The following is a 96,133-nucleotide window of genomic DNA, read 5'->3' on the forward strand; positions in this document are numbered from 1 at the left end:
GCTTATCTTGGCAAGCGAGAACCTGACCGTCGGCCGCCGAAACCCGGCGACAAATCTGGAGTGAATGGTGCCATGACCGATCTGACGATTCCTGCCCGAGCCGACGGGCAAGACGGGCACCTGAAGCGTCCCGCGATCTCCTTCGAGTTCTTTCCGCCCAAGACGGAAGATATGGAGCGCAATCTCTGGGAGACCATCAACCGGCTCGCCCCGCTCGAGCCGAAATTCGTCTCGGTGACCTACGGCGCCGGCGGTTCGACCCGCGAGCGTACCCACTCCACCATCTCGCGCATCCTGAATGAGACCGCGCTGCTGCCGGCGGCGCATCTGACCTGCGTCGGGGCCTCGCGCGGCGAGATCGACGAGATCGTCGACCGCTATCACGAGGTCGGCGTCCGCCACATCGTGGCCTTGCGCGGTGACCCCACCGGCGGCATCGGCACGCCCTATGCCAGCCATCCCGACGGCTATCAGAGCTCGGCCGACCTCGTCGCGGGGATCAAGAAGCGGCATGGCGATATCGAAGTGTCGGTCTCGGCCTATCCCGAGAAGCACCCCGAAGCGCGCGACTTCGATGCCGATATCGACACGCTGAAGGCCAAGGTCGATGCCGGTGCGAGCCGCGCGATCACCCAGGTGTTCTTCGACAACGATCTTTACTTCCGCTATCTCGACCGCGTCCGCGCCCGCGGCATCGACATTCCGATCGTGCCGGGCATCATGCCCATGCACAATTTCAAGCAGGCGCGCAATTTCGTCACCCGCGCCGGCACGACCGTGCCGGACTGGTTCGCCGCGAAATTCGAAGGCCTCGACGAGGACGCCGAGACCCGCAAGCTGGTGGCCGCAACGGTCGCGGCCGGCCAGGTGCAGAAGCTGGCCAAGCACGGCGTCGACACCTTCCACTTCTACACCATGAACCGCGCCGATCTCGTATTCGCGATCAGCCATTTGCTCGGCATCCGCGCCAAGAGCGCGCAGAAGGCAGCGTAAGAGAAAATGACCGTCCCCGTTTCCGCCAAACGAACTGCCCTGCTCAACGCCGCCCGCGAGCGCATCCTCGTGCTCGACGGCGCGATGGGCACGATGATCCAGAACCTCCAGTTCGACGAGAAAGCCTTCCGCGGCGAGCGCTTCAAGAACTTCCATCGCGACCTGCGCGGCAACAACGATCTGTTGATCCTGACCCAGCCGCAGGCGATCGAGGACATCCACGCCGCCTATCTGCGTGCCGGCGCCGACATCGTCGCGACCAACACCTTCTCGACGACCTCGATCGCCCAGGCCGACTACGACCTCACCGACATCGTCTATGAGATGGCGCGCGAAGGCGCCCGCCTCGCCGGCAATGCCGCGCGGCGCGTCGAGGCCGAGGACGGCAAGCCGCGCTTCGTCGCGGGTGCCATCGGCCCGACCAACCGCACCGCCTCGATCTCGCCCGACGTCTCCAATCCCGGCTACCGCGCCGTCACCTTCGACGATTTGCGCAAATCGTATGGCGAGCAGATCAACGGCATGCTCGACGGCGGCGTCGACCTGCTGCTGGTCGAGACCATCTTCGATACGCTGAACGCGAAGGCGGCGCTCTATGCGATCGCCGAGATCACCGAACAGCGTGGCATCGACATGCCGGTGATGGTATCTGGCACCATCACCGACAAATCCGGCCGCCTGCTCTCGGGCCAGATGCCGGAAGCGTTCTGGAATTCGGTGCGGCACGCAAAACCCATCACCATCGGCTTCAACTGCGCGCTCGGCGCCGAAGATTTGCGCGCGCATATCGCCGATATCGGCCGCGTCGCCGACACGCTCGTATGTGCTTACCCGAACGCCGGCCTGCCCAACGAATTCGGCCAGTACGACGAGACGCCCGAATACATGGCGCGCCTGGTCGGCGAGTTCGCGCGCGATGGCTTGGTCAACATCGTCGGCGGCTGCTGCGGCACCACGCCGGACCATATCGCTGCGATCGCAGCTAGCGTCGCCCCGCACAAGCCGCGCATCGTGCCGGAGATCGCACCGCGCCTGCGGCTGTCCGGCCTCGAGCCGTTCGTGCTGACCGAGGCGATTCCCTTCGTGAACGTTGGCGAGCGCACCAATGTCACGGGCTCGGCCCGCTTCCGCAAGCTGATCACCGCCGGCGACTACACCGCTGCGCTGCAGGTCGCGCGCGACCAGGTCGAGAACGGCGCCCAGATCATCGACGTCAACATGGATGAGGGCCTGCTCGATTCCGAAGCCGCGATGGTGACCTTCCTCAACCTCGTTGCCGCCGAGCCCGACATCGCCCGCGTCCCGGTGATGGTGGACTCCTCGAAATTCTCGGTGATCGAGGCCGGCCTGAAATGCGTGCAGGGCAAGCCGGTCGTCAACTCGATCTCGATGAAGGAAGGCAAGGAGAAGTTCATCCACGAGGCCAAGATCGCCCGCCGCCACGGCGCGGCCGTGGTGGTGATGGCGTTCGACGAGGTCGGCCAGGCCGACACGTTCGCGCGCAAGACCGAGATCTGCAAGCGCGCCTACGACATCCTGGTGAACCGCGTCGGCTTCCCGCCCGAGGACATCATCTTCGATCCCAATATTTTCGCGATCGCGACCGGCATCGAGGAGCACAACAATTACGGCGTCGACTTCATCGAGGCGACGCGCTGGATTCGGCAGAACCTGCCGGGCGCGCACATTTCGGGCGGCGTCTCCAACCTGTCCTTCTCGTTCCGCGGCAACGAGCCGGTACGCGAGGCCATGCACTCGGTGTTCCTGTATCACGCCATCAAGGCCGGCATGGACATGGGCATCGTCAATGCCGGGCAGATGATCGTCTATGACGACATCGACCCCGAGCTGCGCCAGACGTGCGAGGACGTCGTCCTCAACCGCGATCCAGGCGCGTCCGAGCGCCTCTTGGCGCTGGCCGAGAAATTCCGCGGCAAGAAGACGGAAGGCAAGGAAGCCGATCTCGCCTGGCGCGAATGGCCGGTGGAGAAGCGGCTGTCGCATTCGCTGGTGCACGGGATCACCGAGTTCATCGAGCAGGACACCGAGGAAGCCCGCAAGAATTCGTCGCGCCCGCTCGACGTGATCGAGGGCCCGCTGATGGCCGGCATGAACGTGGTCGGCGACCTCTTCGGCGACGGCAAGATGTTCCTGCCGCAGGTGGTGAAGTCCGCCCGCGTCATGAAGCAGGCGGTGGCCTGGCTGATGCCGTTCATGGAGGAAGAGAAGGCGCGCAATCTCGCCAACGGCATCGGCACCGAAGGGTCCTCGTCCGCCGGCAAGATCGTGCTCGCGACCGTCAAGGGCGACGTGCACGACATCGGCAAGAACATCGTCGGCATCGTGCTCCAGTGCAACAATTTCGAGGTGATCGACCTCGGCGTGATGGTGCCCGCCGCCAAGATCGTCGAGATCGTGAAGGCGGAGAAGGCCGACATCGTCGGCCTGTCGGGCCTGATCACGCCCTCGCTCGACGAGATGGCGTTCTTCGCCGGCGAACTGCAGCGCGAAGGCCTCAAGCTGCCGCTCTTGATCGGCGGCGCCACCACCAGCCGCGTGCACACGGCCGTCAAGATCGACCCGAGCTATCGCTCCGGCCCCGTCGTGCATGTCAATGACGCCAGCCGCGCCGTCGGCGTCGCCTCCTCGCTGCTCTCGCCCGAGAAGCGCGAGGCCTATGCCGCCGAGGTGCGGGCCGAATACGCAAAGATCTCGGACGCGCATCTGCGCGCGCAGGCCGACAAGAAGCGGCTGAAGCTCGCGGCGGCGCGCGCCAACCGCGTGCCGGTCGATTTCGCCAAGAGCAAGCCGGTCAAGCCGACCTTCCTCGGCATCAAGAGCTTCGACGACTACGACCTCGCCGAGCTGGTCGACTGCATCGACTGGACGCCGTTCTTCCAGACCTGGGAGCTCGCGGGACGCTTCCCGGCCATCCTCAACGATTCCAAGGTCGGCGAAGTCGCGCGTTCGCTCTATGACGACGCGCGCAAGATGCTCGACACCATCGTTAGGGAGAAATGGTTCCGGGCGCGCGCGACGATCGGCTTCTGGCCGGCGAACGCTGACGGCGACGACATCGTGCTCTATGCCGACGAGAGCCGCACGAAGAAGATCGCGACGCTGCACACGCTGCGCCAGCAACTCGAGAAGCGCGAGGGACGCTTCAACGCGGCGCTGGCCGACTTCATCGCGCCCGCGGGCGTGCCCGACTATGTCGGCGGCTTCGTCGTCACCGCTGGCATCGGCGAGGACGCGGTCGCCGATCGCTTCAAGATGGCCAATGACGACTACTCCTCGATCCTGTGCAAGGCGCTGGCTGACCGGCTCGCCGAAGCCTTCGCCGAGCGCATGCATGCCCGCGTGCGCCGCGAGTTCTGGGCCTACGCACCGGACGAGGCGCTCACCAATGACGAGCTGATCCTGGAGAAATACTCTGGGATCCGCCCCGCGCCCGGTTATCCCGCGCAGCCCGACCACACCGAGAAGGCGACGCTGTTCGAGCTGCTCGATGCGGAGGCAACCTGCGGCGTGAAGCTGACCGAGAGCTTTGCGATGTGGCCGGGCTCGTCCGTATCCGGGCTCTATTTCGCCAGCCCCGAGAGCTACTATTTCGGCGTCGGCAAGATCGAGCGCGATCAGGTCGAGGACTACGCCGCGCGCAAGGGCATGAGCGTCGCGGAAGCCGAGCGCTGGCTCGCGCCGGTGCTGAACTACATTCCTTCGCAGCAAGACAAGGCCTTCACGGCAACGCCGGCGAATGACGAGGCGTCAAAAGATCTCGCCTCGCATCCGCCCGGCTGCACCTGCGCCGTGCATCTCGTCTGGCAGAAGAAGCGCGCGGGCGCCGGATAGGCGCACGCTCTCTCGTGTCCCGGACGCGCTGCAACGCCCTTCGCGTTGCGGCGCAGAGCCGGCACCCAGGAGCGGCAAGGCAGGCGGCAGTGCCGTAAGCTGGGCAAAGGCGCGCAGCGCCGTGCCCACCAAAATTCAATCGCGACACGAGATGCGTTGGCACGCTTCGCTTTGCCCACCCTACGATTTCGGAGGTTGTGACTCGCAGACATGCCTTCTCCCTCTCGCAGCGCTCTGCGCCCGAGTTTTGCTCTCCGCATCACGCCCTCAACCGTGCCGTAGGGTGGGCAAAGCGAAGCGTGCCCACGCATTTTTCGCGATCGAGAGAGATGGTGGGCACGGCGCAAGGGCACCTTTGCCCGCCCTACGATGTCGGCGGTTGTGATGCGCAGACACACCTTCACCTTCTCGCGGCTTGTTTCGCCCGAGTTTTGCTCTTCGCATCGCGCCCTGAATACGAAAGGGCGCAGGGAAGGCCGGGCGCCGGCTGGCACCCGCTGTCCGTCGTGCGATGAGAATGCACACGCCATGCACAACGGATGGACAGGTGAAGCCGAGAACGTCCGGCCTTCCCTGCGCGATGTTTGACGGCGTATGGCGCGCTCTCCCCGGAGACGAGTTCCTGCTTGCCTCCGTCACCTCGCGAATTGGCGGTGCGCGTCGCCCGGTTGGGCTCAGCGCACCTCCGCAAGGCTTGGCTGTAGCATCGACAGCCAGGACCACGCGATTTGGCCGTACGCTTCAGCGCCGCTCGTCCGCACGCGATCAGGACCTCACGGGGTGATCCCGCCCTGCTCCCGCCATTCGTGCACGACGCTGCCGCGTCCACCGCTCCCCGATCCGCGGTTCGTGACGACGTACGACCGCCCCTTTCGCCGGATCAGGATGGCCGACACATACGCCGAAACCGAATTTCGGTAAATCGGAATATTTTGAGCGACGTCGATTGACCCAGCGCTAGTGTGTTTTGCCCGTCCGGGCATCGCACGATCTGGTAGCTGGGCCGAGCACCGGGGCCTACCCCTTCGGCGGCGCCAGGGGCTGCACGACCTCCTTGAACGGCGCCAGCGCCTCGCAGCGCTCGGCATGCGCGCTCAGCGCCGGATAGCGTGACGCATCAAACAGCTGCGGGTGCGCCTCGCGGGTAAAGCGGACGACGCAAGCCACCGCGACGTCGGCATGGCCGATCCGATCGCCCAGCCAATACGGCGTCGCCACCTTGGCGCGCTCGGCCTCGAGCACCTTCAGAACGTCCGCAATCTGCGCCTGGCAGCGCTCGACCCATAGTGCAAGCTGCTCCTTTCGCAACACGCGCTCGTAGAGCAGGCTGACCGCCTTGTCGCCGAGGCCGGAGGCGAGCGCGCAGATGCGCAAGTGCTTGCGCCGCTCAGGCCCGCTGCGCGGCAGCATCGTCTGCGCCTCGCCGACGAGATCGTCGAGATAATCCAGGATGATCGTGCTCTCGATCAGCGCCTCGCCGTCGTCGAGCACCAGGGTCGGCACACGGCGTAGTGGATTATACGGCGCGATCTTGTCGGCATCGCCGAAGGTCGACCACGGCCTGTGCTCGAAGGCGATTCCGTAAAGCTTCAGCGCAATCGCGACGCGGCGGACGAAGGGGGAATCATATTGGCCGATCAGGAACATGGTTCTCGCTCTTCTCAATCGTTGGACACGGCAGGGCCGGCCAGTCTCCACGACCAGCTGGGTGCGACGCAAGAAACATCTTGGAAATGGAGCATTGCGCCGGCCGCAACGGCGCTCGCGACAGCATCGCGCGCGCCGCGCTCAGAGGCCGTCCTGGATCGAGCGCTTGATCGCGGCGATGGCGGTCTCGTTGCGCTTGTACATCGTCCACTGCTTGATGCGCTTGGCGCGCACCAGCTTTGCTGCGGTCAACACCCGCATGTGCTCGCTCACGGTGGGGGCGCTGACGCCGAGCTTTTCGGCAATCAGCAATCCGCAGACACCGTCCTCGACCAGGTCGCCGTCCGCCTGCTCACGAAAATGCCGCCGCGGATCCCGCAGCCAGTCCAGGATCTGCAGGCGGCGTTCGTTGGCGAGTGCGCGCAAGGCGACGGCAAACTTCATTTAGCTATTTTGCTAATTACCTAATTGATGTCAACTCTCCGATGCGCTATCAAGGACGCCATCATGACAGTCACCATGGACATCACGCGGGAGCGGATTGCGGCGACCGAGGCGGTCATCCGTCCGCATGTCAGGCGCACGCCGCTTCTTCAGGCCGATCTCGCCGATTTCGGCCTGCCGGCCGCGCCGGTCACGTTCAAGCTGGAGATGCTGCAGCATTCCGGATCGTTCAAGGCGCGCGGCGCCTTCGCCAATCTGCTGCTGCGGCCGGTGCCGGAAGCCGGTGTGGTCGCCGCATCCGGCGGCAACCACGGCGCGGCCGTCGCCTATGCGGCGCAGCGGCTCGGCATTCCCGCCACGATCTTCGTGCCTGATATCACATCACCGGCCAAGGCCGAGCGGATCAAAGGCTACGGCGCAAGTCTGGTGATCGCGGGCAGCCGCTATGCCGATGCGCTCGCCGCGAGCGAGGCGCATGTCGCGCAGACCGGGGCGCTTGCCGTCCATGCCTACGACCAGGCCGAAACGCTGCTCGGCCAGGGCAGCGTCGGACTGGAGCTGGAGCAGGACGTGCCCGGCATCGACACGCTGCTGGTGGCTGTCGGCGGCGGCGGACTGATCGGCGGCATTGCGGCGTGGTTCGGAGGCAGGACGCGTATCGTCGCGGTCGAGCCAGAGCAATCGCCAACCCTGCACGCCGCGTTCGAGGCGGGCGCGCCGGTCGATGCGCCGGCCGGCGGTCTCGCCGCCGACAGCCTTGCGCCGCGGCGCGTCGGCGAACTGATGTTTCCGATCGCGCGCGCCCATGTCGAGCGCGTCGTCCTCGTCAGCGACGAGGCGATCCGGCAGGCCCAGGCCGCCCTGTGGTCGCGCTTGCGACTCGTGGCCGAGCCAGGAGGTGCGGCCGCATTTGCCGCTATGCTCTCCGGCCGCTATCGTCCCTCACCCACCGAGCGCGTCGCGATTCTGGTTTGCGGCGCGAATACGACGGCGGTGAATTTCGACAGCTGAATGGGAATGGCATGACGGGACTGCGCGGACTGATCCTGATAGCGATCCTGCTGCCGATGATCGGTGCCGCCCAATCCCAGGAGCGCCCGATCGGCTTTCTGACGCCATCGAAGAACATCGCCTGCCAGGTCTTCACCGACGACGGTCAAGGCGTGCTCCGCTGCGACATCATGAACATGGACGCGCGCCCGCGCCGCCCCGCCGATTGCGAGCTCGACTATGGCCACGCCTTCGAGATGAGCGCGAAGGGCACTGCCGGCCGCATCTGCGCCGGCGACACCGTGATGGATACTTCGCTGCCGGTGCTCGCCTATGGCGAGGTGTGGCAGCGCGCGGGATTCACCTGCCGGTCGGAGCAGACGGGGCTGACGTGCTTCAATGCGATGCAGCGGGGTTTTTCGCTGGCACGGGGGAAGCAGGAGGTGTTTTGAGCATGCTCGACCAGAACGACAAGAATACCGACGAGAAGCCATCACTCAGTATCTTGGGCGTCTACTCGTTTAGCGCCGACAAGGCCACCTATGCCCGCTTCATCCGAGAGCTGATCGATTCGCACGATCCGCCTAATTTCAGCGAAGAAGTGAAGGATATCCTCCGTCTCGGCGGCCGGGGTGACGAGATGGCGCCGCTGACTCCTGAGGAGCGACAGGATCTGGAAAGCGAGCTGCGCTTCTATATGGACGACGCCGCGGTTCTCGAGGTCCTGGTGAAGAGTCCGGACCCACAGTTTAATCCCCATGACTTCGCGCAGATTGACCCGGCCAACCCCAAGGACCACTCGGAGATGACGTGGAACGAGATGTTCCTGACGTCAGATGGCGAGACGGAGATCAGGACCGACTACAGGCAAAGGCTGCCTGCGGCCAAGCAATATCGCGTGGTGTTCGTCATCCATCGCTGGATACCTAGCCTCCCACTGCTTTCCAGCTACGGAGAGCTTCAGGCTCCTCCCGTGCAGCCGCTCCCAGAGCGATTATGGCGCCTCGCTCCCTATGAGCTTCCGGAGCCGAGTGTTGGTGCATTCCGGTAGTCCGGAGCGCACCATCCGAATGGGTCGGCCCGTTACCCCATCCACGGCCGCTAATTGGAAGATTGACAGCAGCGCAGCACTCCGTCCTTGCGAGCGAAGCGAAGCAATCCAGAATCTCTCCGTACAGACATTCTGGATTGCTTCGTCGCAAGGGCTCCTCGCAATGACGGTGAGGAGGAAGCCGCGCACTATTCGATGATCGGCACATGCTTCGCCGCGGTCCGCGGCGCGGTGCCATCAAGCCGCGGATCGTCGGCGATCTCGATCTGGCGGCGGAAGGGGCGGAAGCCGGAGCGCTGATAGAAGGCGACGGCGGAGGGGTGGTCGAACGTGCAGGTGTGGACCCAGACGCGGCGGATGTCGCGTGACCAGGCGCGCTCCAGCGCGCGGTTCATCAGGAAGCGGGCGGCGCCGGTGCCGATCAAGCTAGACGTGACCCCGAAATAGGTCAGCTCGCACTGGCCGGGCTCACGGAAGTCGAGCTCGAGCAGGCCTTCGTCGTGGCCGTCGAGGACGAGGACGTAGACTTCAACTCCCGGCGCGCGGATGATCGCGGCGAGCTCGGCGTCGGTCATGCGGACGCGCGAGAACCACAGCCAGTCCTCGCCGACGCGGCGGAAGAGATCGCGGTACCAGGGAAGCGCGGGCCTATCGACCTTGCGCAGGGTCCAGGCGCCGGGCGGATCCTCGCGGCGTGCTGGAGGCGCGGTCATCTCCAGATGGGTGACGACGGCGGCGATCTTGCCGGCGGGGACGTCGGAATAGCCGTCGGGGAGGATCATGATTGGCTGCTTTCGTTCGCTCAAGGTCCGCCCGTGACGCTCGCGCCATATTCCGTCATTGCGAGCCAACGGGTTCGCGCGAAGCGCGGCCCGATGACAGGCTCCACAAAGCAATCTAGACTGTCTCCGCGGACACAGTCTGGATTGCTTCGTCGCAAGAGCTCCTCGCAATGACGTGGAGAGAGAGCGTGTATCTCTACCCCTCCCCCTCGTCGCTCGCCAGCACGCCCTTCACCGCCCTTGCCCAGCCGGCGAGCTTCCGCTCGCGCGTCGCCTGGCTCATGTTCGGCTTGAAGCGGTGCTCCAGGCGCCAATTGTCGGCGAACTTTGTCGGCTCGGGATAGACGCCGGCGTTGAGGCCGGCGAGATAGGCGGCGCCCAGCGCGGTGGTCTCCTGGATCACGGGGCGGTCGACGGGAGCGTCCAAGAGATCGGCGAGGCGCTGCATGGTCCAGTCCGACGCGGTCATGCCGCCGTCGACGCGGAGCACGACGCTGGCGGTCTCCGAGCTTGGCCAGTCCGCGCGCATCGCGGCCCAGAGATCGAAGGTCTGGTAGCAGACGCTTTCCAACGCGGCATGCGCGAGCTCCGCGGGACCGGTGTTGCGGGTGAGCCCGAACAGCGCGCCGCGCACGCGGGGATTCCAGTAGGGCGCGCCCATGCCGACGAAGGCGGGGACGAGATAGACGCTCTGCATGGAATCGGACTGATCGGCGAGAGGCCCGGTCTCGGCGGCGTGCTTGATGATGCCGAGGCCGTCGCGCAGCCATTGCACCGCGCTGCCGGCGACGAAGATCGAGCCTTCGAGTGCGTAGGTGCGCTTGCCATCGAGCTGATAGGCGACTGTCGTGAGCAGCTTGTTCTTCGACACCACCGGCGTGGTGCCGGTGTTGAGCAAGGCAAAACAGCCGGTGCCGTAGGTGGACTTCATCATGCCGGGACGGAAGCAGGCCTGGCCGATGGTTGCGGCCTGCTGGTCGCCGGCGATGCCGGAGATCGCAATCGCGCCGCCGAACAGATCGGGCGTGCTTTCGCCGAAGCGGGCGGAAGAATCCTTCACCTCGGGCAGCATCGAGCGCGGCACGCCGATGATCTCCAGCAGCTCGTCGTCCCACGCGCCGGTGTGGATGTTGAACAGCAGCGTGCGTGAGGCGTTGGTGGCATCGGTGGCGTGCACCTTGCCGCCGGTGAGGCGCCAGAGCAGATAGCAATCGACGGTGCCGAACATCAGCTCGCCGCGCGCGGCGCGGGCCCGCGCGCCGGGGACGTGGTCGAGGATCCAGGCGACCTTGGTGCCCGAGAAATAGGGATCGATGATCAGGCCGGTCTTCTGCGAGATCACGGGCTCGCGGCCGTCCGCTTTCAGTTTTGCGCAGATGTCGGCGGTGCGGCGGTCCTGCCAGACGATGGCGCGGTGTACGGCCTGCCCGGTCGCGCGGTCCCACACCACCGTGGTCTCGCGCTGGTTGGTGATGCCGATCGCGGCGATGTCCTTTGCACTGATACCGGCCTGCGCGATCGCCTCGCGGCAGACCATCACGGTCGAGGTCCAGATGTCCTCCGGCTCGTGCTCGACCCAGCCCGAGGCCGGGAAATGCTGCGGAAATTCCTGTTGCGCTTTGGCAGCGATGGAAATATCGCCGCGAAACACGATCGCGCGCGAGGAGGTGGTGCCTTGGTCGATGGCGAGGACGAAAGACATGGCGGCTTACCCTTGGCGTTATGTCGGCGTTTTCTTGGCGTTGCCCCGGAGGGATCGTGTCGCGCCAAAGGGAGCGGATTGGAGGCGGAAGGTCAAGATTGGATGAGGGGGACGCCTCCCCTTCTCCTCTCCCACAAGGGAGAGGGGAAGAAGCAGCTTCGGCCGCAAGGCTAGGACCGCTTCCGCAAAGATGGTACACGCCGGACCGGGGAAACGCGGCGGCATGACCTTTACTTCCTTTCAGTTCGGCACCTTCGTCGCGGTCGTGTTCGGCGCCTATTACCTGCCGGCGCTGCGCCGTTTCCAGGTGCAGTTGCTGGTAGCCGCGAGCGTGTTCTTCTACGGCTTCGGCCAGTTGCGGTGCTGGGCACCCATGTCTGCCTGGTGCTCGCGTTCGAGAACCGCGCCGTCTGGATGCCGGCCGGCATCGTCTTCAATCTCGGTCTGCTGGCGTTCTTCAAATACAAGTTCCTGTTCGTCGATGCTGGCGCGGCCGATCTGACCGGCGCTGCACCGATCGACGTCCTGCTGCGGCTGCGGCTGCCGATCGGCATTTCGTTCTTCGTGTTCCACAACATCAGCCTGCTGGTCGACCTGACGCGCGAGAAGCGCGCCGCACCCCTGCGCGATGTGTTCCTCTACATCATCTTCTTTCCGCAGCTCGTCTCCGGTCCGATCACCCGCGCCGCCCAGTTCATGCCGCAGATCGTTCCCAAGCGAATCGATGACGTTGTCTTCATCGAGGCCGCGAGATGGATTCTCCTCGGCTATTTCTTCAAGCTGTATGTGGCGAACAATCTCAACGAGATGACGTCCTATATGGACTTCCCGCTTTACGAGACGCTGCGCACGCAGGACCGCTGGCTGCTGGTGTTCCTCTACAGCTACCAGATCTACGCCGACTTCTTCGGCTACTCGGCGATCGCGCTCGGCCTCGGCTTGCTGTTCGGCTACCGCCTGCCCGTCAACTTCAACCTGCCCTACATCTCGACATCGTTTTCCGAGTTCTGGACGCGCTGGCATATCTCGCTGTCGAGCTGGCTCAGGACCTATCTGTACATTCCGCTCGGCGGCAACCGGCATGGACGGATGCGCACCTATCTCAACCTGATGATCGTGATGACGCTCGGCGGGCTCTGGCATGGCGCGAGCCTGAGCTACGCGCTGTGGGGCATGGCGCACGGGCTGCTGCTGGTCGTCGAGCGGCCGTTCCTGAAATTTCTCGGCGATGCGGGCCCTGCGCTGCGGGTGCTCCGGATGGGGATCGTATTCTTCTGCGTCACCATGCTCTGGATCTTCTTCAAGCTGCCGAACTTCGACCACGCGCTCGGCTACCTCAAGGGCATGTTCACCGCGACGGACGCGCCCAATCCGCCAAAGCTGTTCACCAATCTCGCTTTGCTCTGCGCCTTGCCGGTGATCATCCAGCATGCCGGCATCGGCGTGCTGGTCGCGGGCCGGCTGCGGCGGTGGGAGCCGTATCTCTATGGTGCGCTGGCGGCGCTCGCTTACCTCGAAGCCGGGCCCTACAGCGCCTTCATCTACTTCCAGTTCTGACGATGCGGCAGCTCTCGACGCTTTCATGGCTGGTCAAATGCGCGGTTGCTGCCGCCGCGGTGCTGCTTGCCTGCGGCCTGGCGACAGTGCGGTTCGGCTCGGCTCTGCAGCAACCGGCCGTCACGACCCGCGACGGCAGCCTCGTCACGCTCAACCGCTATGTGCGGGAGCCGACGCCTGAACTCGTGCTGGTCGGCAGCTCGGTCGCCTGGCGCCTCAAGGAGGAGTATTTCTCGCGTCCGCGCGTCCGCAATCTCGCGCTGGCCGGCGGCTCGCCGGTGACGGGCCTCGAGATCGTCGCGAAGCGGATATACCCGCCGAAGATCGTCCTGATCGAGACCAACATCCTGTCACGCGCGCCCGACAGCGCGCTGATCGAGAGATTTTCAGGCAGCGTGCGCACGGATGTGCTGCTGTTGCGCCCGGTGCGCACGGCGGTCGCGGCCTATGAGACCTGGAATCACGCGGCCCCCGATGCCGCACAGGCGCGCACTGAGCAGGATCGCCTGCTCCGCCAGCCGCCTGATAGCTACGACAACAAGCTCTATCTCGACCGCGCGCTGGAGCAGATGAATGAGGGCGAGCCGACCGCGCCGGCACGCGCGAACGTGGTCCGCATGCGGCAGCTGATCGACGATCTGCAGCGGCGTGGGGTCCGCGTCTTCCTGATCCACATTCCCTTCGCGCCGGAGATCGAGGGCTCGCGCCTGGTCCGGATGACCGGCGAGATCGTCCACGAAGCCTTCCCGGACCACGCGCTCTGGCTGCCGATTGACCCGGCGCGCAGCGAGCTGCGCTGGGCCGACGGCGTGCATCTCGACGAGCGGTCCGCCCTGATCGTCGTGCGTGCCATTGAGGGCGCGCTCACGGAGCGCACGGCGGCTAGACCGCCGCGGTGGTAACGCCACCGTCGATGACGATGGTTTGTCCCGTCATGAAGCTCGACGCATCCGAGGCGAGATAGGCCACCGCACCGGCGATCTCGTCGGGCTCGCCGATACGGCGCAGCGGCGTGGTGGCGGTGCGGCGCTTGAGGTTGGCTTCGTCTTCCCAGAGCGCGCGGGCGAAATCGGTCTTGACGAGACCGGGCGCGATGCAGTTGACGCGGACGCCCTTCGGACCCCATTCGCCGGCGAGCGAGCGGCACAGTGCGAAATCGGCTGCCTTGGAGATGCCGTAGGCGCCGATCACGGTGGAGCCGCGCAAACCGCCGATCGAGGAGATGATGATCACGGAGCCACCGCCGCGCTCGGCCATTTGCGGGATCGCGAGCGCGGAGAGCCAGATGTTGCTCTTGACGTTCGAGCCCATGATCTTGTCGAAGGCCTCATCGGTGATGTCGAGCAGCGGGCCATAATAGGGATTCACCGCGGCGTTGCAGACGAGGATGTCGATCTTGCCGTAATGCTTCGTGGCGCCGGAGATCAGCGCCTCGACCTCGGTCTTGCGCGCGATGTTGCAGGGGATGACGATGGCATCGCCGCCGGACGCATTGATGCCGTCGGCGACCTCTTTGCAGGCGTCCGCCTTGCGCGAAGACACCACGACCTTGGCCCCGAGCTTTGCCAGGAGTTCGGCGGAGGAGCGGCCGATGCCGCGGCTGGAGCCGGTGACCACAGCGACCTTGCCGGTGAGATCGAACGGGGTGTTTTTCATTGTTGTTGGGCTCCCTATCTCGTCGTCATTCCGGGGCACGCGCGTCGCGCGTGAACCCGGAATCCAGACGTTGTAGCGCGAGATTCCGGGTTCGCGCTTCGCGCCCCCCGGAATGACGCCAAGGCGTCAGATCAGCCCGCCCGCGTCCGCGACGCGGCGCTGGTGGTAGTCGGTGTCCCCGAAGCTGTTCTCGATCATGGTGAGGCGCTTGAAGTAATGGCCGATCTTCGCCTCCATGGTCATGCCGATGCCGCCGTGCAGCTGGATCGCCTGCTGTCCGACGAATTTCAGCGACTTGCCGATCTGCACCTTGGCAGCCGCGATGGCGTTCGTGCGCTCCTGCGCGTTCTCGAAATCACCAGCCATGGTCGCGAACATCGACATCGAGCGCGCCTGTTCGGCCGCGACGAACATGTCGGAGGCGCGGTGCTGCAGCGATTGGAACGAGCCGATCGCGACGCCGAACTGCTTTCGGGTCTTGATGTACTCGACCGTGGTCTTGAGGGATTCGTCCATCAGGCCGACCGCCTCGGCGCAGAGCGCGATGCGGGCCTCATCGACCACGCGCTCGATCAGCACGAGCGAATCCTCGGGATTGCCGAGCACCGCGTCCGGGCCGATCTCGACGCCGGTGAAGGTGATGTCGGCGGCGTGCAGGCCGTCCTGGGTCGGATAGGACTTCTTCGCAACGCCCTTGGCGTTGGCGGGGACCAGGAACACGCCGATGCCGGTCTTGTCCCGGCGGTCGCCCTTGGTGCGCGCGGTGACGACGAGGGTGTCGGCATTCTCGCCGTTGAGCACGACGAACTTCTCGCCGTCGATCACCCAGCCGTCGCCCTTCTTCTTCGCGGTCGTCGAGACGTCGAACAGATCGTAGCGCGAATTCTTCTCAAGCTGGGCGAACGCCAGCGTCTTGCTGCCGTCGATGATCCCTGGCACGTGCGCGGCCTTCTGCGCGTCGGTGCCGGCATGGCGCAGGAAGCCGCCGCCGATCACCACCGTCGCGAGATAAGGCTCGAGCACCAGCGCCTTGCCGAGCGCCTCCATCACGATCATGGTCTCGACGCCGCCGCCGCCGAAGCCGCCATCAGCCTCGCTGAAGGGAAGGCCGAGCAGGCCCTGCTCGGCAAGCTTGAGCCAGACCGTTTTGCTCCAGCCACCCTTCTCCTTCATGTATTTCTTGCGCTGCTCGAAATCGTAGGAATCGGTCAAGAGGCCGTCGATGCTTTCCTTGAGAAGCCGCTGCTCCTCGTTCAGATCAAAATCCATTTTGCTCTACTCTCCGGTATCTGATGTCGTCATGCCCGGCCTCGTGCCGGGCATCCACGTTCTTCGTGCGCTAGGCGCGGATGGCCGGGACAAGCCCGGCCATGACGGCGAGTGCGTGGTGACAGGCAGGAATCACAATCCCAGCACCGCCTTGGCGATGATGTTGCGCTGGATCTCGTTGGAGCCGCCGTAGATCGAGACCTTGCGGTTGTTGAAGTAGCTCGGCGCGATCTGGGCGGTCCAATCCATGGCTTCGTTCGAGCCGTCGTCGCCGTGTACATCGAAAGGAGCAGCGAACGGGCCGATCACTTCCATCAGCAGCTCGGTGGTGGTCTGCTGGATCTCGGAGCCCTTGATCTTCAGCACCGAGGAGGCCGGATTGGGCTTGCCTTTGCCGTGCTTGCCCTCGTCGGCGACGACGCGGAGCTGGGTCAGCTCGAGCGCCTTCAGTTCGATCTCGCAGGCCGCCAGCTTCTCGCGGAAGGCGGCGTCCTGGATCATCGGCTTGCCGGCGGATTCGACCTTGGAGGCAAGGTCCTTGATGCGGCGCAACCGCTCCTTGGAAACGCCGACGCGGGCGATGCCGGTGCGCTCGTTGCCGAGCAGGAATTTGGCGTAGTCCCAGCCCTTGTTCTCTTCGCCGATCAGGTTCTCATAGGGCACCTCGACGTCGTCGAAGAACACCTCGTTGACCTCGGCGCCGCCGTCGATGGTCTGGATCGGGCGCACGGTGACGCCCTTCGACTTCATCGAGAACACGATGAAGGAGATGCCCATCTGCTTCTTGGCATTGTTGTCGGTCCGGCACAGGCAGAAGATCATGTCGGCGTGCTGGGCCAGCGTGGTCCAGGTCTTCTGGCCGTTGATGATCCACTTGTCGCCCTTGCGCTCGGCCTTGGTCTTGAGCGAAGCGAGGTCGGAGCCGGAGCCGGGCTCCGAAAACCCCTGGCACCACCAATCGTCGACATTGGCGATGCGCGGCAGATACTTCTTCTTCTGCTCCTCGTTGCCGAAGGTGTAGATCACCGGGCCGACCATGCTGACGCCGAAGGCAAGCGGCTGCGGCGCCGGATAGGACTGCAGCTCTTCGTTGAAGATGTAATGCTGCACTGAGGTCCAGCCGGTGCCGCCATATTGCGTCGGCCAGTGGCTGACGCCCCAGCCCTTCTTGTTGAGGATGCGCCACCAGGTCACCATCTCGTCCTTCGAGAGGTGGCGGCCCTCGACCATCTTGCGCCGCGTATCCGGCGGCACGTTGTCGCGGAAGAACTGCCGCACTTCCTCGCGAAACGCCTGCTCTTCTTTCGTGAATGCGAGATCCATCGGATCCTCCTGTGAACTTACTTATCTATGGTTTGGATTGTGACGGTTTCTGCTGCTGGCGCAATTCGTGGCGTGACAATTTTCCGACCGGCGTGCGCGGCAGATCGTCAAGGAATTCGACCGCGGCCGGCAATTCATGCTTGCCGAGCCTGCCGGCCAGCTGCGCACGCAGCTCGTCGAGCGAGAACGGTTTTGCCTCGGGCCTGAGTTTGATGAAGGCCTTCGCGGCCTCGCCGCGATAGGGGTCGGGAATGCCGAGCACGATCACCTCGTGCACGCCTGGTATGGTGTAGATCGCCTGCTCGATCATCTGCGGATAGACGTTGAAGCCGCCGGAGATGATCATGTCCTTCTTGCGGTCGACGAGGAAGAAATAGCCGTCGGTGTCGACGTAGCCGATGTCGCCGGTGAGGAAGCGGCCGTCGACGAAGGCCTCCGCCGATCCCTCGGGCCTGTTCCAGTAGCCCCTGGTGACGTTCGGGCCCTTGATGCGGATCTCGCCGACCTCACCGGGTGGCAATACGCGTGTCGGATTGTCCAGCGCGACGACATCGAGCTCGATGCCTGGCAACATCAGGCCGATCGAGCCGGGCTTGTCGGGACCTGTGGGCGGATGGCCGGTGCCGGGCGAGCAGGTCTCGGTCATGCCCCAGCCGCTGCGCAGCTTCTTGCCGACCTTGCGCTCGAAGAAGTTCGCGATCTCCACCGGCAGCGGCGCGCCGCCGGAGCCAATGGTGACGAGCGAGGAGAAGTCGCGCTTGTCGAGGTCAGGCAGCGCCGCGATCGCGATCCACATCGTCGGCACGCCCGGAAAATAGGTCGCGCGCTTGACCTCGATGTCGCGCATCACGGCTTCGACGTCGAAGCGTTGATGCAGCGAGATCAGATTGCCGCGGCTGAGCGAGGACAGCAGCACCACGGTGAGCGCGTAAATGTGGAACAGCGGCAGCACGCAGATCACGCGCTCGATGACATCGCCGCGCGCGGCGCGCGACGGCTTGCCCCAGACGTCATAGATCGACACAGCGGAGGTGAGATTGCCGTGCGTCAGCATCGCGCCCTTGGGCAGGCCGGTGGTGCCGCCGGTATATTGCAGCAGCGCGACGTCGTCGGCCGTTACCTTCGGCCATTCTGCCGGCGCGGGCGCGCCCTCGACGAAGGCTTTGAAGGTGACGATGCGGGAATCATCAGGGATCGCCGCCGTCGGCGTGCCGACCTTGCCCCAATTGTCATCCTCGCAGACGACGAGCTTGTCGACCAGGCCCTTCTCCAGAAATTTCAGCGCCGTCGGCAGCAGCGCTGCGAGATTGGACGTGACGAGCAGGCGCGAGCCGGAATCGGAGACCTTGTGAGTCAGTGCGATCTCGCCGTCGAGCGGCGACAGATGCGCAATGCGGGCGCCGGCCTTCAGCGCGCCGAAGAAGTTGACGGGGTGGTCCGGCGAATTGCCAAGGAACAGCGCGACTGACGTGCCCTTGCCGCAGCCGGCGCGCAGGAACGCCGCGGCGGCGCGCGCGGCCTGAGCTGCGAGCTCGGTGTAGGTGATCGCACGATCGCGGAATTCCAGCGCGGTGCGCGGACCGTAGTCGGCGGCGGCTTTCGACAGCAGATCAGGCAGCGTGCCCTGGGCGATGGTGTCGTCCCACCGCACGCCCTCGGGATAAAACTGTTCGCCGGGATGGATCATTGCTTCATTAAACCACACAGACCATCATTCCGGGGCGATGCGAAGCATCGATCCCGGAATGACTGAGAGTTGGAGCGCAATACCCGATCACGCGGCTTTCGACGCCGCCGCCAGCGAGGCAAACGTCTTGCCTTCGGCGGCGAGCTTCTTCAGCAGCGGAGCGGGCTCGAGGCTGGGGTCGTTGGTCTCCTTGGCGTAGAAGGCCAGGCGATCGGCGATGTGCTTGAGGCCGACGCTGTCGGCCCAGAACATCGGGCCGCCGCGATAGATCGGCCAGCCATAGCCGTAGAGCCAGACCACGTCGATGTCGGAGGGACGTGCAGCGATGCCCTCTTCCAGGATCTTCGCGCCCTCGTTGATCATCGGATACATCATCCGCTCGAGGATCTCGTCGTCGCTGACGATTCGCTTCTTGCGGCCGAGACGCAGCAGCGTCTCGTCGATCAGCTTCTCGACCTCGGGATCTGGCATCGGCGCGCGGGAGCCGGCTTCGTACTTGTAGTAGCCCTTGCCGGTCTTCTGCCCGAAGCGGCCGGCTTCGCACAGCGCGTCCGCGATCTCCGACTTGATGCCGCGATCTTTCCGCGAGCGCCAGCCGATGTCGAGGCCGGCGAGATCGCCCATCGCGAACGGGCCCATCGGCATGCCGAACTTCGTCACCACGGCATCGACCTGCTGCGGCAAAGCACCCTCGAACAGCAGCTTCTCGGACTGCTTGCCACGCTGCGCCAGCATGCGGTTGCCGACGAAACCGTCGCAGACGCCGACCACGGCCGGCACCTTTGCAATCTTGCGCGCGATGGTGACAGCCGTCACCAGGGCATCCGGCGCGGTCTTGTCGGCGCGCACGATCTCGCACAGCTTCATGACGTTGGCCGGGGAGAAGAAGTGCATGCCGAGCACGTCCTGCGGACGCTTGGTCGACTTCGCGATCTCGTCGATGTTGAGATAGGAGGTGTTGGAGGCGAGCACGGCGCCGGGCTTGACGTATTGGTCGAGCTTGCCGAACACTTCCTTCTTCACCGCCATGGTCTCGAACACCGCTTCGATGACGAGGTCGGCATCGCCGACATTCTCGATGCCGACGACGCCGTTGATCAGCGCCATGCGCTTGGCGGGCGCGTCAGCCGGGATACCGCCGCGCGCCGCGGTCGCTTCCCAGTTCTTCTGCATGATGCCCATGCCGCGCTTGAGCTGCTCCTCGCCGGTCTCGATCAGGGTGACGGGAACGCCGGCATTGGCGAAGGACATCGCGATGCCGCCGCCCATGGTGCCGGCGCCGAGGATGGCGACGCGGTTCACGGGACGCGACTTAGTGCCTTCAGGGACGCCGGCGATCTTGCTGGCTTCGCGCTCGGCGAAGAAGGCATAGCGCTGCGCCTTGGACTGGTCGCTGGCGACGAGCTTCAGGAAGCCCTCGCGCTCCTTCTTCAAGCCTTCGTCGAAAGGTAGGTCAATGGCGTAGCCCACCGCGTCGGCGGCGGCGAACGGCGCCTCCAGGCCGCGCGACTTCTTGGTCATGGCGGCGACCGCATTGGTGAAGATCGAACGGTCGGCCTTGGCGGCCGCGAGCTTGGAATCATCGTCGCGCAGACGCCGCAGCGGACGCTTCTCGGCCAGCAGCTTGCGCACGAAGGCCTCGCCGCCCGATGCCGGTCCCTCGACGATCTCCTCGATCAGGCCGTTCTTCAACGCTTCGGCGGCACCGATGGGATCACCGCCGACGATCATCTTGACCGCGAGTTCGGGACCGACCGCGCGCGGCAGGCGCTGGGTCCCGCCGGCGCCCGGCAGCAAGCCGAGCTTCACCTCCGGCAGGCCGAGCTTGGCTTCTTTCACCGCAACGCGGAAATGACAGGCGAGCGCGACCTCGAGGCCGCCGCCCAGCGCGGTGCCATGGATCGCAGCAACCACCGGCTTCGGCGAGTTCTCGATCTCGGACAGCACGTCGTTGAGGGCGGGCGGCTTCGGCGGCTTGCCGAATTCGGTGATGTCGGCGCCGGCGATGAAGGTGCGGCCGGCACAGGTCAGCACGATGCCTTTGATGGCGGGATCGGCGATTGCGGCCTTGATGCATTCCAGGATGCCCCCGCGGACTGCGGCACTCAGCGCATTGACCGGAGGGCTGTTGACCGTGACGATGCCGACTTCGTCATGACGCTCAAGCTTGACCACTTCGCTCACGGTGTCCCTCCTTGGTGGGGCTATATACTTTTGTCGATTTCGCGGTGCGGAATTTAATTCCGCATCTTGACGGCAGGGTTATTTTGAAGCACGGACGTTGTCAACGACTCCGCGCAAGAAGCAGATCAGGGATGAAGCGTACAGGAAAGAAGACCGCGACCGATCGGAACTTCGTCGTCGCGCTTTCCCGCGGACTGGACGTATTGCGCGCATTCCAACCCAATGACGGCCTTCTCGGCAATCAGGAGATCGCGGCGCGGACCAATCTGCCGAAGCCGACCGTATCGCGGCTGACCTATACGCTGACCAAGCTCGGCTATCTGGCGCCGGTTCCCCGCTTCGAAAAGTACCAGCTCACGCCCGCCGCAATGTCGCTCGGCTACGCAGCGCTCGCCAATCTCGGTGTTCGGCATTTGTCCGAACCGTTTCGCGAAGACGTGATGCGTGCGACCGGCGGCGCCGTCGCCGTCGGCGGCCGCGACCGTCACAGCATGATCTATTTCGGGCAGAGCCGCGGCAGCGAGACGGTCGGCGTTCAACTTGACGTCGGCTCCCGCGTGCCGATTGCAACCAGTGCGATGGGCCGCGCCTATTTCTGGGCGCTCGACGCCGACGATCGCGCAGAGCTCTCGCGCCTGCTGCGCGAGCATTACGGCAGCCGCTGGCCGAAGATGCGCGACGGGCTGGAACGTTCCGGCGAGACCGTCGCGAAATACGGTTTTGCGATTTCAGTCGGCGATTGGCACGACGACATCGGCGCCGCCGGCGTCGCGCTCAAGCTCAACGACGGAACCGGTCCTTACGCGTTCAATTGCGGCGCCCCCGCATTCCGTTTCACGGAAGAGCGTTTGATCAACGACATTGGACCGCGTCTCCTAGCGATGGTAAGGAACATCGAAGCGGCGCTCGGGGGTCTGATGCCGCATTCAAAAAAAGACATCAGCAAAAAGCTGAAATCAGGAGGAAAAGTTGCGCGTGTGGCCGAGGGGTTCAGATAGCCTTTGTCATCACCGGGAGCGGTTCGCATCGCCCCCTTGCTCACTGAACGATGTGAGCGAGACGAGATGACGCAGGCACAGCTCGCACAGGGGACTTCGCCCCTGCTCGCGGTTCGCGACGTCAGCGTCGTGTTCGGCGGCATCATCGCGCTCAACGGCGTGTCCTTCGACATGCACAAGGGCCAGATCCTCGGGCTGATCGGCCCCAACGGCGCCGGCAAGACCACGCTGTTCAACTGCCTCTCGCGGCTGTATCAGCCGTCGTCCGGCGATATCCTGATGGAAGGCACGAGCATCCTGTCGCGGCCGCCGCACCGGATCGCCGAGATCGGCATCGGCCGCACCTTCCAGAACGTCGCACTGTTTCCGAACTTGTCGGTGATGGACAACGTCCGCGTCGGCGCGCATTCGAAGACTTCAAGCGACATCATCAGCGACTCCCTGAAGCTTGCCTGGGTTCGGCGCAGCGAGACCAGCGTCAACAAGAAGGTGCACGAGATCCTCGCCTATCTCGATCTCGAGGACGTCGCCCACACCGTCGTCTCCGGCCTGCCCTTCGGCACGCAGAAGCGCGTCGAGCTGGCGCGCGCGCTGGCGGCCGATCCGAAGATCCTGCTGCTCGACGAGCCCGCCGGCGGTCTCAACCATGAGGAAGTCCATGTGCTTGGCGACCTCATTCGCCGCATCCGCGACGAGCGCCACATGACCGTACTCCTGGTCGAGCACCACATGGGCCTCGTGATGTCGATCGCCGACCACGTCGTCGCGCTGAATTTCGGCAAGAAGCTCGCGGAAGGCACGCCTGCCCAGGTGCAGGCCGACCCGGACGTCATCAAGGCCTATCTCGGGAGCAAGGACCAATGACGACACTGCTCAACGTCAAGGACCTGCGCGCCTATTACGGCCAGGTCCAGGCGCTCCATGGCCTGTCCTTCTCGCTCAACGAGGGCTCGCTCGTGACGCTGCTCGGCGCCAACGGCGCCGGCAAGACCACCACGCTGCGCGCGATCTGCAACATGGTGCGCTCGACCGGCGCGATCGAGTTCGACGGCAAGCCGCTGAACAACCGCTCGACCGAGAACATCGTACGGTTCGGTATCGCCCATGTGCCGCAGGGCCGCGGCACCTTCACCACCATGACGGTGGAGGAGAACCTCCAGCTCGGGGCTATCACCCGCAAGGACAGCGCCGGCATCGTCTCCGACATCGAGCGCATGTATGCGCATTTCCCGGTGCTGAAGCAGCGCCACACCCAGCAGGCCGGCACGCTGTCCGGCGGCGAGCAGCAGATGCTCGCGGTTGCCCGCGCCCTGATGCTGCGGCCGCGGCTGATGCTGCTGGACGAGCCGTCCTTCGGCCTCGCGCCACTGGTGGTGCGCGACCTGTTCGGCATCCTCGGCAAGATCAACCGGGAGGACAAGGTGTCGATCCTGGTGGTCGAGCAGAACGCCCAACTCGCGCTCGAGCTCGCCGACCAGGCCTATGTGATCGAGACCGGCCGCATCGTGATGTCGGGCAAGGCCAAGGACATCGCGAACAACGAAGAAATCCGCAAATCCTATCTGGGTTACTGAGGGAGCCGGACAATGGAGCTGTTCACCAACCAGGTCCTGGCCGGCATCGCCACGGGCGCGATCTATGCCTGCATGGCGCTCGCCGTGGTCATGATCTACCAGGCCATCGACCATCTCAACTTCGCGCAAGGCGAGATGGCGATGTTCTCGACCTTCATCTCCTGGCAGCTGATGCAGTGGGGCCTGTCCTATTGGGCCGCCTTCCTCATCACGCTGGCATTCTCCTTTGTCGCCGGCATCGCGATCGAGCGCATCCTGTTCAAGCCGCTCGCCAAGGCCCCGGTGCTGACCAATGTCGCCGGCTTCATCGCGCTGTTTGCGATCATCAACTCCTCGGCCGGCCTGATCTGGGACTTCACCATCAAGCAGTATCCGACCCCGTTCGGCTCCTCGCCCTTCCTCGGCAGCCAGCTGATCTCGACCCACCAGGCCGGCATGATCGGTGTCACCGTGCTGCTGCTGCTCGGCCTTTATTTCTTCTTCCAGTACACGAGGATTGGCCTCGCCATGCGTGCTGCCGCCTCGGTGCCTGAATCGGCCCGCCTGGTCGGCATCAACACGAGCTGGATGATCGCGCTCGGCTGGGGCATGGCAACCGCGATCGGCTCGATCGCCGGCATGCTGATCGCACCGGTGGTGTTCCTCGAGCCCAACATGATGGGTGGCGTCTTGATCTACGGCTTCGCCGCCGCGGTGCTCGGCGGACTGTCGAGCCCGTTCGGCGCCGTGGTCGGCGGCTTCCTGGTCGGCGTCTTCGAGAACCTCGCCGGCACCTACATCCCGGGCGTCGGCAACGAGCTGAAACTCCCGATCGCGCTCGCGCTGATCATCTCCGTCCTGGTCGTCAAACCCGCTGGCCTGTTCGGCCGGCACATCGTCAAGCGAGTTTGATCATGAGCGCTGCAGAAGAAGTCGTTGCAGAAGGCCACCAGGCGGTCGAGGCGGTTCCGAAGCGGGCCATGACGCTGGGCACGGGCACCTCGCTGTTGGTGCTGGCGGTGCTGTTGCTCGTGCCGGTGTTCGTCAAGAACTTCGTCATCTTCCAGATGACGATGCTCCTGATCTACGGGCTCGCCGTGCTGGCGCTGAACATCCTGACGGGCGGAAGCGGCCAGTTCTCGCTCGGCCAAAGCGCGTTCTACGCCGTCGGTGCTTATACGTCGGCGGTGCTGATGGAGTACTTCAATGTCAATTACGCACTGACGATTCCGATTTCCGCCACGGTCTGCTTCGGATTCGGTTATTTGTTCGGCAAGCCGGCGCTGCGGCTGTCGGGCGTCTATCTCGCGCTCGCGACCTTCGCGCTGGCGACCGCGATGCCGCAACTGCTGAAGCTGAACTTCCTCGAGCACTGGACCGGCGGCGTGCAGGGCCTCGTCGTCACCAAGCCTGACGCGCCGTTCGGCCTGCCGATGTCGCAGGACATGTGGCTGTACTATTTCACGCTCATTGTGACGCTCGCGATCTACATCTTCTCGGTGAACCTGCTGCGCTCCCGCTCGGGCCGCGCTTTCATGGCGATCCGCGACAACGAGATCGCGGCCTCCTCGATGGGTGTCAACGTCGCGCTGTACAAGACGCTGGCCTTCGGGGTGTCCGCCGGCATCACCGGCGTCGCCGGCTCGCTCGGCGCCATCGCCGTGCAGTTCGTCGCGCCCGACAGCTACACCATCACGCTGGCGATCTCGCTGTTCCTCGGCATGGTCGTCGGCGGCGTCGGCTGGCTGCCCGGCTCGTTCGTCGGTGCTGCCTTCATCATCTTCGTGCCGAACATGGCGGAAAGCATCTCCAAGGGCCTCTCCGGCGCGGTGTTCGGCGTGCTGCTGTTCCTCGTCATCTACCTCGTGCCGCATGGCGCAAGGCAGATCGCGATCCTGGGCCAGCAATTCGCCGGCAAGGTCAGAAGAAACTGAAACTCGCAAAGACTGTTGTTTAAACGAAGGAGATCGAATTGCGTTTTGGAAGAACACTGCGAGCCGCCGCGCTGGTCACGGCAACGGCGGCCATTGCCCTCACCTCCGGCGCTGCACTCGCCCAAAAGAAATACGACACCGGCGCGACCGATGCCGAGATCAAGATCGGCAACATCATGCCGTACAGCGGTCCGGCGTCGGCCTATGGCATCATCGGCAAGACCGAAGAAGCCTATTTCAAGATGATCAACGACAAGGGCGGCATCAACGGCCGCAAGATCAACTTCGTCACCTATGACGACGGCTATTCGCCGCCCAAGGCCGTCGAGCAGGTCCGCAAGCTGGTCGAGAGCGACGAGGTGCTGGTGGTGTTCAACCCGCTCGGCACGCCCTCGAACACGGCGATCCAGAAATACCTCAACGCCAAGAAGATCCCGCAGCTCTTCGTCGCCACCGGCGCCACCAAGTGGAACGACCCGAAGAACTTCCCCTGGACCATCGGCTGGCAGCCCTCCTACCAGAGCGAAGCGCAGATCTACGCGAAATGGCTGATGAAGGAGAAGCCGGACGCCAAGGTCGCGATCCTCTACCAGAACGACGATTTCGGCAAAGACTACCTCAAGGGCACCAAGGACGGCCTCGGCGCCAAGGCCTCGTCCATGATCATCATGGAGGAGAGCTATGAGGTGTCCGAGCCGTCGATCGACGGCCACATCGTCAAGATCAAGGCCGCCAATCCCGACGTGCTGCTGATCTACACCACGCCGAAATTCGCGGCCCAGACCATCAAGAAGACCGCCGAGCTCAGCTGGAAGCCGCTCCAGATCCTCACCAACGTGTCGATCTCGGTCGGCAGCGTGATGAAGCCGGCCGGCTTCGAGAACGCGCAAGGCGTGCTGTCGGCGGCCTATGCCAAGGATTCGACGGATCCGCAGTGGGCCAACGACCCCGGCATGAAGAAGTGGAACGAGTTCGTCGACAAGTACATGCCGGGTGCCGACAAGTCGGACACCAGCATGGTGTACGGCTATGGCGCCGCCTCGACGCTCGCCAAGGTGCTGGAAATGTGCGGTGACGATCTGACCAGGGCCAACATCATGAAGCAGGCGGCCTCGTTGAAGGATTTCGCGCCGGACACCATGCTGCCCGGCGTCAAGCTCAACACCGGTGCCACCGACTTCGCCCCGATTTCGCAGCTCCAGATGATGCGCTTCAAGGGCGAGAAGTGGGAACTGTTCGGCGAGATCATCAGCGGCGACGTCGCCACCGAGTGACACGCTGACGCAATAGTCCGACCCTCGAGAAGCCCCCGCGAGCGATCGCGGGGGCTTTTTGTTGACGGCTGGCGTCAATCTTGTTCAATGCGGCGCCGATCCAAGCCGGGGTAGGAGAACAATGACCGCCGTTCGTTTTCAGGTTGCGGCCCTGTGGACCGCGCTCGCTTTGTGCACTGCGATAAGCAACCCGGCACTGGCGCAGAAGAAGTACGACAACGGCGCCTCCGATACCGAGATCAGAATTGGCAACATCATGCCCTATAGCGGCCCGGCCTCGGCCTATGCCGCGATCGGCAAGGCCGAGGAAGCCTATTTCAACAAGGTCAATACCGAGGGCGGCGTCAACGGCCGCAAGATCAGGTTCATCTCCTATGACGACGCCTATTCGCCGCCGAAGACGGTGGAACAGGCACGCAAGCTGGTCGAAAGCGACGGAGTGCTCCTGATCTTCGGCTCGCTCGGCACGTCCACCAACGGCGCCATCCGCAAATACATGAACGAGAAGAAGGTGCCGCAATTGTTCGTGGCGAGCGGTGCCTCGAAGTGGAACGACCCCAAGCAATATCCCTGGACCATGGGCTGGCAGCCGAGCTACGCGAGCGAAGCGCGCATCTACGCCAAGTACATCTTGAAGGAAAAGCCGGACGGAAAGATCGGCGTGCTCTACCAGAACGACGATTTCGGCAAGGACTATCTGAAGGGGCTGAAGGACGGTCTCGGCGCCAAGGCCTCGATGATCGCGCTGCAGGAGGCCTACGACACCTCCGAGCCCGCGATCGACGAACACGTCGTCAAGCTGAAGGCCTCGGGCGCCGATATCTTCATCAGCATCACGACGCCGAAATTCGCCGCGCAGGCGATCAAGAAGGCGGCGGAGATCAACTGGCATCCGGTCCACATCGTCTCCAACGTCTCGGCCTCGGTCGGCGGCGTGATCGAGCCGGCCGGCCTCGAGATATCCCAGGGCATCCTGTCGGCGAGCTACCTCAAGGACGGCTCCGATCCGCAGTGGAATGCCGACGACGGCATGAAGAGGTTCTATAACTTCCTCGCGCAATACGATCCCAAGGCCAACAAGCTCGATGCCGGCGTCGCGTTCGGCTATGCCGCAGCGCAGACCATGGTGAAGGTGCTGCAGATGTGTGGCGACGATCTCACCCGCGAGAACGTCATGAAACAGGCCGCTTCCTTGAAGGATTTCGAGCCCGACACGCTGCTGCCCGGCATCAAGATCAACACCGGGCCGGACAATTTCGCGCCGATCGAGCAGCTGCAGATGATGCGCTTCAAGGGCCGGAAATGGGAGCCGTTCGGCGACATCATCTCCAGCGAGACCGGTCACTGAGTGCCGCAATGTCGCAATTCAAAATAGCTCACATTTCGCAGGACAACTTCCGCGCGGCTGATTGACGGCGCATTTCATCTCACGCGCCGGAATATTCCGCATCGTCTCGAATAAAGATCGCCTCGCTGCAAAGGCGTTCTCCTTGCTGGGCGCCTGGGAAGGGTATTGAATGTGTGCAGGGGCGACGCGATACGATCGCTTCCAATCAAGAACAATCGACACATTCAAACCGACCTAGGGAGAGCAAGATGCCTGCAATGCATGTGCGATTGGGGGCCTTCTCGGCCGCCCTCGTGCTGGCTGCCACCCTGTCCACGACAGCGCTCGCGCAGAAGAAATACGACACCGGCGCATCGGACAGCGAAATCAAGATCGGCAATATCATGCCCTATAGCGGGCCGGCTTCGGCCTACGGCGTGATCGGCAAGACCGAGGAGGCGTATTTCCGCAAGATCAACGCGGAAGGCGGCATCAACGGCCGCAAGATCAGTTTCGTCACCTATGACGACGCCTACTCGCCGCCGAAGACAGTGGAACAGGCACGCAAGCTGGTCGAGAGCGACGAGGTGTTTCTGATCTTCAATTCGCTCGGCACGCCGCCGAACACGGCGATCCAGAAATACATGAACTCGAAGAAAGTGCCGCAACTGTTCGTCGCCACCGGCGCCACCAAATGGGATGATCCCAAGGATTTCCCGTGGACCATGGGCTGGCAGCCGAACTACCAGACCGAAGGCCGCATCTATGCAAAGTACATTCTGAAGGAGAGGCCGGGCGCCAGGATAGCCATCCTCTATCAGAATGACGACTACGGCAAAGATTACGTCAAGGGCCTGAAGGACGGCCTCGGCGCCAAGGCGGCGTCGATGATCGTAGCCGAGGAAAGCTACGAGGTGGCGCAGCCGACCATCGACTCCAGCATCGTGAAGCTGAAGTCGACGGATGCCGACGTATTCTTCAACGTCACCACGCCGAAATTTGCTGCTCAGACGATCAAGAAGATGCATGAGATCGGCTGGAAGCCGATGCATTTCCTCAACAACGTCTCGGTTTCCATTGGCAGCGTCATGAAGCCGGCCGGCTTCGAGGCCTCGCAAGGCATCATCTCCTCGAACTACTACAAGGATCCGACCGATGCGCAGTGGAAGAACGATCCGGCGATGAAGGCCTGGAACGAGTTCCTCGACAAGTACTATCCCGAAGCCAACCGCACGGATTCGGCGGTGATGTACGGATACATCGTAGCCCAGGGGCTCGTACACGTATTGAAGGGATGCGGCGACGATCTGACGCGCGCCAACGTCATGAAGCAGGCAGCAGCCATCAAGAATTTCGAACCCGGCGGCCTGCTGCCGGGCATCAAGGTTAACACCAGCCCCACCGACTTTGCTCCGCTGTCCCAGTTGCAGCTCATGCGCTTCAAGGGCGAAAGCTGGGAGCTGTTCGGCGACATCCTCAGCAGCGACGTGGGCGGCTAAAGTCGCGCCCTTGCCCACCGATGACTACTAAAGAAGCAACCCCTGCGGCGTCGCCGCAGGGGCTTTTTCTTGAAGGCATTGGCCAAATCGTATTGAATTGCGGCCGCGCCGCCAAAAACCATCACGCCAAGAAAAGGGACGCACACACACCAAGAAAATGAAATAGGGAGATTGGAATGCCCGCTGTCACCGGCAAGCTTGCGGCCGCGTCACTGGCGCTCGCGCTCGTTGCGGCCACGACATCCACCGCCTCGGCCCAGAAGAAATACGATACCGGCGCGACCGATACCGAGATCAAGATCGGCAACATCATGCCCTACAGCGGACCGGCCTCCGCCTACGGCATCATCGGGCGGACCGAAGCCGCCTATTTCAAGAAGATCAACGACGAGGGCGGCATCAACGGCCGCAAGATCAACTTCATCTCCTATGACGATGCGTATTCGCCGCCGAAGACGGTGGAGCAGGCGCGCAAGCTGGTCGAGAGCGACGAGGTGCTGTTCATCTTCAACTCGCTCGGTACGCCGCCGAACTCGGCGATCCAGAAATACATGAACTCCAAGAAGGTGCCGCAGCTGTTCGTCGCCACCGGCGCCACCAAGTGGAACGATCCGCAGAACTTCCCCTGGACCATGGGCTGGCAGCCCAACTACCAGAGCGAGACGCAGATCTATGCGAAGTGGCTCTTGAAGAACAAGCCGGACGCCAAGATCGCCGTGCTCTATCAGAACGACGATTACGGCAAGGATTACCTGAAAGGCCTGAAGGACGGCCTCGGCGCCAAGGCCGCCTCGATGATCGTGATCGAGGAGAGCTACGAGACCTCGGAGCCGACCGTCGACAATCACATCGTCAAGTTGAAGTCGACCGGCGCGGACGTCTTCATGAACATCACGACGCCGAAATTCGCAGCGCAGGCGATCAAGAAGAACGCCGAGATCGGCTGGAAGCCGCTTCACTTCCTCAACAACGTCTCGGCTTCCGTCGGCAGCGTGATGAAGCCCGCCGGCTTCGAGAACGGCCAGGACATCATCTCGGCCGACTATCTGAAGGACGTCTCCGATCCCGAGTGGAAGGACGACGCGGGCATGAAGGAATTCCTCGCTTTCATGACCAAGTACTTCCCCGAAGGCGACAAGCTCGACAAGGGCACTATCGTCGGCTTCGCGGTCGCGCAGACGCTGGTGCAGGTGCTGAAGCAGTGCGGTGACAATCTCACGCGCGAGAACATCATGAAGCAGGCCGCCGGCCTGAAGAACTTCCGCACCGAGGCGCTGCTGCCGGGTATCCAGATCAACACCGGCCCGAACGATTTTGCGCCGATCAGCCAGCTCCGCCTCGAGAAGTTCAAGGGCGAGCGCTGGGAACTGTTCGGCGACGTGATCAGCGCCGACGTCGGCGGCTAGCCGCCTGACGATTTGACGACGAAAAGCCCCCTGCGAGACCCTCGCAGGGGGCTTTTGCTTGCCCGCCGATTATCATCACGCGATTGCATAATCGAATGATGGCAAAGCCGGCTTACGCTTTGACGCCCGATGCGGTAGGCAGGTGAACGGCGGCGTTGGCCGCCAGTTCTTCCGACTGCCGAAGGCCATCGTCATGACCGACCGACGCCCCCTGCTCCGCGCGCTCTACGACGCCGCCGTCGCCGCCGCCCATCCCAATGTGGTGCTGGCGCCGCACTTGCCGCGCGCGCCCAAAGGACGCGTGATCTGCCTCGCCGCCGGAAAGGGCGCCGGCGCCATGGCCGCGGCGGCGGAGCGGCATTATCTCGACACGCTCCAGCTCGCTCCGGAACGCCTCGTCGGCATCGCCACCACGCGCCACGGCTACGGCCTGCCGACGCGCCGCATCCGCGTGGTCGAAGCCGGTCATCCCGTGCCTGATGAGGCTGGCCTCAAGGGCGCCGCCGACACGCTCGCGCTCGCAGGCGAGGCTGGACCGGACGATCTGCTCCTGGTGCTGCTCACCGGCGGCGGCTCGGCGAACTGGATCGCACCTAGCGACGGCATCAGCTTCGCGCAGAAGCAGGCCGTCAACAAGGCGCTGCTGCGCTCGGGCGCGCCGATCGGCGAGATGAATGTCGTGCGCAAGCATCTCTCGCGCATCAAGGGCGGCCGTCTGGCGCGCGCCGGCAAAAATGCCGCCGAGATCGTGACGCTCGCGATCTCCGACGTGCCGCATGACGATCCGTCCGCGATTGCTTCCGGCCCCACCGTGCCCGATCCGACCACGCTGGCCGATGCGCGCGCCATCGTCGCAAAGTACAAGCTCGACATCGACGACGCCGTGCGCCGTGCGCTCGAGGACGAACGCAACGAAAGCTGCAAGCCTCACGATGCCGCCTTCGCGCGCGCGCAGTTCAAGTTGATCGCGCGACCCAAGCAGTCGCTCGACGCCGCGGTGAAGCTCGCGCGCGAATCCGGTTACGAGACGATCGATCTCGGTGCCGATCTCGAAGGCGAGGCGCGCGAGGTCGCCGCCGCTCACGCCAGGCTGGCGCTGCAGGCGCGGGCGCAAGGCAAGCGTCTGGCGATCCTCTCCGGCGGCGAGCTCACGGTCACCGTGCGCGGTCGGGGGCGCGGCGGGCCGAACCAGGAATACGCGCTGGCGCTCGCCAGCCTGCTCAAGGACACGCCGGATATCTCGGCGCTGGCCGGCGACACCGACGGCGCCGACGGCGGCGCCGGCAACCCCACCGACCCCGCCGGCGCGCTGATCGACGCGGCGACGTTCGCGAAGATGAAGGCGCAAGGGCTGCAGCCGCAGGCCTATCTGGACAACAACGACGCCACCGCGTTCTTCGAGGCGACCGGAGATCTGCTGCTGCCGGGCCCGACGCTGACCAACGTGAACGATATCAGGGTGATCCTGGTGGATTGAGAGAGTTTCTCCCGTCATTCCGGGGCACGCGCAAGCGTGAACCCGAAATCTCGAGATTCCGGGTTCGATGCTTACGCATCTCCCCGGAATGACTGCCTCAAAACTCGCTCGCGATCTTCGAGAGCATCGCGAGCAGGGCTTCGCGGTTGGCCTGGCCGAGCAAATCGTTCAGCCGGGCCTCATGCTTGGTGGCGACGAGCTTCTTGGCGCGGGCCAGCACCGCCTTGCCCTTGTCGGTCAGCACCAGGATGTGCGAGCGGCGGTCGTTGGTGGAGCGGATCCGGGCGCAAAGGTCGCGACTCTCGAGATTGTCGAGCATCGCCACGAAGTTCGGCCTGAGGATGCCGAGCGTGGAGGCGATCTCGGTCTGGTTACGGCCGGGATTCTTCTCGACCAGCAGCAGCACCGAGAACTGCGCCGGCGTCAGCTGCAGCGAGGCCATGCAGCGCAGGAAGTTTTCGAACACCTTGAGCTGCGCCCGCTTCAGCACATAGCCGAGCTGTTCGGAGAGCTCGCCGAGCTGAAGCGCCTCCGGTTGCGCCTCGGCGGCGTCCTTGCGGCCCTTGGCCGTGTCGGCCGGCTTTTCGGAGGACTTTTCAGCGGCTTTGGAAACGGTCATCGCCTCTTGCTCGTAATCCCGCTAAATTCGGGCAGGTCGTCGTCCCGCCCTTGATGTTATATTTGATAATTGTTATGGACCATATCAAATATCGCATGCGTTTTTCAATGGCTGTGAGCGGACCGTCCACCGCAATCGAGGGGACCGGTTCGTAATCTTGAGGGGGGAGCGTCCGGTCTTGAATACCACCATTATGCTGTTCCTGGTGCAGGATGGCATCACCAATGGCGCGATCTACGCGCTGCTCGGCCTGGCGCTGGTGCTGGTGTTCGCCGTCACCCGGGTGATCCTCATTCCCCAGGGCGAATTCGTCACCTATGGCGCGCTGACCTATGCCTCGCTGGCCGCGGGCCAGATGCCGGGCACGGCAAAGCTCGCGCTGGCGCTGGGCATCGGCGCCTTCGCCTTCGACCTGTTCGTCGCCCGCAAGGCGCTGCACGGGCGGCTGATCCTGCGCAGCCTCATCACCAACATCGTGCTGCCTGCCATCGTGCTGGCGCTGACCGTGTATTTCGCCGCCCAGAAGCCGCCGGTCGCGGTCTGCATCGCGCTGTCGCTGGTGATCGTGGCGATGATCGGCCTTTATCTTTACCGGATTGCGTTCCAGCCGCTGGCGCACACCTCCGTGCTGGTGTTGCTGATTGCCTCAGTGGGCGTCCATCTCGCGCTGCAGGGGCTCGGCCTTCTGTTCTTCGGTGCCGAAGGCCAGCGCGGGCCTGCCGTGCTATCCGGCGCCTTCACCGCCGGCGCGCTGCGTTTCACCGGCCAGAGCCTCACCGTCTACGGCATCACCATCGCCTTCATCGTCGGCCTCTGGCTGTTCTTCGGCCTGACGCTCTACGGCAAGGCGCTGCGCGCGACCGCCGTGAACCGGCTGGGAGCGCGGCTCGTCGGCATCCGCACCACGCTATCGGGGCAGATCGCCTTTCTGCTGGCATCCGTCATCGGCGCGCTGTCGGGCATCATGATCGTGCCGATCACGACGCTCTACTACGACTCGGGCTTCCTGATCGGTCTGAAGGGTTTCGTCGCCGCGATCATCGGCGGCCTCGTCAGCTACCCCTTGACCGCCGTCGCGGCGCTGGTCGTCGGCCTCGTCGAGGCGTTCTCGTCCTTCTATGCCTCCAACTACAAGGAGGTGATCGTTTTCATGTTGCTGATTCCCGTGCTGCTGCTGCGCTCGCTCGCCGCGCCGGCGGTCGAGGAAGAGAAGGACTGAGGCCAAGATGCAGAGCCGGCTTCCCATCATCGTCTTCGCAGCTTTCATGGCGGCGATCCCGTTCGTGCCAGGCATGCCTCCGTTCTGGATCGTGCTGCTCGACAATATCGGCCTCGCGGCCCTGGTCGCGATGGGCCTCGTGCTGCTGACCGGCGTCGGCGGCCTGACCTCGTTCGGACAGGCAGCCTTCGTCGGCTTCGGCGCCTACACCACCGCGGTGCTGTCGACGGCCTATGGCTTGTCGCCCTGGCTGACGCTGCCGCTGTCGCTGGTGGTCAGCGGTTCGCTGGCGGTGCTGCTCGGGCTGATCACCGTCCGCCTCTCCGGCCATTACCTGCCGCTCGGCACCCTCGCCTGGGGGCTCGGGCTGTTCTATCTCTTCAGCAAGCTGGAATTCCTGGGGCGTAACGACGGCATCTCGGCGATCCCGCCGCTGTCGATCGGCACGTTCAAGATGCTCTCGCCCGGCTCGATCTATTACGCGATCTGGATCGCCGTGATCCTCTCCGCCCTGCTGACGATGAACCTCTTGGATTCCCGCACCGGCCGCGCCATTCGTGCGCTGCGCCGCGGCCACGTCGCCGCCGAAGCCTTCGGCGTGCATACGCCGCGCGCCAAACTGCTGGTGTTCATCCATGCCGCGGTGCTCGCCGGCCTCTCGGGGTGGCTCTATGCGCATCTCCAGCGCGCGGTGAACCCGACGCCGTTCGGCGCCCAGGCCGGCATCGAATATCTGTTCATCGCTGTGGTCGGCGGCGCCGGCTATGTCTGGGGCGGCGTCTTGGGCGCGGCGATCGTCGTGGTCCTGAAGGAGATGCTGCAAAGTTATTTGCCGCTGATCCTGCCCGGCTCCGGACAGGTCGAGACCATCGTGTTCGGCATCATGCTGGTGGCGCTGCTGCAGCTCGCGCCCGGCGGCCTCTGGCCGTGGTTGATGTCGTTCCTGCCCGAGCGTAGCGGCGGCAAGAAACCAGACACCTCGCTGAAGCTGGAGCACCGCGCCCGCGCGCCCGGCCAGTCCGACATCCTGCTCCAGGTCGATAAAGCGCGAAAGCAATTCGGCGGCGTGGTCGCCGTCAACAACGTCTCCTTCGACGTCCAGGCCCGCGAGATCGTCGCACTGATCGGCCCGAACGGCGCCGGCAAGAGCACGACGTTCAACCTGATCACCGGCGTGCTGTCGGCGACCTCAGGCTCGGTCTCGGTACTGGGCAGGAAGGTCGACAAGGCGCCGCCGCAGGAGATCGTCAAGCTCGGCATCAGCAGGACCTTCCAGCATGTCAAGCTGGTGCCCGACATGACCGTGCTGGAGAACGTCGCGATCGGCGCGCATCTGCGCGGCCATGCCGGGCCGATCGCCTCGATGCTGCGCCTCGACCGCACTGATGAAGCCAAGCTGCTCGCCGAGGCCGCCCGCCAGATCGAGCGTGTCGGCCTTGCCAACCAGATGCACCAGCTCGCAGGCAGCCTCTCGCTCGGCCAGCAGCGCATCGTCGAGATCGCCCGCGCGCTCTGCGTCGATCCGATGCTGTTGCTGCTCGACGAGCCGGCCGCCGGCCTGCGCCACATGGAAAAGCAGCAGCTCGCCACCCTGCTCCGCGAATTGCGCGACGGCGGCATGAGCGTGCTGCTGGTCGAGCACGACATGGGCTTCGTCATGAACCTCGCGGACCGCATCGTGGTGCTCGATTTCGGCACCAAGATCGCGGAAGGCACCCCCGCCACGATCAAGACCAATCCCGAAGTGATCAAGGCCTATCTCGGAGTGGCGGCATGAGCGCGCTGTTGTCCGTCACCGATGCCCATGTCGCCTATGGCAAGGTCGAGGCCGTGCGCTCTGTCTCGCTCGAGGTCGGCGCCAATGAGATCGTCACCATCGTCGGCGCCAACGGCGCCGGCAAGACCACGCTGCTGTCGGCCATCATGGGCATTTTGCCGCTGAAGGGCCGCGTCACGTTTGCGGGGCAGGATCTCGCCCGGCTCGACATCGAGGACCGTGTCGCGATGGGACTCGGCCTCGTCCCGGAGCACCGCGAACTGTTCGTGACCATGAACGTCGAGGACAATCTCGAGCTTGGCGCCTTCCGCATCGAGCGGAGCAAGGCGAAAGCCTCGATCGAGCGGGTCTACGCGCTGTTTCCGCGGCTGAAGGAGCGCCGCAAGCAACTCGCCGGCACGCTCTCCGGCGGCGAGCAGCAGATGCTCGCGATGGGCCGCGCGCTGATGGGCGAGCCGAAGCTCCTGATGCTGGACGAGCCGAGCCTCGGCCTCGCCCCGATCATCGTTGCCGACATCTTCCGCATCGTCACCGAGCTGCGCGCCAGCGGCGTCTCCGTGCTGCTGGTCGAGCAGAACGCGCAGGCCGCGCTGAAGATCGCGGACCAGGCCTATGTCATGGAGCTCGGCGAGTTCGTGCTCAACGGCAAGGCCAGCGACATCGCGGCGAACGAGCGGGTGGCGGCGAGCTATCTCGGCTTCCAGCACGAGGGTGAGAGCGCGATCTGACTTCGCTGTTGCTGGCGCCGCAAGTGCCTTCCTCCCCTTGTGGGAGAAGGTGGCGCGAAGCGCCGGATGAGGAGTTCTCTCCACACGTGACACCTTTCGTGAGGAGAGAACCCTCACCCGGCTCGCCGCTTCGCGGCGATCCACCCTCTCCCACAAGGGTCCCACAAGGGGAGAGGGTGCACCGATCGTGTGGCTCGAAGATCAATCAGCCGCCTTTCAACGCCGCAACCTCCGGCTCCAGCTCCGCGATCCGCGCATCCCTCGCCGCCAGCGCCGCAGCGACATCGCCCGCGTCGAACTTCTGCGGAATGTGTTGCGGGCAGTTGGTGTCCCAGGCTGAGATCTTGAACAGGATCACCTGCTCCGGCCGGGCGCGGTAGCCCTTCGGCATCAGCGACGCCGTCAGCGCCTCGTCGTTCTCGACGACGCGGGCCTCGCCCCAGATCTTCACGCGGCGGCGGTGGGCGTAGTCCATCACGAAAATGTACGCCTTGGGATTCTCCGAGAGGTTTCCTTGCGTGATGTATTGCCGGTTGCCGGCGTAGTCGGTGAAGGCCAACGTCTGCTTGTCCAGGACCTTCAGGAAGCCCTTGGGGCCGCCGCGGTGCTGGATGTAAGGCTGACCATCCGCCGAGGCCGTTGCAAAGTAGAAGCTGTTGGCGTCGGCCAGGAAGGCCGCGAGATTCTCGTCGACCTCGGTGCGCCATCCTCGCTGCTCGGCCTGGGCATAGCCTTCACGCGATCCCTTTCGGGTCTGGATTGATTTCACTGCCGGCGAAAAGGCGACGTCGCTGGCGTAGGTATGAGTTGCCGTCATCGGAATATCTCCCGGACTACCGGCGCATTGCTGCGTCATTCATGCTGCAAAATGGACCCGCCATCCGCTAAAACAATCTGGCCGCTTGACACTTCATCGTTGCAATATATGCAATAATATCATGGACCGCCTCGAAGCCATGCACGTCTTCGTCACCGTCGCCGACCTGCGCGGCTTTGCACCGGCGGCGCGCAAGCTGCGACTGTCGCCCTCGGCGGTGACGCGGCTGATCGCGGCGCTGGAGGAGCATCTCGGCGCCCGGCTGCTGCAGCGGACCACGCGGCAGGTGAGATTGACCGATGTCGGCACGCGCTATCTGGAGCGCGCGCGGCGCATCCTTGCCGATGTCGAGGAGGCCGACGGCTCCGCGCGGGAGGAGCGTAACCGGCCGAGCGGACGGCTCGTTGTCTCGGCGCCGGTCGGCTTCGGCCGGCTGCATGTCGGGCTGGTCATGACAGCCTATCTCAAGCGTTACCCCGAGGTCGTCTGCGAATTGCGGCTTTCCGACCATCTCGTCAACCTGGTGGAGGACGCCGTCGACGCCGCAGTGCGGATCGGCCATCTCGCCGATTCCTCGCTGGTGGCGCGCCAGGTCGGCGAGATGCGGCGGATCGTGGTGGCCTCGCCCGACTATCTCAAGCGCCACGGCGAACCGAAGACGCCGGAAGCCCTCCCCGCACATCAGACCATCCAGTTCGGACCCTGGTCCGAATGGCGCTTCCTGCGCGACGGCCGCGATATCGAGGTGACGCCCTCTCCCCGCTTCATCAGCAACAGCGCCGACGCAGCGCTGCAATATGCCGAGGCCGGTGGCGGCGTGACGCGCGTGCTGGCTTATCAGGCCGCTGACGGCCTAAAGCGCGGACGGCTCAAAATCGTGCTCGCGGCATACGAACAGCCGGCGCTGCCGATCCACATCGTCTATCCGACCTCGCGCCTGCTCTCGGCCAAGGTGCGCGCGTTCATCGATCTCGTGGTGGAGACGGCGCAGTGGAGGTTTGGGTGAAGCTCGCGTCCCGGACGCGCCGCGCAGCGGCGCAGAGCCGGGACCCAAAGGGCCAAGAGTGAGCTGCCGATAGATGGGCCCCGGCTCTGCAGCGCACCACTAAGAAGTGCTGCGCTGCGTCCGGGGCACGAGAGCCTCACCCCTTCTTCGGCACCACGCGAAACGTGCCGCTCGCGCGCGCGATCACGACGTCATCGGCCTTGACCAGGCATTGCGCGAAGCAGATCGTCTTGCCGGTCTTGATCACGTCGCTCTCGATCGAGCACCACTGGCCGATCTCGGCGGAGCCGACGAAATCGACCGAGAGCGAAACCGTCACGAACGACGTGGTCCAGTTCGTCACCAGCGCGCAGCTATAGCCCATGGCGTTGTCGGCGAGCGCGGTGATGAGCCCGCCATGGATCAGGCCGCGACCGTTGGTGTGGGGCCTCGCCAGCCGCAAACCGATGATGACGGCCTTGTCGGTGTTCCTTGAGTAGAGCGGCTCCCAAGGCTCGGTAAGAGGGCTCTTGCGGAAGAGCGGCTCGAAGCCAGCGGGGATGTCGGTGGCGGTCATGGCCATCTCGCGTTGCTGTGTCGCCGGCATTGAACGCGATGTGGATGACGGTTGCATCAATTACAAAGTTTTAAACGGAATTTGCCCAGGCGTTTGAAATGGACGTCGCTGCAAGCACGGATTCCGTAGGGTGGGCAAAGCGAAGCGTGCCCGCGAACTTCCTCAATTGTAGGAAGACGTGGGCACGGCGCTTTGCGCCTTTGCCCACCCTACGGCACCTGCGCCCCATCCCTAAAACGGCAACCCAACATAGTTCTCCGACAGCGACGTCATCGCGGCCTGGGACCGGGTGACGTAGTCGAGCTCGGCGAGCTGGATGCGGGCGCCGATGGTGCCGGTGTCGGGGAATTTGTGCAGCATCGAGGTCATCCACCAGGAGAAGCGCACGGCTTTCCACACGCGCGCCAGCGCCGTGGCGGAATAGGCGTCGATCCCGGCGTTGGATTTCTCGTCGTAGAACTCGCGCAAGGCGCTCGAGAGATAATGCGCGTCGGAAGCAGCGAGGTTCAGGCCCTTGGCGCCGGTCGGCGGCACGATATGCGCGGCATCTCCGCACAGGAACATCCGGCCGAAGCGCATCGGCTCGGCGACGAAGCTGCGTAGCGGCGCGATGCTCTTCTCGATCGAGGGTCCCGTGACAAGGCTGTCGGCGGCCTCCTGATCGAGCCGTCGCTTCAGTTCGTCCCAGAAGCGGTCATCAGGCCATTGGTCGACATGATCGTCGAGCGCGCACTGCACATAGTAGCGGCTGCGCTTGGTCGAGCGCATGGTGCACAGCGCAAAGCCGCGGGCGTGGTTGGAGTAGATCAGCTCGTGGCTGACCGGCGGCGTGTCGGACAAAATGCCGAGCCAGCCAAACGGATAGATCCGTTCGAACTCCTCGATCGCGGTCGCCGGAACGCTGGCGCGGCTGACGCCGTGAAAGCCGTCGCAGCCGGCGATGAAGTCGCAATCGAGCGTATGGGTGACGCCGTCCTTCTCCCAGGTTACACGCGGGTGACTGCCGTCGAAATCATGCGGCTGGACGTCCTTCGCCTCATACACGGAGACGAGGCCGGCGGCCTTGCGCGCATTCATCAGGTCGAGCGTGACCTCGGTCTGGCCGTAGATCATCACCGTCTTGCCGGTCGCGCCCTTCATGTCGACGCGGTGACGGCGGCCGGAGAACGCAAGCTCGATGCCCTCATGTACCAGACCTTCGGCATGGGCCCGCGCGCCGGCGCCGACCTTGTCGAGCAGCGCGACCGTTCCCTCCTCCAGCAGGCCGGCGCGGATACGGCCGAGCACATAGTCCGGGCTCTGGCGCTCCAGAATGACATTGTCGATGCCGTATGCGTGCAGCAGTTGCCCAAGCAACAATCCGGCCGGCCCGGCCCCGATGATTGCGACCTTTGTCCGCAATACTTGCTCCTTCCGATCCTGTAGGCTTTCGTCGCGGCCGCTTGTCGCATCGGCCCGCAGACGATAATTATATCATATAACGTTTGGGCCAAAAGGGGAGCGGTGGTCGCCCGAGGCAGCGACAAGTCCACGCAACATGGCTGACGTAAACGGCGCGACGAGGCGCGCGCCAATTCCGGCTTGAACGCGCCAGCCAAATAGATAACATGTTAATTAATGAGACCGGGCCATCGAAGCCCGCCGTCGAAAACCGGGAGAGACGCGTGATGAGAAAAGCCTGTCTGGCCTTGCTGCTGGCCGCGAGCGTGACGCCTGCCTTGGCGCAGGACAAGACCTTCGATCTGAAGATCTCGCATTGGGTGCCGGCCTCGCACCCCCTGCAGAAGTCGCTGGAAGACTGGGCCGCGGCAGTGGAGAAGGATTCCGGCGGCACCATCAAGGGCAAGGTGTTTCCGGCCCAGCAGCTCGGCAAGGCGTTCGACCATTACGACATGGCACGCGACGGCATCGCCGACGTCACCTACGTCAATCCCGGCTATCAGCCCGGCCGTTTCCCGATCGTCGGCGCCGGCGAGCTGCCATTCCTGATCTCCGACGCCAAGGGCGGCTCGATGGGGCTGGACGCCTGGTATCGCAAATATGCCGAGAAGGAGATGAAGGACGTCAAATACTGCCTCGCCTTCGTCCACTCGCCCTCCTCCTTCCATTCCAAAACCAAGAAGATCGTCAGCCCTGAGGACGTGAAGGGCATGAAAATCCGCCCGGCGCACGCCACCATGGCGAACTTCGTCACCTCGCTCGGCGGCACCAATGTGCAGTCCTCCGCGCCCGAAGTGCGCGACATCATCGAGCGCGGCGTCGCCGACGGCGTCACCTTCCCCTGGGGCTCCCTGGTGCTGTTCGGCATCGACAAGGTGACCAAATACGACATGGAGGCGCCGCTCTACACCACGACCTTCGTGTTCGTGATCAACAAGGACAAGTACAATGCGATGTCCGACAAGCAGAAGGCCGCGATCGACAAGAATTGCTCGATCGAAATGGCGGGCGTGGTCGGCGAGCACTGGGGCAAGTTCGAGGATGCCGGCATCGACAAGGTGAAGGCGGAATCCGGCCACGAGGTCTACAAGCTGACGCCCGACCAGACCGCCGCCTGGAAGAAGGCCGCCGAGCCGCTGGTGAAGACCTGGAGTGAGGGCGCCAAGAAGGCCGGCGCCGATCCGGACGCCGCGCTTGCGGACTTGAAGGCCTCGCTGAAGAAGTACAACGCGCTGGCGGAGTGACGGCGCGGCGCGATCGGTCCTTGCTCCCCCTCTCTCCGTCCTTACGGGGAGAGGGTTGGGGTGGGGGGCTGCTTCCGCACAGTTGGTGACAGATGGACTCGCGGAGAGTCCCCCTCACCCGCATCGCATCTCCGATGCGATGCGGCCTCTCCCCGCACGCGGGGAGAGGCGAAGAGCCGCCGCCGGAGTCGAGAGCGAGCAATGACAGCACACGACGGGACACACCCCATGAAGCGCTCCTGGATGGACCGCATCATCGACACCATCGAATGGATCGCGGCTGGCTTCGTCGGCATCGTCGCGCTTGACATCTTCCTGTCGGTGCTGCTGCGCAACACGCTGAACTACTCGGTCCCCGACAGCTTCGACATCGGCCGCATGCTGCTCGGCATCCTCATCTTCTGGGGCATCGCGGCGACCTCCTATCGCGGCACCCACATCACGGTGGATCTGGTCTGGGGCAATGTCGGGCCGCGCCACCAGCGCTGGATCGACGTATTCGCAACGCTGGTGCTGCTGTTCGTGGTGACGGTGCAGACCTGGACGCTGTTCGACAAGGTGCGCGGCACCTACAACGACAACGTCCAGACTTTTGACATGCACATGCCGACCTGGCCGTTCTTCGCGGTCGCCTGGATCGGTGACGTCTGCGCCGTGCTGCTGATCGCGATCCGCACCTACCGGCTGATCTTCCATCCTGAAGAGATGCACGACCCCAAATTGAAGGCGACGGAGTAACCATGAGCACCGATGCCGTCGCCGTAATCGGCTTTGTTTCCCTCTTCGTCCTGATGCTGCTGCGCGTGCCCGTCGGCATGGCCATGGGGCTCGTCGGCGTCTCCGGCTTCGCCTATCTCGTCAACGGCAATGCGGCGCTGAAGCTGGTCGGCCAGACCTCGATGCGCACGGTGACCGACTACACCTTCGGCGTCATCCCGATGTTCCTGCTGATGGGCTCGTTCGTCTCCAATTCCGGCATGAGCCGCGAGCTGTTCCGCGCCGCCAACGGCTTCGTCGGCCATTTGCGCGGCGGGCTCGGCATCGCCACCGTCGGCGCCTGCGGCGGCTTTGCCGCGATCTGCGGCTCCTCGGTCGCGACCGCTGCGACCTTCTCCGCCGTGGCCTATCCCGAGATGCGGCGCTTCGGCTATCCGCAATCCTTTGCCACCGGCGTGATCGCGGCCGGCGGCACGTTGGGCGCGATGCTGCCGCCGTCCACGGTGCTCGCGGTCTACGGCATCATCACGGAGCAGGACATCGGAAAGCTGTTCATCGCCGGCATCATTCCGGGTCTGCTCGCGATGACCATGTACATGATCACGATCTTCCTGATCGGTTACTTCCGCCCCGACTTCCTGCCCAAGGGCAAGGTGACACCGTGGCGCGAGCGCTTCGCCGGTCTGAAGGAGATCTGGGCGCCGGTGCTGCTGTTCGTGTTCGTCATCGGCGGCCTCTACGGCCTGCCCTTCCTGCCGCGCTTCACGCCGACGGAAGCCGGCGGCGTCGGCGCCGCCGGCGCATTCATCATCGGCGTGCTGACGGGCCGGCTCGACCGCGAGAAGATCCTGGCCTCGCTGCTGCAGGCGACGCGCACCGCGGCCGCCGTCTTCACCGTGCTGATCGGCGCGCTGATCTTCGGCTATTTCCTCACAGTGACACAGACGCCGCAGAAAGTGACCGAGTTCCTCACCGGCCTCGGCCTCGGCAGCTACGGCGTGCTGGCGCTGATCATGGTGATGTATCTCGTGCTCGGCTGCCTGATGGACGCCATGGCGATGATCATCCTCACCGTGCCGATCATCTTCCCCGTCATCACCCATCTCGGCTTCGATCCGATCTGGTTCGGCGTCATCATCGTCATGACCGTCGAGCTCGGCCTGATCCATCCACCGGTCGGCATGAACGTCTTCGTCATCAAGAGCGTGGTGAAGGACGTCTCCTTCTCCACGATCTTCAAGGGCGTGATTCCGTTCGTGGTCACCGACCTGATCCGCCTCGTGATCCTGATCGCCTTCCCGCTGCTGGCGACCTGGCTGCCGACACGGATGATGGCGCATTGAGAGGCGAAGCGATGGCGACCCCTGCCCTCGAAACCAAATACGCCTTCACCATCACTGCCCGCATTGGCGACGTCGTCACCGCCGGCGAGACCGGGATCGGCGTTCGCCGCATCATTCCGATCATCGGCGGCGAGGTGACGGGCGCGATATCAGGCAAGGTGCTGCCGTTCGGCGCCGATTTCCAGACCATCCGTCCCAACGAGCTGATCGATCTCGAGGCGAAATACGCCTTCGAGACCGACGACGGCGCGACCGTCTATGTCGAGAACAAGGGCATGCGCTTCGGACCGGTCGAGCTGCTGCAGAAGCTCAAGCGTGGCGAGCCGGTCGATCCCAAGCTGATCTATTTCCGTACCGTGCCGCGGTTCGAGACGGGGCATGAAAAGTATCGCTGGCTGATGCAGCACATTTTCGTCGGCTCAGCCGCGCGGCATGCGGACCGCGTGGTGATCGACGTGCACCAGGTGCTGTGAGTCCACCTTGACACCCCCAAGCAGTGTGTATAAATACACACCATGAATAGTCGGGACATTATCTCGACCCTTCACAGGGATGGCTGGGTGCAGGTGGCTCAAAAGAGCAGCCATGTCCAGTTCAAGCATCCGACGAAAAAGGGCCGCGTCACGGTCCCTCATCCGAAGCGAGATATCGCACTCGAAACGTTGAAGAGTATCGAACAGCAATCGGGACTGAAGCTGAGGTAAGCGCCATGCGTCACTATATTGGTCTTATCCATAAGGATGCCGACAGTGATTTCGGCGTATCGTTTCCTGATCTGCCCGGCGTCGTGACTGCGGGGACCACACTCGACGAAGCACGGGACATGGCCGAAGAAGCGCTGGCTTTGCATCTTGAAGGGCTGGAAGAGGACGGAGAGGCTGTTCCCGAGCCTTCGTCGCTGGAAGACGTCATGTCGAATCCCGAGAATCGCTCCGGCGTCGCCATTCTGGTGTCGGTGAAGAATGACCAGCCAAAGGTCGTGCGCGTCAATGTCACCCTGCCCGGAGATGTCCTGGAGCAGATCGACAAGTACGCAGAAGCCCACGGTTTTACCCGATCGGGTCTGCTCACTCAGGCCGCAAAGAAGCTGATGACCGAAGCGGCCTGAGACGGTTCTGAACATCGCAATAAGCGCCCGCTTGTCTCGCGTACTTCCGGGGGTCGGAGGGGTTTGTCGGCCAGCGCCTTGCGAAGACTTCCCCTCCTTGACTCCCCCAGAATTCGTTATACAACATAACTATTCTGACAAGGACGCAAATGACACAGGGAAACGCCGAGACCGCTGCCGCGGGCGCCTCCGGGCTTTTGAAGATCGAGCGGGCGGACCGGGTTCTGACCGTGGGTCTGAACCGGCCGGCCAAGCGCAATGCGCTCAACGACGGCATCATCCTGGAAATTGGCGAGTGTTTCGCGAACCTGCCCGAGGATATCGGCGCGGTTGTCATCCACGGCATCGGCGATCATTTCTCCAGCGGCCTCGACCTCTCCGAGCTGACCGAGCATGACGCGACCGGCGGCCTGCTCCATTCCCAGATGTGGCACCGGGTGTTCGACCGCATCCAGTACAGCCGCGTGCCCGTGATCGCGGCCCTCAGGGGCGCGGTGATCGGCGGCGGGCTGGAACTCGCCTGCTCGGCACACATTCGCGTCGCCGAACCCTCGACCTATTTCGCGCTGCCGGAGGGACAACGCGGCATCTTCGTCGGCGGCGGCGGCTCGGTGCGGCTGCCGCGGCTGATCGGCGTCGCCAGGATGATGGACATGATGCTGACGGGCCGCGTCTATAGCGCGACCGAAGGCGCCTCCTACGGCTTCGCGCAATATGTGACGGAAGCCGGCAATGCGCTCGGCAAGGCGGTGGAGCTCGCGACCAAGGTCGCTTCCAATGCGCCGCTGACCAATTTCGCCGTGCTCCAGGCGCTGCCGATGATCGCGGAGGCCAATCCGCAGACCGGCCTCTTGATGGAATCGCTGATGGCGACCGTCGCGCAGAGCGACAAGGAGGCCAAGCGCAGGATCCGCGAATTCCTCGAGCACAAGACCGCAAAGGTGAAACCCAAGTCATGAGCGCGCAGCCGTCCTCTTCCAGCATGGAGCGCGGCGCGAGCACTTTCCCGCTGCGGCCCATTTCGTTCGGCGATCCCGTCGTCAACGTCGAACGGCGCGACGACGGCACGATTTACCTCAGGCCCAAACAGCCGCTCGCCGACTATCCCGTCCGCATCACCGACCGCCTGCATCATTGGGCCAAGACTACGCCGGATCGCGTCTTCATGGCCGAACGCGAGGGCGGCCGCGGCTGGCGCAAGATCACCTACGCCGAGCTGCTCACCGCGAGCCGTCACATCGCGTCAAGCCTGATCGCGCGCGGCCTGTCGGCGGAGCGGCCGGTCGTCATCCTCTCCGGCAACTCGATCGACCACGCCTTGCTCGCATTCGGCGCCTTCTATGCCGGCATTCCGTTCTGCCCGGTGTCGCCGGCCTATTCGCTGGTGTCGAAGGACTACGGCAAGCTGTCCTACCTGATGAAGCTGCTGACGCCCGGCCTCGTCTTCGCCGAGGACGCCGACAGATTCGCCGATGCGCTCACCACCAACGTCTCGCTCGGCACCGAGATCGCCGCCTCCTTTGGCAAAGTGCCTGGCCGCGACGTCACCCTGCTCGCCGACCTCATGGCGACGCCGATCCGCAGCGATCTCGACGCGGTGCACGACAGGATCGGCCCCGACACGATCGCGAAATTCCTGTTGACCTCGGGCTCGACCGGCAACCCCAAGGCCGTCATCAACACCCAGCGCATGATCTGCGCCAACCAGGTGATGCTGCGCGAGACGCTCGCCTTCCTCAAGGACGAGCCGCCAGTCATCATCGACTGGCTGCCCTGGAATCACACCTTTGGCGGCAACCACAATATCGGGCTGACGCTCTACAATGGCGGCTCGATGTATCTGGACGCCGGCAAGCCGATGCCCGGCGGCATCGAGGAGACCGTGCGCAATCTCCAGGAGATCTCGCCGACGGTCTATTTCAACGTGCCCAAGGGCTATGAATCGCTGCTGCCCTATTTGCGCGACGACCAGGGCCTGCGCGCAAAATTCTTCGACCGGCTGCACGCGATGTTCTTCTCGGGCGCGGCGCTGTCGCCGTTCATCTGGGACAGCCTCGACGAGCTCGCGGTGAAGGAAAAGGGCTATCGCGTGCCGATGCTGACCGGGTTAGGGGCCACCGAGACCGCGCCGTTCTTCATGTCGGTCAATCCACGCACCAGCCGCTCCGGCCATGTCGGCCTGCCTGTTTCGGGCAACGACGCAAAACTGGTGCCGAACAACGGCAAGCTGGAAGTCCGTGCCAAGGGGCCGAACGTCATGCCCGGCTACTGGCGCCAGCCCGACATCAGCGCGAACTCCTTCGACGAGGAAGGGTTTTACAAGATGGGGGATGCGCTCAAGCCCGCAGACCCCGATGATCTCAACGCCGGGTTCGATTTCGACGGCCGTGTCGGTGAGGACTTCAAGCTCGCCAGCGGCACCTGGGTCAGCGTCGGCCCCTTACGCGCGCGCCTCACGGCGGCCTGCGCGCCGTTGGTCCGCGACGTCGTCATCGCCGGCATCAACCGCGACGAGGTCTCCGCGCTGGTCGTGCTCGACCTCGACGGTTGCCGGTTGATCAACCCGACGCTGCCGAGCGACGACCTCGTCGTCGCGACGCGCGACCGGTTGGTGCGCGAAGCCTTTCGCGAGCGCCTGACCGGTTTCCTCAGCCAGGCCACGGGATCCTCGACGCGGATCACGCGCGCGATCCTGATGGACGCGCCGCTCTCGATCGACAAGGGCGAGGTCACCGACAAGGGCTCGATCAACCAGCGCGCCGTACTCGAGCATCGCGCCGCGCTGATCGAGGAGCTCTACGCTGCCAATCCGTCGGACCGTGTGATATCGGTCGCTTAAGAAATCACCGCCAAAGGAGAACGCCATGTTGTTGAAGGATCAGGCAGCCATCGTCACCGGCGGCGCATCGGGATTGGGTGCTGCGACTGCGCGAAAACTGGCGGCGCAGGGCGCCAAGGTCGCGGTGTGCGATCTCAATACCAAGCTTGCCGAGACGGTTGCCGCCGAGATCAAGGGCGTAGCCGTGACCTGCGACGTCTCCGATGCCGCCTCCGCCGAGGCCGCGGTCGCGCAGGCTGCGAAAGCCCATGGCCCGGCGCGCGTGCTGGTCAATTGCGCCGGCATCGGCGTTGCCAAGCGCGTGGTCGGCCGCGATGGCCCGATGGCGCTCGCCGATTTCGACAAGGTGATCAAGGTCAATTTGATCGGCACCTTCAACATGCTGCGCCTTGCCGCGACCGAGATGTCCAAGCTAGAGCCGCAGGCGACCGGCGAGCGCGGCGTCATCATCAACACCGCATCCGTTGCCGCCTATGACGGCCAGATCGGGCAATCCGCCTATTCGGCTTCCAAGGGCGGCATCGTCGGCATGACGCTGCCGATCGCGCGCGAGCTGGCGCAGTTCGGCGTCCGCGTGCTGACCATCGCGCCCGGCCTGTTCCTGACGCCGCTGCTCGCGAACCTGCCGCAGGAAGCCCAGGACTCGCTTGCCGCCGCGATCCCCTTCCCGCGCCGGCTCGGTCAAGCCGACGAGTTCGCCGCGCTTGCGCTGCACATGGTCGAGAATACGTACCTGAACGGCGAGGTGGTACGCCTTGACGGCTCGCTGCGCATGGCGCCGAAGTAGATTGATGAGCGGCATTGCAGCAGCGTCCTCGACCTTACCTCTCCCATTGGGAGAGGTCGGCGCGCAGCGCCGGGTGAGGGGCTCTGCTCTATCGAGAGACCGAAACCCCTCACCCGAATGGCTTCGCAATTCGACCTCTCCCTACGGGAGAGGTGAGAACCGGCACCAGCGAGTACTAACAACATGTTCGTGAACCGGCGCGACGTTCAGATCCAGTGGGGTGATTGCGACCCCGCCAACATCGTCTACTACCCGCGCTATTTCGCGATGTTCGACGATTCGACCTCGACCCTGTTCGAGGTCGCCGGCTTCTCCAAGCAGGATCTGGTCCGCAAATACGGCCTGGTGGGAATCCCCATGGTCGACACGCGGGCCAAGTTCTACATCCCCTCGACCTATGGCGACTGGATCACTATCGAAACCAAGATCGAGAGCATCAAGCGCTCGAGCTTCGAGGTGAAGCACAACGTCTACAAGGGCGAGGCGCTGGCGATCGAGGGTTTCGAGACCCGCGTTCTGGTCGGCCGCGATCCCGTTAACCCCGACAAGCTGAAATCGGCACCATTCCCGGCGGAAATGGTAGCCAAATTCACGGGAAGTTAAATCGCCGCATCACCAAAAGAGGGGGCTGAATTACCCCCCGATTTCTGCTTTCAAAGAAACACGTAAAGGGAGGAATAGATGAAACGCTTTTACCTGACTGCCGCCATCACCGCGGCGACGCTTGCCCTGCCGGCGCTGCCCGCGCTGGCGCAGACCAGCGAAGTTACCATCGGCATCACCACCACCACGACCGGCCCCGGCGCAGCGCTGGGCATTCCCGAGCGCAACGCGCTGGAATTCGTGCCGAAGGAGATCGGCGGCGTGCCGCTGAAGGTGATCGTGCTCGACGACGGCGGCGATCCCACCACCGCGACCACGAACGCCCGCCGCTTCGTCACCGAATCCAAGGCCGACATCATCATGGGCTCGGCGCTGACGCCGCCGACCATCGCGGTCTCCAACGTCGCCAACGAAGCCGGCATCCCGCATTTCGGCCTAGCGCCGTTCCCGATCACGCCGGAGCGCATGAAGTGGTCGGTGGCGATGCCGCAGCCGATCCCGATCGTGGGCAAGGTGCTGTACGATCACATGAAGGCCAAGGGCGTGAAGACGCTCGGCTATATCGGCTATTCCGACTCCTATGGCGACCTCTGGTTCAATGACCTCAAGGCGCAGGCCGTGCCGATGGGCATGACCATCGTCGACGAGGAGCGCTTCGCCCGTCCGGACACCTCGGTGACCGGACAGGTGCTGAAGCTCGTCGCGGCCAATCCCGACGCGATCCTGGTCGGCGCCTCCGGCACCGCGGCGGCGCTGCCGCAGACCGAGCTGCGTGAGCGAGGCTATCAGGGCCTGATCTACCAGACCCACGGCGCCGCCAGCATGGACTTCATCCGCATCGCCGGCAAAGCGGCCGAGGGCGTGCTGATGGCCTCGGGCCCCGTGATGGACCCCGAGGACCAGCCGGATGAAGCCGCGACCAAGAAGCCGGGCCTCGCGCTCAACTCGGCCTATGAAGCCAAGTACGGCCCGAACAGCCGCAGCCAGTTCGCCGGCCACTCCTACGATGCGTTCGAGATCCTCAAGCGTATCATCCCGGCGGCGCTGAAGACCGCAAAGCCCGGCACGCCGGAATTCCGCGAAGCGATCCGCCAGGCGCTGCTGTCGGAGAAGGAGCTGGCAGCAAGCCAGGGCGTCTACAACTTCACCGAAAAGGACCGCTACGGCCTCGACGAGCGCTCGCGCATCCTGCTGACGGTGAAGAACGGCAAGTACTCGCTGGTGAAGTAAGCGCGGCGAAGGTTGAGGACGACAAGAGCCGGCCCGGTGGGCCGGCTCCTTTGCTTTGGGTTTGGGAGCGAGCTGACGCTCGGTGTCGCTGCGCCCCCTCTCCCGCTTGCGGGAGAGGGTTGGGGAGAGGGTGTTGCCGCGCTGGGATTGTGCTTACGGAGCAGTCCCCCAGAGGAGAAAGCCCTCACCCGGCGCTTCGCGCCGACCTCTCCCGCAAGCGGGAGAGGTTACACTGAGCCTGCGGAAGCGCTCGCGGCTACGCCGCCTGCCGCAGCGGGGTCCAGGCGAACTCCGGATAGTAATCGTCCATCATGCGGTCGACATAAGCCGTGAGGTTCGGAAATCCTTCGGCGCGCTCGCGCAGGGTCGATTCGAAGAACGGAGAGAGGATGCCGGCGAGCATACCGAACGCGGTGGCGTCGACGCCGCAGGGCTTGTTGCCCATCAGATAGGACTTGTCGCCGAGCTGCACCGACAGCGCGAACAGCGAGCGCACGGCGAGGTCGACGTCGTCGTCGGGCGCGTGGCGGCCAAGGCCCGAGAGCAGGTAGTTCTCGGCGACGCGGAATTGCGCATCCTCGCGCAGCTTCTCGCGGTTGTGCTCCGGTGCGCCGTCGAAGAAATGCGCGGGACCCTTGGCGAAATTGACCGGATCGACCCAGCGCGCCCCGACCAGCCCCCAATAGACATGGTGCTCGATCATCCGTTCGAACGCCCAGGCCTGCGCACGCTCGACCAGCGACAGGCCGGCGTCGAAATCGAAGCCGTAGCGGCGCTCGATATGGGCGCGGATGAAGGTGGAATCGGCCACCGCCTCACCGCCGTCGTCGATGAACGGCAATTGCCCCTTGGGAGAGGCCGGCGGCATCGCCCGCTCCTTCCGGTAGGGCAGTCCCGCCATCTTGAGCTGCACCTCGGTCTTGGTGACGAAGGGGCTGATTTCCGGCAGCCCAAAGCCGGTGCCGAAGCCATAAAGCGTGATCATGCGACTCTCCTGAACCTCTCGAAAGTGGACGGAACCTAGCGACCGGCTGCTGCCACCATGGTGGCAGCAGCCGTGATATCTTCTGCGAAACGGGCCCCCCGCCAGGCGCGGCCCATCACATGGCGGACCAGCGCGTCCGCGGCCTGGGTCAGCGAGCGTGCGACGACGCTTGCGAGTGCAAACCGGAGGTCGACGGCCATGAGATCGAGCGAAACGAAGCGGCCAAGCGCCGATACGGACCACGCCTGCGCCTGCAACAACGGAATGGCCGGGCCGAAATGGGTTGGAATGATCATGGACAAATCCCCTTCAGTCGATGTGTTGTCCCGGTATAAAACCCCCCTGCTGCCAACATCCTGTCAGCAGCCGCGCGCCGCTTTCTGAAAAGATCACCAATAAGAGAATTGTCATGAGACGCGCCGATCGGCTGTTTCAAATTATCCAGGTGCTGAGACGCACGCGTAAGCCGCTGACGGCGGATGCCATCGCGGCCGAGCTCGAGACCTCGAAGCGCACGATCTATCGCGATATCGCCACGCTGATCGGTCAGCGCGTGCCGATTCGCGGTGAAGCCGGCATGGGCTACATCCTGGAAAAGGGTTTTGACCTGCCGCCCTTGATGCTGACACCCGACGAGATCGAGGCGGCTGTGCTGGGCGCACAATGGGTCGCCGGCCATGCCGATTCCGCACTGGCACGCGCGGCCGAAGATCTGATGGCCAAGATCGCCGACACCGTGCCCGAGCGCCTGCGCCCCTTCGTGCTGGAGCCGGCGAGCCGTGCGCGGCCAAGCTGGAACAGGGAGCCGGACCGTCTGGACATGGTCCGCACCCGCACCCAGATCCACGAAGGCAAGAAGATCATGCTGCGCTATCGCGACGAGCAGGGCCGCGCCAGCGAGCGCATGATCTGGCCGATTTCGGTCGGCTATCTCGAAGCCGTGCGGCTGCTCGCAGCCTGGTGCGAGCTGCGCGGTGACTTCCGCAGCTTCCGCACCGACCGCGTCGTGGAGGCGAACTATCTCGACGAGAAATATCCGGAGCGACGCGACGTGCTGCGCGCAAGATGGCGGCAGAGCCTGGTCTGGGGTCCTCCCAAAGACACTTGAAGAACACGTGACGATGATGGAAGAGAGCTCCCCCACCGATCCGTCGAGCTGCTGCCAGAATTGCGGGGCGTGCTGTGGCTATTCGGCCAACTGGCCGCGCTTCTCGATCGAGAGCGACGAGGAGCTTGCTGCGATTCCGGAGGCGCTGGTCAACGAACGCCAGTCCGGCATGCGTTGCGAGGGCGATCGCTGCTCGGCCTTGCAGGGGGAAATTGGGAAAGCGACCGCGTGCGGCATCTATGCGATGCGGCCGGAGGTGTGCCGCACCTGCATGCCGGGCGATGCCGAATGCGCGATGGCGCGGCGGAAGTTCGGACTGCCGGTGATAGAGGCCGCTTAGGCCGGAACGGCTTCGCTGATCTCGTCGTCGATCTCGTCATCCAGCGGCGCGAGCACCGAGAGCGGCTTGGTCGACAGCGTGATCGGCTTGCGGCCGCCCGACAGTGACGGCGAGGATTTCGCCGTGCCTTCGCGCGACAACGCATAGAGCGTCGAGCCGACGCGGCCACCATTCTCGATCAGGTCGCGCTCGCTGCAGCTCGCTGCGATCGCGACGGCCAGCGAGTGCAAATGGCTGCGGCGGTAGCAGAACAGCGCCAACCTGGCGCGCGCGTCAGGGGAAACACTCTCTACCAGCCTCGGCAGGCCACTCTCGCTGGCGCGGTACATCTCACCCAGGAGCTCGTCGCGGACCGGGCAGAAATCGCTTTCAAAGGCGTCGCGGCTTGAAAACATTGCAGTTCTCCCTCGTGTGCCGAAGATGCAGCGCAATCCACTAATGAAAGGTTAACCACGCTGCCCGGTAGTCACCCGGAGTCGTTGCGCGTGAGCCGCGAATCGGAAGGGGCGGCGGGGCGCGCGCAAGCTGCCACAGCGTCATGGCCGGGCTTGTCCAGGCTTGTCCCGGCCATCCACGTCGGGCCGGGATGCACCAAGAACGTGAATGCCCGGGCCTTCGCCTCGCCGAAGCGGCTTCGGCCACGCCAGGCGGGACAAGCCCGGGCATGACGACCTTTGGTGCCGATGAAGGGATTGCCCCTCAGAGAGCCAAGCTCAGTTCGCCGCCATATAGATGGAGAGGCCGAAGCCGGTGAGGTGATGCAGGGCCTGGTCGACGCCGATCAGGGTCCAGAACCAGGGATGCGCAAGATCGACCCGGAAATTGGCCGAGACGAACCCTTTGGCGCGGTCGATCGTGATGTGGATCACGAAGTCGATCAGGGCCACAAACCAGAATTTCGGCGCCACGATCAGGATCAGCGGCACCGCAACCGCAAGATGAACCAGGCAGTGCACCAGAAGCGGCAGGGCCCAGCCGTGCTTCTGGTCCTTGCCGTGCGCCATCCAGGCGGTCTGGAGGACGAAATCGGCGATGATGTGCTTGAAGGTGAGAAGCAACATCCAGCCAATGAGCGCTTCGACCGGAACCGCCGATGACATGGGTGGAAACGACAAAGCTGACGCCCTCATTGACGTGACAAGAAAAATTGGAGCGTTCAGCGCAACTTCTTCTTGGACCGGTTCTTGGACCGGTCAAATCGCCGGGACGTGCAATTTATGACATCTCCAGCGGCAGAATGCAGCCGGGGGGAACCGGAAAATCACCAACTGTGGCTAACCGGTGATAGGATGACCTATCCGCCGCGGCGCCATCGCGTAAGGTTACCTGCGGCTCGGAATTTGCATTCCGCGACCTTCGCGCTATCATTGCCATTAGAGAATATCGTTCTTTTTTCAGGCGTTTACGAATTACAGGGCGCCCGCCGCGATCTCGTCCGCGAGCCGCCGCCGCCGAAAGAATAAGGCCAGAGTGCTGCCATGAGTACTGAAGGCCCCATTTCATCACCGACCGAACCGCCGTCCCGGCGTCCCAAGGTGATCAAGACCAATCAGCAGCAGGTCTTGCTCTACGTCGTGCTGACCCTGCTGTTGTCGCTCGCCACCGTCTGGGGCGGCCGCGCCATGCTGCACAATTCGGAAACGCTGACCTTTGCCGTCGGCGCCCCCAACAGCGACGAGGCGCTGTTCGCGGCCAAGCTCGCCACCGTGCTGAAGACCAACGCCTCACGCTTCCGGATCAAGATCGTCAGCAACGCAGACAACGCCAAGGCGCTCGCACAGTTCGACCGCAAGCAGGCCGACCTTGCCGTCCTGCGCACGGACGCCAAGGTCCCGCTGCGGGCGCGCACGCTCGCGATCCTCGAGCACGATCTCGTGCTTCTGCTCGGTCCCGGCAACAAGAAGATCAAATCGATCGCCGAGTTGAAGAAGAAAAAGATCGCGGTCGTCGCCGAGAACGAGTCCTCCCTCGCCTTCGTCCGCAGCATCCTCGACATCCCGGAGGGTCCGGACGCCGCGAAGATCCAGATGGCGCCGCAGGGTGCAACGCTCGACAAGCTGTTTGCGCCGTCAAACGGCTTCGGCGCGGTGATCGCCATCGTCCATGCCTCCAGGGCGGTGCGGGACAAGGCCTATGAGCAGCTCGCCAAGCGCGGCGGCTTCACGCTCAACGCGATCGACGAGGCCAAGGTGCTGGCGCGCAGACTGCCCGGCATTTCCAGCGAGACGCTGACGGCGGGCACGCTGTCGACCTCGCCGCAAATTCCCGACGACGATCTCGACACGATCGGGCTCGAATGGCTGCTGGTCGCGCAATCCAGGATGTCCCCGAGCACGGCAGGCGAGCTGGCACGCATCGTCTACGAGAACAAATCAGCGCTCGGGCTCGACAACGGCTTTGCCACCAGGATAGAGCCGGCCTCCGTCGAGAAGGACGCCTTCGTGATGGCGCACCAGGGGGCGGCCGACTACATCAACGACGACACCAAGTCGTTCATGGATAAGTACAGCGACCTGATGTATCTCGCCGCCGCCGCGCTGAGCGTCATCGGCTCGATCTTCGCCGCGATCTACGCCAAGATCACCCGCATCGCGCCGGAGAAAGCCAGCGAGCTCTCCACCGCCATCCTCGATATCGGCGAGCGGATCGAGCACGCCCACTCCCTGGATCAACTCGAATGTCTCCAGGACGAGCTGGAGGGCATCTTGCGCGGCGCCGTCATCGGCCTCAGAGACGGCACGATCAGCACCGACGGGCTCGACACCTTCAAGCTCGGCTACGAATTCGTCCGCGACGAGATCGGCATGCGCCGCGACTATCTGAAACGTCATGCCGGCGAGGCCGAAAAGGCAGCGCGCGAGGCGGCCCCTGCCCAGCACGACGACAGCAATGTCGTGGTGGTGAAGACCGCACAGAGCGCCTGAGGAAGCCGGGCCGGTGAGGCCGTCCGCCACTCTCGTGTCCCGGACAAGCTGCAATGCCGAAGGCCTTGCAGCGCAGAGCCGGACCCAGGAAGCCGCAGTTCGCGCTCCTGCGTGGGGCCCCGGCTCTGCAGCGCACCACACCGGACGATGCTTCGCACCGCCGGGAGTGCTGCGCTGCGTCCAGGGCATGAGACCGGATCGACGTCCGGCCATCGGGAACCGTCGCGATCTGCAACCGTTGGTTCCCGGTTACAACCGGAGACCGCAGCATGCGTGCACTCCTCGTCATCCTCCTCCTGGGAATGCTGGCGGCGGCCGGCTACTTCGCCTATTCCGCAATAGCGGTCGAAGGTGAGCCGATCCCGACGGAAGGCTATGTGGCGCTGGCACTGGGCGCGGGGTTTTCCATCATTGTCGGCGTCGGACTGATGGTGCTGCTGTTCTTCAGCAGCCGCCGCGGTTACGACGAGCCGCCACATTTCAGGTAGACGAGCGCGCCAGCGATGGCCGCGCCGGTTCGCGGGGCTCGGTGCTGCAGCGCCGATGACCTTGCCTGCTCCGTCGCCCGTCGTTGACGGCCTCCGCCCGCGCGGGCACTTTGGCGCCGACGTCCCAGCCGGGACGCCGAAGACTTGTCCGACCGATCTCAAGACCGAGCCGCCTTCTCGCATGTTCAAGCCGTTGATTTCCGCTCTGGCCCAGTTTGCGGCCGCCACAGCCGGCCGCAACATGACCAAGGCGGCCTATGTCGCGGTGACCATCGGCGTGCTCAGCATGGTGTTGCTGTCGGACAAGCGGGCCCATCAGGCGCATGGCTGGATCAGCGCTCTGCTCTGGACCTGTCTCGCCTATTTCGTATTCGAATGGCTGGTCCGGCTGCGCCATATGACCCAGCAGGGGCGGCTTTCGCTCTATATGTCCTCCTCCGCCGGCATCGTCGACGCGATCGGAGCGCTGGCCGTGCCGGTTGCGCTTCTCCTCGGCGTCGAGCCCGGGACGGCCTGGCTGCTCAGCGTGCTCTGGGTGCTGAAGGTGATCCCGGGCATTCCCGGCCTGCGGCAGCTCCGCCGCGTGCTGGTGCTGGAATCGGGGCCGCTGGTCAGCGTGCTCGTGATCTTCCTGATGGTGGTCTTCCTCGCCTCCGTTGCCGAATATTTCCTGGAGCGGGACGTGCAGCCGCAGACCTTCGGCAGCGTGCCCGCCGCGCTGTGGTGGGCGGTGGTGACCCTGACGACGACGGGCTATGGCGACGTCGTGCCGGTCACGCCGCTCGGGCGCCTGGTGGCGGCCGCGGTGATGATCTCCGGCCTCGGCGTGTTCGGCCTTTGGACCGGTATTTTGGCGACCGGATTTGCCGCCGAGACCCGGCGCGACAATTTCCTCAAGACCTGGGAGTCCGTCAGCAAGGTGCCGTTCTTCGCAGCGCTCGGACCCGCTGCGATCGCCGACGTCACCCACATGCTGCGGACCATGGAGCTGCCGGCGCGCACCATGATCATCCGCAAGGGGACGCAGGGCGATTGCATGTATTTCATCGCCGCCGGCGAGGTCGAGGTCGACCTGCCCGGCAAGAAGGTGCAACTGGGCGAAGGCGCCTTCTTCGGCGAGATGGCGCTGCTCGGCAACAACAAGCGCGGCGCCAACGTCTCGACCACGAAAGTATCGCGGCTTCTGGTGCTCGACCTCGTCGACTTCCGCGTGCTGATGGCACGGCACCCGGATCTCGCCGAGACCATCGACGCCGAAGCGAAACGGCGCGCGCTCGAAAACAGCTGAATGGAGAAAAGAATGTCGGACATCACCGACGCAGCGACTAGCCCCCTGCTCGAACGCGACGGCGCACGCGCCACCATCCGCCTCAACCGGCCCAAGCATCTCAACCGGCTCCAGGCGGAGGACCTCGACGAGCTCGTCAAACTGTTCGACCTGATCGAGCCGGATCCTGCCATCCGCGTGCTGGTGCTGACCGGCACCGGCCGTGCCTTCTCCGCCGGCTATGACCTCAATTCGGTCGCCGAGCGCGCCGTCAGCGCAAACGAGCAGCAAAGCGCCGGCTCCGCCTTCGAGGTGGTCGTCAACCGGCTGGAGGATTTGGGCGTGCCGACGATCTGCCGGCTCAATGGCGGCGTCTACGGCGGCTCGACCGACCTCGCGCTCGCCTGCGATTTCCGCATCGGCGTCGACACCGCCGAGATGTTCATGCCGGCGGCGCGGCTCGGGCTGCATTATTACCCGAGCGGCATCAAACGCTACGTCACGCGGCTTGGCCTCGACAATGCGAAGAGGCTGTTTCTGACCGCGCAAAAGATCAGCGCGCCGGAGATGCTGCGCATCGGCTATCTCACCGCCATGGTGGCGGTGGAATTTCTGGACGAGGAGGTCGACCAGCTCGCCAAGATTCTCGCCGGCAACGCGCCGCAGGCAATGCGCGGCATGAAGCGTGCGATCAACGAATTCGCCCGCGGCGAGCTCGATGATCACGCCGCCGACCAGCGCCACCGCGACAGCATGCGCGGCGACGAGATCAAGGAAGGGATCAAGGCGTTCGCGGAGAAGCGAGCGCCGCGGTTTTGAGGCGCCCTGCTCAGACCCCCGCCGCCTTGGCATGCTGCGCCGCCATCTCGTCATCCGCCGCAGTGATGCGCTGGAACGCCGGCCGCGCGGTCATGCGCTCGGCATAGCGGACGAAGACGTCCTTCTTCGGCACGATGCCGAACATCATGGTCCAGCTGAACGCGACGCCCCACAGCACATCGGCAGCCGTCATACGCTCGCCGAGCAGATACGGCCCCTTCGACAGCTGCGCTTCGAGCGCACCTAACATGGTGTCGTAGTCGGCATAGGGAGACTGCGTGATGGGCGCCGGCTCGCGCTGCATGAATTTGTCGATCAGCGCCGGCTCGAACGATGAGCCGTAATAGGCGATCCAGCGCAGATAAGGCCCGCGCAAGGGATCGTTCAGCGCGGGCGTCAGACCCGCCTGAGGGAAGAGATCGGCGAGATAGATGGTGATCGCGACCTGCTCGGTCACCAGGGCCTCGCCGTGACGGACCGCCGGCACCTTGCCGAGCGGATTGATGGCGAGATAGGCGGGCTGACGCTGCTCGCCGGCTTTCATATTGAGGACATGGAGATCGTAGGGCGCCCAATTCCTCCAGCAGCACCCGCGTGCCGGTGGCGCGGCTTTGCGGCGAATAATACAGCGTGATGCGGTTCGGATCGGTCATGGCAGGTCTCCAACTGGCGCCTTTTGGCGATGGCGCGGCTTGTAGCGGACCATACCTGACATCTTGTGTCACGTATGGTTTAAAGGATCATGCGCGCGAGCCGGATGCTGTCGATCCTCACCACCCTCCAGGCCAGGGGGCAGGTCACCGCGCCCGAGCTCGCGGAGGCCTGCGAGGTGTCGGTGCGCACGATCTATCGCGACATCGACGCGCTCGCCGCGTCCGGCGTTCCCGTTTACGCCGATCGCGGCGCCGAGGGCGGTTATCGCCTGCTTGACGGCTATCGCGTGCGGCTGAACGGTCTGTCCCAGAGTGAGGCGGGCGCGCTGTTCCTCGCAGGGCTCCCGGGCCCCGCCGCGGCGCTCGGGCTGGATGCGGCGATGATCGCCGCGCAAAACAAGCTGATGGCCGCCCTGCCCGCAAATCTGCGCGAGGACGCCGGGCGGATGCAGGAGCGCTTTCACCTGGACGCGCCCGGCTGGTTCGGCGAGGCGGAAGACCCAAAGCACCTGCGCACGATCGCCGGGGCGACTCTGCGCGGGACGCTGATCAAGATCCGCTACCAGAGCTGGCGGTCCGAGAAGCAGCGCCGGCTCGCGCCGCTCGGCCTCGTGCTGAAGGGTGGGAGCTGGTATCTCGCAGGCCAGGTCGATGCCAGCGTGCGCACCTATCGCGTCGCGCGCGTGCTCGACTGCACGGCGCTCGACGACCGCTTCGATCGCCCCGCCGATTTCGATCTCGCCGCCTATTGGCAGGCCGCGACACTTCGCCTTGAGGCCGAAATGCATCCCAATGTCGCGGTGGTGCGGCTGTCGCCGTTCGGCGTCAAGCTGCTCGATGCGCTGAGCCAGCCCTACGTCAAGGCGCGCACGCAGCTCGCGGAGACCGCCGATGGGGACGGCTGGCGCATGGCCCGCGTACCCGTTGGCAAGACATCCTGGCACGCCGCAGCCGAATTGTTGCGGCTCGGTCCCGAGGCCGAGGTGCTGGAGCCCGCCGATCTTCGCGACAAGATGATCGAGCTAACGCAGGCAATGGCCGCACGCTATCGCGCGGTGCGAAAAGCCTGACGACGGCACATTTGCCGCAGCCGACGAAACAATCCTGAAACACGATTCTTGCCGCGAGCCGTGAACGCATTCGCGTTTCAGCCCGACCGAGATGCAGGGACACAACAATGGCCTAAGCGCCAAATGGAGAATGAAGATGTTTCGTAAGCTTGCTCTTGGTCTGATCGCCGCCGGCTCGCTCGCTGTCGCCGCCCTCGCGCCCACCGCGGCCTCGGCCGGCGGCTTCCATCACCATCACGGTCATCACCACTGGGGTCCCGGCTGGGGCTTTGGCGGGATCTACCTCAACACCGGCGTCAGCAATTGCTACCAGGAGCGCCTGGTCCAGACCCGGCACGGCCTGCGCGTGCGCGTCGTGAATGTCTGCGCCTACGGCATGTACTGATATCTCGCCTATACGACAAAGCTCCGGTCGCACCGCGACCGGAGCTTTGCGTTGGACTAGCCGGCCTGCCGCTGCCGGCGAAACCAGGCCCAGGTCTCGCGCGTCGTTCTGATGTAGCCGCGGCCACGATGCACGATCTCGCCGTCGACGATTTCGTTCAGCTTCGGCAGTGCATGGAAGGGGATCGAGGGATAAGCGTGGTGCTCGACATGGTAGGGCATGTTCCACGCGAACCATTTGACGATCGCGGCGGTGTAGGTGGTGCGGGTGTTCTCAAAAGCGCTGCGGGTGCGCTCGCAGCCGGTGTGCTCGGCATAGAGATAGGGCCGCAGGAAGGACTGTCCGATCGCAAGCGGGACGATCCAGACCCAAAGCAGCAACGCTGACGAGAACCACAGCGAGAGCGCGAGCAGCAGGACATAGAGCGCGGTATAGGCACGCGCCTCGATGACGATGGTGGCGCGCTTGCCCTCGGGAATCCAGGGCACGGTCACCTTGCCGGTGACCGCATGGCCGAGCATCAGCCGCAGACGGCCGGCGACCTGAAGCAAGCCGCTATAGGCGATGGCGAGCTGGGTGTCGGATTTGGGCTTCACGCCGACGACCAGCTCGGGATCCTTGTCCGGATCCTGGGTGTAGCGGTGATGATCCCAATGGAACAGGCAGTAATATTCGTAAGGCAATCCGACGATGAAGCCTGAGAGATAGCCGACCGCGAGGTTGAGACCGCGGCTTTTGAACGCGGTCTTGTGCGCCGTCTCGTGCACCGCCATGAATAGGAAGGCGACGAAATAGCCCTGCACGGCCACCAGTGGCAGCGCCCAGAGCACGCCGTACGTCGCAATAACCTTCCATATCAGCGCGCCGACCAGCGTGACCACGCCATAGTGGCAGAGGCTGCGCGCCGCGCCCTGGACATTGGAGCGGGCCGACAATTGCCGCAGCATCGCCGGTGACAGCGGCTTCAGGCGATGGCCGGGCTCTGAAACGGTTGCGTCGCTCATGATCGGATTCCTGACCTATTTGCCGAGAAGCTCTGCGATCTCCGCCTTGATGAAGGCGTGATCGCGCGGATTGCCAATGGGGTTGCCGGCGCGATGGCCGTGCAGGGACGGGATCGGATGCAGCACGGCCGATTTCGCGCCAGTCAACCGGCCGAGCTCGTCTTCGTTGTCGCGGACATCGAAATAGCGATCGGTCGCGCCCGGCATCAGCAGCATGTGCGCCTTGATCGCCGCCAGCGCCCGATCGAGATTGCCACCGAATGCGCCACAGCGACTGATGTCGCCGCGCTGCCAGATGCCGATCTGCGCCAGGAGATCATTGGCGTCGCGCCGCGCAAAGGCCGCATCCCAGGTGCGGACGAGATAATCTTCCAGCGAGGTGAAGCCGGCCTCGCGCCATCGCTCGTCGCGATAGAAGCCGTGCGACATCGCCCAGCCGGCATAGACGCGCCCCATGGCGCGATAGCCGGCGACGGGCTTTTCGGCAAAGCGGCCGTCGCGGAAGGCGGGATCGGCCGTGAGCGCGGCCTTCACGCTTTCCAGGAAGACGTAATTGTAGGGCGCGCAACGCGCACTGCCGCAGACCACGGCCGCGCGCGCGACCATATCGGGATGCAATACTGCCCAGTGATAGGCCTGCATGCCGCCCATCGACCAGCCATAGACGAGGGCGAGCTTTGCGATGCCGAAGCGCTCGGTGAGGAGCCGGTGCTGGACGGCGACCGCATCGTGATAGGTCATCTCGGGGAACGGCGCCGCGGTGTTGGACGGCGAGGACGACAGACCATTGCCGAGCAGATTCGGGATGATGATGAAATAGCGGGTGGGATCGAGCACGCCGTCGGCCCCGATCAGCCATTCAATGTCGGTGTGTTGCGCGCTGAACGAGGTCGGATAGAGGATAACGTTGTCCCTGGCCGGGCTCAGCACACCATAGGTCTTGTAGGCAAGCTTCAGCGAGGGGAAGACAGCGCCGGACTGGAGCACGACATCGGCGGCGTCGAAGATCTCGTAATCGTGCAGCGCCATTAAGCGTCCAACTCCCGCTCATGCGGCCGCAGAACGCCGCGGCATCCGATATGCATCGATCATGCCGGCTCCGCAGCTGCGTCATTGCAGCAGATCGATAACTGTACTTTTAGTACAGTTATTTTGGCACAGCAAGGTAAATCCGGCTCAAGCGATGGCGGCGATATAGCGCTCGACCGACGCCGCGAAGGCCGCCTTGGCACCTGTAGCGATGTTGCGTCCCCACCACGCGCCATAGATGCGATCGAAGGCGAGCGGCTCTATGGCGGCCGCGATCCGCCGCACCGCTGTGGCATTGAGCGGCATATAGTTGGGGTAGGAGTACATGAAGCTGACGAAGCGGCGGTCCATCGTCACCTGGGCGATGTCGCCGGTGAGTAGCGCGCCCCTGCCGTCCGCACCGCGCGCAGCGTGCAGCATGGTGGCGCCGGCGAAATGACCGCCGGTGCGCAGCAGCAGCACATCGTCGGAGATGCGGTGGCTTTCACCGGTCCAGTGCACGATCGAGGGATGCGGCCGCGTGACGAAAGCGCGATCCTCGGCATGCAGATAGACCGGCACGCGGCCGAAGGTCTCGCTCCAGTCGGCGACCGCGCCGTAGTAGTGCGGATGCGAGATCGCGATCGCCTTCAGTCCGCCGAGCGCTGCAACGTATTGGATGGCTTCATCGGTTGCCAGCGGAACGCAATCCCACATCACGCAGCCGTCGCCTTGGGGCACCAGCAGGGCGCGCTGCCCGATGGCGAAGCTCGGCTCCAGGCTGATGCCGGTGAAGCCAAGATCGTCGCGTCCGACTAGCCGGTGCCCCTGTGCAAGCTCCTCGCGGGTGATAAAGCTTTGCCCCTTCCAGTTCACGAACTGCCGCTCGTCCTCGCAAATCGGGCAGGAGGCGGGCGGATTTGCACCGTTCGGGAATTGCGCTCCGCAGGTTTCGCAGGTCCAGAGAGGCATGGCTCGATCTCCGTAGGGTCGCAGGATGACATCGTGAACAAGCCCTCAGCAAGGTCGATGAGCGGGAGGAATCGCCGGAACCAACGCGGCGAGCACCCGTTACGTTCAGGTCCACGCCAGAAGCGATTGGCTGAACTGTCACGAGGAGCGTGTTTAGGTATCGATGACGTCCCCCTCCTCGTCCCGTATCTGGCCTCTGTTCGCACTCAATTTCTTCATGGCCGACATGCAGTCGGGAATCGGACCGTTCGTCGGTGTGTTCCTCCAGGAGCGCGGCTGGGCGACCGGGCTGATCGGCACGGCTCTGACGATCGGCAATGTCGCGGGCATGCTGATCACGACGCCGATCGGCGGCTTCATCGATACCAGCCGCAACAAGCGGATGTGGGTCGTCATTCCCGGCATCTGCGTCGTTCTCGCCTCCGCCATCATCCTGATCTCGCAGGACTTCTGGGCGGTGACGTTCTCGCAAGTCGCGCAATCGCTGGCGAGCGCCGCGATCGTGCCGGCGGTGACAGGCATCACGCTCGGCATCGCCAAGCAGAAGGGCTTCAACGCACTCAACGGCCGCAACCAGGCGTACAACCACGCGGGCAACATGGTCGGCGCCGCGCTGTCGGGCTATCTCGGCTACAAATACGGCTATGTCGCCGTGTTCATGCTGGCGGCCGTTTTCGGTGCCATCGCGATCGCGTGCGTGCTGATGATCCCGGCCAAGGCAATCGATGACCGGGCCGCGCGCGGCAGCAAGGAGGATGACTCCAAGGCTCCGCCGGATGCGATGACGATGCTGCTCAAGCACAAGCCGCTGCTCGTGCTGGCGCTCGCGCTCGCGCTGTTCCACCTCGGCAATGCCGCAATCGTTCCGCTCTACGGGCTTGCAGCGGTCGCCGAGGAACAGGCAAACGGCCCGAGCTTCGTCGCGACCACCGTGGTGATTGCACAAGGCGTGATGATCGTGACCTCGCTGATCGCGATGAAGGCCGCGAGCAAGCGCAATTACTGGCCGGTGATCCTGGTCTCCTTCATGTTCCTGCCCATCCGCGGCGTGCTGGCCTTCTTCGTCACGGGATGGTGGGGCGTCGTGCCGATGCAGGTGCTGGACGGCATCGGCACGGGTCTGCAGACCGTTGCCGTTCCCGGCATGGTGGCGCGCGCGCTCAACGGCACCGGCCGCGTCAATCTCGGCCAGGGCGCCGTGATCACGGTGCAGGGTGTCGGCGCCAGCCTCAGTGCCGCGCTCGGCGGCTGGATCACGCAATGGATCGGCTACGGTCCGACCTTCCTGCTGCTCGGCGGCTTCGGGCTCGCATCGATGGCACTGTGGTTCGCGTTCGGGGCGACGGTGAAGAAGTATTGAGCTTCGCCACCCGCGCGAACACCCCAGCTGGAATTGCTTGTGCGATCCCGGCGCACCGAACTGCGGCACCTGGTCGCGGTCTCCGCGCGTCATCGCGAGTGGCTTATCACGCAATCCCGCGCTTTTGCCGTTGCGATGCACCGGTCTGACGGTACAACCTGCCGGCAGATCGCCGACAAACCTGCGCTTTTCGATCGATGACACAGCCACAACTCTCATTCAACGGCGATCCGACGGGGCCAGCCTATGAGGGGTGGCGCGAGCAGTTCTGCCGGCAGGTGATGGGGACCGATTTCGTTCCGATCGGAGACGGCCCTGTGCACCGGACAATCACGCCGGCTATCATTCCGCGCCTGAGGCTGTCCGCCTCCTACGGTACGCCGATGAGCTTCGTGTCCATGGGCACCAACGACGAATTGGTTGTCGCCATGTCACCGAATTCGGCTCTGAGCGGAACCATGGGCAGGCGCGCACTGAACATCGCGGCCGGCGACCTCACGATCGGAGATCCGTCGATCAGGGGGGCCAGAGTCACTCAGCTGGCCCACGGCAACTTCCAGACCGCACTGCTGCCCCGCAAGGCGCTGCTACGCGCGTGCCCGAATGCCGAGGACCTGATCGCGCAGCCGATTCCCGGCGCCAGGCCGATCACATCGATGTTCCTGCGATATTACGACCTGGCCCATACGCATTCGGACAAGCTCGCCCCGGCGGAGCTCGACGCGGTCTCGCAGCACCTGTTCGACCTCGCCGTGCTGATGATCGGAGCCCGCAGCGATGTCGCCGAGGAAGCTCGGACGCGCGGCCTTGCCGCGGCGCGTCTCGAGACTCTCAAATCCGACATCCTGGCACAGCTGGACAGCCCCGCACTGTCGCTCACCGTCCTGTCAGCCGCGCACCGGATCAGCCCACGCACGATCCAGCTGCTGTTCGAGCAGGCCGGCATCACCTATAGCAGCTTCGTGCTGGAGCAGCGCTTGCTGCGCGCCGATCGGCTGCTTCGAAATCCTGCCATGCGCACCCGCAAGATCATCGAGATCGCGCATCTCGCGGGTTTCCACGACGTCTCCTACTTCCATCGCGCGTTTCGCCGCCGCTTCGGACAGACGCCCGACGACGTCAGGAAGCTGGCCGGCAACGCCTTCTAGCGAAACTCGACCACGACGCTGCCGAACGCCGCCCCGGTTCTATGCCCCAAAATTCTTCTGGATCGCCTTGTCCAGCGTCTCGCCGCCAACGAAGCGCTGGCGCAGCTCGCGCTTGAGCAGCTTGCCGCTCGGATTCTTCGGCAAAGCGTCGACAAAAATGACGCGCTTGGGCACCTTGAAATGCGCCATCTGGCCGGAGCAGTGCTCGATGACGGCGTCCTCGTCCAGCTTTTCACCGCTCTTGACAACGACGATGGCGGTGACCGCCTCGATCCAGCGCGGGTCAGGCAGGCCGACGACGGCGACCTCGGAGACGGCGGGAATGCGATAGACCATCTCCTCGACCTCGCGGCTCGCGACATTCTCGCCGCCGGTCTTGATCATGTCCTTGACGCGATCGACCACGGTGATGTGGCCGTCCTCGTCGACCGTGGCGAGATCGCCGGAGTGAAACCAGCCGCCGGAAAATGCGGCTGCGGTCTTCACGGGATCGTTGTAATAGCCGGACAGCAGATGCGGCGAGCGGTGCACGATCTCGCCGACCTCCCCCACCTTCACGTCCTCCATCGAATTGTTGACCACGCGCGTCTCGACATTGAGCACGGGCTTGCCCGCCGCGCCCGCTTTGCGCAGCTGATCCTCCGGCCTCAGCACGGTCGCGAGCGGCGCGATCTCGGTCTGGCCGTAGAAATTCCAGAACTTGACGTTGGGCAGGCGGCGCTGGAGTTCGAGCAGCACCTCGACTGGCATGATCGAGGCGCCGTAATAGCCCTTCTGCAGGGTCGACAGATCGGTCTTGTCGAAGTTCGGCGAGCGCAGCATCGCAATCCAGATCGTCGGCGGCGCGAAGAAGGACGTGATCTTGTGCGCCTGGATCAGCGCCAGGATGTTGTCGGCCGTCGGCTTGCCCGTGATGACGCCGGAGGCGCCGAGATAGACTTGCGGCCCCAGGAAGACGTCGAGCTGGGCGCAGTGATAAAGCGGCAGCGCGTGCAGGAACTTGTCGTCCACGCTCATGCCGCCGTCGATGATGCAGCTGACATACTGCCACATCACGGCTTCATGGGTCAGCATCGCGCCCTTGGGCAGCGATTCCGTGCCTGAGGTGTAGACGATCTGGGCGAGATCGCGGCTGTCGACCGACGCTTCCAGGAACGAGCCGTCCGCATCAAGCAGATCGTCGAAGGTGGTGAGGCCCGCAGGCGCGGACGCAGGGTCCTCGCCCGGCAGCCAGATCATCTTCTCGACCGCGCAATCCCTGGCGCTGGCTGCGCGCGCGGGCTCGACGAAGTCAGGTCCGGTCGCGAGCAATTTTGCCCCGGAGCTCTTCAGGATGAAATTGATCTCGTCCGGATTGAGCATGAAGTTGATCGGCACCAGCACCGCTCCAATCCGCGCCACCGCAAAACGCAGCGCGGCGAAGGCGTGCGAATTGCGCGAGAGCACCGCGATGCGATCCTCTTTCTTGACGCCAAGGCCGAGCAGGCCGCGGCCGAGCCGGTTGCAGATCGCGTCCATCTCTGCGAAGGTCCAGCTCACCTCGCCGCAGCTCACTGCAAGCTTGTTCGGCTCCCGGCCCGCGGAACGGCGCAGGAGATCGCCGATGGAATGCTCGCGGGCTTTCGCGATGGTGGCTGCCGCGTCGACGGTCATGTCTTCTCCCTGATCCTCTACCCTGCGTGAATGACGGCCAGAGCATTCGCCAGCATGCCGTATTCAAACGTATTTTGCGTTTGCGTAAACGTAGTCGGCGCGATTGGCTGCGTCAAATCAATCGACCTGCGCGGTAAAATGAGGATTGCCGGAATGAGGCACCGTGCCGATAACATTCTTCATACCGGAATAGTACGGAATTTCAAATTCGGAACATGATAACTCAACGGCGTTAGGTATGAGCTGCGCGTGCGCACGACACACGCGCGCGTCGCTTGTTTTCATACCAATGTTTTCATACCAATATGAGTTTTGCCCGTTGCGTTTCAGCATTCTCCGCGCCTTCGGCCGCGACAATCGTGCCAACATCGCCGTGCTCTTTGCGCTGGCGCTCGTCCCGATTCTCGGATTCATCGGCGCAGCGATCGACTACACCATCGCCAACAAGCAGCGCACCAAGCTGCAGCAGGCCTTGGACCTGGCGCTGCTGGCGGGCGCGGCTGCCGGGAAGCAATCGCTCGACTCCGGAGCAAGCCAGAGCACAGCGATCAGCGTCGCCAACACCGCGGCTAGCACCTGTTCACCGGCAATACCACCGGCATCATTGCCCAGCTGGTCACGAACTTCACCGTGAACGGACTGAAGCTGTCGGGAACGGGCAATGCCAGCACGACAATTGCCACGAACTTTCTCAAGGTGATCGGCCACCCGAACCTGCAGGTGTCGGTGGTTTCGAACAGCTCGTCGACGACGCGGCCCTACCAGAACGTATATCTGCTGGTCGACATCTCCTCGTCGATGCTGTTGCCTTCCGCGCAAGCCGGCATCACGCAGATGGTCAACGGCACCGGCTGCGCGCTTGCCTGCCATGATCAGACCAACGGCACCGATTCCTACGCCTGGGCCCTGAACAAGGGTATCAGCTTCGCTACTGACGAACTAGGCGGCTGCCGCGCACGGCCTTTGCCCAATATCGAAAAACAACCCCATGCACAGTAGCCAAGCCCTTGCGATATCTGCGAGATCTATCTGAGGCGGGGGGCAGTCCGATCTGCGTCCTCGCGAACCGGGCAGGAGCGGGATCAGGTCAACTCGTCGCCGCGCGCCAGCACCTCGTTCAGCATCGCCTCGGCCTTGTGCTGCAGCGGCTGCGCGCCGCTTTCGGAGGCGATGGCGATTGTCCCGCGCAAGGACGCGAGGATGGCCGCCTGGTCGTCTGCGCTGGAGGCGGGCGTCACCATGGCCTCACCGAACAGGGCCTCGGCCTCGAGGCCTGAAAACCCCTGCTGGCGGGCGGTGTTGCGCGCCTCGCGCAGCATGTTCTGCGCCGCCTGGACGTCGCCGAGGTGGAAGGTCGCGAGCGCAAGGTAGATCGAGCTGCGCAGCACCGCCGAGGTATAGCCGACCGCCTTCGCCTCCTCGCGCGCCTCGGCCAGCATGCCGCGCGCCCGGTCGAACAGCCCCTGCTCCAGATAGGCGATGCCGAGGTGGCAGGCGAGCACCGGCACGAACAGCCGGATGCCGTGCTTCTGCGCAAGAACGAAGCCGTCTTCGAGAATGGCAGCAGCGGCCGCCGGATCGTTCTGGCCGAGCTTCAGCCAGCCGCCACTATAGGCGGCAGCGACGCGGTCGTAGGGGCGGCCCGTCTCCTCGGCGATGGCCGCGGCCTGCTGCTGGAGCTGCTCGGCAGCATCGAGCTCGCCCATGACGGTGTGGGTGATGCTGTTCATCATGCAGCAAAGCAACAACGCAGATTTCGGGGTCGAGCCGAAAGGAGCACTGGCCTCCGGCCCCGTCAGTTGGGCGCAGGTCCGCGAGAAGAGCCGATCAGCTTCACGATAGCGCCCGGCAAGAAAATATACCTGGCCAAGACCGTATTGCGCAGCATTGAGCCAACCCGGATTGCCCCACTCTCGCGCAAGGCGCAACACTTCCTCGCCGACGATGACCGCTTCGACTGGTGTCCCGTAGAAATTCTGTGCAGCTGCCATCACCGTCAGAGCGGCTACTTTCCGCCCGATGTCGTTGATCGCATCGGCACGACGCTCGGCCTCCTTGCCGAGGTTCAGCCATTCGGCGATCTGGCCGGACGCAATGAATGCCGCACGCGCCTCGATACGAACGTCCACGGCATTCGCTTCCCTTGCAGGATTGGCCGGTGTCATGTCCAGCGATCTCATCGCGGTCTCGAAATAGTCCGCCGCATCGGTAAATGCCGATCGCGCCAGACATCGTCTCGCCGAAGCCCTGCCGTAGACGAACGATTTGTCCCAATCCTTCGCTCGCGTGGCGTGATAGCAGAGCTTGTCGGGATCGTCGGCACCGCCTTCGCTGCCCTCCAGGGCTGAAAGAATGCGCGCATGGATGTCTTCACGCACCTTTTCGACCATCGAGTCATAGGTGACCTGCCGGACCATCTCATGCCGGAACTCCAGCGAATTTTCCAATTCGCTGTCGATCCTGACGAGCAAATCGGCACGATCGAGCGCTGCGAGGCACCCCTGCAGGGCATCGTCGGACAGAGCTGCGATCTTCCCCAGCATGGCTTCGTTCGATCTCGGCCCTAAAGTGGCGGCGATCTGCAGCACGGATCGCTCTTGCTTGGACATTCGATCGAGACGCGCTGCGATCACGCCCTGGATGCTGGTGGGAATACCGAGCTCGTCGATCGGACGCGCGAGCGCCAGATCGCCCCATTGGCCGCGCAGCGTGCCGCTATCCTTCAATCCGCGGCAGACCTCCTCGATGAACAGGGGGACGTTGGCGGTATGGGATATGATCCGGCTCTTCAGATCGGCGTTGGTTTCGGAGGAGCCGAGCATGTCTGCCAGCATGGCCAGCCCGGAATCGTCGTCGAGCGGCCGCATCGCGACGATCTCTGCCTGACAACGCGCAATCCAGACCGGCATGCCATTTGGCCGCGAGGTGAGGAGCACAAGAAGACCGGCCGTCTGCAGCGAGGCGATGGCGGCCACGACGACATCGCTGGCCCGATCAATCCAGTGCAGGTCCTCAAGCAGAACCACCGTTCGCTGGCGGTTGGCGAGATTACCGATGATGGCACAGCTTGCATCGGAGAATGCTCGCCCCCGTGCATGAGGCTCCAGCTCGTCCCAGTGCGGATCCGATATCGGCAGATCGAGCACCGCGTCGAGCGCGGCTTGCTGGATCGCCGGCAGGTCTTTGCGAAGATCCTCCGCACCGCGGGGATCCTTCCCCGCATCCATTGCCGCCAGCAAGATCCGCTTGAGCGTGCTGAACGGGGCGCCCTGAAGGTTCGGGCTGGACTCGGCGTCGATCAGCCGCCAGCCATCGGCCTTCAACTGCTGGGCAAACTCATGCGCAAGCCGGGATTTGCCGATACCCGCATCGCCCAGCAGCAGGACGGTCTGTCGGGCGGCCCTGGCGCTGCCGGCGGCACGCTCCAGCAGAGCCCGCTCGGTCGTCCGGTCGACGAAGCGGGAGACGCTGCGCGCCCTCCGCACCCGCCAGCTCGACAGGTCGCTCGCGCCTACGATCCGATAGACCGGCACGGGCTGGCTGAAGCCGCGCAGGGACTTGCCGCCCAGCGCTTCGAACCGGACATGTCCCTCGGCGAGCTTTTGACAAGCCTCCGAGGCGTAGATCTGGTTGGCCTCAGCCGCCGCCTCGAGTCGTGCCGCCAGATGCTGGGCCGCACCACCGATCTCGTAGACCTTGGAGAACTCGCTGGCGACCATGTAGGCAACGACATGGCCGGAGTGGAGGCCGACCCGCACCTGAAGTCCGGGGTCACCCAGGCTTGCGACGCGCCTGACCAGTTCGATCGCCGCGTGGCAGGCCATGGGCGCATGGTTGTCATCTGCAATCGGAGCGCCGAACACTGCGGCAAGCCCGTCGCCCAGCTCCTTGCTGACGATGCCGCCGAACTGCCGAACCGCCCCTCGCATCGCCGCCAAGGCCGGCTCCAGACGCGAGACCGCCTCCTCCGGATCGAGCTCCGCAACGAGCCCGGTGGACTCGACCACATCGGCCCGGAGAATTGTGACGAACCGCCGTTCGCTGTCGGGATCGGAGCGGCGCACGCCCGTACCGCAATTGGGGCACCGGCTGTCGCCAGGATCAATCGTCGACTGACACGCCGCGCAAAGCATTCCCGTGCTCTCAAGACTTTGCAGCGGTATCCTCGGTCGGCCTCTGCAAACGATAGCGATAAGATCGCTTAAGGAAACCTGCTTAGCAACGGGGCATGCAATTCATATTGGGCATAGCATCCCCGAACCGGTTGGCGATCTGGACGATTCACAGTTCCAGGTGGTAGCTTGTAAAAGCTGCGCGAAAAAGAGGCTGCGAAAAACGGACCGCCAGGCCTGTGTTCAAGCCGTCGCCAAGCTGCATATTTCCCGAGGAAGCCAAGCACTCATTGAGGGGCAAAATACATGGGCATGTTAGTCTATACGGGTAAGCCTTTTAAAGACCTGATGAACAGCAATTATTATCCGCTGGCGAACATGAAGAGAAGCGTCGCCAAGCTCAAGGCATCTGAAGACATCGACCTGCCGACATTGGAATACGGCCAGTACCACCTGATCCTGAACCCGCCTTCGACATGGCCGCAGGGAAGCGCCAAATACTGGCACAAGGAGAAGGGCCGGGCCCGCGTCGACCTCAGCACCCAGCCGAACACGGTCCCCCTGTCCAGGGACGAGCCCGGCGTCATCCCGTTGACGCGATGCGACCTGCTCGATGCCTGTGTCCGGAAGTGCTTCAACTCCGAACCGCCGATCCCGATGAAAACCAACATCATCACTCACGCGGCCAGCGATGCCTATGCCCATCGGCACGAGATCCGGCTGGAGTGGGAATACAAGAAGGGATCGGACAAGCCGACGCTGCTCAATCTGACGATGGTCTGTCCGCATAAGCCTCCCAAGCCCTGATCTCGGGTCGAGCCCGACGGGTCGCCGGAGGAAGGTCCGATGTCATCGCCGTCTCATTCGCCCGCGAATGCGTTGCTCGACGGGCTGATCCTGCGCACGCTGCTGCAGCCTCAACTTGCTCGGCCGCTTCGTGAACCGCCGAGCCGCCCACGGCGGTCGGCCGGTCTCCGCTAAAGCATGATCCGGAAAAGTGCGCAGCGGTTTTCCGAAAAGATCATGCTCAAACAACAACCTAAAGCGCGATGACGATTCATCCTAATCGCATCGCGCTCTAGCGTCTGCCGAAAAACCGGTTCAATTCGTCTGCCGTGTGCTGCGGAAACTCCTCGGGGAAGAAGTGCCCTCCATCGAGCGGCTTTCCCTGCACGTCATCGGCCCAGGTCCGCCATAACCCCAAGGGACCGCCCTCGCTCGCGTACCACGCGTTCAACGGGCCGCGACCACTCCAGAGGACCAGGACTGGGCAATCAATCCGTCGGCCGGAATTGCGATCCGCCAGATCGTGCTCGTGATCGATCGTCGCCGCCGCGCGATATTCCTCGCAGATCGCGTGAACATGCGCCGCATCGCGCAACGCCTCGACATAGGCTGCTCGGACCGCCGGACTGAAGCTAGTTGCTGCCGAACCCCAGCCATGGAGGGCATTGTCGACGACGGCGTCGGGAGCTGCGGACAACAGCCGCTCAGGGAGAGGCTCAGGCTGCGCAAGCAACGACCAGGGCCAATAGCCGACCGCCAGTTTCTTGTCGGCGCGCTCCCAGGCATCGGCGATCGGAACGACGTCGAGGACAGCGAGCCGCTCCACGCGTTCGCCATGGTCGAGCGCGAGCCGATAGGCGACACGGCCACCGCGATCATGGCCCGCAACCGAGAAGCGGTCGAAGCCAAGGCGCGTCATGACGGACACCATGTCCCTTGCCATCGCACGTTTCGAATATGGTGCGTGGTCGGGGCCTGAGGGAGGACATGCGCTGCGCCCATATCCGCGAAGGTCGGCGCAGACCACGGTAAATTGCGCGGCGAGCAACGGCGCAACGTCCCGCCACATCAGATGCGTCTGCGGAAATCCGTGCAGCAGGAGAACGGCCGGTCCCGAACCGCCCCTGCGTATGAAAATCCGCGCCTCCTCCGCCTGAACATCTGCGGCCTCGAAATCCTCGAAAGTCATGGGGCCAGTCCCTTCCGAACGACGGCGAATCAAGAAGCAGGTCCTATCCCCGCAAGCTCCTATTGACGCCCGGATGCAGGTTGGGTTCCGTCCGCAACATCGTGTCGTTCGAGCTACGCCAAAACAAAAATGGCCCCTGTCACGCAGGCCATTCGTAACGGAGCCGGTCAATCCGACTCTGGTTGCGGAGAGGCGCAACCACCGATGCCAACCCTCGCTGGCTGTAACCTTTTCAGGGCGCCCGCAAGTTCCATCGCGATGGATCGGCGGCTGCCCCCCACTTTCGCGAAGGCTTTCCGAATAAGTGAGCGGAGGTGTCGGAACGAGGCGCCGCCGGACGTCTTCACGGGTAAGTCCCAACCAGAGGTCACGCCATGGATAGTTCCATCCTGAAGCCTGCTTCCGAGCTCGCTCGCACGAACAAAGCTCATTTTCCCAACGAAAGCACTGACTACCGCCGCGCTCGACAAAGCCTCCTGGCCGAGGAGATCGAGCTGCGTCGTCATATCGAGCATGTCGCTGAATTGCGCCGCGCTCTGCCGCCTGGCGGCGAGGTGAAGAAGAACTACGTGTTCGAAGGCGAGAATGGCAAAGCGAATTTCGTCGATTTGTTCGACGGCAAGCAGACGCTCGCGATCTACAGCTACATGTTCGGCCCGCAGCGGCAGACGCCATGCCCGATGTGCACCTCATTCACGAGCACGTGGGAGCACAAATTGCCCGACATCGAGCAGCGTATTGCCTTCGTCTTCATCGCGCGGTCGCCGATCACGCGGTTGATCGAGGCAAAGAAAGCGCGTGGCTGGACACGACACAAGATCTTCTCTGACATCTCCGGCGACTACACGCGCGACTACGTCAGCGCCGAGGACGCCGACGTGCCCGGCTACAGCGTGTTCACGCAGCGCGATGGCACGATCCGGCATTTCTGGTCCGGCGAGATGGGCGCCACGATGACCGACCCCCAACAGGACCCACGCGGCGCGCCCGACATCGATCCGCTCTGGACCATCCTCGACACCACACCAGAGGGGCGCGGCACCGACTGGTATCCAAAGCTCGCTTACTGAGCGCTTCTGCCGTCATTGATCATGCATGCCCGCGCAATCCGATCTGCAAAGGTCGCGTGGCAGACGATGACCTCTATAAGGTCACAAAACCCAAAACAAAGATGGCCCGCGTCATGCGGGCCATCTTCGCATCGGATCCGGTGAAATCTGAACTTGGTTGCGGGGATGCGCACCCACCGATACCGAGGCGGCCGCACCGCTTTTGCGAACGCTCTCCGAAAAATTGAGAGGAGGTGTCGGAACGAGGCGCCGCCGGCAATTGTGATTTGCGCCCTTCCTATTATCCGACTGGGCCGATCACGGAACCATGGGCGACGCGGAATACTTACCCGATTCAGCCTTATGGAGAGCAGAAATGTTCATCGTGATCGGAGCAAACGGCCGCGTCGGCTCGGCGGTGGCGTCGACGTTGCTGAATGCAGGGCGGCCAGTCACGGCCGTGCTTCACAGCAGCAACAACGATACCGATTGGCGCAAACGCGGCGCACAGACCGCGGTCGTCGATGTGCGCAACACCGACGCCCTGCGTGCGGTGTTCAGGACGGGCACCCGCGCTTTCCTGCTAAACCCGAACGCCGATGTCTCGACCGACACCGATCGTGAGGGACACGCTACTGTTCGGAGCATCGTCGCGGCAGTCGACGGATCCGGTCTCGAGAAAGTCGTAGCGGCGTCCACTTATGGCGCCCAACCGGGCGAGCGCTGCGGCGATCTCAATATCCTCTACGATTTCGAGCAGGCGCTTGCCGCGCGATCGATACCGGCGACCATACAGCGAGGCGCCTACTACATGAGCAACTGGGACGAAATGCTCGGTGCCGCGAAGAGAGGCGTGTTGCCGACAATGATTCCGGGAGACATGAAGATCCCGATGGTCGCGCCCGCCGATCTCGGCAAAGCGGCCGCGCGCCATTTACTGGAGCCATCCTACGATCGTGAAGTACATTATGTCGAAGGGCCCGAGCGCTATTCGCCGCAGGACGTAGCGGATGTCTTCGCGGCGGCGCTCGGCAATCCGGTGAAGGTCGAGGTCCTACCGCGCGATCAATGGATTGCGGCTTATCGAAAGCTGGGCTTCTCTGCCGCAGCGGCCGAGTCTTATGCGCGAATGACCGCGGTCAGCGTCGATAGCGGCTTTGCCATGTCGGAGCTCTTCGGACGCGGGAGGACCACTCTCGAAGATTATATTGGCGCGCTTGTCGCCAAGTCGCGCGGCTCGCACGCTCTGCCAGGGGTGCACGGCGCGGCTCGAGAGAGCCGGCATTGAGGCTCTCCCCCCAAACAAAAATGGCCCGCATCATGCGGGCCATTTTCGTCTCGGAACCGGTCATTCCGAATTTGGTTGCGGGGATAGGATTTGAACCTATGACCTTCAGGTTATGAGCCTGACGAGCTACCGGGCTGCTCCACCCCGCGTTAAACACTTGCGCGCCTTCAGTTAGATCCCGGGACGGTCGGTTGAGGCCGGCGCTGTTCGCGTGGCTTTCCTCTTCCGTCCCAAAGGCTTCCTTGGAAGGCAACCCCGGGCAGTGCCCATCGGGTGCGGGGCGTATGTATCAAGGCGGGCTGGCTTTGGAAAGGGCTGCGGGAACGTTTTTTTCGACTTTATGACAGGCGAATGGACCGATTTCCTGCGCTCTTGCCAGAAGTTCCACAAAGGGCCAGCTTGCGGCAACAAGATTAAGGCTGAATCGCCGCTTGAGGGAGGAACGCCGTGGACAAATCCCTGACGAGCGCCCCGGTTGGAGCGCTGGAGCAGGCCTTCCACGCCATGGTCGCGGGACGAGCCGGCGCCCGGTCTTGCCGAGCGGCTCGACCGGCTGGCGCGACTGCGCAGCATTGTCGCCGACAACGAAGAGCGTTTCCGGCAGGCGATCTCGGCCGATTTCGGCCACCGCTCGGCGGTCGAGACCACCATCGCCGAGACCATGCTGCTGTTCTCCGAGATCCGCCATGCCACCAAACACCTGAAGGGCTGGATGGCGCCGCAGCGGGTCGCGACCGCGCTGCAATTCCTCCCCGCCCGCAACCGGCTGATGCCGCAGCCGCTCGGCGTGGTCGGCATCATCGCGCCGTGGAATTATCCGCTCCAGCTCACGCTCGCGCCTGCGATCGGCGCGCTCGCCGCCGGCAATCGCGTCCTCATCAAGCCGAGCGAGCTGACGCCGCATTTTTCAGCGCTGCTGAAGGAGACGGTCGCTGCGAGGTTCGACAGCACGGAAGTGCTGGTCACCGGCGTCGAAGAAGAGATCGCTGAGGCCTTTGCGCGCCTGCCGTTCGACCACCTCGTGTTCACTGGCTCGACCCCGGTCGGGCGGCTGGTCGCGGAGGCCGCGGGGCGCAACCGGAGGGATTTTGGATTGCTTCGCTGCGCCCGCAATGACGAAAAGAAAATGCAGGGGGAATAAGTGACCGACACATTCGATTTCGTCGTCGTGGGCGCGGGCTCCGGTGGCTGCACCGTCGCGGGGCGGCTGTCGGAGGATGCGGGGACATCCGTCGCGCTGCTCGATGCGGGCGGACGGAACGACAATTGGCGAATCACCACGCCGTTCGGGCTCGCTTTGCCATACAGCGCGGCCAACTGGGCCTTCGATACCGTGCCGCAGAAGGGATTGAACGGCCGCATCGGTTATCAGCCGCGCGGCAAGGGCCTCGGCGGCTCCTCGGCGATCAACGCCATGGTCTACATCCGCGGCCACAAATCGGACTACGATCACTGGGCTGCGCTCGGCAATACCGGCTGGTCGTATGCCGACGTACTGCCCTATTTCAAGCGCTCCGAGAACAACATCGATTTCGACGGCGCGCATCATGGCAAGGGCGGCCCCCTGCACGTCAACAGGCTACGCTCGGGCAATCCGATCCATGACATCTTCCATCAGGCCGCGCGCGAGGCGCAGTTCCGTATCCGCGACGACTTCAATGAGGAGGACCACGAGGGGCTCGGCAGCTACCAGGTGACGCAGCACAATGGCGAGCGCTGGAGTGCGGCGCGCGCCTATCTTGATCCCCACAAGGGCAAGCGCACGAACCTGCGTGTCGAGACGGGCGCGCACGCCACGAAGATCCTGTTCGAGGACCGCCGCGCGGTCGGCATCGAATATTTGCAGGGCAAGCAGACGAAGCAGCTGCTCGCTCGCCGCGAGGTGATCCTTGCCGCCGGCGCCTTCCAGTCACCGCAACTGCTGATGCTGTCGGGCATAGGCGAAGGCGATGCGCTTCGTTCGCGCGGCCTTGGCGTCGTGCATCATTTGCCGGGCGTCGGACGCAATCTGCAGGATCATCCGGATTTCGTGTTCGTCTACGCCTCCGACTATCCGCACTTCGTGCACTCGTCGATCAGCCGGTTGCCATCCCTGCTCCGCGCCGTGCAGCGGTACCGCCGCGAGCGTCGCGGCCTGATGACCACCAATTTCGCCGAATGTGGCGGTTTCCTGAAGACGCAGGCTCACCTCGACGTGCCCGACATCCAGCTGCACTTCGTCATCGCGATGCTCGACGACCATGGCCGCAAGAAGCATAAGCAGGCGGGATTCTCATGCCATGTCTGCCTGCTCAGACCGAAGAGCCGCGGCAGCGTCTGGCTGAAAAGCGCCGATCCGCTCGCGGCGCCGATGATCGATCCGAACTTTCTGGGCGAGGAGGAGGATCTCGATACCCTGGTCGCCGGCTTCAAGACCACGCGGCGGCTGATGGAGACGCCTGCACTGCGCGCGTTGCAAAAGAAGAACATGTTCACGGCGAACGTGAAAACCGACGACGACATCCGCGCCATCCTGCGCGAGCGCGTCGACACCGTCTATCACCCGGTCGGCACCTGCAAGATGGGAACGGATGCGATGGCCGTGGTCGATCCCGCGCTGAAGGTGCATGGGGTTGAAGCCTTGCGCGTCGTCGACGCTTCCATCATGCCGACGTTGATCGGCGGCAACACCAATGCGCCGACGATCATGATCGGGGAGAAGGCGGCGGATATGATCAGAGCGGAGAGCAGGTAGGGTCGCGCCGCCGTCGCATTCTCCGCTGTCGTCCCCACCACCCTCCCGTCATGCAACCCGACGCTTTCGAGGCCCGCAGCAAATCACGCCACTGCGAGGATAGTTTCTTTACGGACGTTGAATAGGTCTGACAGACGATTTCCTTGAAGTACCCTGAGCTTTTGGAGCCACCAATACAGACGATTTTATCGATCTGAAACCGGAACGATCGGTCCGGCGTTCATTCGTTCCATCGCGGCAGGGTTTTGCTCATGAACAGTTTCGATCTCGCAGTCTATGCCGCGCTCGCCATCGCGGTCGGCTTCGGTTTCAGGACCGGCCTGCTGCGCAGCGCCATGACCATCCTCGCCTATCTTGTCGCCGCACCGATCGCGGTCGCACTGATGCCGCTGATTGCGCCGCAGATTGCAGGCAACCCGAATTCACCGCTGCTGCAGAACTGGATCTGGCTGTTCGGCATCTTCGTCGTGGTCGGCATGCTGTTCGGGCATATCGGCCGCATCGCGCTGAACGACACCATCGGCGAGGCCGGCATCGGCGACCGGCTCGGCGGCGCCGCGCTCGGCGCCATCAGGGTCGGTCTCATCGCCACCACGTTGGTGCTGGTGTTCGACCAGATCGTGCCGGCCAACCGCCAGCCGCCGTTTCTCGCCGGCTCGCATCTGCGGCCGCTGCTCTCGACGGCAGGGCAGATGGGCTTCAAGTCGCTGCCGCCGGAAGCGGCCTCCGCGATCGACCGCCTCAGGCAGGAGCGGCGGATCTGATCAGGCGCTTTTGCATCGCCGCGCGAGCGTGCATGCATTTTGATGCGAGCCCGTCCCTTATCAGCGGCGCCACGATTGGCTAGAGTGCCGCCATCCAAAACCTGCCTGCTATTTTCGGGAGTGAAACAGTGGATCTTGGGATCAAAGGTCGCCGCGCCATCGTCTGCGCATCCAGCAAGGGCCTCGGCCGTGCCTGCGCCATCTCGCTGGCGGAAGCCGGCGTTCACGTCACGCTGACTGCGCGCGGCGCCGAGGCTCTGAAGAAGACGGCCGACGACATCCGCAAAGCCTATCCTGATGTGACGGTCACCGAGATCGTCGGCGACATCACGACGCCGGCGGGCCGCGAAGCCGTGCTGAAGGCGTGTCCCGAGCCCGACATCCTGATCAACAATGCCGGCGGCCCGCCGCCCGGCGATTTCCGCAACTGGACCCGCGACGACTGGATCAAGGCGATCGACGCCAACATGCTCACCCCGATCGAGCTGATCAAGTCGACCGTGGACGGCATGATGGCGCGCAAGTTCGGCCGGATCGTCAACATCACCTCGGCCGCGGTGAAGGCGCCGATCGACATCCTCGGCCTCTCCAATGGCGCCCGCGCCGGCCTCACCGGCTTCATCGCCGGCCTGTCACGCAAGACGGTGATCAACAACGTCACCATCAATGGCCTCTTGCCGGGCCCGTTCGAGACCGATCGTCTCACCGGCACCGCCAAGGCCGAGGCCGACAAGCGCGGCGTCTCAGCGGAGCAGATCCTGACCGAGCGTGCCAAGCTCAACCCCGCCGGCCGTTTCGGCCAGCCCGACGAGTTCGGCTATGCCTGCGCCTTCCTGTGCGGCGCCAAGGCCGGCTTCATCACCGGGCAGAACATCCTGCTCGATGGTGGCGCATTCCCGGGGACGCTGTAACGTCCTTCGCTCTCTCCCCGTCCTGCGGGGAGAGAGCATTTGGCAAGATCACCGCTGCTTCGTCGGCTCGTCTTCGTCCTGCTGACTCGGAGCAGACGAGTCGGCCGTCGTGCGCTCGTCGGTCCAGTCGATGCCGAGCTCGTCGAGCCCGCCCGCAAGCAGATCGCCCAGCATCGGCTCGCCAATCAGATAGTGCACCGTTTCGCGGCGCGGGCTGCGATACTCGGTGCGCGCCTCGGCCGCGCGTGCGCGCAAATCGTTCCAATCGTCGATCGTGCCGTCGCCGCGACCGAGCCAGGTCAGCGTGACGAGATCGACCTGCTCGTCCTCGTTCAAAGCGATCATGAAGCTGCCGAGCTCGTTGACGACGGGATCAGAGCCATCGTCGTCGAGGACGTCGATCATATCGTCGTCGGCAGCGTTCGAGCCGGAATCCGGATCGGAAGCCGCCTCCTTGACGTCGAATTCCCGCGCCTTCGCGATGATGAAGGCGACCTTCTCCGTAGAAATCGCAAGCTCTGGCATGGCTCCTCCTCCAGTTCCCGCGATAACGCCGCATCGCGTCAGATGATCCATTGCACTTGAGGACGGAAAACCGCATGTTTCGGCACGAAAAAAGAACATGGGAAGGCGCGGGATGCAGTGGAAGGTCGGCCAGGTCAAAGTCACCAAAGTGGTGGAATTGGAGACGGTCGGCTCGACCCGTTTCATCCTGCCGCTCGCGGGCAATGCAGAGATCCAGAAGCTGCCCTGGCTGATCCCGCATTTCGCCACCGAAGAGGGCCGGCTGAAAATGTCGATCCATTCACTGGTGGTGGAGACGCCTTCGCGACGCATCGTGGTCGACACCGGCCTTGGCAACGACAAGCAGGGCCGCAACGTGCCGACCTGGAACAACCGCACCACGCCGTTCCTGGCGACGATGATGGCGGCAGGCTTTGCACCCGACAGCATCGACACGGTGCTGTGCACGCATCTTCATGTCGATCATGTCGGCTGGAATACGAAGCTGGTCGACGGCCAATGGGCGCCGACCTTTCCCAAGGCGCGCTACGTGTTCGGCAAGACCGAATACGAGCATTGGCGCGACCACTCGACCGAGCCGGACAAGCGGGCCGTGTTTGACGATTCGGTGAAGCCGATCGTCGATGCCGGCAGGGCCGATCTGATCCCGAGCGACCACCGGCTCTGCGAGGAGATCAGCATGATCCCGACGCCGGGCCACAGTCCCGGCCATATGAGCATTCTCATCCGATCGGACGGCGAACAGGGCCTGCTCACCGGCGACGTCGCCCATCACCCCTGCCAGATGGCGCGTCTCGACTGGTCCTCGACGGCGGATTCGGACCAGGCCCAGTCGGCCGCAACACGGCGCGAACTGTTCGGCCGCTTTGCCGACACGCCGACGCTGGTGATCGGTGGGCATTTCTCGGCCGGGCATATCAAGCGGGACGGAGACGCGTTCAGGTTCGTGGCGCTGCAATCGCAGGCTTCGTAGGGTGGGCAAAGCGAAGCGTGCCCACCTGTCCGGGCCAACAGGAAGAGGTGGTGGGCACGGCGCGATGCGCCTTTGCCCATCCTACGAGCGCTAACCCACCCTACAAAGTAAGGGCTGCATTGCACTCCTCTTTGAGCGGTTGAATTTCCTGCCGCCCTGTTCCATGAAGCTATTCAACCGATCGGTCCATTTCCAGGGAGAAACGAAATGAAGCTTGTTCGCTATGGTGAGAAGGGCGCGGAAAAGCCCGGCCTGATCGACAAATCCGGCCAGTTGCGCGACCTGTCGGCACATGTGAAGGACCTCACCGGCGAGGCCTATTCGCCCGAGAGCCTGAAGAAGCTGGCAGGCCTCGATCCCACCTCGCTGCCCGCGGTCTCCGGCAAGCCGCGGTTCGGCGCCCCCGTCACCGGCATCTCGAAATTCGTCGCGATTGGCCTCAACTACTCCGACCATGCCAAGGAGACCGGCGCCGAGATCCCGAGCGAGCCGATCATTTTCATGAAGGCCAACACGTCGCTATCAGGGCCGAACGACGCGGTCGAGAAGCCGCGCGGCTCGACCAAGCTTGACTGGGAGGTCGAGATCGCTGCCATCATCGGCACCCGTGCGAAATATGTCTCGGAAGCCGACGCGCTGAACCACGTCGCTGGGTATTGCGTCTGCAACGACGTCTCCGAGCGCGCCTTCCAGATCGAGCGCCTCGGACAGTGGACGAAGGGCAAGTCGCACGACACGTTCGGCCCGCTCGGGCCGTGGCTCGCCACCAAGGACGAGATCAAGGACGTGCAGAACCTGTCGATGTGGCTGGACGTCAACGGCCAGCGCCGCCAGACCGGTTCGACCAAGACCATGATCTTCTCCATGGCCAAGTGCATTTCCTACGTCTCGCAGTTCATGACGCTGCTGCCCGGCGACGTCATCACCACAGGCACCCCGCCCGGCGTCGGCCTCGGCATGAAGCCGCCGACCTTCCTCAATGTCGGCGACGTCGTCACGCTCGGCATCGAGGGTCTCGGCGAGCAGCGGCAGGAGATCGTGGCGGCGTAAGGCGCGATCCTCTTGGTCATTCCGGGACGGCGCGTAAGCGCCGGACCCGGAATCTCGAGATTCTCTGGTGCGCAACTGCGGACCATAGTTCGATGCTTCGCATCGCCCCGGAATGACAGAAGGATCCAAAATGAAACTCACCTTCTCCCCCGCCTCGCCCTTCGCCCGCAAGGTGCGCATCGCCGCGATCGAGCTCGGGCTGATCGATAAGATCGAGCTGACGCCGGCGAGCGTCGCGCCGGGCACGGCCAACGAGGACTATTCGAAGATCACGCCGCTGAAGAAGCTGCCGGTGCTGATCACCAATGACGGCGACGTCATTTTGGACTCCTATGTCATCGTCGAATATCTCAACGAGATGGCCGGCGGCAGCCTGATCCCGGATTACGGCCCGCGGCGCTGGAAGGCCAAGACCAATCACGCGCTGATCAACGGCATGCTCGATTCCATGCTGCTGTGCCGCTACGAGAAAATGGTACGGCCGCAGGGCCTGCAATGGCAGGCCTGGTCGGACGATCACTGGAACCGGGCCTGGACCGGCATGGCGCGCTTCGAGAACATGCCCGAGGTGCTGAACGGGCCGTTCGACATCTCGCAGATTGGCCTCGTTTGCGTGCTCGGCTATGCCGACTTCCGCTTCGCCGATTGCGGCTGGCGCAAGGCCTATCCGAAGCTCGATGCCTTCCATCAGAAGATGCTGGAGCGGCCCTCGGTGAAGATCTCGGTGCCGCCGGCCGCCTAAGCAGGAGTTTCTCATGAGCCTCAAATTCTCGGTCGGCGATCTCACCATCCATCGCGTCATCGAGCAGGAAACTTCGTTCGTTCCGGCGCTGGAGATGCTGCCGGGGCTGACGGCAGAGGTGCTGACCGAGAACCGGGCATGGATGCGGCAGGCCAAGGCGCTGGACGAGCAGGATGTGCTGCTGCTGTGCTTCCAATCCTATGTGGTGAAGACACCGCATCACACCATCCTGATCGACAGTTGCATCGGCAACGACAAGCCGCGCCCGCAACGCCCCAAGTGGAACATGAAGACCGACGAGACCTATCTGCGCGCTGAACGCAGCCGGGTTCTCGGTCGATGACATCGACTTCGTGATGTGCACGCATCTGCATGTCGACCATGTCGGCTGGAACACGCGGCTGGAGAACGGCCGCTGGGTGCCGACGTTCCCCAACGCGCGCTATTTGTTCGCCATGCAGGAATTCGACCACTGGTCCGCGCAGAACGCGAAAACGGAGATTCCGGCCTTCGCCGACAGCGTGCTGCCGGTGGTCGAAGCGAAACGCCACGAGCTCGTCGGCAACGATCACCAGATCGGCGACCACGTCCGCATCCTGCCGACGCCCGGTCACACGCCGGGCCATATCGCCATCACCATGGGCCGCGCCAAAGACGACGCGGTGTTCTCGGGCGACCTGATGCACTCGCCGTTGCAGACGCTCTATCCGGAGCTGTCGATCAAGTTCGACGTCGATCCAGCCAAGGCGGCGACGACGCGCCGCGGTTTTCTCGAGCGCTATTGCGACACCGATACGCTGTGCTGCACGGCCCATTTCCCCTCGCCGTCGGTGGGGAAGATCAGGCGCAAGGGCAACGCGTTCGTGTGCGCGGCGGTCTAACGAGATGCCGTAGGGTGGGTTAGCTCTGCGGCTGCGCAAAGCGCAGACGCTGAGCACAACCCACCTCTTGGGTCTCTGCAGAAAACAGAAGTGGTGGGTTACGCCCCGCAATTGCGCTTCACGCAATCGTGGGTCTAACCCACCCTACGATACTGCCCGTGTGGAGAACACCATGACAACACTCCCCGACATCCCCCTTCCCGCCGGCATCCGCTCGCGTTACCTCGACGGCATCAACGGCTTGCGCATGCAAGTGCTCGAGGCCGGCTTCGAGACCCCGGGCCGGCCCTGCATCCTTCTGCTGCACGGCTTTCCTGAGCTCGCCTTCTCCTGGCGCAAGGTGATGCCGGCACTTGGCAACGCGGGCTATCACGTGATCGCGCCGGACCAACGCGGCTATGGCCGCACCACGGGATGGAGCGCAGACTACGACGGCGATCTCGCGCCGTTCTCGCTCTTCAACCTGGTGCGCGATGCGCTCGCTTTGGTGTCGGCGTTCGGTTACAGGCAAGTTGATGTGGTCGGACATGATTTCGGCAGCCCGGTCGCGGCCTGGTGCGCGCTGATCAGGCCCGACGTGTTTCGTTCGGTGACGATGATGAGCGCGCCGTTCGGCGGACCACCGCCGCTGCCGTTTGGCACCGCGGGTGCACCGGCCAAGCCTGCGGCCGAAGACCCCGTCCATCGCGAGCTCGCCGCGCTGCCGCGGCCGCGAAAGCACTATCAATGGTACTACTCGACGCGCGCAGCGAACGCCGACATGCAGCACGCGCCGCAGGGCGTGCATGATTTCCTGCGCGCCTATTATCATCACAAGAGCGCGGACTGGGCCGACAACAAGCCCACTCCGCTGGCATCGTGGTCGGCGAACGAACTGGCGAAGCTGCCGACCTACTATGTGATGGATCTGAACGAGACGATGGCGCAGACGGTCGCCAAGGAAATGCCATCGACAGCCGCGATCGCCGCCAACGGATGGCTGCCGGACGGCGAGCTCGCCTATTACGCCGCCGAATATGGCCGCACCGGATTCCAGGGCGGCCTGCAATGGTATCGCTGCGGCACGTCAGGCGCTTTCAACGCCGAACTGCAATTGTTCGCCGGCCGCAGCATCGACGTACCCTCCTGCTTCATCTCGGGCAGGCAGGATTGGGGCACTTACCAGCGTCCGGGCGTGTTCGAGGCGATGCAGGCGCGCGCATGCACGCAGATGCTCGGCTGCCATCTCATCGACGGCGCCGGCCATTGGGTCCAGCAGGAGCAGCCCGCGGAGGTGAGCCGAATGCTGTTGGACTTCCTCGCCCAGACCCGCACCGCCTGATTTGACCCGGGAACTCCGCCGCCCTATATAGTTTAGAATAATTCTAAACGATCGAGACAGGGCTGCCGTGAAGACTTTTGCCGATCTGACCGAGCGCGAGGTGCTTGCGGTCGCGATCTCCTCGGAGGAGGAAGACAGCCGCATCTACATGACCTTCGCCGAGGACCTGAAGGAGCGCTATCCGGACTCGGCCAAGCTGTTCGAGCAGATGGCCGAGGAGGAGCGCGGCCACCGGCACATGTTGCTGGAATTGTATGAGCAGCGCTTCGGCCCGCATCTGCCGCCAATCCGCCGCGAGGACGTCAAGGGATTCCTGCGCCGCCGCCCGGTCTGGCTCACCAAGAACCTATCGCTCGATGCCATCCGCAGAGAAGTCGAGACCATGGAGATGCAGGCGGAGCGCTTCTACGTGAAGGCCGCCGAACAGGCCCAGGACGTCGGCGTGCGCCGCCTCCTCGGCGATCTCGCCGAAGCCGAGAAAGGTCACGAAGAAACCGCCGCAAAACTGACGGGCGAGATCCTGAGTTCCGACGTCCGCGCCGAAGAGGATCGCACCAACCGCCGCATATTCGTGCTGCAATATGTGCAGCCGGGCCTCGCAGGCCTGATGGACGGCTCGGTCTCGACGCTGGCGCCGCTGTTTGCGGCGGCCTTCGCCACCCACCAGAACTGGCAGACGTTCCTCGTCGGCCTCGCCGCCTCGATCGGCGCCGGCATCAGCATGGGCTTTGCGGAGGCACTGTCCGACGACGGCTCGCTGACGGGCCGCGGCTCGCCCTGGCTGCGCGGCGTCACTTGCGGCGCGATGACGACGCTCGGAGGGCTCGGCCACACCGCGCCCTATCTCGTGCCGGATAGCTGGCCTAATGCGTTCTGGATCGCAACGGGAATCGCCTGCGTCGTGGTGTTCTTCGAATTGTGGGCGATCGCCTTCATCCGCTCGCGCTACATGGACACGCCGTTCCTTCAGGCGGTGTTCCAGATCGTGCTCGGCGGCGCCATCGTGCTGGCGGTGGGCGTATTGATCGGGGCGGCGTAGCAGCTTCGCCCTCGGCGTCATATCAATCGCGATCAAACAACGGTTGCGGCATTCGGCTAAACTGCGCATCATCACCTGACAACCAGAGCGGGAGACGCGCCGTGGTCAAATCGGAATGGAGTTTCAAGAGCGCGGTCGAGCTGTCGGCGGCACTGAGCGCGAAGAAGGTCTCCGCGGTCGAGCTCGCGCAGGATGCGATCGCCCGTATCGAGCGTCACGACGGCAAGATCAACGCGATCTGCGTGCGGGATTTCGATCGCGCGCTCGGCGCCGCGCACGAGGCGGACGCCGCCTTGGCCCGCGGCGAGCGCAAGCCGCTGCTCGGCCTGCCCGTGACGATCAAGGAATCCTTCAACATTGCCGGCCTGCCGACGACCTGGGGATTCGTGCCGCAGAAGGATTTCAGGCCCGCCGAAGACGCGCTGGCGGTGACACGCATCAAACAGGCCGGCGGCGTGATCCTCGGCAAGACCAACGTGCCGGTAGGCCTCGGCGACTGGCAGAGCTACAACGAGATCTACGGCACCACGAACAACCCCTATGATCTCGGCCGCACACCGGGCGGATCCTCCGGAGGATCGTCGGCAGCCCTCGCCGCGGGCTATTGCGCGCTCGCCACCGGCTCCGACATCGGCGGCTCCCTGCGTGTGCCGGCCTTTCATTGCGGCATCTTCGCCCATAAGCCGACCCTCAATCTCTGTCCGGCGCGCGGCGAGACCCCGCCGCCATTTCCGGCCATTCCGCGCGAGGGCGACCTCGCCGTCATCGGTCCGATGGCGCGAACGGCAGCAGATCTCTCCCTGCTGCTCGACGTCATGGCCGGACCGGATCCGCTGGACGCCGGTGTCGCCTACAAGCTCGACTTGCCGGTCGCACGGCATCAATCGTTGCGGGATTTTCGTGTCCTGGTGATCGACAGCCACCCGCTGCTGCCGACCGACCGGGACGTCCGCGGCGCGATCGACCGGCTCGCGACCGATCTGTCGAAGGCCGGCGTGAGGATCGCGCGCGAAAGTGGCCAGCTCCCGGACTTCGCGGAGACGTCGCGGCTCTACATGCGCATGCTGCTGAGCTTTCTCGGCGCATTCTTCCCGCCGGAGGAGCTTGCGGATGCGCGAGCCGGGGCGAGCCAGCTTTCCCCTGAAGATCGCAGCCTCGGTGCGGAACGATTGCGCGGCATCACTGCGAGCCACCGCGCCTGGGTGCTCGACGCCGGCGCCCGCGCCGTCCTGCGTGCGCAATGGCGCGCGCTGTTTGGGAGATTCGACGCGGTGATCTGCCCGATCATGCCGACGCCGGCCTTTCCGCATGACCATTTGCCGGACCAGAGCCTGCGGCGTATCAGCATCGACGGCAAGGATTACCCCTATTCGGACCAACTCGCCTGGCCGGGCATTGCGACGTTGCCAGGCCTGCCTTCGACGGCCGTCCCGCTTGGCCTGTCGAAAGACGGCCTGCCGGTCGGCGTGCAGATCGTCGGCCCGTGGCTGGAAGACCGCACGCCGCTCAAGCTCGCCGAGCTGATCGAGCGCGAGTTCGGCGGGTTCGTGCCGCCGAAGATGTTTGACGACTAGCGTTGGCCGTGCGTCGTTGCGAGCGCAGCGACTTGTCCGCCGAAGCTTTAGCGAGGGCGGAAGCAATCCAGACCGTCACCGCGGAACGATTCTGGATTGCTTCGTCGCAAGGGCTCCTCGCAATGACGGGGGTGAAACAACCGAGGATTCCAGGTTCACGCTACGCGCAGGGAGGGAATTCCGTGGGCAACGACCTCGATCAACTCACAGCACTCAACCGCGACTATGTCGCCTCCGTGCAGAACTGCGACGTCAAGCGTTTCGACGAAATCCTGGCGCCGGAGTTCTACTGCTCCCATCCCGACAAGACGTTGGTCGACCGCGCAGCCTTCCTGGAGCAAACGGCGCGCCCGATCGCGATCCGCAATTTGCATGAGCACGACGTCATCATTCGCATCATGGGCGACTTCGCGATCATTCATGCCGCGACGAGCTACACCACGGCGGATGGACAGCAGGCCAGGGGACGCTATACCGACTGCTGGGCGAAGACGGACGGCAAATGGCTGGCGGTGTCGGCGCACGTGTCGCGGTGAGATTTTTACCTCTGTCGGTAATGGGCGGCGGAGGTAAAAGCCTCAACTGTCAAACACGATCACGCTGCGCAGCGTCTTGCCCTCCTTCATGCCGGAAAAACCTCCTCGGTCGCTGGAAGTCCAATCGTCGCTGCAGGTCATTTTCGATGCTGTAAAGCAATCGCTAACCAAACAATCTTTTCCCGAGCGATGTACACGCTACACACCCGACATTTACGCAGCTGGCAATTGTTCGCCCGTAGAAATTGCAAGTCACGGCTCAGGGAACCGTTCAAATCCAGCATGAGTGATTGCGTGATCAAAGACACTATTGAGAGAGGTGCGCTCGGTGCTCCCTATCATCGCGTCAATCCGGACGAGACGCTGCCCGAGCGATGGCGCATTCCGATTGCCCTGGCAGTCGGGTGCGGACTTATAGGCATCGCGCTCCGTTACCTCGCGCGGGAGCACGCGACCGCGGACGCGGCTGAGTACATCACCTGGTATACCTTCGCGCGAGATCACGGCATTGCCGGGCTGGCCGAGGCCTTCACCAACTACACGCCGATCTACAGCTACCTCCTGCTGATCGCCACGTGGTTCGATGGGCTAGGCCAGCCGCTTTCCCTCGTGAAGATGATCTCGGCACTCTTCGAGTTCGGTTGCGCGACCGTCGTGGCCCGGATGGTCTGGCGATTTACAAGCGTGGCGCTACGCGCGTCCCTGGCTTTCTGCGCAGTGTGGCTTGCCCCGACGGTGCTCTTCAACGGCGCAATGTGGGGGCAGGCCGATTCGATCTGGACCTTCTTCGCACTGGTTTCCGTGGCGATGTTCATGCGGCACCGAAACGGCGTCCTGCCATTCGCAGTCGGCTGCTCGGTGAAGGCCCAGGGCGTATTCCTGGGACCGTTCGTGTTGGGCATGATTCTGCGCCGCAAAATCCACCTGGCATGGCTCGCCGCTATTCCGGGAGCCTATGCGATCCTGGCCATCCCGGTTCTCATCGCCGGCAGATCCTTGGCGTCCGTGCTCGGGATCTATCTCGACCAAGCCCACACCTTTCACCGCCTCACCATGAATGCAGCGAACGTCTGGGTATTCGCTGGAGCGACGCCGTACGCGATCGGCGTTGCCGCCGGCCTCGTGCTCGCGGCGGCGACCGGGCTTGCCCTGTCGATCTTCATCGCGCAATCCAAGCGGACGGGGCCGGAGTTCATCCTGCTCGTCGCGTGCGTATCGCTCATCCTCATGCCGTATCTGCTTCCGAAGGTGCACGAGCGCTATTTCTATGGGTTCGAACTTGCGTCGATCGCCCTGGCCTGCATCAATCTGCGCTATCTGCCGTTCGCGGTAATAGCCCAAGTCGATGGGGTGCTATCCTATCTCGCATTCGAGAGCGGGATCGTCATGGGTCTGCTGCCGGCGGCGCTCTGCAACACCTTCCTCGTGGTCTATCTCCTGCTCGATCTCCGCCACGGCGAACGTGGATTTCGCCTTCCGAGATTTGCGTGGCTCGGCTTCATCGCGTCGACGGCAGGATTGTTCACCTACTTGCTGTTCGCAGGCGCCGGCTTGAACGTATCACTTCCGTATATGCTCGCCGCGGGTCTTGCCACGCTCATGACGCTGCTGCTCGTCAAGGAGTCGCGTTGCGCCTCGGCCGAAGGTCGGGCCCCGTCGCATTGACCTTGATCTTCGGGGAGCAACGAGCCCCGGGCGGGACCTTCTGGAAATCCCGCCTCCTCAGGCCGAATGCGACGCCGACATCCGCCGTGCTAGCTGTCGAACATGATCACGCTGCGCAGCGTCTTGCCGGCTTTCATGTTGGCAAAGCCCTCGTTGATCTCGCTTAGCTTCAGCTTGGCCGAGATCCAGTCCTCCAAGTGCAGCCGTCCCCGCAGGTAGAAATCGACCAGCCGCGGCATGTCGACGCGAAAGTGGTTCGAGCCCATCGAGGAGCCCTGGATCTTGCGCTCGCGCAGGAAGTCGAAGCCGTGCAGCTCGATCTTCTGGCCGAACGGAATCATGCCGACGATGGTGGCGGTGCCGCCGGAGGCCAGCATGCCGAACGCCTGCTCCGCGGTCTCCTTGCGGCCAAGCACCTCGAAGGAATGATGCACGCCGCCATTGGTGAGGTCCCGCACCTGCTTCACGACGTCGCCATCCGCGGGATTGATGATGTCGGTCGCACCCAGCTTGGTCGCGAGCTGGAGCTTGGCCGGATTGGTGTCGATGGCGATGATGCGGCCGGCGCCGGCGATCTGCGCGCCGTTGATCGCGGCCATGCCGACGCCACCGCAGCCGATCACCGCCACGGTTTCGCCCGCGGTCACTTTCGCCGTGTTCACCACCGCGCCATAGCCCGTGATGACTCCGCAGCCGATCAGCGCGGCAAGGTCGAGCGGCATCTCCTTGCGGATCTTCACGATGGCGTTCTCGTGCACCAGCATCTGCTCGGCAAAGGACGAGAGATTGAGGAACTGGTGCAGTTTCTCCGGCTTCGACCATTGCATCCGGTTGGAGGCGCCCGGCAGCAGCTTCACCGTGGTGTCGGTGCAGAGCACGGTGCGGCCTGTGGTGCAGTTGTCGCAGGTGCCGCAGAACACCGACAGGCAGGTTACGACGTGATCGCCCGGCTTGACGTAAGTGACGTCGGCGCCGACCTGCTCGACCACGCCGGCGGACTCGTGGCCGAGCACCGCTGGCAGCGGATGCGGATAGAGCCCTTCCATAAAGTGCAGATCGGAATGACAGAGCCCGGCGACCGCCGTGCGGATCAGCACTTCGCGCGGTCCCGGCTTCGGCAGGCTGATGTCCTCGATGACGAGCGGCTGGTTGACTTCATAGAGGACGGCGGCCTTCATCGGGGTTTCCTCGTTTGTTGTTTGTCTCGTTGCTTGTCGGCTCTGCACCTCTCCCTATGGGAGAGAGGGACAACGCTCGCGGCAGCAGCCTACGCCGCCAGAATCAGTTCGCCAACCTCGCTCATGCCTGTGGCACGATCGCCGAGCAGCAGCGCGGCGATCTTGGCTTGGGTCGCATTTTCCGTGAGCCGGAACGGATCGCTCGGCGACACCCGGTGGTCGATCACGAGCCGCGACAACAGCAGCCGGCGCGCATCGCCGCGCATCTGGTGGATGCGGTGCGCCTCCCAGGCGAGCGCGACCGCGCTTGCGACATGATAGAGCAGGCTGGTGGCACGCCGCGCATCGGATTCGTTTTCGGCCTTGCCCGCCACTTCGCGTGCGAAGCCGACAGCGCGATCGACGAAACCGCGCAAACGGTCGCGCCAGGCCTGCGGCACGGAGGCGCTGTCGTCGAGCCGGGTGTGCAGATCGGCCGCGAGCGCGGCTTCCGCGCCATGGCGGCCGACCGCGCGGCGGAGCGCATCGATCGCCACGATGTTGCCGGTGCCCTCCCAGACCGAGCCGAGATGGGCATCGCGCAGCAGGCGCGGCGTAGCGAACTCCTCGACATAGCCGATGCCGCCGCGCATCTCGAGCGCATCGCCGCAGACCTTTCGCGCATCGCGCGTTGCGCGGAATTTCAGCGTCGGGGTGAGGATCCGCAGCAGCGCCGCCGCCTCCTGGCTGCCGGCTTCCGCGCGGTCGAGCGCGTCCGCAGTGAGGAAGCTCATCGACAGCGCCTGTTCGACGGGCAGCATGATCTTCAGCATCTGCCGCCGTCCCAGCGGCAGGTCGATGATGCGCTGGCCGAACACGACGCGATTGGTCGCCACCGTCATCGCATCATGATAGGCGCGGCGCATCAGCGCGGTAGATTTGACACCGTTGGACAGCCGCGACGAGTTCACCATCTCGGCCATCTGCACGAAGCCGCGGTCGAGCTTGCCGACCGCGTAGGCAATCGCGCCCTCGAGCTTGATCTCGCCCGAGGCCATCGAGCGCGTGCCCAGCTTGTCCTTGAGACGCACGATCCGGTAGTGGTTCTGCGAGCGGTCGTCGAGAAAGCGCGGCATCAGGAACAGGCCGACGCCGCGCGTGCCGGGACCGGCGCCCTCGGGGCGCGCCAGCAACATCACGACTTTCGCATCGGCATTCGAGCAGAACCATTTTTCACCGTAGAGCCGCCAATGGTCGCCCTCCTGCACCGCGCGCGTGGTCAGCGTGCCGACGTCGGAGCCGCCCTCCTTTTCGGTCATGAACTGGCCGCCTTGCGTCAGCTTGCTCATGTCGGTCGTGGTCAGGCCATCCAGATATTTCGTCTTGAGCGCCTCGCTGCCGAAATTCGCCAAGAGCTTGGCGCAGCCGTCGGTGACGTTGATCGGACAGCCCATGCCGAATTCGGTCTGATTGAACAGGAACGTGAAGGCGTGCTTGGCCACGACCGGATATTTGTCCGGCCAGCCCATGATGCCCTTCCGGAGCGAGAGCGCATGGATGCCGAACTCGCCGAACGCGGCGTTCTCCAGCTCGCGATAGGCCGGGTGATATTCGATCCACTGCACGTCGCGGCCGAACTTGTCGCGCTGGTGCAGAATGGGCGTGTGCCGATCGGCGAGCCGCGCGCACTCATCGAGACGGCCACCGGCGAGTTCGCCGAGGCGATCGAGATGGGGCTCGATGTGACGGAATAGCGTATCCGGCAGATGGATGCGCAAGAGGTCGGTGAGGGCGGGATCGGCGCGGTAGAAATTCATGCCTGACGTATCGGGCGCCAGCAGGCCGGGTTGCTCGGCCGCGACGTTTTTCGGCTGTGCTGTGACCGGCTTTTGCATGATGGCCCTCTGTCGTTTCCGTCCGACGGCAATTCTTATCGCTTGCCGCGTTGAATGATGTCGATCATGCTCCCGTCGCGGAGAGCGATAAAGCCGCAAATTGTCAGGGAGGCATGATCGCAATGATGGAGCAATTCGCCCTGCGGAATTGTGACTGCCCCGGCTGGTTGTTCGGGTAGGCATGCATAGATCAACGGCTCCCAGTCCCAAGAGATCACGCCATGGAACACCCAAAGTACAAGATCGCCCTCATCGTCGGCGCCGGCGAAGGCCTGAGCGCCTCGCTGGCGCGCTTGCTCGCCGCCCAAGGCATTCGCGTTGCGCTGGCCGCCCGAAAGATCGAGAAGCTTGGCGCGCTCTGCACTGAGACTGGGGCGAAAGCCTATGCCTGCAACGCCACCGAACCTGACGAGGTCGAACGCCTGTTTGGCCTCGTCGAGCGCGAGATCGGCATGCCCGACCTCGTCGTCTACAACGCCAGCGGCCGCGCCCGCGGCCCGGTCGTGGATCTCGTTCCGGCCGATGTAGCGCAGGCGATCGCGGTCAGCGCCTATGGCGGCTTCCTTGTGGCGCAGCAGGCGGCCAAGCGCATGCTGCCGAACAAGCACGGCGCGATCCTGTTCACCGGCGCCTCCGCCAGCGTCAAAGGCTATGCGCAATCGGCGTCGTTCGCGATGGGCAAGTTCGCGTTGCGTGGGCTCGCACAGAGCCTGGCGCGCGAGCTGTCGCCGCAAGGCATCCATGTCGCGCATTTCGTGATCGACGGCGGCATCAAGAGCGCGACGCGGAGCGAGCCAGCGGACAAGCCGGATTCGATGCTCGATCCCGACGCGATCGCAGAGAGCTATTGGAACGTGCTGCAGCAGCCGCGGAGCGCCTGGAGCTGGGAGCTGGAGTTGCGGCCCTGGGTGGAGACGTTTTGAAGTCGAGATGCCGTAGGGTGGGCAAAGGCGCAAAGCGCCGTGCCCACCATCTCGCTGAAATTGCATAAAGACGTGGGCACGCTTCGCTTTGCCCACCCTACGAGAGCAGGGAGGAATAATGACCATCGAAACCACCATCGATACCGGCACCAACGAACTCCTCTGCGTCATTCGCGACCGTGTCGCGATCATCACGCTGAACCGGCCGGAGGCGCGCAATTCGCTGTCGGATGCCTTGACGCCGGCGCTGCGCACGATGATCCGGAGCTGCGGCGAAAATCCCGATGTCGGCGCGCTGCTGCTAACCGGCGCGGGCGAGGCCTTTTGCGCCGGCGGCAACGTCAAGGGCATGGGTGCGCATCGCGACAAGGCGAAGCTCGAAATGCCCTTTGAGGACAAGGTCGCCGATCTGCAGGAGCGGCAGCGGCTGCTGACCGGCGCGCTGGTGTCGGTGCGCAAGCCGACCATCGCCGCCCTGCCCGGCCCCGCGGCCGGCGCGGGGCTCGCCATCGCCATGGCCTGCGACATCCGTATTGCCGCGCAATCGGCTTTCGTCGCCACCGGCTATGCCCGCATCGCGCTCAGCGGCGATTACGGCATCGCCTGGCTGTTGACGCGACTGGTCGGCACCGCGCGGGCACGCGAATTGATGTTCACCGGCGATCGGGTTGACGCTGTCAGGTGCGAGGCGATCGGCCTCGTCAATCGCGTCGTACCCGATGACAAATTGCAGGCCGAAGCCTTCGCCCTGGCAAAGTCGCTCGCCGAAGGCCCGCGCCTGGCGCTGCGCTACATGAAGGACAATCTCGACGAGGCGCTGCTGTTCGACTTCGAGACGGCGCGCGACCACGAGGCCGAACGGCTGATTCGCCTCACCACCACCGCCGATCACAAGGAGGCGGTGCAGGCGTTCATCGAGAAGCGGAAAGCGGTGTTCACGGGGAAGTAGCCGATTCGAGAATCCCTGACCGTCACCCTGAGGCGGCCTCTTTTTCAGCGGCCCTCGAAGGGCGACGGCCCGACTATTGCTGCGAGGACCGCCAGGGAAGCAGCGGGGCCGTTCATCCTTGGCTCGTTCTGCGAAAGGGCGCAGAACTAGCGCCTCAGATCCTATGGGGCGGCGGGTGGTCAAGAGGTTAGGATTGGATTGCCAACCACCCAGCCTCGGAGGACCAAGATGATCAAGCTCGATCGCAC

The 96,133-nt window shown here is 64.1% G+C and carries 87 protein-coding genes, 1 tRNA gene and 3 pseudogenes; 62 read left to right on the forward strand and 29 right to left on the reverse strand.

Going from position 1 to position 96,133, the window contains the following annotated elements:
• Nucleotides 1-72: 72 nt before the first annotated feature.
• Nucleotides 73-993 carry a methylenetetrahydrofolate reductase [NAD(P)H] gene (metF, locus tag IVA79_RS00565; protein ID WP_247549493.1) on the forward strand — a complete coding sequence of 307 codons (921 nt, stop codon included), beginning with the start codon at nt 73-75 and terminating at the stop codon, nt 991-993.
• Nucleotides 994-999: 6 nt separating this feature from the next.
• Nucleotides 1,000-4,845, forward strand: a complete 3,846-nt coding sequence (gene metH / locus IVA79_RS00570; RefSeq protein WP_247549495.1) for a methionine synthase — start codon at nt 1,000-1,002, stop codon at nt 4,843-4,845.
• Between the two features lie 1,017 nt (nt 4,846-5,862).
• Here metH and IVA79_RS00575 read toward each other — a convergent pair.
• Both IVA79_RS00575 and IVA79_RS00580 read right to left on the reverse strand, forming a co-directional pair.
• On the reverse strand, nt 5,863-6,492 hold the full coding sequence (locus IVA79_RS00575; protein WP_247549497.1) for a glutathione S-transferase family protein: 630 nt from the start codon (nt 6,490-6,492) through the stop codon (nt 5,863-5,865).
• A gap of 141 nt (nt 6,493-6,633) precedes the next feature.
• Nucleotides 6,634-6,936 carry a winged helix-turn-helix domain-containing protein gene (locus IVA79_RS00580; RefSeq protein ID WP_247549499.1) on the reverse strand — a complete coding sequence of 101 codons (303 nt, stop codon included), beginning with the start codon at nt 6,934-6,936 and terminating at the stop codon, nt 6,634-6,636.
• A gap of 27 nt (nt 6,937-6,963) precedes the next feature.
• Between IVA79_RS00580 and IVA79_RS00585 the strand changes: the two genes are divergently transcribed.
• Genes IVA79_RS00585 through IVA79_RS00595 form a run of 3 tightly spaced genes read left to right on the forward strand, consistent with a single transcriptional unit; the run spans nt 6,964 to nt 8,977 of the window.
• Nucleotides 6,964-7,947: a threonine/serine dehydratase gene (locus tag IVA79_RS00585; RefSeq protein WP_247549501.1), complete on the forward strand. Its 984-nt coding sequence runs from the start codon at nt 6,964-6,966 to the stop codon at nt 7,945-7,947.
• Nucleotides 7,948-7,958: 11 nt separating this feature from the next.
• Nucleotides 7,959-8,378 (forward strand): DUF6636 domain-containing protein, encoded by a 420-nt coding sequence (locus tag IVA79_RS00590; RefSeq protein ID WP_247549503.1) that lies wholly within the window; start codon nt 7,959-7,961, stop codon nt 8,376-8,378.
• A gap of 2 nt (nt 8,379-8,380) precedes the next feature.
• The gene (locus IVA79_RS00595; RefSeq protein ID WP_247549504.1) at nt 8,381-8,977 is read left to right on the forward strand and encodes a hypothetical protein; all 597 of its coding nucleotides are present in this window, start codon (nt 8,381-8,383) and stop codon (nt 8,975-8,977) included.
• Between the two features lie 188 nt (nt 8,978-9,165).
• On the opposite strand, the gene IVA79_RS00600 is transcribed toward IVA79_RS00595, so the two are convergent.
• On the reverse strand, nt 9,166-9,759 hold the full coding sequence (locus tag IVA79_RS00600; RefSeq protein WP_247549506.1) for a GNAT family N-acetyltransferase: 594 nt from the start codon (nt 9,757-9,759) through the stop codon (nt 9,166-9,168).
• Nucleotides 9,760-9,955: 196 nt separating this feature from the next.
• The gene (glpK, locus tag IVA79_RS00605) at nt 9,956-11,461 is read right to left on the reverse strand and encodes a glycerol kinase GlpK (protein WP_247549508.1); all 1,506 of its coding nucleotides are present in this window, start codon (nt 11,459-11,461) and stop codon (nt 9,956-9,958) included.
• Between the two features lie 360 nt (nt 11,462-11,821).
• Between glpK and IVA79_RS00610 the strand changes: the two genes are divergently transcribed.
• Together IVA79_RS00610 and IVA79_RS00615 are read left to right on the forward strand one after the other, a co-directional pair.
• Entirely contained in the window at nt 11,822-13,018 is a 1,197-nt protein-coding gene (locus tag IVA79_RS00610; RefSeq protein WP_247549510.1) for an MBOAT family O-acyltransferase, read from the forward strand.
• 2 nt (nt 13,019-13,020) lie between these two features.
• Nucleotides 13,021-13,920: a hypothetical protein gene (locus IVA79_RS00615; protein WP_247549512.1), complete on the forward strand. Its 900-nt coding sequence runs from the start codon at nt 13,021-13,023 to the stop codon at nt 13,918-13,920.
• On the opposite strand, the gene IVA79_RS00620 is transcribed toward IVA79_RS00615, so the two are convergent.
• The 5 genes from IVA79_RS00620 to IVA79_RS00640 form a co-directional block, all read right to left on the reverse strand.
• Nucleotides 13,901-14,674: an SDR family oxidoreductase gene (locus IVA79_RS00620; protein ID WP_247549513.1), complete on the reverse strand. Its 774-nt coding sequence runs from the start codon at nt 14,672-14,674 to the stop codon at nt 13,901-13,903. The genes IVA79_RS00615 and IVA79_RS00620 overlap by 20 nt on opposite strands.
• Before the next feature lie 126 nt (nt 14,675-14,800).
• A complete protein-coding gene (gene pimD, locus IVA79_RS00625) occupies nt 14,801-15,943 on the reverse strand; it encodes a pimeloyl-CoA dehydrogenase small subunit (protein WP_247549514.1) in 1,143 nt (380 codons plus the stop codon).
• Nucleotides 15,944-16,075: 132 nt separating this feature from the next.
• Complete coding sequence (pimC, locus tag IVA79_RS00630) at nt 16,076-17,266, reverse strand: pimeloyl-CoA dehydrogenase large subunit (RefSeq protein ID WP_247549516.1); 1,191 nt, start codon at nt 17,264-17,266, stop codon at nt 16,076-16,078.
• 25 nt (nt 17,267-17,291) lie between these two features.
• Nucleotides 17,292-18,953 carry a dicarboxylate--CoA ligase PimA gene (gene pimA, locus IVA79_RS00635; protein ID WP_247549518.1) on the reverse strand — a complete coding sequence of 554 codons (1,662 nt, stop codon included), beginning with the start codon at nt 18,951-18,953 and terminating at the stop codon, nt 17,292-17,294.
• An 87-nt stretch (nt 18,954-19,040) separates the two neighbouring features.
• The gene (locus IVA79_RS00640; RefSeq protein ID WP_247549520.1) at nt 19,041-21,137 is read right to left on the reverse strand and encodes a 3-hydroxyacyl-CoA dehydrogenase NAD-binding domain-containing protein; all 2,097 of its coding nucleotides are present in this window, start codon (nt 21,135-21,137) and stop codon (nt 19,041-19,043) included.
• A gap of 131 nt (nt 21,138-21,268) precedes the next feature.
• On the opposite strand from IVA79_RS00640, the gene IVA79_RS00645 reads away from it, so the two are divergent.
• The 10 genes from IVA79_RS00645 (at nt 21,269) to IVA79_RS00690 (ending at nt 32,605) form a co-directional block, all read left to right on the forward strand.
• A complete protein-coding gene (locus tag IVA79_RS00645) occupies nt 21,269-22,135 on the forward strand; it encodes an IclR family transcriptional regulator (protein ID WP_247549522.1) in 867 nt (288 codons plus the stop codon).
• Between the two features lie 66 nt (nt 22,136-22,201).
• Nucleotides 22,202-22,999, forward strand: coding sequence for an ABC transporter ATP-binding protein (locus tag IVA79_RS00650; RefSeq protein ID WP_247549524.1), 798 nt, complete (start codon nt 22,202-22,204; stop codon nt 22,997-22,999).
• A complete protein-coding gene (locus IVA79_RS00655) occupies nt 22,996-23,709 on the forward strand; it encodes an ABC transporter ATP-binding protein (RefSeq protein ID WP_172784950.1) in 714 nt (237 codons plus the stop codon). The genes IVA79_RS00650 and IVA79_RS00655 overlap by 4 nt, the downstream gene beginning before the upstream one ends.
• Nucleotides 23,710-23,721: 12 nt before the next feature.
• Nucleotides 23,722-24,600, forward strand: a complete 879-nt coding sequence (locus IVA79_RS00660) for a branched-chain amino acid ABC transporter permease (protein ID WP_126259693.1) — start codon at nt 23,722-23,724, stop codon at nt 24,598-24,600.
• 2 nt (nt 24,601-24,602) lie between these two features.
• A complete protein-coding gene (locus tag IVA79_RS00665; RefSeq protein ID WP_247549525.1) occupies nt 24,603-25,622 on the forward strand; it encodes a branched-chain amino acid ABC transporter permease in 1,020 nt (339 codons plus the stop codon).
• A 38-nt stretch (nt 25,623-25,660) separates the two neighbouring features.
• Nucleotides 25,661-26,896: an ABC transporter substrate-binding protein gene (locus IVA79_RS00670; RefSeq protein ID WP_247549527.1), complete on the forward strand. Its 1,236-nt coding sequence runs from the start codon at nt 25,661-25,663 to the stop codon at nt 26,894-26,896.
• Nucleotides 26,897-27,017: 121 nt separating this feature from the next.
• On the forward strand, nt 27,018-28,244 hold the full coding sequence (locus IVA79_RS00675; protein ID WP_247549528.1) for an ABC transporter substrate-binding protein: 1,227 nt from the start codon (nt 27,018-27,020) through the stop codon (nt 28,242-28,244).
• Between the two features lie 248 nt (nt 28,245-28,492).
• Nucleotides 28,493-29,722 carry an ABC transporter substrate-binding protein gene (locus IVA79_RS00680; protein ID WP_247549530.1) on the forward strand — a complete coding sequence of 410 codons (1,230 nt, stop codon included), beginning with the start codon at nt 28,493-28,495 and terminating at the stop codon, nt 29,720-29,722.
• Between the two features lie 176 nt (nt 29,723-29,898).
• Entirely contained in the window at nt 29,899-31,128 is a 1,230-nt protein-coding gene (locus tag IVA79_RS00685) for an ABC transporter substrate-binding protein (protein ID WP_247549532.1), read from the forward strand.
• A 193-nt stretch (nt 31,129-31,321) separates the two neighbouring features.
• Nucleotides 31,322-32,605 (forward strand): glycerate kinase, encoded by a 1,284-nt coding sequence (locus IVA79_RS00690; RefSeq protein ID WP_247549534.1) that lies wholly within the window; start codon nt 31,322-31,324, stop codon nt 32,603-32,605.
• A 97-nt stretch (nt 32,606-32,702) separates the two neighbouring features.
• Here the strand turns inward: IVA79_RS00690 and IVA79_RS00695 are convergent, their stop codons facing one another.
• Nucleotides 32,703-33,224 carry a MarR family transcriptional regulator gene (locus tag IVA79_RS00695; protein ID WP_247549536.1) on the reverse strand — a complete coding sequence of 174 codons (522 nt, stop codon included), beginning with the start codon at nt 33,222-33,224 and terminating at the stop codon, nt 32,703-32,705.
• 178 nt (nt 33,225-33,402) lie between these two features.
• Between IVA79_RS00695 and IVA79_RS00700 the strand changes: the two genes are divergently transcribed.
• Genes IVA79_RS00700 through IVA79_RS00710 form a run of 3 tightly spaced genes read left to right on the forward strand, consistent with a single transcriptional unit; the run spans nt 33,403 to nt 36,948 of the window.
• The gene (locus IVA79_RS00700; RefSeq protein ID WP_247549538.1) at nt 33,403-34,443 is read left to right on the forward strand and encodes a branched-chain amino acid ABC transporter permease; all 1,041 of its coding nucleotides are present in this window, start codon (nt 33,403-33,405) and stop codon (nt 34,441-34,443) included.
• Between the two features lie 7 nt (nt 34,444-34,450).
• Nucleotides 34,451-36,220, forward strand: coding sequence for a branched-chain amino acid ABC transporter ATP-binding protein/permease (locus tag IVA79_RS00705; protein WP_247549540.1), 1,770 nt, complete (start codon nt 34,451-34,453; stop codon nt 36,218-36,220).
• The gene (locus IVA79_RS00710) at nt 36,217-36,948 is read left to right on the forward strand and encodes an ABC transporter ATP-binding protein (protein WP_247549541.1); all 732 of its coding nucleotides are present in this window, start codon (nt 36,217-36,219) and stop codon (nt 36,946-36,948) included. The genes IVA79_RS00705 and IVA79_RS00710 overlap by 4 nt, the downstream gene beginning before the upstream one ends.
• Nucleotides 36,949-37,153: 205 nt before the next feature.
• Here the strand turns inward: IVA79_RS00710 and IVA79_RS00715 are convergent, their stop codons facing one another.
• The gene (locus tag IVA79_RS00715) at nt 37,154-37,765 is read right to left on the reverse strand and encodes a pyridoxamine 5'-phosphate oxidase family protein (protein WP_247549543.1); all 612 of its coding nucleotides are present in this window, start codon (nt 37,763-37,765) and stop codon (nt 37,154-37,156) included.
• Between the two features lie 121 nt (nt 37,766-37,886).
• Here IVA79_RS00715 and IVA79_RS00720 point away from each other — a divergent pair, with 121 nt between their 5' ends.
• Nucleotides 37,887-38,771: a LysR family transcriptional regulator gene (locus IVA79_RS00720; RefSeq protein ID WP_247549552.1), complete on the forward strand. Its 885-nt coding sequence runs from the start codon at nt 37,887-37,889 to the stop codon at nt 38,769-38,771.
• A 136-nt stretch (nt 38,772-38,907) separates the two neighbouring features.
• On the opposite strand, the gene IVA79_RS00725 is transcribed toward IVA79_RS00720, so the two are convergent.
• A complete protein-coding gene (locus tag IVA79_RS00725; RefSeq protein ID WP_247549553.1) occupies nt 38,908-39,327 on the reverse strand; it encodes a PaaI family thioesterase in 420 nt (139 codons plus the stop codon).
• Nucleotides 39,328-39,558: 231 nt separating this feature from the next.
• Nucleotides 39,559-40,728 (reverse strand): 4-hydroxybenzoate 3-monooxygenase, encoded by a 1,170-nt coding sequence (pobA, locus tag IVA79_RS00730; RefSeq protein ID WP_247549554.1) that lies wholly within the window; start codon nt 40,726-40,728, stop codon nt 39,559-39,561.
• Between the two features lie 266 nt (nt 40,729-40,994).
• On the opposite strand from pobA, the gene IVA79_RS00735 reads away from it, so the two are divergent.
• From IVA79_RS00735 to IVA79_RS00785, 11 genes are all read left to right on the forward strand, one after another.
• Nucleotides 40,995-42,011, forward strand: a complete 1,017-nt coding sequence (locus tag IVA79_RS00735; RefSeq protein ID WP_247549556.1) for a TRAP transporter substrate-binding protein — start codon at nt 40,995-40,997, stop codon at nt 42,009-42,011.
• 228 nt (nt 42,012-42,239) lie between these two features.
• The gene (locus IVA79_RS00740) at nt 42,240-42,749 is read left to right on the forward strand and encodes a TRAP transporter small permease (protein ID WP_247549558.1); all 510 of its coding nucleotides are present in this window, start codon (nt 42,240-42,242) and stop codon (nt 42,747-42,749) included.
• A 2-nt stretch (nt 42,750-42,751) separates the two neighbouring features.
• Entirely contained in the window at nt 42,752-44,071 is a 1,320-nt protein-coding gene (locus IVA79_RS00745; RefSeq protein ID WP_247549560.1) for a TRAP transporter permease, read from the forward strand.
• 11 nt (nt 44,072-44,082) lie between these two features.
• A complete protein-coding gene (locus tag IVA79_RS00750) occupies nt 44,083-44,544 on the forward strand; it encodes a DUF3237 domain-containing protein (protein ID WP_247549562.1) in 462 nt (153 codons plus the stop codon).
• Between the two features lie 42 nt (nt 44,545-44,586).
• Nucleotides 44,587-44,775, forward strand: a complete 189-nt coding sequence (locus IVA79_RS00755) for a type II toxin-antitoxin system HicA family toxin (RefSeq protein ID WP_247549564.1) — start codon at nt 44,587-44,589, stop codon at nt 44,773-44,775.
• A gap of 5 nt (nt 44,776-44,780) precedes the next feature.
• Nucleotides 44,781-45,179, forward strand: coding sequence for a type II toxin-antitoxin system HicB family antitoxin (locus IVA79_RS00760; protein WP_247549566.1), 399 nt, complete (start codon nt 44,781-44,783; stop codon nt 45,177-45,179).
• 149 nt (nt 45,180-45,328) lie between these two features.
• The gene (locus tag IVA79_RS00765; protein ID WP_247549567.1) at nt 45,329-46,138 is read left to right on the forward strand and encodes a crotonase/enoyl-CoA hydratase family protein; all 810 of its coding nucleotides are present in this window, start codon (nt 45,329-45,331) and stop codon (nt 46,136-46,138) included.
• Nucleotides 46,135-48,018 carry a feruloyl-CoA synthase gene (locus IVA79_RS00770; RefSeq protein ID WP_247549569.1) on the forward strand — a complete coding sequence of 628 codons (1,884 nt, stop codon included), beginning with the start codon at nt 46,135-46,137 and terminating at the stop codon, nt 48,016-48,018. The genes IVA79_RS00765 and IVA79_RS00770 overlap by 4 nt, the downstream gene beginning before the upstream one ends.
• 25 nt (nt 48,019-48,043) lie before the next feature.
• Nucleotides 48,044-48,805, forward strand: coding sequence for an SDR family NAD(P)-dependent oxidoreductase (locus IVA79_RS00775; protein ID WP_247549571.1), 762 nt, complete (start codon nt 48,044-48,046; stop codon nt 48,803-48,805).
• A gap of 183 nt (nt 48,806-48,988) precedes the next feature.
• Entirely contained in the window at nt 48,989-49,408 is a 420-nt protein-coding gene (locus IVA79_RS00780; RefSeq protein WP_157330573.1) for a thioesterase family protein, read from the forward strand.
• A 78-nt stretch (nt 49,409-49,486) separates the two neighbouring features.
• On the forward strand, nt 49,487-50,638 hold the full coding sequence (locus tag IVA79_RS00785; RefSeq protein ID WP_247549573.1) for an ABC transporter substrate-binding protein: 1,152 nt from the start codon (nt 49,487-49,489) through the stop codon (nt 50,636-50,638).
• Between the two features lie 256 nt (nt 50,639-50,894).
• Here the strand turns inward: IVA79_RS00785 and IVA79_RS00790 are convergent, their stop codons facing one another.
• Nucleotides 50,895-51,623 carry a glutathione S-transferase family protein gene (locus tag IVA79_RS00790; RefSeq protein WP_247549581.1) on the reverse strand — a complete coding sequence of 243 codons (729 nt, stop codon included), beginning with the start codon at nt 51,621-51,623 and terminating at the stop codon, nt 50,895-50,897.
• Between the two features lie 35 nt (nt 51,624-51,658).
• Entirely contained in the window at nt 51,659-51,919 is a 261-nt protein-coding gene (locus tag IVA79_RS00795; protein WP_247549583.1) for a hypothetical protein, read from the reverse strand.
• A 113-nt stretch (nt 51,920-52,032) separates the two neighbouring features.
• Between IVA79_RS00795 and IVA79_RS00800 the strand changes: the two genes are divergently transcribed.
• A complete protein-coding gene (locus tag IVA79_RS00800; protein WP_063200572.1) occupies nt 52,033-52,731 on the forward strand; it encodes a YafY family protein in 699 nt (232 codons plus the stop codon).
• A 16-nt stretch (nt 52,732-52,747) separates the two neighbouring features.
• Entirely contained in the window at nt 52,748-53,071 is a 324-nt protein-coding gene (locus tag IVA79_RS00805; RefSeq protein WP_247549666.1) for a YkgJ family cysteine cluster protein, read from the forward strand.
• Here the strand turns inward: IVA79_RS00805 and IVA79_RS00810 are convergent.
• Together IVA79_RS00810 and IVA79_RS00815 are read right to left on the reverse strand one after the other, a co-directional pair.
• Nucleotides 53,068-53,466, reverse strand: a complete 399-nt coding sequence (locus IVA79_RS00810) for a hypothetical protein (RefSeq protein ID WP_247549585.1) — start codon at nt 53,464-53,466, stop codon at nt 53,068-53,070. The two genes, IVA79_RS00805 and IVA79_RS00810, sit on opposite strands and share 4 nt — an antisense overlap.
• A gap of 318 nt (nt 53,467-53,784) precedes the next feature.
• Nucleotides 53,785-54,132: a DUF3307 domain-containing protein gene (locus IVA79_RS00815; RefSeq protein ID WP_247549668.1), complete on the reverse strand. Its 348-nt coding sequence runs from the start codon at nt 54,130-54,132 to the stop codon at nt 53,785-53,787.
• A gap of 417 nt (nt 54,133-54,549) precedes the next feature.
• Between IVA79_RS00815 and IVA79_RS00820 the strand changes: the two genes are divergently transcribed.
• From IVA79_RS00820 to IVA79_RS00835, 4 genes are all read left to right on the forward strand, one after another.
• Nucleotides 54,550-55,995, forward strand: a complete 1,446-nt coding sequence (locus IVA79_RS00820; RefSeq protein ID WP_247549587.1) for a TAXI family TRAP transporter solute-binding subunit — start codon at nt 54,550-54,552, stop codon at nt 55,993-55,995.
• A gap of 269 nt (nt 55,996-56,264) precedes the next feature.
• Nucleotides 56,265-56,483 carry a hypothetical protein gene (locus IVA79_RS00825; protein ID WP_247549589.1) on the forward strand — a complete coding sequence of 73 codons (219 nt, stop codon included), beginning with the start codon at nt 56,265-56,267 and terminating at the stop codon, nt 56,481-56,483.
• A gap of 181 nt (nt 56,484-56,664) precedes the next feature.
• Nucleotides 56,665-57,771 (forward strand): cyclic nucleotide-gated ion channel, encoded by a 1,107-nt coding sequence (locus IVA79_RS00830; RefSeq protein ID WP_247549590.1) that lies wholly within the window; start codon nt 56,665-56,667, stop codon nt 57,769-57,771.
• 12 nt (nt 57,772-57,783) lie between these two features.
• Entirely contained in the window at nt 57,784-58,569 is a 786-nt protein-coding gene (locus tag IVA79_RS00835; protein ID WP_247549592.1) for an enoyl-CoA hydratase/isomerase family protein, read from the forward strand.
• 10 nt (nt 58,570-58,579) lie between these two features.
• Here the strand turns inward: IVA79_RS00835 and IVA79_RS00840 are convergent.
• Nucleotides 58,580-59,222, reverse strand: a pseudogene (locus IVA79_RS00840) (glutathione S-transferase family protein).
• 89 nt (nt 59,223-59,311) lie between these two features.
• On the opposite strand from IVA79_RS00840, the gene IVA79_RS00845 reads away from it, so the two are divergent.
• Nucleotides 59,312-60,292 (forward strand): YafY family protein, encoded by a 981-nt coding sequence (locus tag IVA79_RS00845; protein WP_247549593.1) that lies wholly within the window; start codon nt 59,312-59,314, stop codon nt 60,290-60,292.
• Nucleotides 60,293-60,428: 136 nt separating this feature from the next.
• A complete protein-coding gene (locus IVA79_RS00850) occupies nt 60,429-60,677 on the forward strand; it encodes a hypothetical protein (protein ID WP_247549595.1) in 249 nt (82 codons plus the stop codon).
• A gap of 56 nt (nt 60,678-60,733) precedes the next feature.
• Here the strand turns inward: IVA79_RS00850 and IVA79_RS00855 are convergent, their stop codons facing one another.
• From IVA79_RS00855 to IVA79_RS00865, 3 genes are all read right to left on the reverse strand, one after another.
• Nucleotides 60,734-61,681 carry a fatty acid desaturase gene (locus IVA79_RS00855; RefSeq protein WP_247549597.1) on the reverse strand — a complete coding sequence of 316 codons (948 nt, stop codon included), beginning with the start codon at nt 61,679-61,681 and terminating at the stop codon, nt 60,734-60,736.
• Between the two features lie 15 nt (nt 61,682-61,696).
• Complete coding sequence (locus IVA79_RS00860; RefSeq protein WP_247549599.1) at nt 61,697-62,710, reverse strand: alpha/beta fold hydrolase; 1,014 nt, start codon at nt 62,708-62,710, stop codon at nt 61,697-61,699.
• A gap of 147 nt (nt 62,711-62,857) precedes the next feature.
• Nucleotides 62,858-63,661, reverse strand: coding sequence for an MBL fold metallo-hydrolase (locus tag IVA79_RS00865; protein WP_247549601.1), 804 nt, complete (start codon nt 63,659-63,661; stop codon nt 62,858-62,860).
• A gap of 163 nt (nt 63,662-63,824) precedes the next feature.
• On the opposite strand from IVA79_RS00865, the gene IVA79_RS00870 reads away from it, so the two are divergent.
• Both IVA79_RS00870 and IVA79_RS00875 read left to right on the forward strand, forming a co-directional pair.
• Entirely contained in the window at nt 63,825-65,021 is a 1,197-nt protein-coding gene (locus tag IVA79_RS00870) for an MFS transporter (RefSeq protein WP_247549603.1), read from the forward strand.
• Between the two features lie 197 nt (nt 65,022-65,218).
• On the forward strand, nt 65,219-66,169 hold the full coding sequence (locus IVA79_RS00875) for an AraC family transcriptional regulator (protein ID WP_247549605.1): 951 nt from the start codon (nt 65,219-65,221) through the stop codon (nt 66,167-66,169).
• 39 nt (nt 66,170-66,208) lie between these two features.
• On the opposite strand, the gene IVA79_RS00880 is transcribed toward IVA79_RS00875, so the two are convergent.
• Nucleotides 66,209-67,822 carry an acyl-CoA synthetase gene (locus tag IVA79_RS00880; protein WP_247549607.1) on the reverse strand — a complete coding sequence of 538 codons (1,614 nt, stop codon included), beginning with the start codon at nt 67,820-67,822 and terminating at the stop codon, nt 66,209-66,211.
• 117 nt (nt 67,823-67,939) lie between these two features.
• Entirely contained in the window at nt 67,940-68,155 is a 216-nt protein-coding gene (locus tag IVA79_RS00885) for a hypothetical protein (protein WP_247549609.1), read from the reverse strand.
• On the opposite strand from IVA79_RS00885, the gene IVA79_RS00890 reads away from it, so the two are divergent.
• Complete coding sequence (locus IVA79_RS00890) at nt 68,142-68,456, forward strand: pilus assembly protein TadG-related protein (protein ID WP_247549611.1); 315 nt, start codon at nt 68,142-68,144, stop codon at nt 68,454-68,456. The genes IVA79_RS00885 and IVA79_RS00890 overlap by 14 nt on opposite strands.
• Nucleotides 68,453-68,821 carry a hypothetical protein gene (locus IVA79_RS00895; protein WP_247549613.1) on the forward strand — a complete coding sequence of 123 codons (369 nt, stop codon included), beginning with the start codon at nt 68,453-68,455 and terminating at the stop codon, nt 68,819-68,821. Before IVA79_RS00890 ends, IVA79_RS00895 begins: the two co-directional genes overlap by 4 nt.
• An 83-nt stretch (nt 68,822-68,904) precedes the next feature.
• On the opposite strand, the gene IVA79_RS00900 is transcribed toward IVA79_RS00895, so the two are convergent.
• Nucleotides 68,905-71,955 (reverse strand): adenylate/guanylate cyclase domain-containing protein, encoded by a 3,051-nt coding sequence (locus IVA79_RS00900; RefSeq protein WP_247549615.1) that lies wholly within the window; start codon nt 71,953-71,955, stop codon nt 68,905-68,907.
• A 285-nt stretch (nt 71,956-72,240) separates the two neighbouring features.
• Here IVA79_RS00900 and IVA79_RS00905 point away from each other — a divergent pair, with 285 nt between their 5' ends.
• On the forward strand, nt 72,241-72,741 hold the full coding sequence (locus IVA79_RS00905; RefSeq protein ID WP_247549617.1) for a hypothetical protein: 501 nt from the start codon (nt 72,241-72,243) through the stop codon (nt 72,739-72,741).
• A 271-nt stretch (nt 72,742-73,012) separates the two neighbouring features.
• On the opposite strand, the gene IVA79_RS00910 is transcribed toward IVA79_RS00905, so the two are convergent.
• Nucleotides 73,013-73,909 (reverse strand): alpha/beta hydrolase, encoded by an 897-nt coding sequence (locus IVA79_RS00910; protein ID WP_247549619.1) that lies wholly within the window; start codon nt 73,907-73,909, stop codon nt 73,013-73,015.
• 374 nt (nt 73,910-74,283) lie between these two features.
• On the opposite strand from IVA79_RS00910, the gene IVA79_RS00915 reads away from it, so the two are divergent.
• Nucleotides 74,284-74,979: a DUF899 family protein gene (locus IVA79_RS00915; RefSeq protein WP_247549621.1), complete on the forward strand. Its 696-nt coding sequence runs from the start codon at nt 74,284-74,286 to the stop codon at nt 74,977-74,979.
• A 355-nt stretch (nt 74,980-75,334) separates the two neighbouring features.
• A complete protein-coding gene (locus tag IVA79_RS00920) occupies nt 75,335-76,246 on the forward strand; it encodes an NmrA family NAD(P)-binding protein (RefSeq protein WP_247549623.1) in 912 nt (303 codons plus the stop codon).
• A 72-nt stretch (nt 76,247-76,318) separates the two neighbouring features.
• Here the strand turns inward: IVA79_RS00920 and IVA79_RS00925 are convergent.
• Nucleotides 76,319-76,395, reverse strand: a tRNA-Met gene (locus IVA79_RS00925).
• Nucleotides 76,396-76,693: 298 nt separating this feature from the next.
• Here IVA79_RS00925 and IVA79_RS00930 point away from each other — a divergent pair.
• The 4 genes and pseudogenes from IVA79_RS00930 to IVA79_RS00945 form a co-directional block, all read left to right on the forward strand.
• Nucleotides 76,694-77,324 (forward strand): annotated as a pseudogene (locus IVA79_RS00930) (aldehyde dehydrogenase family protein); the annotation flags it as partial.
• 63 nt (nt 77,325-77,387) lie between these two features.
• Complete coding sequence (locus IVA79_RS00935) at nt 77,388-78,980, forward strand: choline dehydrogenase (RefSeq protein ID WP_247549625.1); 1,593 nt, start codon at nt 77,388-77,390, stop codon at nt 78,978-78,980.
• Between the two features lie 251 nt (nt 78,981-79,231).
• Nucleotides 79,232-79,744 carry a CvpA family protein gene (locus tag IVA79_RS00940; RefSeq protein WP_247549627.1) on the forward strand — a complete coding sequence of 171 codons (513 nt, stop codon included), beginning with the start codon at nt 79,232-79,234 and terminating at the stop codon, nt 79,742-79,744.
• Nucleotides 79,745-79,872: 128 nt separating this feature from the next.
• Nucleotides 79,873-80,655, forward strand: a complete 783-nt coding sequence (locus IVA79_RS00945; RefSeq protein ID WP_247549629.1) for an SDR family oxidoreductase — start codon at nt 79,873-79,875, stop codon at nt 80,653-80,655.
• A 48-nt stretch (nt 80,656-80,703) separates the two neighbouring features.
• On the opposite strand, the gene IVA79_RS00950 is transcribed toward IVA79_RS00945, so the two are convergent.
• A complete protein-coding gene (locus tag IVA79_RS00950; RefSeq protein ID WP_247549631.1) occupies nt 80,704-81,180 on the reverse strand; it encodes a DUF3775 domain-containing protein in 477 nt (158 codons plus the stop codon).
• Between the two features lie 112 nt (nt 81,181-81,292).
• Here IVA79_RS00950 and IVA79_RS00955 point away from each other — a divergent pair, with 112 nt between their 5' ends.
• The 9 genes and pseudogenes from IVA79_RS00955 to IVA79_RS00995 all read left to right on the forward strand — a co-directional run bounded on the left by IVA79_RS00955 (nt 81,293) and on the right by IVA79_RS00995 (nt 90,961).
• Nucleotides 81,293-82,153, forward strand: a complete 861-nt coding sequence (locus IVA79_RS00955) for an MBL fold metallo-hydrolase (RefSeq protein WP_247549633.1) — start codon at nt 81,293-81,295, stop codon at nt 82,151-82,153.
• 207 nt (nt 82,154-82,360) lie between these two features.
• Nucleotides 82,361-83,203, forward strand: a complete 843-nt coding sequence (locus tag IVA79_RS00960; RefSeq protein ID WP_247549643.1) for a fumarylacetoacetate hydrolase family protein — start codon at nt 82,361-82,363, stop codon at nt 83,201-83,203.
• 130 nt (nt 83,204-83,333) lie between these two features.
• Nucleotides 83,334-83,945 carry a glutathione S-transferase family protein gene (locus tag IVA79_RS00965; protein WP_247549645.1) on the forward strand — a complete coding sequence of 204 codons (612 nt, stop codon included), beginning with the start codon at nt 83,334-83,336 and terminating at the stop codon, nt 83,943-83,945.
• Between the two features lie 13 nt (nt 83,946-83,958).
• Nucleotides 83,959-84,826 (forward strand): annotated as a pseudogene (locus IVA79_RS00970) (MBL fold metallo-hydrolase).
• Between the two features lie 172 nt (nt 84,827-84,998).
• Nucleotides 84,999-86,147, forward strand: coding sequence for an alpha/beta hydrolase (locus IVA79_RS00975; RefSeq protein WP_276577445.1), 1,149 nt, complete (start codon nt 84,999-85,001; stop codon nt 86,145-86,147).
• 67 nt (nt 86,148-86,214) lie between these two features.
• Nucleotides 86,215-87,186 (forward strand): iron exporter MbfA, encoded by a 972-nt coding sequence (gene mbfA / locus IVA79_RS00980; RefSeq protein ID WP_247549647.1) that lies wholly within the window; start codon nt 86,215-86,217, stop codon nt 87,184-87,186.
• A 101-nt stretch (nt 87,187-87,287) separates the two neighbouring features.
• Nucleotides 87,288-88,760: an amidase gene (locus tag IVA79_RS00985; protein ID WP_247549649.1), complete on the forward strand. Its 1,473-nt coding sequence runs from the start codon at nt 87,288-87,290 to the stop codon at nt 88,758-88,760.
• Between the two features lie 182 nt (nt 88,761-88,942).
• The gene (locus IVA79_RS00990; protein WP_247549672.1) at nt 88,943-89,296 is read left to right on the forward strand and encodes a nuclear transport factor 2 family protein; all 354 of its coding nucleotides are present in this window, start codon (nt 88,943-88,945) and stop codon (nt 89,294-89,296) included.
• A 294-nt stretch (nt 89,297-89,590) separates the two neighbouring features.
• Complete coding sequence (locus tag IVA79_RS00995) at nt 89,591-90,961, forward strand: hypothetical protein (RefSeq protein ID WP_247549651.1); 1,371 nt, start codon at nt 89,591-89,593, stop codon at nt 90,959-90,961.
• A gap of 89 nt (nt 90,962-91,050) precedes the next feature.
• On the opposite strand, the gene IVA79_RS01000 is transcribed toward IVA79_RS00995, so the two are convergent.
• Nucleotides 91,051-92,139: a Zn-dependent alcohol dehydrogenase gene (locus tag IVA79_RS01000; protein ID WP_247549654.1), complete on the reverse strand. Its 1,089-nt coding sequence runs from the start codon at nt 92,137-92,139 to the stop codon at nt 91,051-91,053.
• A gap of 89 nt (nt 92,140-92,228) precedes the next feature.
• Nucleotides 92,229-94,013 (reverse strand): acyl-CoA dehydrogenase family protein, encoded by a 1,785-nt coding sequence (locus IVA79_RS01005; protein ID WP_247549656.1) that lies wholly within the window; start codon nt 94,011-94,013, stop codon nt 92,229-92,231.
• A 221-nt stretch (nt 94,014-94,234) separates the two neighbouring features.
• On the opposite strand from IVA79_RS01005, the gene IVA79_RS01010 reads away from it, so the two are divergent.
• Together IVA79_RS01010 and IVA79_RS01015 are read left to right on the forward strand one after the other, a co-directional pair.
• On the forward strand, nt 94,235-94,936 hold the full coding sequence (locus tag IVA79_RS01010) for an SDR family NAD(P)-dependent oxidoreductase (RefSeq protein WP_247549658.1): 702 nt from the start codon (nt 94,235-94,237) through the stop codon (nt 94,934-94,936).
• 118 nt (nt 94,937-95,054) lie between these two features.
• Complete coding sequence (locus IVA79_RS01015) at nt 95,055-95,885, forward strand: enoyl-CoA hydratase (RefSeq protein WP_247549660.1); 831 nt, start codon at nt 95,055-95,057, stop codon at nt 95,883-95,885.
• Nucleotides 95,886-96,133 lie beyond the last annotated feature (248 nt).

Origin of the sequence: Bradyrhizobium sp. 138 (assembly GCF_023074075.1) — a bacterium.
GTDB lineage: Bacteria > Pseudomonadota > Alphaproteobacteria > Rhizobiales > Xanthobacteraceae > Bradyrhizobium.

Excerpts from the sequence above, each read along its gene's own strand:
- metF (WP_247549493.1), top strand. The coding sequence starts at position 73 with ATGACCGATCTGACGATTCCTGCCCGAGCCGACGGGCAAGACGGGCAC.
- metH (WP_247549495.1), top strand. The coding sequence starts at position 1,000 with ATGACCGTCCCCGTTTCCGCCAAACGAACTGCCCTGCTCAACGCCGCC.
- IVA79_RS00575 (WP_247549497.1), bottom strand. The coding sequence starts at position 6,492 with ATGTTCCTGATCGGCCAATATGATTCCCCCTTCGTCCGCCGCGTCGCG.
- IVA79_RS00580 (WP_247549499.1), bottom strand. The coding sequence starts at position 6,936 with ATGAAGTTTGCCGTCGCCTTGCGCGCACTCGCCAACGAACGCCGCCTG.
- IVA79_RS00585 (WP_247549501.1), top strand. The coding sequence starts at position 6,964 with ATGTCAACTCTCCGATGCGCTATCAAGGACGCCATCATGACAGTCACC.
- IVA79_RS00590 (WP_247549503.1), top strand. The coding sequence starts at position 7,959 with ATGACGGGACTGCGCGGACTGATCCTGATAGCGATCCTGCTGCCGATG.
- IVA79_RS00595 (WP_247549504.1), top strand. The coding sequence starts at position 8,381 with ATGCTCGACCAGAACGACAAGAATACCGACGAGAAGCCATCACTCAGT.
- IVA79_RS00600 (WP_247549506.1), bottom strand. The coding sequence starts at position 9,759 with ATGATCCTCCCCGACGGCTATTCCGACGTCCCCGCCGGCAAGATCGCC.
- glpK (WP_247549508.1), bottom strand. The coding sequence starts at position 11,461 with ATGTCTTTCGTCCTCGCCATCGACCAAGGCACCACCTCCTCGCGCGCG.
- IVA79_RS00615 (WP_247549512.1), top strand. The coding sequence starts at position 13,021 with ATGCGGCAGCTCTCGACGCTTTCATGGCTGGTCAAATGCGCGGTTGCT.
- IVA79_RS00620 (WP_247549513.1), bottom strand. The coding sequence starts at position 14,674 with ATGAAAAACACCCCGTTCGATCTCACCGGCAAGGTCGCTGTGGTCACC.
- pimD (WP_247549514.1), bottom strand. The coding sequence starts at position 15,943 with ATGGATTTTGATCTGAACGAGGAGCAGCGGCTTCTCAAGGAAAGCATC.
- pimC (WP_247549516.1), bottom strand. The coding sequence starts at position 17,266 with ATGGATCTCGCATTCACGAAAGAAGAGCAGGCGTTTCGCGAGGAAGTG.
- pimA (WP_247549518.1), bottom strand. The coding sequence starts at position 18,953 with ATGATCCATCCCGGCGAACAGTTTTATCCCGAGGGCGTGCGGTGGGAC.
- IVA79_RS00645 (WP_247549522.1), top strand. The coding sequence starts at position 21,269 with ATGAAGCGTACAGGAAAGAAGACCGCGACCGATCGGAACTTCGTCGTC.
- IVA79_RS00650 (WP_247549524.1), top strand. The coding sequence starts at position 22,202 with ATGACGCAGGCACAGCTCGCACAGGGGACTTCGCCCCTGCTCGCGGTT.
- IVA79_RS00655 (WP_172784950.1), top strand. The coding sequence starts at position 22,996 with ATGACGACACTGCTCAACGTCAAGGACCTGCGCGCCTATTACGGCCAG.
- IVA79_RS00660 (WP_126259693.1), top strand. The coding sequence starts at position 23,722 with ATGGAGCTGTTCACCAACCAGGTCCTGGCCGGCATCGCCACGGGCGCG.
- IVA79_RS00665 (WP_247549525.1), top strand. The coding sequence starts at position 24,603 with ATGAGCGCTGCAGAAGAAGTCGTTGCAGAAGGCCACCAGGCGGTCGAG.
- IVA79_RS00675 (WP_247549528.1), top strand. The coding sequence starts at position 27,018 with ATGACCGCCGTTCGTTTTCAGGTTGCGGCCCTGTGGACCGCGCTCGCT.
- IVA79_RS00680 (WP_247549530.1), top strand. The coding sequence starts at position 28,493 with ATGCCTGCAATGCATGTGCGATTGGGGGCCTTCTCGGCCGCCCTCGTG.
- IVA79_RS00685 (WP_247549532.1), top strand. The coding sequence starts at position 29,899 with ATGCCCGCTGTCACCGGCAAGCTTGCGGCCGCGTCACTGGCGCTCGCG.
- IVA79_RS00690 (WP_247549534.1), top strand. The coding sequence starts at position 31,322 with ATGACCGACCGACGCCCCCTGCTCCGCGCGCTCTACGACGCCGCCGTC.
- IVA79_RS00695 (WP_247549536.1), bottom strand. The coding sequence starts at position 33,224 with ATGACCGTTTCCAAAGCCGCTGAAAAGTCCTCCGAAAAGCCGGCCGAC.
- IVA79_RS00705 (WP_247549540.1), top strand. The coding sequence starts at position 34,451 with ATGCAGAGCCGGCTTCCCATCATCGTCTTCGCAGCTTTCATGGCGGCG.
- IVA79_RS00710 (WP_247549541.1), top strand. The coding sequence starts at position 36,217 with ATGAGCGCGCTGTTGTCCGTCACCGATGCCCATGTCGCCTATGGCAAG.
- IVA79_RS00715 (WP_247549543.1), bottom strand. The coding sequence starts at position 37,765 with ATGACGGCAACTCATACCTACGCCAGCGACGTCGCCTTTTCGCCGGCA.
- IVA79_RS00720 (WP_247549552.1), top strand. The coding sequence starts at position 37,887 with ATGGACCGCCTCGAAGCCATGCACGTCTTCGTCACCGTCGCCGACCTG.
- IVA79_RS00725 (WP_247549553.1), bottom strand. The coding sequence starts at position 39,327 with ATGACCGCCACCGACATCCCCGCTGGCTTCGAGCCGCTCTTCCGCAAG.
- IVA79_RS00735 (WP_247549556.1), top strand. The coding sequence starts at position 40,995 with ATGAGAAAAGCCTGTCTGGCCTTGCTGCTGGCCGCGAGCGTGACGCCT.
- IVA79_RS00740 (WP_247549558.1), top strand. The coding sequence starts at position 42,240 with ATGAAGCGCTCCTGGATGGACCGCATCATCGACACCATCGAATGGATC.
- IVA79_RS00745 (WP_247549560.1), top strand. The coding sequence starts at position 42,752 with ATGAGCACCGATGCCGTCGCCGTAATCGGCTTTGTTTCCCTCTTCGTC.
- IVA79_RS00750 (WP_247549562.1), top strand. The coding sequence starts at position 44,083 with ATGGCGACCCCTGCCCTCGAAACCAAATACGCCTTCACCATCACTGCC.
- IVA79_RS00755 (WP_247549564.1), top strand. The coding sequence starts at position 44,587 with ATGAATAGTCGGGACATTATCTCGACCCTTCACAGGGATGGCTGGGTG.
- IVA79_RS00760 (WP_247549566.1), top strand. The coding sequence starts at position 44,781 with ATGCGTCACTATATTGGTCTTATCCATAAGGATGCCGACAGTGATTTC.
- IVA79_RS00765 (WP_247549567.1), top strand. The coding sequence starts at position 45,329 with ATGACACAGGGAAACGCCGAGACCGCTGCCGCGGGCGCCTCCGGGCTT.
- IVA79_RS00770 (WP_247549569.1), top strand. The coding sequence starts at position 46,135 with ATGAGCGCGCAGCCGTCCTCTTCCAGCATGGAGCGCGGCGCGAGCACT.
- IVA79_RS00775 (WP_247549571.1), top strand. The coding sequence starts at position 48,044 with ATGTTGTTGAAGGATCAGGCAGCCATCGTCACCGGCGGCGCATCGGGA.
- IVA79_RS00780 (WP_157330573.1), top strand. The coding sequence starts at position 48,989 with ATGTTCGTGAACCGGCGCGACGTTCAGATCCAGTGGGGTGATTGCGAC.
- IVA79_RS00785 (WP_247549573.1), top strand. The coding sequence starts at position 49,487 with ATGAAACGCTTTTACCTGACTGCCGCCATCACCGCGGCGACGCTTGCC.
- IVA79_RS00790 (WP_247549581.1), bottom strand. The coding sequence starts at position 51,623 with ATGATCACGCTTTATGGCTTCGGCACCGGCTTTGGGCTGCCGGAAATC.
- IVA79_RS00795 (WP_247549583.1), bottom strand. The coding sequence starts at position 51,919 with ATGATCATTCCAACCCATTTCGGCCCGGCCATTCCGTTGTTGCAGGCG.
- IVA79_RS00800 (WP_063200572.1), top strand. The coding sequence starts at position 52,033 with ATGAGACGCGCCGATCGGCTGTTTCAAATTATCCAGGTGCTGAGACGC.
- IVA79_RS00805 (WP_247549666.1), top strand. The coding sequence starts at position 52,748 with ATGGAAGAGAGCTCCCCCACCGATCCGTCGAGCTGCTGCCAGAATTGC.
- IVA79_RS00810 (WP_247549585.1), bottom strand. The coding sequence starts at position 53,466 with ATGTTTTCAAGCCGCGACGCCTTTGAAAGCGATTTCTGCCCGGTCCGC.
- IVA79_RS00815 (WP_247549668.1), bottom strand. The coding sequence starts at position 54,132 with ATGTTGCTTCTCACCTTCAAGCACATCATCGCCGATTTCGTCCTCCAG.
- IVA79_RS00820 (WP_247549587.1), top strand. The coding sequence starts at position 54,550 with ATGAGTACTGAAGGCCCCATTTCATCACCGACCGAACCGCCGTCCCGG.
- IVA79_RS00825 (WP_247549589.1), top strand. The coding sequence starts at position 56,265 with ATGCGTGCACTCCTCGTCATCCTCCTCCTGGGAATGCTGGCGGCGGCC.
- IVA79_RS00830 (WP_247549590.1), top strand. The coding sequence starts at position 56,665 with ATGTTCAAGCCGTTGATTTCCGCTCTGGCCCAGTTTGCGGCCGCCACA.
- IVA79_RS00835 (WP_247549592.1), top strand. The coding sequence starts at position 57,784 with ATGTCGGACATCACCGACGCAGCGACTAGCCCCCTGCTCGAACGCGAC.
- IVA79_RS00845 (WP_247549593.1), top strand. The coding sequence starts at position 59,312 with ATGCGCGCGAGCCGGATGCTGTCGATCCTCACCACCCTCCAGGCCAGG.
- IVA79_RS00850 (WP_247549595.1), top strand. The coding sequence starts at position 60,429 with ATGTTTCGTAAGCTTGCTCTTGGTCTGATCGCCGCCGGCTCGCTCGCT.
- IVA79_RS00855 (WP_247549597.1), bottom strand. The coding sequence starts at position 61,681 with ATGAGCGACGCAACCGTTTCAGAGCCCGGCCATCGCCTGAAGCCGCTG.
- IVA79_RS00860 (WP_247549599.1), bottom strand. The coding sequence starts at position 62,710 with ATGGCGCTGCACGATTACGAGATCTTCGACGCCGCCGATGTCGTGCTC.
- IVA79_RS00865 (WP_247549601.1), bottom strand. The coding sequence starts at position 63,661 with ATGCCTCTCTGGACCTGCGAAACCTGCGGAGCGCAATTCCCGAACGGT.
- IVA79_RS00870 (WP_247549603.1), top strand. The coding sequence starts at position 63,825 with ATGACGTCCCCCTCCTCGTCCCGTATCTGGCCTCTGTTCGCACTCAAT.
- IVA79_RS00875 (WP_247549605.1), top strand. The coding sequence starts at position 65,219 with ATGACACAGCCACAACTCTCATTCAACGGCGATCCGACGGGGCCAGCC.
- IVA79_RS00880 (WP_247549607.1), bottom strand. The coding sequence starts at position 67,822 with ATGACCGTCGACGCGGCAGCCACCATCGCGAAAGCCCGCGAGCATTCC.
- IVA79_RS00885 (WP_247549609.1), bottom strand. The coding sequence starts at position 68,155 with ATGCTGAAACGCAACGGGCAAAACTCATATTGGTATGAAAACATTGGT.
- IVA79_RS00900 (WP_247549615.1), bottom strand. The coding sequence starts at position 71,955 with ATGCTTTGCGCGGCGTGTCAGTCGACGATTGATCCTGGCGACAGCCGG.
- IVA79_RS00905 (WP_247549617.1), top strand. The coding sequence starts at position 72,241 with ATGGGCATGTTAGTCTATACGGGTAAGCCTTTTAAAGACCTGATGAAC.
- IVA79_RS00910 (WP_247549619.1), bottom strand. The coding sequence starts at position 73,909 with ATGACTTTCGAGGATTTCGAGGCCGCAGATGTTCAGGCGGAGGAGGCG.
- IVA79_RS00915 (WP_247549621.1), top strand. The coding sequence starts at position 74,284 with ATGGATAGTTCCATCCTGAAGCCTGCTTCCGAGCTCGCTCGCACGAAC.
- IVA79_RS00920 (WP_247549623.1), top strand. The coding sequence starts at position 75,335 with ATGTTCATCGTGATCGGAGCAAACGGCCGCGTCGGCTCGGCGGTGGCG.
- IVA79_RS00940 (WP_247549627.1), top strand. The coding sequence starts at position 79,232 with ATGAACAGTTTCGATCTCGCAGTCTATGCCGCGCTCGCCATCGCGGTC.
- IVA79_RS00950 (WP_247549631.1), bottom strand. The coding sequence starts at position 81,180 with ATGCCAGAGCTTGCGATTTCTACGGAGAAGGTCGCCTTCATCATCGCG.
- IVA79_RS00955 (WP_247549633.1), top strand. The coding sequence starts at position 81,293 with ATGCAGTGGAAGGTCGGCCAGGTCAAAGTCACCAAAGTGGTGGAATTG.
- IVA79_RS00960 (WP_247549643.1), top strand. The coding sequence starts at position 82,361 with ATGAAGCTTGTTCGCTATGGTGAGAAGGGCGCGGAAAAGCCCGGCCTG.
- IVA79_RS00965 (WP_247549645.1), top strand. The coding sequence starts at position 83,334 with ATGAAACTCACCTTCTCCCCCGCCTCGCCCTTCGCCCGCAAGGTGCGC.
- IVA79_RS00975 (WP_276577445.1), top strand. The coding sequence starts at position 84,999 with ATGACAACACTCCCCGACATCCCCCTTCCCGCCGGCATCCGCTCGCGT.
- IVA79_RS01000 (WP_247549654.1), bottom strand. The coding sequence starts at position 92,139 with ATGAAGGCCGCCGTCCTCTATGAAGTCAACCAGCCGCTCGTCATCGAG.
- IVA79_RS01005 (WP_247549656.1), bottom strand. The coding sequence starts at position 94,013 with ATGCAAAAGCCGGTCACAGCACAGCCGAAAAACGTCGCGGCCGAGCAA.
- IVA79_RS01010 (WP_247549658.1), top strand. The coding sequence starts at position 94,235 with ATGGAACACCCAAAGTACAAGATCGCCCTCATCGTCGGCGCCGGCGAA.
- IVA79_RS01015 (WP_247549660.1), top strand. The coding sequence starts at position 95,055 with ATGACCATCGAAACCACCATCGATACCGGCACCAACGAACTCCTCTGC.